At 64.6% G+C, this 112,292-nt stretch carries 96 protein-coding genes; 47 read left to right on the top strand and 49 right to left on the bottom strand.

From position 1 onward, the window contains the following. Positions 1-72: 72 nt before the first annotated feature. Together recJ and DM373_RS09470 are read right to left on the bottom strand one after the other, a co-directional pair. A complete protein-coding gene (gene recJ, locus DM373_RS09475) occupies positions 73-1,782 on the bottom strand; it encodes a single-stranded-DNA-specific exonuclease RecJ (RefSeq protein WP_110993312.1) in 1,710 nt (569 codons plus the stop codon). A gap of 31 nt (positions 1,783-1,813) precedes the next feature. Next, the gene (locus DM373_RS09470; protein WP_110993311.1) at positions 1,814-2,356 is read right to left on the bottom strand and encodes a YaeQ family protein; all 543 of its coding nucleotides are present in this window, start codon (positions 2,354-2,356) and stop codon (positions 1,814-1,816) included. Positions 2,357-2,506: 150 nt separating this feature from the next. Between DM373_RS09470 and DM373_RS09465 the strand changes: the two genes are divergently transcribed. Together DM373_RS09465 and DM373_RS09460 are read left to right on the top strand one after the other, a co-directional pair. Continuing rightward, positions 2,507-3,706, top strand: coding sequence for a CaiB/BaiF CoA transferase family protein (locus tag DM373_RS09465; RefSeq protein ID WP_110993310.1), 1,200 nt, complete (start codon positions 2,507-2,509; stop codon positions 3,704-3,706). Between the two features lie 65 nt (positions 3,707-3,771). Then, the gene (locus DM373_RS09460) at positions 3,772-4,605 is read left to right on the top strand and encodes a TIGR02285 family protein (protein WP_110993309.1); all 834 of its coding nucleotides are present in this window, start codon (positions 3,772-3,774) and stop codon (positions 4,603-4,605) included. 136 nt (positions 4,606-4,741) lie between these two features. Here the strand turns inward: DM373_RS09460 and DM373_RS09455 are convergent, their stop codons facing one another. The 6 genes from DM373_RS09455 to xerD all read right to left on the bottom strand — a co-directional run bounded on the left by DM373_RS09455 (position 4,742) and on the right by xerD (position 10,358). Continuing rightward, a complete protein-coding gene (locus DM373_RS09455; protein WP_110993308.1) occupies positions 4,742-5,023 on the bottom strand; it encodes a DUF3509 domain-containing protein in 282 nt (93 codons plus the stop codon). Between the two features lie 116 nt (positions 5,024-5,139). Next, positions 5,140-5,541, bottom strand: coding sequence for a histidine kinase (locus DM373_RS09450; RefSeq protein ID WP_110993307.1), 402 nt, complete (start codon positions 5,539-5,541; stop codon positions 5,140-5,142). A 166-nt stretch (positions 5,542-5,707) separates the two neighbouring features. Next, positions 5,708-7,117 carry a threonine synthase gene (thrC, locus tag DM373_RS09445; RefSeq protein ID WP_110993306.1) on the bottom strand — a complete coding sequence of 470 codons (1,410 nt, stop codon included), beginning with the start codon at positions 7,115-7,117 and terminating at the stop codon, positions 5,708-5,710. Positions 7,118-7,169: 52 nt separating this feature from the next. After that, positions 7,170-8,474, bottom strand: coding sequence for a homoserine dehydrogenase (locus tag DM373_RS09440; RefSeq protein ID WP_110993314.1), 1,305 nt, complete (start codon positions 8,472-8,474; stop codon positions 7,170-7,172). Positions 8,475-8,556: 82 nt separating this feature from the next. Beyond that, the gene (locus DM373_RS09435) at positions 8,557-9,306 is read right to left on the bottom strand and encodes a thioredoxin fold domain-containing protein (RefSeq protein WP_110993305.1); all 750 of its coding nucleotides are present in this window, start codon (positions 9,304-9,306) and stop codon (positions 8,557-8,559) included. A gap of 155 nt (positions 9,307-9,461) precedes the next feature. Beyond that, positions 9,462-10,358 (bottom strand): site-specific tyrosine recombinase XerD, encoded by an 897-nt coding sequence (xerD, locus tag DM373_RS09430; protein WP_110993304.1) that lies wholly within the window; start codon positions 10,356-10,358, stop codon positions 9,462-9,464. Positions 10,359-10,426: 68 nt separating this feature from the next. On the opposite strand from xerD, the gene DM373_RS09425 reads away from it, so the two are divergent. Then, positions 10,427-12,250: a cation:proton antiporter gene (locus DM373_RS09425; protein WP_110993303.1), complete on the top strand. Its 1,824-nt coding sequence runs from the start codon at positions 10,427-10,429 to the stop codon at positions 12,248-12,250. A 200-nt stretch (positions 12,251-12,450) separates the two neighbouring features. On the opposite strand, the gene DM373_RS09420 is transcribed toward DM373_RS09425, so the two are convergent. The 6 genes from DM373_RS09420 to ffh form a co-directional block, all read right to left on the bottom strand. Next, positions 12,451-12,867, bottom strand: coding sequence for an acyl-CoA thioesterase (locus tag DM373_RS09420; RefSeq protein WP_110993302.1), 417 nt, complete (start codon positions 12,865-12,867; stop codon positions 12,451-12,453). A gap of 101 nt (positions 12,868-12,968) precedes the next feature. Next, positions 12,969-13,319 carry a 50S ribosomal protein L19 gene (gene rplS, locus DM373_RS09415; protein WP_023629812.1) on the bottom strand — a complete coding sequence of 117 codons (351 nt, stop codon included), beginning with the start codon at positions 13,317-13,319 and terminating at the stop codon, positions 12,969-12,971. A 43-nt stretch (positions 13,320-13,362) separates the two neighbouring features. Continuing rightward, on the bottom strand, positions 13,363-14,115 hold the full coding sequence (trmD, locus tag DM373_RS09410) for a tRNA (guanosine(37)-N1)-methyltransferase TrmD (RefSeq protein ID WP_110993301.1): 753 nt from the start codon (positions 14,113-14,115) through the stop codon (positions 13,363-13,365). Positions 14,116-14,118: 3 nt separating this feature from the next. Then, positions 14,119-14,655, bottom strand: a complete 537-nt coding sequence (gene rimM / locus DM373_RS09405; protein ID WP_110993300.1) for a ribosome maturation factor RimM — start codon at positions 14,653-14,655, stop codon at positions 14,119-14,121. Between the two features lie 5 nt (positions 14,656-14,660). Then, positions 14,661-14,912 carry a 30S ribosomal protein S16 gene (gene rpsP / locus DM373_RS09400; protein ID WP_011535318.1) on the bottom strand — a complete coding sequence of 84 codons (252 nt, stop codon included), beginning with the start codon at positions 14,910-14,912 and terminating at the stop codon, positions 14,661-14,663. Between the two features lie 232 nt (positions 14,913-15,144). Beyond that, positions 15,145-16,521: a signal recognition particle protein gene (gene ffh / locus DM373_RS09395; protein ID WP_110993299.1), complete on the bottom strand. Its 1,377-nt coding sequence runs from the start codon at positions 16,519-16,521 to the stop codon at positions 15,145-15,147. Positions 16,522-16,817: 296 nt separating this feature from the next. Here ffh and DM373_RS09390 point away from each other — a divergent pair, with 296 nt between their 5' ends. The 3 genes from DM373_RS09390 to DM373_RS09380 all read left to right on the top strand — a co-directional run bounded on the left by DM373_RS09390 (position 16,818) and on the right by DM373_RS09380 (position 20,368). Further along, a complete protein-coding gene (locus DM373_RS09390; protein WP_110993298.1) occupies positions 16,818-17,627 on the top strand; it encodes a cytochrome C assembly family protein in 810 nt (269 codons plus the stop codon). 9 nt (positions 17,628-17,636) lie between these two features. Next, on the top strand, positions 17,637-18,821 hold the full coding sequence (locus DM373_RS09385; RefSeq protein WP_110993297.1) for a transporter associated domain-containing protein: 1,185 nt from the start codon (positions 17,637-17,639) through the stop codon (positions 18,819-18,821). A gap of 242 nt (positions 18,822-19,063) precedes the next feature. After that, positions 19,064-20,368 (top strand): MFS transporter, encoded by a 1,305-nt coding sequence (locus DM373_RS09380; RefSeq protein ID WP_110993296.1) that lies wholly within the window; start codon positions 19,064-19,066, stop codon positions 20,366-20,368. A gap of 87 nt (positions 20,369-20,455) precedes the next feature. Here the strand turns inward: DM373_RS09380 and purT are convergent, their stop codons facing one another. The 5 genes from purT to DM373_RS09355 form a co-directional block, all read right to left on the bottom strand. Continuing rightward, positions 20,456-21,637, bottom strand: a complete 1,182-nt coding sequence (gene purT, locus DM373_RS09375) for a formate-dependent phosphoribosylglycinamide formyltransferase (protein WP_110993295.1) — start codon at positions 21,635-21,637, stop codon at positions 20,456-20,458. A 74-nt stretch (positions 21,638-21,711) separates the two neighbouring features. Then, positions 21,712-22,179, bottom strand: a complete 468-nt coding sequence (locus tag DM373_RS09370) for a VUT family protein (RefSeq protein ID WP_110993294.1) — start codon at positions 22,177-22,179, stop codon at positions 21,712-21,714. A gap of 189 nt (positions 22,180-22,368) precedes the next feature. Next, positions 22,369-22,566, bottom strand: coding sequence for a DUF1289 domain-containing protein (locus DM373_RS09365; RefSeq protein ID WP_110993293.1), 198 nt, complete (start codon positions 22,564-22,566; stop codon positions 22,369-22,371). After that, entirely contained in the window at positions 22,556-23,080 is a 525-nt protein-coding gene (locus tag DM373_RS09360) for a gamma carbonic anhydrase family protein (protein ID WP_110993292.1), read from the bottom strand. Before DM373_RS09360 ends, DM373_RS09365 begins: the two co-directional genes overlap by 11 nt. Positions 23,081-23,125: 45 nt before the next feature. After that, complete coding sequence (locus DM373_RS09355) at positions 23,126-23,725, bottom strand: CoA pyrophosphatase (RefSeq protein ID WP_110993291.1); 600 nt, start codon at positions 23,723-23,725, stop codon at positions 23,126-23,128. 135 nt (positions 23,726-23,860) lie between these two features. On the opposite strand from DM373_RS09355, the gene DM373_RS09350 reads away from it, so the two are divergent. The 4 genes from DM373_RS09350 to DM373_RS09335 all read left to right on the top strand — a co-directional run bounded on the left by DM373_RS09350 (position 23,861) and on the right by DM373_RS09335 (position 29,387). After that, positions 23,861-24,415, top strand: coding sequence for an NUDIX hydrolase (locus DM373_RS09350; RefSeq protein WP_110993290.1), 555 nt, complete (start codon positions 23,861-23,863; stop codon positions 24,413-24,415). A gap of 20 nt (positions 24,416-24,435) precedes the next feature. Continuing rightward, the gene (locus tag DM373_RS09345) at positions 24,436-24,993 is read left to right on the top strand and encodes a L,D-transpeptidase family protein (protein ID WP_110993289.1); all 558 of its coding nucleotides are present in this window, start codon (positions 24,436-24,438) and stop codon (positions 24,991-24,993) included. Positions 24,994-25,094: 101 nt separating this feature from the next. After that, complete coding sequence (locus DM373_RS09340) at positions 25,095-27,128, top strand: PhoX family protein (protein WP_110993288.1); 2,034 nt, start codon at positions 25,095-25,097, stop codon at positions 27,126-27,128. A gap of 201 nt (positions 27,129-27,329) precedes the next feature. After that, on the top strand, positions 27,330-29,387 hold the full coding sequence (locus DM373_RS09335; protein ID WP_157966831.1) for an HET-C-related protein: 2,058 nt from the start codon (positions 27,330-27,332) through the stop codon (positions 29,385-29,387). Positions 29,388-29,458: 71 nt separating this feature from the next. Here DM373_RS09335 and DM373_RS09330 read toward each other — a convergent pair whose 3' ends face one another. After that, positions 29,459-29,770, bottom strand: coding sequence for a YqfO family protein (locus DM373_RS09330; protein ID WP_110993286.1), 312 nt, complete (start codon positions 29,768-29,770; stop codon positions 29,459-29,461). Between the two features lie 2 nt (positions 29,771-29,772). After that, positions 29,773-33,669: a phosphoribosylformylglycinamidine synthase gene (purL, locus tag DM373_RS09325; protein WP_110993285.1), complete on the bottom strand. Its 3,897-nt coding sequence runs from the start codon at positions 33,667-33,669 to the stop codon at positions 29,773-29,775. A gap of 324 nt (positions 33,670-33,993) precedes the next feature. Between purL and mltF the strand changes: the two genes are divergently transcribed. Beyond that, positions 33,994-35,451 (top strand): membrane-bound lytic murein transglycosylase MltF, encoded by a 1,458-nt coding sequence (gene mltF, locus DM373_RS09320; protein WP_110993284.1) that lies wholly within the window; start codon positions 33,994-33,996, stop codon positions 35,449-35,451. 77 nt (positions 35,452-35,528) lie between these two features. Here mltF and tadA read toward each other — a convergent pair whose 3' ends face one another. After that, positions 35,529-36,008: a tRNA adenosine(34) deaminase TadA gene (gene tadA, locus DM373_RS09315; RefSeq protein ID WP_110993283.1), complete on the bottom strand. Its 480-nt coding sequence runs from the start codon at positions 36,006-36,008 to the stop codon at positions 35,529-35,531. Continuing rightward, a complete protein-coding gene (locus DM373_RS09310; protein ID WP_110993282.1) occupies positions 36,008-37,390 on the bottom strand; it encodes a multicopper oxidase family protein in 1,383 nt (460 codons plus the stop codon). Before DM373_RS09310 ends, tadA begins: the two co-directional genes overlap by 1 nt. Before the next feature lie 209 nt (positions 37,391-37,599). On the opposite strand from DM373_RS09310, the gene DM373_RS09305 reads away from it, so the two are divergent. Both DM373_RS09305 and DM373_RS09300 read left to right on the top strand, forming a co-directional pair. Further along, positions 37,600-39,480, top strand: a complete 1,881-nt coding sequence (locus DM373_RS09305) for a sulfatase-like hydrolase/transferase (protein WP_110993281.1) — start codon at positions 37,600-37,602, stop codon at positions 39,478-39,480. Between the two features lie 43 nt (positions 39,481-39,523). Beyond that, positions 39,524-39,997 (top strand): OsmC family protein, encoded by a 474-nt coding sequence (locus DM373_RS09300; protein ID WP_110993280.1) that lies wholly within the window; start codon positions 39,524-39,526, stop codon positions 39,995-39,997. Positions 39,998-40,042: 45 nt separating this feature from the next. Here the strand turns inward: DM373_RS09300 and guaA are convergent, their stop codons facing one another. From guaA to DM373_RS09280, 4 genes are all read right to left on the bottom strand, one after another. Next, the gene (gene guaA / locus DM373_RS09295) at positions 40,043-41,620 is read right to left on the bottom strand and encodes a glutamine-hydrolyzing GMP synthase (RefSeq protein WP_110993279.1); all 1,578 of its coding nucleotides are present in this window, start codon (positions 41,618-41,620) and stop codon (positions 40,043-40,045) included. A gap of 77 nt (positions 41,621-41,697) precedes the next feature. Continuing rightward, the gene (gene guaB / locus DM373_RS09290) at positions 41,698-43,167 is read right to left on the bottom strand and encodes an IMP dehydrogenase (RefSeq protein WP_110993278.1); all 1,470 of its coding nucleotides are present in this window, start codon (positions 43,165-43,167) and stop codon (positions 41,698-41,700) included. Positions 43,168-43,253: 86 nt separating this feature from the next. Next, entirely contained in the window at positions 43,254-43,811 is a 558-nt protein-coding gene (locus tag DM373_RS09285) for a sugar ABC transporter ATPase (RefSeq protein WP_110993277.1), read from the bottom strand. A 50-nt stretch (positions 43,812-43,861) separates the two neighbouring features. Continuing rightward, the gene (locus DM373_RS09280; protein ID WP_110993276.1) at positions 43,862-44,620 is read right to left on the bottom strand and encodes a sulfite exporter TauE/SafE family protein; all 759 of its coding nucleotides are present in this window, start codon (positions 44,618-44,620) and stop codon (positions 43,862-43,864) included. Between the two features lie 484 nt (positions 44,621-45,104). Here DM373_RS09280 and xseA point away from each other — a divergent pair, with 484 nt between their 5' ends. The 8 genes from xseA to DM373_RS09240 all read left to right on the top strand — a co-directional run bounded on the left by xseA (position 45,105) and on the right by DM373_RS09240 (position 55,649). Next, a complete protein-coding gene (gene xseA / locus DM373_RS09275; protein WP_110993275.1) occupies positions 45,105-46,484 on the top strand; it encodes an exodeoxyribonuclease VII large subunit in 1,380 nt (459 codons plus the stop codon). A 3-nt stretch (positions 46,485-46,487) separates the two neighbouring features. Continuing rightward, positions 46,488-47,315: a M23 family metallopeptidase gene (locus DM373_RS09270; protein WP_110993274.1), complete on the top strand. Its 828-nt coding sequence runs from the start codon at positions 46,488-46,490 to the stop codon at positions 47,313-47,315. A gap of 373 nt (positions 47,316-47,688) precedes the next feature. Then, positions 47,689-49,362: a 2-isopropylmalate synthase gene (leuA, locus tag DM373_RS09265; RefSeq protein ID WP_110993273.1), complete on the top strand. Its 1,674-nt coding sequence runs from the start codon at positions 47,689-47,691 to the stop codon at positions 49,360-49,362. A gap of 209 nt (positions 49,363-49,571) precedes the next feature. Beyond that, positions 49,572-50,870, top strand: a complete 1,299-nt coding sequence (locus DM373_RS09260) for a coiled-coil domain-containing protein (protein ID WP_110993272.1) — start codon at positions 49,572-49,574, stop codon at positions 50,868-50,870. Continuing rightward, positions 50,867-52,009 carry a merozoite surface protein 3b gene (locus DM373_RS09255; RefSeq protein ID WP_110993271.1) on the top strand — a complete coding sequence of 381 codons (1,143 nt, stop codon included), beginning with the start codon at positions 50,867-50,869 and terminating at the stop codon, positions 52,007-52,009. Before DM373_RS09260 ends, DM373_RS09255 begins: the two co-directional genes overlap by 4 nt. Continuing rightward, a complete protein-coding gene (locus DM373_RS09250) occupies positions 52,006-53,037 on the top strand; it encodes a DUF6384 family protein (RefSeq protein WP_110993270.1) in 1,032 nt (343 codons plus the stop codon). Before DM373_RS09255 ends, DM373_RS09250 begins: the two co-directional genes overlap by 4 nt. Positions 53,038-53,047: 10 nt before the next feature. Next, positions 53,048-54,280, top strand: coding sequence for a DUF6384 family protein (locus DM373_RS09245; RefSeq protein WP_157966830.1), 1,233 nt, complete (start codon positions 53,048-53,050; stop codon positions 54,278-54,280). A 4-nt stretch (positions 54,281-54,284) separates the two neighbouring features. Beyond that, positions 54,285-55,649 carry a coiled-coil domain-containing protein gene (locus DM373_RS09240; protein ID WP_110993268.1) on the top strand — a complete coding sequence of 455 codons (1,365 nt, stop codon included), beginning with the start codon at positions 54,285-54,287 and terminating at the stop codon, positions 55,647-55,649. Between the two features lie 222 nt (positions 55,650-55,871). Here DM373_RS09240 and DM373_RS09235 read toward each other — a convergent pair whose 3' ends face one another. From DM373_RS09235 to zwf, 3 genes are read right to left on the bottom strand one after another with little or no spacing between them, the layout of a single operon-like run. Then, positions 55,872-56,546, bottom strand: coding sequence for a bifunctional 4-hydroxy-2-oxoglutarate aldolase/2-dehydro-3-deoxy-phosphogluconate aldolase (locus DM373_RS09235; protein WP_110993267.1), 675 nt, complete (start codon positions 56,544-56,546; stop codon positions 55,872-55,874). A gap of 17 nt (positions 56,547-56,563) precedes the next feature. After that, the gene (pgl, locus tag DM373_RS09230; protein ID WP_110993266.1) at positions 56,564-57,277 is read right to left on the bottom strand and encodes a 6-phosphogluconolactonase; all 714 of its coding nucleotides are present in this window, start codon (positions 57,275-57,277) and stop codon (positions 56,564-56,566) included. Beyond that, complete coding sequence (gene zwf / locus DM373_RS09225) at positions 57,264-58,733, bottom strand: glucose-6-phosphate dehydrogenase (protein ID WP_110993265.1); 1,470 nt, start codon at positions 58,731-58,733, stop codon at positions 57,264-57,266. The genes pgl and zwf overlap by 14 nt, the downstream gene beginning before the upstream one ends. Positions 58,734-58,948: 215 nt before the next feature. Here zwf and hexR point away from each other — a divergent pair, with 215 nt between their 5' ends. Continuing rightward, a complete protein-coding gene (gene hexR, locus DM373_RS09220) occupies positions 58,949-59,812 on the top strand; it encodes a DNA-binding transcriptional regulator HexR (RefSeq protein WP_208642789.1) in 864 nt (287 codons plus the stop codon). Here hexR and DM373_RS09215 read toward each other — a convergent pair. From DM373_RS09215 to edd, 11 genes are all read right to left on the bottom strand, one after another. Next, the gene (locus tag DM373_RS09215; RefSeq protein WP_110993263.1) at positions 59,805-60,659 is read right to left on the bottom strand and encodes a D-hexose-6-phosphate mutarotase; all 855 of its coding nucleotides are present in this window, start codon (positions 60,657-60,659) and stop codon (positions 59,805-59,807) included. The genes hexR and DM373_RS09215 overlap by 8 nt on opposite strands. A 119-nt stretch (positions 60,660-60,778) precedes the next feature. After that, positions 60,779-62,071 carry a carbohydrate porin gene (locus DM373_RS09210; RefSeq protein ID WP_244215053.1) on the bottom strand — a complete coding sequence of 431 codons (1,293 nt, stop codon included), beginning with the start codon at positions 62,069-62,071 and terminating at the stop codon, positions 60,779-60,781. Between the two features lie 186 nt (positions 62,072-62,257). Next, positions 62,258-63,406 carry an ABC transporter ATP-binding protein gene (locus DM373_RS09205; RefSeq protein WP_110993261.1) on the bottom strand — a complete coding sequence of 383 codons (1,149 nt, stop codon included), beginning with the start codon at positions 63,404-63,406 and terminating at the stop codon, positions 62,258-62,260. Between the two features lie 3 nt (positions 63,407-63,409). Further along, entirely contained in the window at positions 63,410-64,255 is an 846-nt protein-coding gene (locus DM373_RS09200; protein WP_110993260.1) for a carbohydrate ABC transporter permease, read from the bottom strand. Beyond that, the gene (locus DM373_RS09195; protein ID WP_110993259.1) at positions 64,248-65,156 is read right to left on the bottom strand and encodes a carbohydrate ABC transporter permease; all 909 of its coding nucleotides are present in this window, start codon (positions 65,154-65,156) and stop codon (positions 64,248-64,250) included. The genes DM373_RS09200 and DM373_RS09195 overlap by 8 nt, the downstream gene beginning before the upstream one ends. A gap of 92 nt (positions 65,157-65,248) precedes the next feature. Further along, a complete protein-coding gene (locus DM373_RS09190; RefSeq protein ID WP_110993258.1) occupies positions 65,249-66,535 on the bottom strand; it encodes an ABC transporter substrate-binding protein in 1,287 nt (428 codons plus the stop codon). A 116-nt stretch (positions 66,536-66,651) separates the two neighbouring features. Next, entirely contained in the window at positions 66,652-67,869 is a 1,218-nt protein-coding gene (locus DM373_RS09185; protein ID WP_110993257.1) for a D-mannose isomerase, read from the bottom strand. Positions 67,870-68,044: 175 nt separating this feature from the next. After that, positions 68,045-69,499 (bottom strand): ATP-binding protein, encoded by a 1,455-nt coding sequence (locus DM373_RS09180; RefSeq protein WP_110993256.1) that lies wholly within the window; start codon positions 69,497-69,499, stop codon positions 68,045-68,047. Continuing rightward, entirely contained in the window at positions 69,483-70,205 is a 723-nt protein-coding gene (locus tag DM373_RS09175) for a response regulator (RefSeq protein WP_110993313.1), read from the bottom strand. Before DM373_RS09175 ends, DM373_RS09180 begins: the two co-directional genes overlap by 17 nt. A 112-nt stretch (positions 70,206-70,317) precedes the next feature. Further along, the gene (locus DM373_RS09170; RefSeq protein WP_110993255.1) at positions 70,318-71,274 is read right to left on the bottom strand and encodes a glucokinase; all 957 of its coding nucleotides are present in this window, start codon (positions 71,272-71,274) and stop codon (positions 70,318-70,320) included. Further along, the gene (gene edd / locus DM373_RS09165) at positions 71,271-73,097 is read right to left on the bottom strand and encodes a phosphogluconate dehydratase (protein ID WP_110993254.1); all 1,827 of its coding nucleotides are present in this window, start codon (positions 73,095-73,097) and stop codon (positions 71,271-71,273) included. Before edd ends, DM373_RS09170 begins: the two co-directional genes overlap by 4 nt. 264 nt (positions 73,098-73,361) lie before the next feature. Between edd and gap the strand changes: the two genes are divergently transcribed. From gap to DM373_RS09130, 7 genes are all read left to right on the top strand, one after another. Then, the gene (gene gap / locus DM373_RS09160; RefSeq protein WP_110993253.1) at positions 73,362-74,363 is read left to right on the top strand and encodes a type I glyceraldehyde-3-phosphate dehydrogenase; all 1,002 of its coding nucleotides are present in this window, start codon (positions 73,362-73,364) and stop codon (positions 74,361-74,363) included. Positions 74,364-74,585: 222 nt separating this feature from the next. Then, the gene (locus DM373_RS09155) at positions 74,586-75,098 is read left to right on the top strand and encodes an RNA polymerase sigma factor (protein WP_110993252.1); all 513 of its coding nucleotides are present in this window, start codon (positions 74,586-74,588) and stop codon (positions 75,096-75,098) included. 91 nt (positions 75,099-75,189) lie between these two features. After that, on the top strand, positions 75,190-76,152 hold the full coding sequence (locus DM373_RS09150; RefSeq protein WP_110993251.1) for a FecR family protein: 963 nt from the start codon (positions 75,190-75,192) through the stop codon (positions 76,150-76,152). A gap of 125 nt (positions 76,153-76,277) precedes the next feature. Beyond that, positions 76,278-78,866, top strand: coding sequence for a TonB-dependent receptor (locus DM373_RS09145; protein WP_110993250.1), 2,589 nt, complete (start codon positions 76,278-76,280; stop codon positions 78,864-78,866). A gap of 290 nt (positions 78,867-79,156) precedes the next feature. After that, positions 79,157-79,759, top strand: a complete 603-nt coding sequence (locus DM373_RS09140; RefSeq protein ID WP_110993249.1) for a biliverdin-producing heme oxygenase — start codon at positions 79,157-79,159, stop codon at positions 79,757-79,759. A gap of 49 nt (positions 79,760-79,808) precedes the next feature. Further along, the gene (locus DM373_RS09135; protein WP_110993248.1) at positions 79,809-80,222 is read left to right on the top strand and encodes a YbaN family protein; all 414 of its coding nucleotides are present in this window, start codon (positions 79,809-79,811) and stop codon (positions 80,220-80,222) included. A 58-nt stretch (positions 80,223-80,280) separates the two neighbouring features. Continuing rightward, positions 80,281-81,627, top strand: a complete 1,347-nt coding sequence (locus tag DM373_RS09130; RefSeq protein WP_110993247.1) for a CoA transferase — start codon at positions 80,281-80,283, stop codon at positions 81,625-81,627. A 182-nt stretch (positions 81,628-81,809) separates the two neighbouring features. Here DM373_RS09130 and arcD (DM373_RS09125) read toward each other — a convergent pair whose 3' ends face one another. Then, a complete protein-coding gene (gene arcD / locus DM373_RS09125; protein ID WP_110993246.1) occupies positions 81,810-83,237 on the bottom strand; it encodes an arginine-ornithine antiporter in 1,428 nt (475 codons plus the stop codon). A gap of 437 nt (positions 83,238-83,674) precedes the next feature. On the opposite strand from arcD (DM373_RS09125), the gene arcD (DM373_RS09120) reads away from it, so the two are divergent. The 12 genes from arcD (DM373_RS09120) (at position 83,675) to DM373_RS09065 (ending at position 97,971) form a co-directional block, all read left to right on the top strand. Further along, positions 83,675-85,102, top strand: a complete 1,428-nt coding sequence (gene arcD / locus DM373_RS09120; RefSeq protein ID WP_110993245.1) for an arginine-ornithine antiporter — start codon at positions 83,675-83,677, stop codon at positions 85,100-85,102. 33 nt (positions 85,103-85,135) lie between these two features. Further along, positions 85,136-86,389: an arginine deiminase gene (gene arcA / locus DM373_RS09115; RefSeq protein WP_110993244.1), complete on the top strand. Its 1,254-nt coding sequence runs from the start codon at positions 85,136-85,138 to the stop codon at positions 86,387-86,389. Between the two features lie 69 nt (positions 86,390-86,458). Next, positions 86,459-87,469 carry an ornithine carbamoyltransferase gene (locus DM373_RS09110; RefSeq protein WP_110993243.1) on the top strand — a complete coding sequence of 337 codons (1,011 nt, stop codon included), beginning with the start codon at positions 86,459-86,461 and terminating at the stop codon, positions 87,467-87,469. Between the two features lie 50 nt (positions 87,470-87,519). Next, positions 87,520-88,449, top strand: a complete 930-nt coding sequence (arcC, locus tag DM373_RS09105) for a carbamate kinase (RefSeq protein WP_110993242.1) — start codon at positions 87,520-87,522, stop codon at positions 88,447-88,449. 56 nt (positions 88,450-88,505) lie between these two features. Further along, positions 88,506-88,874, top strand: a complete 369-nt coding sequence (locus DM373_RS09100) for a DUF5064 family protein (RefSeq protein ID WP_110993241.1) — start codon at positions 88,506-88,508, stop codon at positions 88,872-88,874. Positions 88,875-88,993: 119 nt separating this feature from the next. After that, entirely contained in the window at positions 88,994-90,502 is a 1,509-nt protein-coding gene (locus DM373_RS09095; RefSeq protein WP_110993240.1) for a sigma-54-dependent transcriptional regulator, read from the top strand. Positions 90,503-90,903: 401 nt separating this feature from the next. Continuing rightward, entirely contained in the window at positions 90,904-91,287 is a 384-nt protein-coding gene (gcvH, locus tag DM373_RS09090; protein ID WP_110993239.1) for a glycine cleavage system protein GcvH, read from the top strand. 10 nt (positions 91,288-91,297) lie between these two features. Then, entirely contained in the window at positions 91,298-94,153 is a 2,856-nt protein-coding gene (gene gcvP / locus DM373_RS09085; RefSeq protein WP_110993238.1) for an aminomethyl-transferring glycine dehydrogenase, read from the top strand. Positions 94,154-94,300: 147 nt separating this feature from the next. Beyond that, positions 94,301-95,677 carry an L-serine ammonia-lyase gene (locus tag DM373_RS09080; protein WP_110993237.1) on the top strand — a complete coding sequence of 459 codons (1,377 nt, stop codon included), beginning with the start codon at positions 94,301-94,303 and terminating at the stop codon, positions 95,675-95,677. Between the two features lie 26 nt (positions 95,678-95,703). Continuing rightward, positions 95,704-96,825 carry a glycine cleavage system aminomethyltransferase GcvT gene (gene gcvT / locus DM373_RS09075; RefSeq protein ID WP_110993236.1) on the top strand — a complete coding sequence of 374 codons (1,122 nt, stop codon included), beginning with the start codon at positions 95,704-95,706 and terminating at the stop codon, positions 96,823-96,825. A gap of 348 nt (positions 96,826-97,173) precedes the next feature. After that, the gene (locus DM373_RS09070; protein WP_003365337.1) at positions 97,174-97,386 is read left to right on the top strand and encodes a cold-shock protein; all 213 of its coding nucleotides are present in this window, start codon (positions 97,174-97,176) and stop codon (positions 97,384-97,386) included. Between the two features lie 96 nt (positions 97,387-97,482). Continuing rightward, on the top strand, positions 97,483-97,971 hold the full coding sequence (locus DM373_RS09065) for an RDD family protein (RefSeq protein WP_110993235.1): 489 nt from the start codon (positions 97,483-97,485) through the stop codon (positions 97,969-97,971). A 175-nt stretch (positions 97,972-98,146) separates the two neighbouring features. Here the strand turns inward: DM373_RS09065 and lptG are convergent, their stop codons facing one another. Continuing rightward, a complete protein-coding gene (lptG, locus tag DM373_RS09060) occupies positions 98,147-99,208 on the bottom strand; it encodes an LPS export ABC transporter permease LptG (protein ID WP_110993234.1) in 1,062 nt (353 codons plus the stop codon). Beyond that, positions 99,201-100,316 carry an LPS export ABC transporter permease LptF gene (gene lptF / locus DM373_RS09055; RefSeq protein WP_110993233.1) on the bottom strand — a complete coding sequence of 372 codons (1,116 nt, stop codon included), beginning with the start codon at positions 100,314-100,316 and terminating at the stop codon, positions 99,201-99,203. The genes lptG and lptF overlap by 8 nt, the downstream gene beginning before the upstream one ends. 289 nt (positions 100,317-100,605) lie before the next feature. Here lptF and DM373_RS09045 point away from each other — a divergent pair, with 289 nt between their 5' ends. The 5 genes from DM373_RS09045 to rlmF all read left to right on the top strand — a co-directional run bounded on the left by DM373_RS09045 (position 100,606) and on the right by rlmF (position 107,050). Next, on the top strand, positions 100,606-102,099 hold the full coding sequence (locus DM373_RS09045; protein WP_110993232.1) for a leucyl aminopeptidase: 1,494 nt from the start codon (positions 100,606-100,608) through the stop codon (positions 102,097-102,099). A gap of 51 nt (positions 102,100-102,150) precedes the next feature. Next, positions 102,151-102,579: a DNA polymerase III subunit chi gene (locus DM373_RS09040; protein WP_110993231.1), complete on the top strand. Its 429-nt coding sequence runs from the start codon at positions 102,151-102,153 to the stop codon at positions 102,577-102,579. 5 nt (positions 102,580-102,584) lie between these two features. Continuing rightward, a complete protein-coding gene (locus DM373_RS09035) occupies positions 102,585-102,953 on the top strand; it encodes a DNA polymerase III subunit chi (protein ID WP_110993230.1) in 369 nt (122 codons plus the stop codon). A gap of 212 nt (positions 102,954-103,165) precedes the next feature. Next, a complete protein-coding gene (locus DM373_RS09030) occupies positions 103,166-106,012 on the top strand; it encodes a valine--tRNA ligase (protein ID WP_110993229.1) in 2,847 nt (948 codons plus the stop codon). A 99-nt stretch (positions 106,013-106,111) separates the two neighbouring features. Next, the gene (gene rlmF / locus DM373_RS09025) at positions 106,112-107,050 is read left to right on the top strand and encodes a 23S rRNA (adenine(1618)-N(6))-methyltransferase RlmF (RefSeq protein WP_110993228.1); all 939 of its coding nucleotides are present in this window, start codon (positions 106,112-106,114) and stop codon (positions 107,048-107,050) included. Positions 107,051-107,211: 161 nt separating this feature from the next. On the opposite strand, the gene DM373_RS09020 is transcribed toward rlmF, so the two are convergent. After that, positions 107,212-107,493, bottom strand: coding sequence for an HU family DNA-binding protein (locus DM373_RS09020; RefSeq protein WP_110993227.1), 282 nt, complete (start codon positions 107,491-107,493; stop codon positions 107,212-107,214). A 391-nt stretch (positions 107,494-107,884) separates the two neighbouring features. On the opposite strand from DM373_RS09020, the gene yejK reads away from it, so the two are divergent. Further along, positions 107,885-108,892 carry a nucleoid-associated protein YejK gene (yejK, locus tag DM373_RS09015; protein WP_110993226.1) on the top strand — a complete coding sequence of 336 codons (1,008 nt, stop codon included), beginning with the start codon at positions 107,885-107,887 and terminating at the stop codon, positions 108,890-108,892. Between the two features lie 270 nt (positions 108,893-109,162). Here yejK and DM373_RS09010 read toward each other — a convergent pair whose 3' ends face one another. The 4 genes from DM373_RS09010 to DM373_RS08995 form a co-directional block, all read right to left on the bottom strand. Beyond that, the gene (locus DM373_RS09010) at positions 109,163-109,456 is read right to left on the bottom strand and encodes a GIY-YIG nuclease family protein (protein WP_110993225.1); all 294 of its coding nucleotides are present in this window, start codon (positions 109,454-109,456) and stop codon (positions 109,163-109,165) included. Between the two features lie 43 nt (positions 109,457-109,499). Beyond that, the gene (locus DM373_RS09005; protein ID WP_110993224.1) at positions 109,500-109,970 is read right to left on the bottom strand and encodes a nuclear transport factor 2 family protein; all 471 of its coding nucleotides are present in this window, start codon (positions 109,968-109,970) and stop codon (positions 109,500-109,502) included. A 100-nt stretch (positions 109,971-110,070) separates the two neighbouring features. Beyond that, entirely contained in the window at positions 110,071-111,351 is a 1,281-nt protein-coding gene (locus DM373_RS09000; RefSeq protein ID WP_110993223.1) for a CynX/NimT family MFS transporter, read from the bottom strand. A gap of 13 nt (positions 111,352-111,364) precedes the next feature. Beyond that, positions 111,365-112,030 (bottom strand): FadR/GntR family transcriptional regulator, encoded by a 666-nt coding sequence (locus DM373_RS08995; RefSeq protein WP_110993222.1) that lies wholly within the window; start codon positions 112,028-112,030, stop codon positions 111,365-111,367. Positions 112,031-112,292 lie beyond the last annotated feature (262 nt).

The following is a 112,292-nucleotide window of genomic DNA, read 5'->3' as shown; positions in this document are numbered from 1 at the left end:
CATCACAAACGAATGCGCATACAACTACAAAAACCAACCAACCAACCAACTAACCAACTAACTAAAGGCCAGTCACCGCGCCTCCATGTGAGCAATCATCAGCTGCACACTCTCATTCCCCCGAAACTCATTCACATCCAACTTGTAAGCCAACTCCACCCACCGCACCGTTGGATTCGGCCAAACCTCCCGATCAATCCCAAAGGCAATCCCATCCAACCGCACCGAACCACACTCGCTCTTGAGCACCACCTTCAGATGCCGCTCACCGACGACCCGCTGCTCGACCAGCTGAAACACCCCATGGAACAACGGCTCAGGAAAGTGCTGCCCCCAGGGCCCGGCATTACGCAAAGCCCGCGCCAGGTCCAGATGAAACTCCTCGACCGCCAAAGTCCCATCCGACAGCAACCGCCCCGTCAGGTCCTCCTCACGCAGTTGCCGGCGCACCTCCTCGTCGAACGCCTCGGCAAACGCCGGGAAATTCGCCTCGGGCAATGAAAGCCCCGCCGCCATGGCATGCCCACCGAACTTGCTGATCAACGCCGGGTGGCGCGCCGCCACCGCATCCAGCGCATCACGGATATGGAACCCCGCCACCGAACGCGCCGAGCCCTTGAGCATGCCCTCGCCCGCGTCGGCGAAAGCGATGGTCGGCCGGTGGTAACGCTCCTTCAGCCGCGAGGCCAGAATGCCGATCACCCCTTGGTGCCAATCGGCATCGAACAGGCACAGGCCATAGGGCATCGATTCGACCGGCAGGTCCTTGAGCTGCGCCAGGGCTTCGCGCTGCATGCCCTGCTCGATGGACTTGCGGTCCTGGTTCAGGCCATCCAGTTGCTGAGCCATGTCCAATGCCAGCGCGGCGTCATCGCACAGCAGGCATTCGATGCCCAGGCTCATGTCGTCCAGGCGCCCGGCGGCGTTGAGCCGTGGGCCGAGGATGAAACCCAGGTCGGTGGAGGTGATGCGCTGGTGGTCGCGGCGGGCCACCTCGAGGATCGCCTTGAGCCCGGGGCGGGCGCGGCCAGCGCGGATGCGCTCCAGGCCCTGGTGCACCAGGATACGGTTGTTGGCATCCAGCGGCACCACGTCGGCGACGCTGCCCAGCGCGACCAGGTCGAGCAGCTCACCGATGTTCGGCTGCGGCTGGCTGTCGTAGCGGCCGAGGCTGCGCAAGCGAGCGCGCAGGGCCATCAGCACGTAGAAGATCACCCCGACGCCCGCCAGCGACTTGCTCGGGAACGCGCAGCCTGGCTGGTTCGGGTTGACGATGGCGTCGGCCTCCGGCAATTGCTGGCCGGGCAGGTGGTGGTCGGTGACCAGCACCTTGAGCCCGGCAGCCTTGGCCGCCGCCACGCCTTCGACGCTGGAGATGCCGTTGTCCACGGTGATCAGCAACTGCGGCTGGCGCTGCAACGCCACTTCGACGATCTCGGGGGTCAGGCCATAGCCGTATTCAAAACGGTTGGGCACCAGGTAATCGACATGCGCCGCGCCCAACAGCCGCAGCCCCAGTACACCGACTGTGCTGGCGGTGGCGCCGTCGGCGTCGAAGTCGCCGACGATGAGGATGCGCTGGCGCTGATCGAGGGCTTCGACCAGCAGGTCCACCGCCGCCTCGATGCCCTTGAGCTGCTGGTACGGCAGCAGCCGGGCCAGGCCTTTGTCCAGCTCGGCTTCGGACTGCACGCCACGGGCGGCGTACAGGCGGGTCAGCAAGGGCGGCAGGTTACCCAAAAATGGCAGGGTCGACGGCAGGGGGCGGGGTTCGATACGCATGGGGTCTTCGGTAATCAGTGTAAGGGGCGGCTTAGCCGCGCTCGCCGAGCAGCCACTCCAGCTGCACTTCGTGCTGGCCGCGGTCGTCGGTGACGAAAATAGTGCCTTCGCTGATCATCACGTCCCACTTGATGGTCCGTGGCATGTCGGTGGCCAGGGTCTCCAGCACCTCTTGCGGCACAGCGGCGATGTTCAGGTTCTTCAGGCCCTTGACCGCATCGCCCACCTTGGTCCGCCACACCCGTAGGCTGCCGTAGGCCAGCAGGCTGGTGCGTTCAGTGCGGCGCGAGCACCAGGTCAGGCGCTCGGCATCCGGCTGGCCAACTTCGATCCAGTGCAGGATGCGGTCGTCCAGGCTCTTTTCCCACAGCGGGGCTTCGTCGACATCCGACAGACCACGGCCAAACGACAGCTGCTCGTTGTACCAGATGGCATAGGCCAGCAAACGCACGGCCATGCGCTCCTCGGTCTCCGAAGGGTGACGGGCGATGGTCTGACGGACACTCTCGTACACGCCGCGGTCGAGGTCGGTCAGATTCAGTTCGAACTTGTAGGTGGTGGACGGCTGGGCCATGGGCGCGGGGCTTCGTAGAAAAGAAAGTCGCACAGTCTAACCGATCTGGCAGACGAAGACCCTTGCCCATCGCGAGTGCGCGGCGACAGTACCTGCCACCGCCGAGCTGTGATACAACCTGCGCTCACGCCCAGCTGCCACGGATGCCCCATGACCACGCCCAGCAAACCCCTCGCCGGCCTGAAAGTGATCGAGCTCGGCACCTTGATCGCCGGCCCGTTCGCCTCACGCATCTGCGCCGAGTTCGGTGCCGAGGTGATCAAGGTCGAGTCGCCCGACGGCGGCGATCCGCTGCGCAAGTGGCGCAAGCTGTACGAGGGCACTTCGCTGTGGTGGTTCGTGCAGGCGCGCAACAAGCAGTCGCTGACCCTCAACCTCAAGCACCCGGAAGGCCGCGAGGTGCTCAAGCGCCTGCTGGCCGAGGCCGACATCCTGATCGAGAACTTCCGCCCCGGCGTGCTGGAGAAACTCGGCCTGGGCTGGGATGTGCTGCACGCGCTGAACCCGCGCCTGGTGATGGTGCGCCTGTCGGGCTTCGGCCAGACCGGCCCGATGAAGGACCAGCCGGGCTTTGGCGCGGTGGGCGAGTCGATGGGCGGGCTGCGCTACATCACCGGTTTCGAGGACCGCCCGCCCGTGCGCACGGGGATCTCCATCGGTGATTCGATCGCCGCCCTGTGGGGCGTGATCGGCGCGCTGATGGCGCTGCGTCACTGCGAGGTGAACGGCGGCCAGGGCCAGGTGGTGGACGTGGCGCTGTACGAGGCGATCTTCGCCATGATGGAGAGCATGGTCCCGGAGTTCGACGTGTTCGGTTTCATCCGCGAGCGCACCGGCAACATCATGCCCGGCATCACCCCCTCCTCCATCCACACCACCGCCGATGGCCGCCATGTGCAGATCGGCGCCAATGGCGATGCGATCTTCAAGCGCTTCATGCAGGCCATCGGCCGCGACGACCTGGCAAACGATGCGGCATTGGCCAGCAATGATGGCCGCGACGCACGCCGCGACGAGCTGTACGGGGTGATCGACCGTTGGGCCAACGGCCTGCCGCTCGACAGCGTCATGCAGGTACTCAATGACGCCGAAGTGCCGGCCAGCCGGATCTTCTCGGCCGAAGACATGTTCAGCGACCCGCAGTACCTGGCACGCGAGATGTTCCTCCAGGCCAAGTTGCCGGACGGCAAGCCGTTCAAGATGCCCGGCATCGTACCCAAGCTCTCCGACACCCCAGGTTCCACCGAATGGGTAGGCCCGGCCCTGGGTGAGCACACCGACAGCGTGCTGGCCAGCCTGGGCTACGACACGGCCGCCATCGCCGGCCTGCGCCAGGCGGGCACGGTCTGACTCGCGCGACAGCCAGGCGTAGGCGCCTTGCGCGCCTGCCCGTCATCCTCTGCCTGCTGCTGGCGATGCCGTCGGCACACGCCAAGGAGCGCCTGTTGTGGCTGGTCCGTGACCTGCCGCCGTTCACCATTTTCGAAGGCGCCGGGAAGGGCCAGGGCGTAGTCGACCTGATGCTGCCGAAGCTGATCGCGCAGATGCCCGAGTACGACCACAGCATCGTGCGGGTCAATCGCGCCCGGGGCATCCAGATGCTCATGGAACCGAGTTTCACCTGCGACCCGACCCTGCTCTGGACGCCCGAGCGCGCCAAGTACGTGCATTTCTCCAAGCCTTCGCTGGGGGTGCTGAGCAGCGGGCTGGTTGTGCGCAAGCAGGACCAGCCGTTGCTGGAACCCTTCCTCGACGGCCAGCAGGTCGAGCTCAAAGCCTTGCTCGACAAGACCCGGCTCAAACTGGGCATCGTCGCCGAGCGCAGCTACAGCGCGCAGGTCGACGAAATCCTGCGCCAGCTGCCCGACAGCGCCTTCAGCCGCCACTTCGGCAACGATGCGACCGCCAGCCTGCTGCAGATGCAGCAACTGGGCCGCCTGCAACTGGTGCTCAGCTACTGGCCAGAGGCGCGCTACCTGATCGAGCAGCAAGGCGGCTCATTGGACGACTACCGCTTCTATCCCATCAGCGGCGTAGACCACTACCAGTTCCTGCATGTGGGGTGCTCGGACACACCGCAAGGGCGCGAAGCCATCGCCCACATCGACCAGTTGCTGCCGGCCCTGCGCCGCGACACCCTGCCCGCCCTGTACGCCCGCTGGCTGGACCCGGAACTGCGCGAGGACTACCTGCAACAGGCGCGTCACTTCTTCGATAACAGCAACGACACCTCGGCAGCGCAGCCCTGAAGCGGGCAAAAAGAAACCCCGGCCGCTGGGGAAGACGACCGGGGTCAAGCGAAAGCCAATGCGGGCTTCCCGCGACAGCCTGACACTACCGGAGCCAAGCACCGTCAAACTGGCGTTGATGAATCTGATGTGGCTGTCAGGCAAAGGTTCCCTGGCTGGGGCGTTGATGTTGCAACGCGGCGATCACGCAGGGCTGCAGGCGGCCCTCGGCAATCTGCAGGTCACGGTGCAGGCCATCGACCAGGTCGATCAGCAACTGCTGCTCCTGCAGCTGGCGCTCAGCCACCTGGCGCTGCAAGGTCACGCCGCCGCGCGGGTCGTAGAGGGTCAGTTGGCGATTACCGCTGGCGTCGACGGCGCCAAGTGCGGCCAGGTAGGGGGTCAGGGCATCGTTGAGCAGGCTGCAGACTCTTTCCATCCGGATCACTCGCTGGCTTATGGGCTTGGAGGAACTGACCGTCAGGCCTGGCGCAAAGTTCTCGAATGCCGGCCCTTGCAGCGAGCATGCGCGGGCAACATGACAGTTTGAATGCCCTAACCGCCCAGCTGGCCAATCGGTGCCGGCAGACGCCCAAGTGCCTTGCCCAGCGCCACGGTGGACATTGGCCATGGCAGCTCATCCAGCACCCACAACCCCAGCTTGCGGGCCTCACGGGCCAGATCCGGGCCATTGCCTTGGCCTTGCCCGACGAACAGCAGCGCCTGTGCCGCCCCTTCGGTCGCCAGGTGGCGGAACAACGATTGCGCGCTGCCGATCGGCATGTCGTGATCAAGCACCAGCACATCCACTGGCCGCTGCTGGTTCAGGCAGGCCAGGGTACCCGGCATGTCCTCGGTCAACCGCACGCTGTAGACGCCCTGGGCATTGAATGCTTGGTGCAGAACAATCTGGTGGAAAGGACGGGGCTGGTGGATAAGAACCTGAAATTGATGCATGGACATTTCCCTCGACGAGGCGCTTTGGCGGTTCGATGCCGCACTTTAGTAGGCACTTCGACAACGCCAAACAGGAAAATTCTGAAAAGCCCTGAGAAAAAACGCAAAAAAAATGAGCGCACAAAAAAGCCCGTCCGAGGACGGGCTTTTTCAGTTGCAGACAGGCTTACAGCGGCTTGCCGCGATTCCCATGCTGGCTGACGAAGGCCTGTACGGTCTTCAGGTCGTTGGCCAGCACCGTGCAGCGCTCTTCGCGGCTGAACAGGTCGCTGAGGTGCGCCGGCAGCTCCAGGGCCTTGCCGACGCCGGCCTTCTCGACCGCGTCCGGGAACTTGACCGGGTGTGCGGTACCCAGCACCACCATTGGCGTGTCCAGGCTGCGACGGCATTCGCGGGCAGCCTTGACGCCGATCGCGGTGTGCGGGTCAAGCACTTCACCGGTGCTGGCGAAGACTTCAGCGATGGTCTCGCAGGTCTGCTCGTCGGTCACCGCCAGCGAATCGAACAACTTGCGTGCTTCGGTCCAGCGGTCCTGGTCGACGCTGAAGCCGCCACCTTGCTTGAAGGTGTCCATCAACTCGGCGATGGCGGCACCGTTGCGCCCGTGCAGGTCGAACAGCAGGCGCTCGAAGTTCGACGAGACCATGATGTCCATCGACGGCGACAGGGTCGCGTGCAGGGTTTCCTTGACGTACTGGTTGCCGCTCATGAAGCGGTGCAGGATGTCGTTGCGGTTGGTCGCGACCACCAGTTGGCTGATCGGCAGGCCCATGTTGCGGGCCAGGTAACCGGCGAAGATGTCGCCGAAGTTGCCGGTCGGCACCGAGAACGCCACCGAACGCGCCGGGCCGCCGAGCTGCAATGCTGCGTGGAAGTAGTAGACGATCTGGGCCATGATCCGCGCCCAGTTGATCGAGTTGACCGCCACCAGGCGGGTACCCTTGAGGAACGACTGGTCGGCGAAGCTGGCCTTGACCATCTCCTGGCAGTCGTCGAAGTTGCCCTCGATGGCGATGTTGTGGATGTTGTCGCCGAGGATGGTGGTCATCTGACGGCGCTGCACTTCCGACACGCGCTGGTGCGGGTGCAGGATGAAGATATCGACGTTGTCGCAACGGCGGCAGCCTTCGATGGCGGCGGAACCGGTGTCACCGCTGGTGGCGCCAACGATCACCACACGCTCGCCACGCTTGACCAGCAGGTGGTCGAGCAAGCGGCCGAGCAGTTGCAGGGCAAAGTCCTTGAACGCCAGGGTCGGGCCGTGGAACAGCTCCATCACCCACTCGTTGCCGTTGAGCTGGCGCAGCGGCGCGACGGCGGCATGGGCGAAAGAGCCGTAGGTTTCTTCGAGGATCTTCTTGAAGTCGGCGTCGGCGATGCTGCCGGCGACGAACGGGCGCATTACCCGGAACGCCAGCTCGTGGTAGGGCAGGCCGGCCCAGGAGGCGATCTCTTCCTGGGTGAAGCGTGGCAGGTTCTCGGGGACGTACAGGCCTCCGTCACTGGCCAGGCCGGCGAGCAGCACGTCTTCGAAATTCAGGGCCGGAGCCTGGCCGCGGGTACTGATATAGCGCATATGCAAACCTTCGGTTCTGAAGGCGGGCCGCCGTCGCGGCCCGCCGCTTGAATTAATTGAGCTGTTCGACGCGGATGCGCACGACCGGGCCAACCACATCCTGCAACGCTTCGAGGGCGACGATGGCATCATTGATGCGCTGCTCGACCACGCCGTGGGTGACCAGGATCATCGGTACCAGGCCGTCCTGCTCCTCGGCTTCCTTCTGCATGATCGACTCGATGTTGATGCCGCGCTCCGAGAGGATGCTGGCGACCTGCGCAAGCACGCCCGGGTGGTCCTTGGCCTGGATGCGCAGGTAGTAGGCGCTTTCGCAGGCTTCGATCGGCAGGATCGGGTGGGCCGACAGCGAGTCCGGCTGGAAGGCCAGGTGCGGCACACGGTTCTCCGGGTCGCTGGTCATGGCGCGGACCACGTCGACCAGGTCGGCGATCACCGACGAGGCGGTTGGCTCCATGCCGGCGCCGGCACCGTAGTACAGGGTGGAACCGGCGGCGTCGCCGTTGACCATTACCGCGTTCATCACGCCGTTGACGTTGGCGATCAGGCGGTCGCTAGGGATCAAGGTCGGGTGCACGCGCAGCTCGATGCCTTCGGCGGTGCGACGGGCCACGCCCAGGTGCTTGATGCGGTAGCCCAGGGCTTCGGCGTAGTTCACGTCAGCAGTGGTCAGCTGGGTGATGCCTTCGGTGTAGGCCTTGTCGAACTGCAGCGGGATGCCAAAAGCAATGGACGCCAGGATGGTCAGCTTGTGCGCGGCGTCGATGCCCTCGACGTCGAAGGTCGGGTCGGCCTCGGCGTAGCCCAGCGCCTGGGCTTCGGCCAGCACGTCGGGGAAGGCACGGCCTTTTTCGCGCATTTCGGTGAGGATGAAGTTGCCGGTGCCGTTGATGATCCCGGCCAGCCAGTTGATGCGGTTGGCCGACAGGCCTTCACGGATCGCCTTGATCACCGGGATGCCACCGGCGACGGCGGCCTCGAAGGCGACGATGACGCCCTTCTCGCGGGCCTTGGCGAAGATCTCGTTGCCGTGCACGGCAATCAGCGCCTTGTTGGCGGTGACCACGTGCTTGCCGTTGTCGATGGCCTTGAGCACCAGGTCGCGGGCGATGGTGTAGCCACCGATCAGCTCGATGACGATATCGATATCGGGGTTGTTCGCCACGTCGAACACATCAGCGGTAATGGGGGTACCGGTAATCTGGCAGTTCGGGTTGGGCGAGCGCATGGCAATCTGTGCCACTTCAATACCGCGCCCGGCACGGCGGGCAATCTCCTCGGCGTTGCGCTGAAGTACATTGAAGGTTCCGCCACCGACGGTCCCTAACCCACAGATGCCTACTTTGACCGGTTTCACTGTGAACTCCCCATTGAACGGCCAGCACTTGCGCCGACCGTGAAACATGCCATCACCCCATGACGATGGCGTATTGAATTGATTACTTGCGCTCTGCCAGGGCCAGCTTGGCCACTTGCGGTGCCGGCTGATAGCCCGGAATCACCTGGCCACTTTCCAGGACGATGGCCGGCGTGCCATTCACGCCGATCGACTGGCCGAGCTGGAACTGCTTGCTGACCGGATTGGCGCACTTGGCCGCCTTGATCTCTTTACCGTCGACCATCTTGTCCAGCGCCGCGCGGCGGTCGCTGGAGCACCACACCGCCTGCAACTGCTGGTCACCCGGCGAGCCTAGGCCCTGGCGCGGGAAAGCTACGTAGCGCACTTCGATACCGCGGCGGTTGAGCTCCGGCACTTCGGCGTGCAGCTTGTGGCAGTACGGGCAGGTGGTGTCGGTGAACACGGTGATGTGCGACTTGGTCTCGCCCTTGGCCGGGTAAACGACCATTTCTGCCGCCGGGATGCCGTTGATCAGCTTGGCGATGCCTTGGCGCTCAGTCTTCTCGGTGAGGTTGACCGGCTTGCCGTCCTGGATCTGGTACAGGTAGCCCTGCATCACGAACTGGCCATCGGCACTGGCGTACAGCACGCGACCGCCCTGCAGCTTCACTTCGTACAGGCCGTTGAGCGGGCTGCTGGCAACGCTTTCGACCGGCACTTCCAGGGCCAGGTTCTGCAGCGACTTGCGGATCGCCTGCTCGGCACCGGCCGCAGGCTCGGTGGCGGCAGCGCCGGCAAAGGTACTGACCAACGCCAGGGCGGCGGCGGCAAAAATACGGGTGACACGCATGGGGGTACTCCTGAAGACGGACGGGGCCGGAGGGGCGTCGCCTACGCTTCAGAGGTGGCGAACGGTCGGCCCGTGCAACAAACCGTCCAAGCCTACCACAACAGGCCCGCGCAGAAAGGCTCCTCAGGCACCGGTAAGCGGAACATGAAGATCATTCATCCACGCGGATGGTGTTGCGCATGCAACTGCTGCAGCCGCGCCTTGGCCACATGGGTGTAGATCTGCGTGGTGGACAGGTCGCTGTGGCCCAGCAGCATTTGCACCACGCGCAGGTCGGCACCGTGGTTGAGCAGGTGCGTGGCGAACGCGTGGCGCAGGGTATGCGGCGACAGCGGCTTGTCGATACCGGCCACCCGCGCCTGGTGCTTGATACGGTGCCAGAAGGTCTGGCGGGTCATCTGCTCACCGCGCAGGCTGGGGAACAGCACATCGCTGGGGCGACCACTGAGCAACTCGGCCCGGCCATCGCGCAGGTAGCGCTCGATCCATACCACCGCCTCTTCGCCCATCGGCACCAGGCGCTCCTTGCTGCCCTTGCCCATCACCCGCAGCACACCCTGGCGCAGGTTGACCTGGTCGAGCGTGAGGCTGACCAGTTCGGTCACCCGCAGGCCGCAGGCGTACAGCACTTCGAGCATGGCCCGATCACGCTGGCCGATGGCTTCGCCCAGGTCCGGCGCCTGCAGCAGCGCCTCGACGTCGGCTTCCGACAGCGACTTTGGCAGCGGACGCCCCAATTGCGGCATGTCCACCTGCAGGGTCGGGTCGACGGCGATCAATCGCTCGCGTAGCAGGTAGCGGAAGAAACCCCGCACGCCAGAAAGAAATCGCGCCGTGGAGCGAGGTTTGTAGCCTTGGTCGAAACGCCAGGCAAGATGATCGAGGATCAGCTCGCGACCGGCATCGGGCAGCGCCACCCCGTGCTCCTGCAACCAGCCGTTGAACAAGGCCAGGTCACTGCGGTAAGAGGCGCGGGTATTGTCGGAAAGCCCCTTTTCCAGCCACAGGGCATCGAGGAACTGGTCAATCAGGGGGTGGTCGAGGGCGGGCATGAAGACTCGGTGGCAAACGGCGAAATGGCGCTTAGTCTTTCATAACCGCGCACGCATAGGGAGCCCGCATGAGCGAACAGCAGATTCTCCTGAGTTTCGGTGGCATCGGCGCCGCCGCCCTCGCCTGCCAGTGGCTGGCCTGGCGCCTGAAGCTGCCGGCGATCCTGTTCCTGCTGCTGTCCGGCATCCTCGCCGGGCCTGTGCTGGGCTGGCTGCAGCCACAGGCGCTGTTCGGCCCACTGCTGATGCCGCTGGTGTCGCTGGCCGTGGCCCTGATCCTGTTCGAGGGCAGCCTGACCCTGCACGTGTCGCAATGGCGTGAGATCGGCAGCGTGGTCCACCGTCTGGTCACGGTCGGCGCCCTGAGCACCTGGCTGGTGATCGCCGTGGCCACCCACTGGCTGCTGGCCTTCGACTGGCCGCTGGCGATCCTGTTCGGCACCCTGACGCTGGTCACCGGGCCCACCGTGATCGTGCCCATGCTGCGCGTGGTGCGGCCCAAGGCGACCATCGCCAACATCCTGCGCTGGGAAGGGATCGTCATCGACCCGATCGGCGCGCTGCTGGCGGTGGTGGTGTACAGCTTCATCATCGCCCGCAGCGACGGTGACGGGCTGGTCCAGAGCCTGGGCACCTTCGCCGGGGTGATCTTCTGCGGCGGCGCCCTGGGCGCCGCCGGGGGCTGGTTGTTGGGGCAGATCATGCGCGCCCAGTGGCTGCCGGAATACCTGCACAACCTGGCCTCGCTGGCCGCAGTGCTGGGCATCTTCATCGCCGCCAACCAGATCGTCCACGAGTCCGGGCTGCTGGCCGTGACGGTGATGGGCATGTGGCTGGCCAACATGCCAGGGGTGGATGTGCGGCAGATCCTGCACTTCAAGGAAAACCTCAGCGTGCTGCTGATCTCCGGCCTGTTCATCCTCCTGGCGGCGCGCCTGGACCTGCATGCCATGCTCGGCTTGGGCCCTGCGGTACTCGCCCTGCTGCTGGTGATCCAGTTACTGGCCCGGCCACTGAACGTGTTCATCTCGACACTGGGCTCCACCTTGAGCTGGCGCGAACGTGCGTTGCTGGCCTGGATCGCCCCGCGCGGCATCGTTGCGGCGGCGGTATCGGCGATCTTCGCCATCCGCCTGCATGAGGCCGGCCACGAGGGGGCGCTGCTGCTGGTGCCACTGACCTTCGCCGTGATCATCGGCACCGTGGTACTGCAGAGCGCTACCGCAAGGCCCCTGGCGCGCCTGCTCAAGGTCGCCGAGCCCGCCCCCAGCGGCTTTCTCATGGTGGGCGCCAACCCGCCTGCCCGTACCATTGCCAAGGCTTTGCAACAACTTGGCTGCCGAGTGCTGCTGACCGATTCGAGTTGGGAGAACATCCGTGCGGCGCGCATGGACAACCTGCCCACCTACTTCGGCAACCCAGCCTCGCAACATGCCGACGCGCATCTGGACCTGGTCGGCCTCGGCCACCTGCTGGGCCTGTCTCCGGCCGGTGAAATCAACGCCCTGGCCTGCGCACGGTTTCGCCACGATTTCGGGCATGGCCGGCTGTTCGTGCTGGCCAGCGGCCTGGAAAAACAGCGCAGCGACAAGCACCGGGCCAGCGAGGAGCATCGTGGCCAGCCACTCGGCTCCCGCGCGATGACCTACAACCAACTGGCCAAGCTGCTGAACCAGGGGGCAGAGTTGTACAGCACGACCCTGACCGAGGCGTTCACCTGGGATGCCTACCAGCAATTGCACGGTGAGCGGGCGACATTGATGTTCGCCCGTGACAACCACGGCTGGGTGCATGTGGCCACCCCGGAACACCCGCTGCAGCCGCAACCGGGCTGGACGCTGGTGGCGCTGATAGAGCCTGAAAATAAAGCACAGGCTGAAGGGGCAGCCTAATTCGTGTGGGAGCGGGTTTACCCGCGAAGCAGGCGGCGCGGTGGATGGCACCGGCTCTGCCGGTGTTCGCGGGTAAACCCGCTCCCACAGAATACACGCCGCTTTGACGCCAAGCGTTGCAACTGTGGTTGAGCAGCCTGCGATGAGTTAAACGCAGGCAGTACAAGACAGTTACTCCTACAGTGGCCGTGCAAGTCCGTTTAGTGGGAGGCGGCCTGCGGCAACACCGGCACCGGGCGCTTGTCCTCGTCGATGGCGACGAAGCTGAACACCCCATGGATCGCGCGCTCGCGGCCATCGAGGTACATGTTCTCGACGAACACATCCACCTGCACCTGCAGGCTGGTGTTGCCGACCTTGATCACGCTACCCACCAGCTCGACGATCGAGCCCGCCGGGATCGGGTGCTTGAAGTCGATGCGGTCGGTGGACACGGTCACCAGCGGCAGGCGGCAAAAACGCGTGGCGGCGATGAACGACACTTCGTCCATCCACGCCAGGGCCGTACCGCCGAACAGGGTGTTGTGGTGGTTGGTGGTGTTGGGGAACACCGCCTTGGTCACACGGGTCTCCGACAGTTCGGTACGGCGCTGGATTTCCTGGTCTCGAGTTGTCATGTTCGGGTCACATCGCTAAGGCAAGGTACAAAAAGCAAAAAAGCAGCCCGAAGGCTGCTTTTTCTCTCGCAAGGTGACCAAGGCCACCGGTCAAACTGCACTCAGGACAGTTTTTCCTTGATGCGAGCGGCTTTGCCGGACAGGTCGCGCAGGTAGTACAGCTTGGCTTTACGCACGTCACCACGACGTTTCACGGCCAGGCTGTCGATCTGTGGGCTGTAGGTCTGGAAGGTACGCTCTACGCCAACGCCGCTGGAGATCTTGCGCACGGTGAAGGCGCTGTTCAGACCGCGGTTACGCTTGGCGATAACGACGCCTTCGAACGCCTGCAGACGCGAGCGGTCGCCTTCCTTCACTTTGACCTGGACGACAATGGTGTCGCCTGGTGCGAAGGTCGGGATTTCCTTGCTCATCTGCTCGGCTTCGAGCTGCTGGATGATCTTGTTGGTCATGCTGTGCTCCTAAGATGGATAACGCGATCCACCATCGATACGTTTAACTATCGTCCCGCTCGCGGAGATATTCCTCGAGCAGCTTCTTCTCTTCTCCAGAAAGCGAGCGACTTTCCAGAAGATCGGCGCGTCGTTCGAAGGTCCTACCAAGGGACTGCTTCATCCGCCAACGCCGGATATGTGCATGGTTGCCACTAAGCAACACGTCGGGTACACGCTGATCCGCATACACCTCAGGTCGGGTGTAGTGCGGGCAATCCAGCAGACCGTCGGTGAAAGAGTCTTCCTCCGCCGAGTCCACATGCCCTAAAGCTCCGGGCAGCAGCCGCGTAACCGCATCGATCAGTACCATGGCCGGCAGCTCGCCACCGGAAAGCACATAGTCGCCAATCGACCACTCCTCATCGACATGAGCCTCGATAAAGCGCTCGTCGATGCCTTCATAACGACCGGCGATCAGGATCAAAGATTCCTGTTCGGCCAGGCCTTTGACCGCTTGCTGAGTCAGCTTGCGGCCTTGCGGCGAAAGGTAGATCACCTTTGCCGTTGCTCCGGCGACTTGCCTGGCGTTGACCAGGGCGTCTTCCAGAGGCTTGATTTTCATCACCATGCCCGGACCACCGCCAAACGGCCGATCATCCACGGTGTGGTGGCGATCAGTGGTGTAGTCCCGCGGGTTCCAGCAGGTCACTTGCAGCAACCCCTGTTTCACCGCACGGCTGGTAATGCCGTACTCCGTGATGGCCGAGAACATCTCGGGGAACAACGTGATGACGTCTACGCGAAGGTTACCCATCGTTTAGAAATCCGCGTCCCATTCGACTCGCATCACACCCGCTTCAAGGTCGATTGCCAGCACGCATTGCTCCGTATAGGGCAACAGACGCTCGCGATCATCCAGGCTGCCTGTGCAAGGCTTGACCACCATTACATCGTTCGCGCCGGTCTCCAACAGGTGATCGATCGTGCCGAACAGCTGTTCGTCCTGATTGATGACCTTCAGGCCTTCCAACTGGTACCAGTAGTACTCGTCGGCTGCCAGGTTGGGCAAAAGGCTCCGCGCAATGCAGATTTCGTAACCGCTCAGAAGCCGGGCTTCATCACGATCATCGAGGCCTTTCAATTTCACGACCAGGCCCTTTTGGGAGCCACGACCGCTGACCAGCTCGACCTGCTTTACCTTGCCTTCGTGCCTAAGCGTCCAGCGCGGATAATCCAACAGGTTTTCAATCGGATCGGTAAAGGAGTACACCTTCACCTCGCCGCGAACGCCGTGAACCGAAAAAATCTTGCCAACGACGATGAGGTCGTCAGCCTTTTCTGGCGTCGCGTTCATACTGCTCAGGCTGCAGCCTTGGCAGCTTCCTTCAGCAGCTGAGCAACACGCTCAGACGGCTGTGCGCCCTGGCTCAGCCAGTAGGTGACGCGCTCTTGGTTGACCGACAGCTTGACTTCGGCGCCCGATGCGATCGGGTTGAAGAAGCCAACGCGCTCAACGAAACGGCCGTCACGGGCGTTACGCGAGTTGGTCACGGTCAGGTGGTAGAAAGGGCGCTTTTTCGAGCCGCCACGGGCAAGACGGATGGTTACCATGTGAACATCGTTCCTATAGTCGGTGCTGCAAAACTGAATGCCCAATGGGCACACGGGTGCCCAAAAGGCCGCATATTCTCGGGGAATACACGGACATTTGCAAATGCCTTTTTCGGCGAGCGCTTGACCCACCGTTCAGATCTGCCGGTTAAGCCGCTGTTTTGCGGCGCTATTCCCGCCGAAGCGGGGGTTGGGTGGCCATCTTCCTATAAAGGCAGCCACCCAAATTCGATTACATCTTGGGCATGCCGCCACCCGGCAGCATGCCGCCAAGGCCGCGCATCATCTTGGCCATGCCGCCCTTGGCGGAGAATTTCTTCATCATCTTCTGCATCTGCTTGTGCTGCTTGATCAGCCGGCCGATGTCCTGCACCTGGGTACCGGAACCCAGGGCGATGCGGCGCTTGCGCGAACCGCTGATCAGATCAGGGTCGCGACGCTCGGCCGGGGTCATGGAGTTGATGATCGCTTCCATCTGTTTGAACTGCTTCTCGGCCGCGCCCTGGGCATTGCCCATCTGCGACAGGTTGACGCCGCCCATGTTCGGCAGTTTGTCCATCAGCCCGCCGAGGCCGCCCATGTTCTTCATCTGCTGCAGCTGATCACGGAAGTCTTCGAGGTCGAAGCCCTTGCCCTTCTTCAGCTTCTTGGCCAGTTTGTCGGCCTTTTCCTTGTCGATGGTCTGCTCGGCCTGCTCGATCAGGCTGAGCACGTCACCCATGCCGAGGATGCGCGAGGCGATGCGGTCAGGGTGGAACGGCTCGAGGGCTTCGGTCTTCTCGCCCATACCAATGAACTTGATCGGTTTGCCGGTGATGGCGCGCACCGACAGTGCGGCACCGCCACGGGCATCACCGTCGACCTTGGTCAGGATCACACCGGTCAGCGGCAGTGCGTCGCCGAAGGCCTTGGCGGTATTGGCGGCATCCTGGCCGGTCATGGCATCGACCACGAACAGCGTTTCGATCGGTTTGACCGCGGCGTGCAGCGCCTTGATCTCGTCCATCATGTCGGCGTCGACGTGCAGGCGACCGGCGGTGTCGACGATCACCACATCGATGAACTTGAGCTTGGCTTCGCGGATCGCCGCTTGCGCGATGTCCACCGGCTTCTGGCTGATGTCGGACGGGAAGAAGGTCACGCCGATGTCGTTGGCCAGGGTTTCCAGCTGCTTGATCGCCGCCGGGCGGTAAACGTCGGCGGACACCACCATCACGCTTTTCTTCTTGCGCTCTTTCAGGTGGCGCGCCAGCTTGCCGGCGGTGGTGGTCTTACCGGCACCCTGCAGGCCGGCCATCAGCACGACTGCGGGCGGCGCGGCATTGAGCGTCAGCTCTTCGTTGGCCGCGCCCATCAGGCGCTCAAGCTCGGCCTGGACGATCTTGACGAAGGCCTGGCCTGGGGTGAGGCTGCGCGACACTTCGGTGCCGACCGCGCGCTCCTTGATGCTGTTGACGAAATCCTTGACCACCGGCAGGGCAACGTCGGCCTCGAGCAGGGCCATGCGCACTTCGCGCAGCGTGTCCTTGATGTTGTCTTCGGTCAGCTTGGCCTTGCCGGTGACATGGCGCAGCGTCTGTGACAGGCGGTCGGTCAGGTTTTCGAACATGGTGATCCTTTCAGGCCCAGTGAAGCCGAGGTTTTTCAGGCGCCCAGGTGAAAATGCACACGCGCTGGGCACAACAAGGCGGCGATTATAGCGAAGAGCGGCGCTGGCGCACACCTTGGTGCAGAGGCTCTGGATATTCGGTGGCCTGGAGGTCGCTTTCGCGGGGCAAGCCCGCTCCCACAGTGTCAGCGCAACCCTTGTGGGAGCGGGCTTGCCCCGCGATTGATTCGCAGTCTTCCTTGCCCACCGCGTTCTATGCCAAACTCCGTCCCTTTAAGGCTTGCCTGCCAGGACTTATGCTCTCTTCACCCAGCCTCATCCCCAACCTGATCGCCGCCTTCCTTTATGTGGCCGCGACCGTCTACCAGGCTACCGGCCTGGCCCGTGGCGCCCGCGCCGACAAGCGGCTGCTCGGCCTGCTCGGCGCACTGGCGGTGCTCGCCCAGGGCGGCGCGCTGTTCTTTCAGCTGATCACCCCGCTGGGCCTGAGCCTGGACTTCTTCAGCGCCGCCAGCCTGATCGCCGTGGCGGTGATCGGCCTGACGCTGATCGCCTGCCTGAGCATTCCAGTGGAAAACCTGCTGGTGCTGCTGTTCCCGCTGGGTGCGATAACTGCGTTACTGGCGCAGTTCGCCCCGCCCGGCACGGTGCCGCTGATCAATGAAGAGCCGGGCATCCTCGCGCACATCCTGCTGTCGATCCTCGCCTATGGCCTGTTCACCATCGCCGTGTTCCAGGCCCTGCTGCTGTTGCTGCAGGACCACCAGCTCAAGCACAAGCACCCGTCCGGGCTGATCCGCAACTTCCCGCCGCTGCAAACCATGGAAAGCCTGCTGTTCGGCTTCCTCTGGGCCGGCTGGGGGCTGCTGTCGCTGTCGCTGATCTCCGGCTGGCTGTTCCTCGACAACCTGTTTGCCCAGCACCTGGTGCACAAGACCTTGCTGGCCTGCGTGGCGTGGATCGTGTTCAGTGTGTTGCTGTGGGGCCGCACCCGCCTGGGCTGGCGTGGCCACAAGGCGATCCGCTGGACCCTCGCCGGTTTCTGCCTGCTGATGCTGGCCTATTTCGGCAGCAAGCTGGTCCGCGAATTCATCTTGCATATCTGACGGCCGCCCATGGATACCCTGCCGTACGCCCCGCTGCTCGGCACACTGGTACTGGCACTGCTGTGGTCGGCGCTGTTCACCGCCGTGGACTGTGCTCGCCAGCAACAGAACGGCCACGCCGACCCTACCCTGCCCGCCCAGGCCCTGGTGCTCTGCGCCAGCCTCGGCAAGCTGCTGGTGCTGGGCCTGGCCTGCCTGATCGGCCAGCGCTACAGCGGGGAGCACGGTTTCTGGCTGGCCGGGCTGGCCGCCACCGCAGCCCTGCTGGTGCTCGCCGAGTACCTGCCGCGGCGCCTGGCCCGCCGCAATCCGCAGGCATTCATCAGCCTTGGCGCCAGCCTGCTCAAAGTCCCGCTGGCCGCACTGCAACCCTTGGCCTGCCTGCTCGATGGCTGCGCCAGGTTGATCCTGCGCCCGTTCCGCGTGCAGCCCATCGCGGTGGCGCTGCACCCGCAGGAAGACGACTTCGATGATGACGAGCAGCATGCCCCGTCCCGCAATGGCTTGCTGGAGGGCCTGCAGGCCCTGGACAAGATCACCGTCAACGACATCCTGGTACCGCGCAACGAAGTCGACGGCATCAACCTCGACGACCCCATCGAGCGCATCGTCGAGCAACTGATCGTCAGCCGTCACACCCGCCTGCCGGTCTATCACAACGACATCAACCAGGTGGAAGCGGTACTCAACACCAAACTGATCAGCCACCTGCTGCCGCGCGCCGAACTCACCTTCGAAAAGCTCCAGGCTGCCTGCTACGAGCCCTACTTCGTCCCCGAAAGCACGCCCCTGCAGATGCAGTTGCTGAACTTCCACAAGCAACAACGGCGCATGGGCGTGGTGGTGGACGAGTACGGCGAAGTGCTGGGCATCGTCACCCTCGAAGACATCCTCGAAGAGATCGTCGGCGAATTCGAAGACGAACACAGCCTCGACAACCCGCACGTGCACCCGCAGAGCGATGGCCGCTTCATCATCGAAGGCACCGCCTCGCTGCGTGAAATCAACCGCACCCTCGGCTGGCACCTGCCCTGCGATGGCGGGCCGAAAACCCTCAACGGCCTGGTCACCGAGGCGCTGGAAAGCATCCCGGCAACGGCGGTATGCCTGAAGATCGGCCGTTATCGCCTGGAAATCCTCGAAACAGAGGACAATTGCGCGAGCAAGGTGCTGGTCTGGACCGTGACCCGATAGTTATACTCGGCCAACGCTTACCCAGCCCTGCCGTCCCGCCTGCTACCCGCACCCGGCGCCCCACGGCCAGTCCGCAGCACTGACACGCCCCACGGCCCTGCGTCACCACCCCGAACAGCGCCCGCCCCTCCCTACCCCCTGGGCTATCGTCAGTCACGCGACTCATAACAATACGCTCCGGCTCCCGTGTGCCCGCCACATGGGCCGTGCCCCATGGAGCATCGACTGTCAGGGACCTACGCATGACTACCAGCAGCACCTACGCCGAACCTGCCTCGGCGGCCCCGGTCAACTCGCCTGCGCGGGTGGCCACCGCCAGTTTCATCGGCACCGCCATCGAGTTCTACGATTTCTACGTGTACGCCACCGCCGCCGCCCTGGTAATCGGGCCGGTGTTCTTCCCATCCGGGTCGGGCACCGCGCAGATGCTCGCGGCCTTCCTCACCTTCGGCATCGCGTTCCTCGCCCGGCCACTGGGCTCGGCGCTGTTCGGTCATTTCGGCGACCGTATCGGGCGCAAGTCGACCCTGGTCGCTTCGCTGTTGCTGATGGGCGTCTCGACCACGCTGATTGGCGTGCTGCCGGGCTATGACAGCATCGGCGTGTGGGCGCCGGTCCTGCTCTGCATCCTGCGCTTCGGCCAAGGCCTGGGCCTGGGCGGCGAATGGGGTGGCGCGGCGCTGCTGGCCACCGAGAACGCCCCCGAAGGCAAGCGCGCCTGGTTCGGCATGTTCCCGCAACTGGGCCCCTCGATCGGCTTCCTGGCTGCCAACGGCCTGTTCCTGACCCTGGCCCTGGTGCTCAGCGACGAGCAGTTCCGCGACTGGGGTTGGCGCATTCCGTTCCTGCTCAGCGCCGCGCTGGTGCTGGTCGGCCTGTACGTGCGCCTGAAACTCGAGGAAAGCCCGGTATTCGCCAAGGCCGTGGCGCGCCAGGAGCGGGTCAAGATGCCGGTGGTCGAGCTGTTCGCCCAATACTGGCTGCCGACCCTGCTGGGCGCGGCGGCGATGGTGGTGTGCTACGCGCTGTTCTACATCTCCACGGTGTTCTCGCTGAGCTACGGCGTGTCGACGCTGGGCTACAGCCGCGAGACCTTCCTCGGCCTGCTGTGCTTCGCCGTGGTGTTCATGGCCCTGGCCACGCCACTGTCGGCCTGGCTCAGCGACCGCTACGGGCGCAAGCCGGTCTTGATCGTGGGTGCGCTGCTGGCCATCGCCTCGGGCTTCGCCATGGAGCCGCTGCTCACCTCGGGCTCGACCACGGGCGTGGCACTGTTCCTGAGCATCGAGCTGTTCCTGATGGGGGTGACCTTCGCGCCGATGGGCGCCTTGCTGCCAGAGCTGTTCCCGACCCACGTACGCTACACCGGTGCCTCGGCGGCCTATAACCTGGGCGGCATCGTCGGTGCTTCGGCGGCACCGTTCTTTGCCCAGAAGCTGGTGAGCATGGGGGGCTTGAGCTGGGTGGGGGGATATGTGTCGGCGGCGGCGGTGATCAGCCTGATTGCCGTGTTGTGCCTGAAAGAAACCCGCAATACCGAGCTTTGAACCGCTGAAACAATCGCGGGGCAAGCCCGCTCCCACGCCATGTAGCTATTGGCGTGGGAGCGGGCTTGCCCCGCGATGCATTTCAGATCAGAACTCGACCTTGACCGCCTGCGAAGCGCGGGTCGCCTTGGCCCGTGCGGCCTCGACCGACTCATCACGCGCCAGGCACACGCCCATGCGGCGGGTGCCGTTGATCTCAGGCTTGCCGAACAGGCGGATGGCGGTGTCCGGCTCGCTCAGGGCGGCGTTCAGGTTGGCGAAGGCGGTCTGCTGCGACTGGCCTTCGGGCAGGATCACCGCCGAAGCCGACGGGCCGAACTGGCGCACCACCGGGATCGGCAGGCCGAGAATCGCCCGGGCATGCAGGGCGAACTGCGACAGGTCCTGGGAAATCAAGGTCACCAGACCAGTGTCGTGCGGGCGCGGCGACACTTCGCTGAACCACACCTGGTCACCCTTGACGAACAGCTCGACGCCGAACAGGCCACGCCCACCCAGGGCGTCGGTGACCGCCTGGGCCACCCGCTGCGACTCGGCCAGGGCTTTCGGGCTCATGGCCTGAGGCTGCCAGGACTCCTGGTAGTCGCCCTTCTCCTGACGGTGGCCGACCGGCTCGAGGAAGGTGGTGCCGCCGACATGGCGCACGGTCAGCAAGGTGATTTCGTATTCGAAGTCGATGAAGCCTTCGATGATCACCCGGCCCTTGCCGGCACGGCCGCCTTCCTGGGCGTAGTCCCAGGCCTTCTGCAGGTCATCGGCGCTGCGCAGCAGGCTCTGGCCTTTGCCCGACGAGCTCATCACCGGCTTGACCACGCAGGGGTAGCCGAGGTCGGCGACGGCCTTGCTGTAGTCCTCGAAGGTGTCGGCGAAGTGGTACGGCGAGGTCGGCAGGTCCAGCTCTTCGGCGGCCAGGCGGCGGATGCCTTCGCGGTTCATGGTCAGTTGAGTGGCGCGGGCGGTGGGGACGACATTGAAGCCTTCGTTCTCGAGCTCCACCAGCGTGGCGGTGGCGATGGCCTCGATCTCGGGAACGATGTAGTGTGGCTTTTCCGCCTCGATCACCGCGCGCAGGGCCACGCCGTCGAGCATGTTGATCACGTGGCTGCGGTGCGCGACCTGCATGGCCGGAGCATTGGCGTAGCGGTCGACGGCGATCACCTCGACGCCCAGGCGCTGCAGCTCGATCACCACTTCCTTGCCCAACTCGCCGCAGCCGCACAGCAGTACACGGGTCGCGGTGGGCGACAATGGGGTTCCGATACGGGTCATTTCAGGTCCTCGAAGGCGTCCGGGGCCGCGCCACGCTGGCTGCCGCCCGCTGAAAATTGGACCCGCATTCTACATCAGGATACGACCACCGCGCGCCGGGCGCGCCAGGCCATGATCAGCCACACCGCAGTGACCCCGGCGAACTTCGACGCCAGCGCCGTGCCGATCACCACAGGGGTCAATGCGCCGATCATGCCGAAGAAGATCAAGGTGTCCACCGGGATGCTCAGCGCCGAGCTCAGCCACAGGCGGTCGCGCAGGGGGCGGCGAGTGACGCTGAATACCAGCCAGTCGATCAGTTCGGAGACGAAGAACGCCGTAGCGCTGGCCAGGGCGATGGCAGGCTCGGAGGTGGCATACGAGAGCACCAGCGCCATCAGCATGGCCAACAGTGCACCATGGCCGTAGCGGGTCTGCACCATGTCGCGCAGGATGAATACCAACCCGCCCCAGGCGGACCAGATCACATCCAGGTGCGGTGCGCTGGAGAAGGCGTAGTTGATCAGCACCACGCTGCTGATGTAGGCGATGAGGTAGAACATGGGCTTTCTGGATGTTGGGCAAGCCGCACAGAATACTTGAATTCAAGGTCAGCGCCAGACTCTTCGCGGGTAAATCGCAGCGGCGAACCGCCGCTCCCACATGGATCGCGCTAGCCTTGAGGCAAGCGTCGTAACTGTGGGAGCGGCGGTTCGCCGCTGCGATTTACCCGCGAGTGAAACCGCGACGGTTCACAAGCCGATGATCAGCCCCGCCGCCGCCGCCCGCTCATGGCAGCGCTTGAGCACCTCACGGCGTTCCTGGTTGTCCATGCGCCCCCAGCGGGTGATCTCGCTCACCGTGCGCTGGCACCCAGTACAGATATCCTGCTCGTCCAGGGCGCAAATGCTGACGCAGGGCGAGGCCACGGGCCGTTCGTCAGTCTTCATCGAGCACCAGTTCACGGGCGTAACGCTGGGCGTTGTGCACGTAATGCGCAGCACTGGCTTCGAGCATGCGCTGCTGCTGCTCGGTCAGCTCGCGCACCACCTTGCCAGGCGAGCCCATTACCAGCGAGCCGTCGGGGATTTCCTTGCCTTCGGGGATCAATGCATTGGCGCCGATGATGCAGTGCTTGCCGATGCGCGCACCGTTGAGGATCACCGCATTGATGCCGATCAGGCTGTAGTCGCCCACCGTGCAGCCATGCAGCATGGCGTTATGGCCGATGGTCACGCCCTTGCCGAGGGTCAGCGGCGAGCCCATGTCGGTGTGCATCACCGTGCCGTCCTGGACGTTGCTGTCCTCGCCGATGTCGATCAGCTCGTTGTCGCCGCGCAGCACCGCGCCGAACCACACGCTGGCACGCGCCTGCAGGCGTACCTTGCCGATCAGCGTGGCATTGGGTGCGGCCCAGCTGGTGGGATGGGTCTCGACCCGCAGGTCGCCCAGGCGGTATTTCATGTGTCGCTCCTCACGGTTGAACGCCGGTGGCGGGGTGTGCCCCGCTCAGTTCTGGATGAATCGCTCTGGCGGCTTGTGCAGGCTGATGCCGGCATCGAACAGCAGGTTGACCAGCTCGACGATCATGATCGCCGACAGCCCCCAGATCTTGTAGTCGCCATAGCGGTAGCTGGGCACGTACCAGCTGCGGCCCTGGTAATCGATACGGTGGGTGTGGTCGCGCGGGTCCTGGCGAAAGAACGCCAGCGGCACCGTGAATACGGCGGCAATTTCCGCATCGTTGGCGTGGTACTCGACGTAATCGGGGATCACGCCGACGAAGGGTGTCACCTTAAGGCCATGCAATGAAATCAACGGGCTGAGCGGGCCGATCACCTCGACCAGGCCGGGCGGCAGGCCGATCTCTTCTTCTGCTTCACGCAGGGCCGTGTACACCAGGTCCGGGTCCTCCGGGTCGCGCCGCCCGCCAGGGAACGCCACTTCGCCACCGTGGGTGGACAAGCCCTTGGCACGCAGGGTGAGCACCAGCTCGGGCTCATCGCTGCGGGTGATGGGTAACAGCACCGCTGCTTCCGGGAAACGGCTGTCCATCTGCAGTGACGCAGGGGTGTGGTTGCTCATTCGGCGAAGAAGCTCGTCCAGCATTACGCACTCTCGATTCCAAGGCCTGCCGTGCATGATGCACCAAAGCCTGCGGGCACCCAAGCCCTGCCCCGGGCTGCTTGCAGTGGGCCGACCGCGCGCGCCAAGATAGCCAGACCCCACAGGAATGATGAAAGCATGAAATTCTGCAGCGCGTGCGGCCAGCCGGTCATCCAGCGAATCCCCGAAGGCGACAGCCGCCCGCGGTATGTTTGCGAGCATTGCCAGACCATCCATTACCAGAACCCCAACATCGTTGCCGGCGTGCTGCCCACCTGGGGCAGCCAGGTGCTGCTGTGCCGCCGCGCCATCGAGCCACGCCGCGGCTTCTGGACCCTGCCCGCCGGTTTCATGGAGAACGGCGAGACCCTCGACGCCGCCGCTCGTCGCGAAACCGTCGAAGAAGCCTGCGCCCGGGTCACGCACATGAGCCTGTACCAGTTGTTCGACCTGCCGCACATCAACCAGGTGCACGTGTTCTTCCGCGCGGAACTGGCTGACCTGGACTTCGCCGTCGGCGTCGAAAGCCTGGAGGTGCGGTTGTTCGAGGAACACGAGGTGCCTTGGGATGAGCTGGCTTTCCGCACCGTCACACGCACACTAGAATGCTACTATCGCGACCGCGTCAGGCAGCACTACCCGATAGGCCATGAATACCTGCCGCCGATGAATGTCGCGTCATCCACCACTTAAGTTTTCAGGGATACGGTTTCATGCGCTGGTTGCTTGCCCTTTTCTGCCTCAGTGTCGCCTCGGTGTCGCATGCCGCGTTCACCGAAACCATCATTCGCAAGCCACAACCGGTCGTGCAGCCCGTTTCACCCGCCAGCGCGGTGGTGCAGGGGCCATTGATCGACAAAGTGCTGGTGCTCAAGTCCGAACGCCGCCTGCAACTGATCAGCCGTGGCGAACCGCTCAAGACCTACCGCATTTCCCTGGGCAAGCAACCCAAGGGCGCCAAGGTGCGCGAGGGCGACAAGAAAACCCCCGAGGGCCTGTACTGGCTGGACTGGCGCAAGGTCAGCGACCGCTACAACCTGGCCATGCACATCTCCTACCCGAACATCACCGATGCCGCCAAGGCCCGCCGTGAAGGGGTGGATGCCGGTGGCATGATCATGATCCACGGCACCCCGATCAACGAGGAATACCCGGAGTGGTACTTCCACACCCTCGACTGGACCGAGGGCTGCATCGCCATGCGCAACGACGACATGCGCGAAGTGTGGAGCATGGTCAAGGACGGCACCCTGATCGAAATCCGCCCCTGAGCCGACCGAATCATTCTCGGTAACATTTCTGCCAAACAATCATCACATTGGCGTCTTAAAGTCGCGGTTTGCCACAAAATCAGCGAACAAAGGACAGCCTGATGAGTCGAGACAGCGGCGACAACCTGGACCGCAACCTGAGCGGCAACCTGCCGATGGCCAGCGTCATGGACACCTACCTGAGCCGTCGCGCCGTGGTACGCGGTGGCCTTGGCGCTGCGATCGCCATGATCGCCGGCGCAGGCCTGACCGGCTGCTTCGACAGCGGCGCCAGCACCCCTGCCCCCACGCCGAAACCTGCCACACCCAAACTCGGCTTCCAATCGATCAAGGGCTCGCGCACCGACGCCTGCGTCGTCGCCGCCGGCTACAGCGCCTATGTACTGGCGCCTTGGGGCACGCCGCTCACCAGCAGCGGCAAACCCTGGCAAGCGGACGGCAGCAACAGCGCCGCCGATCAGGCCAATGCCATGGGCATGCACCATGACGGCATGCATTTCTTCCCCATCGATGGCAGCTCCGACGACGGCCTGCTGGCGATCAACTTCGAATACATCGACACCGCCGCCCTGCACCCGGCCGGCCCTACCACGGTCGACGGCAAACGCCCGGCCGAAGAGGTGCGCAAGGAGATCAACGCCCACGGCGCCGGCGTGGTGCGCATCCGCAAAGTCAGCGGGCGCTGGCAGGTGGTCGACAACGACCCGCTGAACCGGCGCTTCACCACCGCCACGGTGATGGACATCGCCGGCCCCCTGCGTGGCACCGAGCACGTCAAGACCCGCTTCTCGCCCAGCGGCATGCAATGCCGCGGCACCAACAACAACTGCGGCAACGGCTACACCCCCTGGGGCACTTACCTGACCTGCGAGGAGAACTGGCCGGGCATCTTCGTCAACACCGCCACCCGCCCTGCCGACCAGGTGCGCATCGGCGTCTCCGCCACCACGGGCCAATACAGCTGGGAAACCGCCGCCGGTGACGCCAGCGAGTTCGACGACGAATTCGCCCGCTTCAACATCACCCCGAGCGGTGCCAGCGCCAGCGACGACTTCCGCAACGAGGCCAGCACCTACGGCTACATCGTCGAGATTGACCCGTACAACAGCGCAACCCGGGCGGTGAAGCGCACCGCGCTGGGGCGCTTGCGCCACGAGGGCTGCTGCCCGGGCCTGGCCGTGGCCGGCAAGCCGCTGGTCTGGTACACCGGCGACGACTCCAACAACGAGTACCTGTACAAGTTCGTCTCGGACGCGCCGTGGGACCCGGCCGACGCCAAGCCCACCGACCGCCTGGCCACCGGCGCCAAGTACCTGGACAAGGGCAAGCTCTACGTGGCGCGATTCGATGCCGACGGCAAGGGTGTGTGGCTGCTGCTCGATGCCGCAACCGCCACGACGGACGGCGCCACCCTAGGGGCACGTTTTGGCGACCTGGCGGGCATCATCCTCAATACCCGTGGCGCCGCTGACGCCGTGGGCGCAACGCCGATGGACCGCCCCGAGTGGACCGCGGTCAACCCGCTCAATGGCGACGCCTACCTCACCCTGACCAACAACAGCGCGCGCAGCCCGGACAAGGTCGATGCGGCCAACCCACGCGGCCCCAACCGCCACGGCCACATCATCCGCTGGCACGAAAGCGACGATCACCAGCGCTTCACCTGGGACATCTTCGTGTTCGGCGCCAACGCCGCCGGTGGCCCGGACATCAACCGCTCCGGCCTGACCGAGATGAACCAGTTCGCCAGCCCCGACGGCATGCGCTTCGATAGCCGCGGCGTGCTGTGGTTCGAGACCGACAACGGCGAACAGAGCGTGACCAGCTACACCAACGACCAGCTGCTGGCGGTGATCCCAACCGACCTGGTGGATGGCAACGGCAAGCAGATTCCGGTCAACGCCAGCAACCAGGCGGACCTGCGTCGTTTCTTCGTCGGGCCCAATGGCTGCGAGGTGACGGGCATCGCCTTCACCCCGGATAACAAAACCCTGTTCGTCAACATCCAGCACCCTGAAAACTGGCCAGCCGGCGGGATCGCCACCGATGCCACGCCGACGGGCGAAAAGGTGCGCCCACGCTCTTCGACCGTGGTCATCCAGCGCAACGACGGCGGGGAAATCGGCATCGCCTGAAAGGCGCGGTAAATCGATTGCAACAGGTCATACGGCAGCCACTGACGGCAGGGTCGTCAGCGGCTGCGGCCAGCCGACTCAGACCTGGAGGAACACCAAGAAAGATATTTCCCGCATCACTGTAGGACCCAGTTCCATGTTCTTCCGGCGCTTGTGAACTATCACGCTGAACGTCCTACACATCTGATGAGAGGACGCGACATGCACGAAATGAACAACGCCACGATGCACGAGGAAGAAGCACCCGTTTTCGAGAGCTCTTTCGCTCACGACCAGCTTGCCGAATTTGCCATGGGTACCCCGGAGCTCGACTTCCTGCTCACCTTCATGCCGGTGTTCGGCCCGCAAGTCCCGGCAGAGGTCTATCTCAAGCTGCGCACTGACATACTTGAAGGCGCCCTCGACAACCCTGCCTACCAGGTGGTGAAGCAGCAAGACTCCATCACCCGCTACGACAACGGCTTGCAGGTCATCTTCATCGACCAGGCGGCCATCGACCGGGTGCTCGCCAATCCACAAGACACACCCGAACTCCTGTTGGCCCTGCTCGGCGCCTTTGGTGACCATCTGGCCAACCTGATCCAGATCGAGCGCCACGCCATGGGCGAGGACGATCTGTTGCCACCGACACCTGAACAAGCGCAGGAAGTTGCCGGTAAATACGCCAGCATGATGACCTTCATCGACAGCTCCCCCGAGAACGGCACGGTGTTCGGCTATTTCACCGTTGCCGGGGAAGCACTGACACTGGCACTGGATGTGAGCGACGCGCCCCCTGTCGAAGCGGTGATCCCAGAACTGCGTCGTGTCGGGCCACAACCACGGTTCGCCGCAGGCGAAGGTGGCCACGAAACGATCGCGCAGGCGCTGAGGGAAGTCGGTTTCAGTGCGCAGGAAGTCCAGGCTGTCTACTTCGGCAACTGGCTACGCGACCATTCGCAACTGATCGACCCCAAGCTCGTTCGCCCCAAAGATGCTCCCAAGCAATTCCCCGGAAAGATCTCCAGAGACGTCCTCACCCAGATCGTCGATCTGTTGGCACTCAAAACGTTCAACAGCCTGCAGAACACCGATGAGGGGCGCGAAGCCTACAGGGTGACTACCGATCTGCTCGGGGTGTATCGCCCGTCGGAACACATCGACAACCCCACCGACCATAGCGAGATGCCCCTCGACCCCAGGGAAATCGACGAGGATTTCGAAGCGCCGGTCAGGCCAGGTGATGACGCAACCATGGTCTATCGCACTCTATCGAGAAAGGTCTACATGGATAGGCCGATCATTAACCTGCATCACCACATCCAAAGGGCTGGGTACTCCGACAAAAAAACTGATCGCCTGCGGCATTTCGGCGAGGCCCTGCATATCGTTGAAGACTATTTCGCCCATTCCAACTTCGTCGAGCTCAGCTTGCGCAAACTTGGCTATGAGGACGTACTGCCCTGGACAACAGAAACCGATTGTGAACATGGCCTGCCGGTGGTTACCGGCCTGTTCAGCGGTTTCGACATCCTCGCCAGTGTCGCCGAACCGTTGGGCAAGATGATGTTCCCCGCCAACCCTCCGGCGTTCGAGGGCATTGAACGTGGCCACCGTAGCGATGCCGAGAAGTTGATGCTGATTCTGCTCCGCGAGCAGGAAAATCCCATGTGGCTGAATGCACTGGAAAGACTGCTGGCTCTGCGCGACAACCTCGCCGATAACCCGTTGTTCCGCTTTGCCCACTATGTGTATTGGGCAGTGACCCTGCCGTTGCGGGTAGTCGGCCATTACTGCAATCAAGTCTTCCAGTCACTGCTGACAAAACTCGGCGACCTGGTGGACGATTTCCAGACAGAGTTTGGTGATGACCCCAACACTACGCCGGGCGTAGACCCGACCCACTCACAGTTGGCCAAGGACCACGACACCCACCCCTTCCACGAACTGGCGACCTTGCTCGCCAAAGAGGCAGTACGCCAGTTGGGCAGTCACATGCAGGCGTACTGGCGGGGTGAGCTTGCACTGCCACCCTCAGAAGAAGCCACCGCCCTCATTCAGCACCCTTATGATACCGACTGGCAGGATGCAATCGTCGCCGAATGGGCAAGTACCCATGAACAGGAAATTGCCCGGGGTGCCTCTTCAAGCCTGTTCGACGAGCTGCGTGACAGTTACCAGAAACATGCACGGCAACTTCTGCGCGAGCTTGATGAGAACAAGAACTACACGCCGATCAAGACCAGCGAAAGTTTCAGAAATCTCTTCCCGTTCTTTTGATTGCAATAACCTTTGAGCACAAAAAAGGGTGGGCCTAGGCCCACCCTTTTCGTATACATGCAAACCTCGGCTCAAAGGTCCAGCAACTGCCAGACCTCAAAAGCCGGTGTCTCATACGGATGGCTGCGTTTGAGCGCGTCGACGACCTGAACGATCAGCCCGTCGGCCACCACCAGCTCCACCTTCCACTCCTCGACCACCTCGACCTGGCCGGCCTGCCCGAGGTACGGCTGGCTGCCGTCCAACGGGCGGAACTGGCCCTGGCCGAGGGTCTGCCAGGCGCAGTGGTCATAGTCGCCGATGCGTCCGCCACCGGCGGCAAACACAGCGGCCTTGACCACCTCGACATGGCTGTCGGGGACGAAGAAGGCGAGCTTGTGCACCCTTAGTTCACCCAGACGCGCGCGTTACGGAACATGCGCATCAGGGCCGCGTCTTCCTGCCACTCGTCCGGGCGCCAGGAGTTCTGCACGGCGCGGAACATACGCTCCGGGTGCGGCATCATGATGGTCACGCGACCGTCACGGCTGGTAAGGCCGGTAATCCCGCGCGGCGAGCCGTTCGGGTTGGCCGGGTAGGCTTCGGTAACCTTGCCGTGGTTGTCGACGTAGCGCAGGGCCACGCAACCGGACAGGTCGGCTTCCAGCAGTGCCTCTTCGCTTGCGAACTCGGCATGGCCTTCACCGTGGGCGATGGCGATCGGCATGCGCGAACCGGCCATGCCCTGCAGGAAGATCGAGTTGGACTTCTGCACCTCGACCATGGCCACGCGCGCCTCGAACTGCTCCGAGCGGTTGCGCACGAAGTGCGGCCAGTACTCGGTGCCCGGGATCAGCTCGTGCAGGTTGGACATCATCTGGCAACCGTTGCACACGCCCAGGGCGAAGCTGTCGGTACGCTCGAAGAACGCCTGGAAGGCATCGCGGGCACGGGCGTTGAACAGCGCCGACTTGGCCCAGCCTTCACCGGCACCGAGCACGTCGCCGTAGGAGAAACCACCGCAGGCCACCAGGCCTTTGAAGGCTTCGAAATCGACACGGCCGGCGAGGATGTCGCTCATGTGCACATCGATCGCGGCAAAGCCTGCGCGGTCGAAGGCGGCTGCCATCTCGACCTGGCCGTTGACGCCCTGCTCGCGCAGGATCGCCACTTGTGGGCGCACACCCTTCTTGATGTACGGCGCGGCGATGTCGTCGTTGACGTCGTAGCCAAGCTTGACCGACAGGCCAGGGTTGTCTTCTTCGAGCAGCAGGTCGAATTCCTGGTCGGCGCAGTCGGCGTTGTCGCGCAGGCGCTGGACCTGGTAGCTGGTCTCGGCCCACTGGCGCTGCAGCATGCGGCGGTCATCGTCGAACAGCACTTCGCCATTGAGGCTGATGGACACTTCACCGTTGTTGATCGGCTTGCCGATCACCGCGACGCAGTCGCCCAGGCCGGCGACGCTGAACTGTGCCAGCACGTCCGGGGTAGCGTCCTGGCGAACCTGGATGACCGCGCCCAGCTCTTCGTTGAAGAGGATGGCCGGCACGTCAGCCTTGGCATCGGTCAGCGGGTCGAGTTGCAGGTCGAGGCCACAGTGGCCAGCAAAGGCCATTTCCAGCACGGTGGTCAGCAGGCCGCCGTCGGAACGGTCGTGGTAGGCCAGCAGGTGGCCGTCGGCATTCAGGCCCTGGATCACGGCGAAGAACGCCTTGAGGTCTTCGGCGTCATCGACATCCGGTGCCTGGGCAGCGATCTGGCCGTAGGTCTGAGCGAGGATCGAAGCGCCCATGCGGTTCTTGCCGCGGCCCAGGTCGATCAGGATCAGGTCGGTTTCGCCCTTGTCCATGCGCAGCTCTGGGGTCAGGGTCTTGCGGATGTCGGTAACCGGGGCAAAGCCGGTGATGATCAGCGACATCGGCGAGGTGACGCTCTTCTCGACGCCCTCTTCGCTCCACTTGGTCTTCATCGACATCGAGTCTTTGCCGACCGGGATGGTGATACCCAGCTCAGGGCACAGCTCCATGCCCACGGCCTTGACGGTGTCGTACAGACGGGCGTCTTCACCCGGGTGACCAGCGGCGGACATCCAGTTGGCCGACAGTTTGATGTCGGACAGCTTTTCGATGCGCGAGGCAGCCAGGTTGGTCAGGGTTTCGCCGATGGCCATACGGCCGGACGCCGGGGCATCCAGCAGTGCCAGCGGAGTACGCTCGCCCATGGCCATGGCTTCGCCGGTGTAGACGTCGAAGCTGGTGGCGGTGACGGCGCAGTCGGCCACCGGGACCTGCCATGGGCCGACCATCTGGTCGCGGGCGACCAGGCCGGTGATGGTACGGTCGCCGATGGTGATCAGGAAGCTCTTGCTGGCCACGGCCGGGTGGTTCAGCACGCGCTGGACAGCCTGGTCCAGGTCCAGCCCGCTCGGGTCGAACTCATCGCCCAGCTCGGCTTCGCGGGTCACCGAACGGTGCATGCGCGGCGGTTTGCCCAGCAGCACGTCCAGCGGCATGTCTACCGGGGTGTTGTCGAAGTGGCTGTCGGTGACGGTCAGGTGCGGTTCTTCGGTGGCTTCGCCAACGACCGCGAACGGGCAGCGCTCACGCTCGCAGATGGCCTGGAAGCGCTCGAAGTCTTCGGCGCTGACCGCCAGCACGTAGCGCTCCTGGGATTCATTGCTCCAGATCTCGTGCGGGGCCATGCCCGGCTCGTCGTTGGGCACGTTGCGCAGCTCGAAGCGCCCGCCGCGGCCACCGTCGTTGACCAGCTCAGGGAAGGCGTTGGAGATACCGCCGGCACCCACGTCGTGGATGAAGGCGATCGGGTTCTTGTCACCCAGCTGCCAGCAACGGTCGATGACTTCCTGGCAACGGCGCTCCATTTCCGGGTTTTCGCGCTGCACCGAGGCGAAGTCCAGGTCGGCAGAGCTGGCGCCGGTGGCCACCGACGAAGCGGCGCCGCCACCCAGGCCGATCAGCATGGCCGGGCCGCCGAGCACGATCAGCTTGGCGCCGACGGTGATTTCGCCCTTCTGTACGTGATCTTCACGGATGTTGCCCATGCCGCCGGCGAGCATGATCGGCTTGTGGTAGCCGCGCACTTCTTCGCCGTGGGGGGTGTTGATGCTCTGCTCGAAGGTACGGAAGTAGCCGGTCAGTGCCGGGCGGCCGAATTCGTTGTTGAACGCAGCGCCGCCCAGCGGGCCTTCGATCATGATGTCCAGCGCGTCGACGATGCGCTCCGGCTTGCCATAGGCTTTTTCCCATGGCTGTTCGAAGCCCGGGATACGCAGGTTGGACACGGTGAAGCCGGTCAGGCCAGCCTTGGGCTTGGCGCCGCGGCCGGTGGCGCCTTCGTCGCGGATTTCACCGCCGGAGCCGGTGGAGGCGCCGGAGAACGGGGCGATGGCGGTCGGGTGGTTGTGGGTCTCGACCTTCATCAGGATGTGCACCGGCTCCTGCACCGCGCCGTATTGGCGGGTTTCAGGGTTCGGGAAGAAGCGGCCGGCCACCGAACCGACGATCACCGAGGCGTTGTCCTTGTAAGCGGACAACACGCCTTCGCTGTGCATCTGGTAGGTGTTCTTGATCATGCCGAACAGGCTTTTTTCCTGCTCCTGACCGTCGATGTCCCAGCTGGCGTTGAAGATCTTGTGGCGGCAGTGCTCGGAGTTGGCCTGGGCGAACATCATCAGCTCGATGTCGTTCGGGTTGCGCTTCAGGCCCTGGAAGGCATTGACCAGGTAGTCGATCTCGTCTTCAGCCAGGGCCAGGCCCAGGTCGATGTTGGCTTGCGCCAGGGCGGCGCGGCCACCGGCCAGCACGTCGACCGAGGTCATCGGCTTGGGCTGGGCGTGGCTGAACAGGTCGGCGGCGCCTTCGAGCTTGGCCAGCACGCGCTGGGTCATGCGGTCGTGCAGCTCGGCGGCGATCAGCTGGGCATCGGCCTCGGACAGTTCACCGGCGACGTAGTAGGCGATGCCGCGCTCCAGGCGCTGGATCGACTGCAGGCCGCAGTTGTGGGCGATGTCGCTGGCCTTGGAAGCCCAAGGCGAGATGGTGCCCAGGCGCGGGACCACCAGGAACAGGCGGCCGCTCGGCTCCTGCACCGGCACGCTCGGGCCGTACTTGAGCAGACGGCCCAGCACCTGCTGCTGGTCGGCGGTCAGCTCGCCGTCGACGTCGGCGAAGTGGGCGAATTCGGCATACAAACCAGTAACAGCGGGGACTTTCTGGCTCAGTTGCTCGAGTAATTTACCGTGGCGAAAGGCAGAAAGGGCAGGAGCGCCGCGCAGGATCAACATCGTCGGGACAGCCTCAGGAAGGGGTGTGCTTAGAGGCCGTGCATTCTAGCCTAATTTGCAGGCTTTCGGCACCCGCTCTAAGCCAATGCTGCCGGGCGGTGGAACCGGACCTGGGAGTCAAAAAAAACACCCGTCCAGACGTGGGAACGGGCTCGCCCCGCGGTAGCGCCAGAGCCCGCACATGCGCCGCCAGTACCTGCCAATCGCGGGGCAAGCCCGCCCCCACGCGCGCCTTGATGCCGCCAGTGGCGCAGAATCCGCTACCAGACAACCCGCATATTGTCGAGATATGGCGCCAGCAGTCCTTTGCGTATACTGCACGCTATGTTCGCCCACACTGCTTTACGCCAGCGTTGCGCCAAATGGCTCTTCGCAACCGGACTCTTCCTGATGCTCGGTGCCTGCGTTGAAAAACCCAGCACCCTCGAACGCGTCAAGGAGGACGGCGTATTGCGCGTGATTACCCGCAACAGCCCGGCCACCTACTTCCAGGACCGCAACGGCGAAACCGGCTTCGAGTACGAGCTGGTCAAGCGTTTTGCCGACGACCTTGGGGTGAAGCTGCAGATCGAGACCGCCGACAACCTCGACCAACTGTTCGACCAACTGGGCAAGCCGTCCGGCCCGGTGCTGGCCGCCGCCGGCCTGGTCAGCAGCGAGCGGCGCGCCACCCAGGCGAAGTTCTCCCACCCCTACCTTGAAGTCACGCCCCAGGTCATCTACCGCAATGGCCGTTCGCGCCCCACCAATGCCAAAGGCCTGGTGGGCAAGAAGATCATGGTGCTCAAGGGCAGCAGCCACGCCGACCAGCTGGCGGAACTGAAAAAGCAGAACCCGGGGCTGGAATACGAAGAGTCCGACGCCGTCGAAGTGGTCGACCTGCTGCGCATGGTCGACGAAGGCCAGATCGACCTGACCCTGGTCGACTCCAATGAGCTGGCGATGAACCAGGTCTACTTCCCCAACGTGCGCGTGGCCTTCGACCTGGGCGACAGCCGCGACCAGCGCTGGGCGGTGGCCGCCGGTGACGACAACAGCCTGCTCAACGAGGTCAACGAGTTCCTCGACAAGGCGCAGAAGAACGGCACCCTGCAGCGCCTGAAAGACCGTTACTACGGCCACGTAGATGTACTCGGCTACGTGGGCGCCTACACCTTCGCCCAGCACCTGCAGCAGCGCCTGCCCAAGTACGAGAAGCACTTCAAGAGCTACGCCAAGGTCGAGCAAGTGGACTGGCGCCTGCTGGCGGCCATCGGCTACCAGGAATCCATGTGGCAACCGGAAGTCACCTCCAAGACTGGCGTGCGCGGCCTGATGATGCTCACCCAGCGCACCGCCCAGGCCATGGGGGTGTCCAACCGCCTCGACCCCAAACAGAGCATCCAGGGCGGTGCCAAGTACTTCATGAAGATCAAGGAAGAGCTCGACGACAGCATCAAGGAGCCCGACCGCACCTGGTTCGCCCTGGCCGCCTACAACGTCGGCAGCGGCCACCTGGAAGACGCCCGCACCCTGGCCAAGCGCGAAAAGCTCGACCCGAACAAGTGGCTGGACGTGAAGAAGATGCTGCCGCGCCTGTCGCAGAAGCAGTGGTACAGCAAGACCAAGTACGGCTATGCCCGCGGCGGTGAGCCGGTGCACTTCGTGGCCAACATCCGCCGCTACTACGACATCCTCACCTGGGTGACCCAGCCGCAGCTCGAGGGCCAGGTGGCCGAAGGCAACCTGCATGTGCCAGGGGTGAACAAGGACAAGCCGGCGGAGCAGTCGCCGGCGATGTAATTCCGGCTTCCCATGGCGCCTGTGGGAGCGGGTCTACCCGCGAAAGGGCCGGTACAGGCGACACAAGACTGCCAGAGCTACGCCTTCGCCCGCCTGGCCTTGAAGAACTCACTCAGAATCGCCCCACACTCCTGCGCCAACACCCCGCCCTCGACCATCACCCGATGGTTGAGAAAGCCCTGCCCGAAGAACTGCCCCTGGCTCTGCACGATGCCGGCCTTGGGCTCCAGCGCCCCGTACACCACCCGCGCCACCCGCGAATGGACGATCAGCCCGGCACACATGCTGCAGGGCTCCAGGGTCACGTACAGGGTGCTGCCCGGCAGCCGGTAGTTGCTGGCGGACTTCGCCGCAGCACGGATGGCAACCATCTCGGCGTGGGCGCTGGGGTCGCTGTCGATGATCGGCCGGTTGAAGCCCTGGCCGATCACCTGGCCATGCTGCACCAGCACCGCACCCACCGGCACTTCACCCAGGCTTGCGCCTTCGGCGGCCAGTTGCAGCGCCAGGCGCATGAATTCCTGATCGCGGCTGCGATCGATGATCTGTGGGCGCATCAGACCACCGCGATCGCGGCCATCAGGCCGGTTTCCATGTGGTCGATGACATGGCAATGGAACATCCAGGTCCCCGGGTTATCGGCCACCAATGCCACCTGGGCACGCTCGTTCTTGCCCAGCAGGTAAGTGTCGGTGAACCACGGCTCGACGATCTTGCGGCGATTGGACGCGATCACCTTGAAACTCATGCCATGCAGGTGGATCGGGTGCTGGTACTGGGTCATGTTCTTCAACTCGAAGATGTAGCTCTTGCCCTTCTGCAGCGTGGCGATCGGTCGGTCGGCGCAGGTCTTGTCGGTGATGTCCCAGGCCTGGCCGTTGATCTGCCACAGGCTCGGCGGCTTGCCGTTGTCGGTGTTCACCGAGACCTTGCCGACCCATTCGAAGTTGAAGTTGAGTTTCTCGGCATTGTCCAGGTCCGGCTCGGCAATCGGGTTGGCCGGCAGCGCCTTGGGCCAGTCGCCCGGCGCCTGGTTGCTGGCCACCGAGCGCAGGGTTCCCAGGCGCACGAAGCCGTCGCGCAGGGACACCTCCTCGCCCGCCTCGGGGATGCGGATGGCCAGGCAGATACGCATGCCCGGCCCGAGCCAGTAATCGTCGTCCAGCGGACGCGGCGTGACCGGGTTGCCATCGAGGGCGTAGATCATCGCCTCGCAGTTGCCCTTGAGGTTGAGGCGGTAGGTCCAGGTGTTGTCCAGGTTAAGCAGGCGCACCCGCACCACCTGCCCGGCCGGCAGCTCGGTGACCGAGTCGGGCTGGCCATTGATGGTGATCAGCCGGCCCGCGGTGCCGTTGCGGGCAGCTTCGCGCGGCACGCTGAAGGGCATCCAGGCGCCCTGCTCGTCGACATGCCAGTTCTTCAGGCTGAGGGTGCGCTCGTGCTGGAAGCCGGTGGGTTCGCGTTCCTCGACGATCAGCGGGCCGACCAGGCCACGACCGAGCTCCTCGGAGCTGCTGACGTGCGGGTGGTACCAGTAACTGCCCGCATCCGGCACCTTGAACTTGTAGTCGAAGTACTCGCCCGGCTTGACCGGCAACTGCGACACGTAAGGCACACCGTCCATTTCCAGCGGCAGGCGGATACCGTGCCAATGAATCGTGGTTTCCACCGGCAGGTGGTTGATGAAGCGTACCCGCAACCAGGTGCCCTGACGCACCCGCAGCTCGGTACCCGGCGCCGACGGGCCGAAGGCCCAGGCCTCGGTCTTGAAACCCGGCACCAGCTCGACATCCAGGGGTGCGGCGATCAGCTCGTAGTCGTGCCCGGCGTTGTCATCCTCGACCTTGCCCAGCCAGTAGCGCGCTGCGCCCCCGGCGCCCAGGCCTACCACCACCAGGCCGGTCAGGCCCTTGAGCATTTGTCGACGGGTAAAGGACATCGGTGCGGGTACCTCGTTTCTGCACAATCAGCACACCGGCAATGGCCGGCGATGAAGGGCGAATACGATACACCTGCATTTGCGAAATATTAAGTGAAGTCTTGTCGCAGCCGCGTATAACGCCACCCCGGGGCTTTCTTGCCCAAACAGGGACGTGCTGCTTAAGTGATGTCATTGGCCTGTGCAGGGACTCGGGGGAGCGAAGCGCCATGGAGCGAAGAAACCATCTGCTTGAGGTTGCGCTGCTGTTTGCCGTTGCGCTGCTGCTGGTGCCGAAGATCATCCTGGTCAGCTACTTCTCCAACCGCTGGATCGACACCGACCTTGCCAGTATTGCCCTGTACCTGTTGCAAGACCTGCTGCTGGCGGGCCTGGTCTATCTGGTCGCTGTCACCACGCTGCGCAGGCACAGGTACAACTTTTTCCTGGTCAGCATCCTGTGCGGCGCCTTGCTGCTGTTCCTGCTGATAGACATGCGCGTCAGGGAGCTTTGGCTCAAACCGCTGGACTGGTCGCTGATCCAATACAGCCTCGAGAATGCCAGCAACCTGACGTCGGGGGCGCCGGTATTCCTCAACCAGCTGGCAGGCTTTGGCCTGACCTTCCGCTTCATCGTGTTCGTGCTGTTCCTGGCTTACCTGGCCACTTGGGGGCTGGTGGGCCTGGCCACCTACCAGGCGCTCAAGCGCCCGCCTGCCACGCCGGCAAGGGCGCGCACGCTGGGCTTGGTCGTGTTGCTGTGCGGCCTGCTGCTGGGGGCGGTCTTCGCCAAGGACGCCCGCTATGACCTGAACGACAACATCGTCACCCGCTCGCTGGTCTCAGCCCTGCAGAACGCCACCCAGGTGAATGCGAGCCTGCACCCCAACCTGCTGCCCTTCGAACAACCCGCTTACCCCGTGTCCACCATCAACACCCTGCGCAAACTTGAGACCGCGCCCACAGCAGACTTCAAGAACCTGGTGTACATCGTCATGGAGTCGGTGCGTTGGAACAGCATTTTCGGCGCCGAAGTCAGCACCGCCCAGCGCTTCCCCACCTTCGACAGGCTTTCGCGCGAGGGCATGCTGTTCAAGTCGTATGTGACGGTGCCTCATTCCTCCAAAGGCTACTACTCGATCTTCACCGGGCAACACGCCTACCCCGGCGTTGAAATCAAAGAGGCGATGCCCTTGCACCAGCCCGGCGTGATCCATGAACTGGTGCAACGAAAGAACATGCAGGCCGTGGCCTTCAGCTCACTCTTCCTGCAGTTCGAAAACATGGACGGCTTCCTCAAATCCATCGGTGTTGCCAACGCCTATGCCGTCGCCGACATCGCGCCCGCCAACACACTGGCGCAGAACAACAGCAGTTTTGGCGACAGCGACGAGCTGCTGTACGCATCCAGCATTCCCTACCTGCAGGCCATCAGCAAAACCGGTAAAGGGTTCATCGCGTTGTACTTCCCGAGCGCCGCGCATTACCCCTACGACTGCACGGGCACTTCCGCCTCGCAGTCAGCGCTGGAAAAGTACGAAACCTGCATCGAGACCACCGACACCCTGATCGGGCAAATGCTCGAGGGGTACGACAAGGCGGGCCTGCTCGACTCCACCCTGTTCGTGCTGGTGGGCGACCATGGCGAGTCGTTCGGCGAACACGGGCTGTTCATTCACAACTCGTCCATGCACGAAGAAGAAGTGACCGTGCCACTGATCTTCTGGGCCAAGGGCAAGACCCTGGCCAAGCCGATTTCGACCACCAGCCAGCAGACCGACATCGCCCCCACCATTGCCGACTTCTTCGCGGTGGCCGACGCGCCGTTCAACGTGCAAGGCATCAGCTTGCTCAGGGACCACGGCAAACGGGTGTTTTACATGTCGACGTTCTTCGACCAGTTGTCTTCTGCACTGGTGGAGCACCCGTACAAGTACATCTACGAATACAGCCCGGATACCCTCGTGCGCTACCACCTCGAGGACGACCCGCAGGAAAAGAACCCTCAGCCGGTCGAAGGCGACGCGTTCACGGCCACGAAGAACCGCCTGCTGTCCTACGACGCGTACCAGAAGGCGCTGTTTGCAAAAGACCCCAAGCCACGCGAGTGATGTGCAATCATCCCCCGTCCATACGCACTCACAAGGAAGGGTCATGAAGGAACATACCTACGCGTTGACCGTGAACTGGACCGGCAATACCGGCCAGGGCACCACCAGCTACACGGCTTACCAACGGGACTTCAGTGTCGAGGCCCAGGGCAAGCCAGCGCTGCCCGGTTCGGCCGACCCGGCTTTTCGTGGCGACCGCAGCCGCTGGAACCCCGAAGACCTGCTGCTCGCCTCGGTATCAGCCTGCCACAAGCTGTGGTACCTGCACCTGTGCGCGGTGAACAACGTGAATGTGCTGGCGTACAGCGACAACCCCGAGGGCCGAATGGTCGAAGGCGATGGCGAACGCAAGGGGCATTTCACCGGCATCGTGCTGCGCCCGCAGGTGGTGGTGAGCAATGATTCGGATCCGCAAGTCGCCCTGCGCCTGCATGAAGACGCCCATCACGAATGCTTCATCGCCAACTCGGTGAACTTCCCGGTGCGTTGCGAGGCGGTGATCAACCGCGAGGGCTGAGGCCAGATACGACAAGGGCGCCTTGCGGCGCCCTTGTGGCTCAACTTATTCCCACTCGATAGTGGCAGGCGGCTTGCTCGACACGTCGTAAGTAACGCGCGAGATCCCCTCGATTTCGTTGATGATACGGCCGCTGACGGTCTCCAGCAGCTCGTACGGCAGGTGCGCCCAGCGTGCGGTCATGAAGTCCACGGTCTCGACGGCGCGCAGCGCCACGACCCAGGCGTAGCGACGGCCATCGCCGACGACGCCCACCGACTTGACCGGCTGGAACACCACGAAGGCCTGGCTGGTCTTGTGGTACCAGTCGGCCTTGCGCAGTTCTTCGATGAAGATGTGGTCGGCGCGACGCAGGATGTCGGCGTATTCCTTCTTCACTTCACCGAGGATACGCACGCCCAGGCCCGGGCCCGGGAACGGGTGGCGGTAAACCATGTCGTACGGCAGGCCCAGCTCCAGGCCGATCTTGCGCACTTCGTCCTTGAACAGCTCACGCAGCGGCTCGACCAGCTTGAGGTTCATCTCCTCCGGCAGGCCACCGACGTTGTGGTGCGACTTGATCACGTGGGCCTTGCCGCTCTTGGCGCCGGCCGACTCGATCACGTCGGGGTAGATGGTGCCCTGGGCGAGGAACTGGATATTGTCCAGCTTGCTGGCTTCGGCGTCGAACACGTCGATGAAGGTGCGGCCGATGATCTTGCGCTTCTTCTCAGGGTCCGCTTCGCCTTCCAGGTTGTCGAGGAACTGCTTCTCGGCGTCGGCACGGATCACCTTGACGCCCATGTTCTCCTTGAACATGGCCATCACCTGGTCGCCTTCGTGCAGGCGCAGCAGGCCGTTGTCGACGAATACGCAGGTCAGCTGGTCGCCGATGGCGCGGTGCAGCAGCGCGGCAACCACGGAAGAGTCGACGCCACCGGACAGGCCCAGCAGCACGTTGGCCGAACCGACCTGCTCACGCACCTGGGCGATGGCGTCTTCGACGATGTTCGACGGGGTCCACAGGGCTTCGCAGCCACAGATGTCCTGGACGAAGCGCGACAGGATGCGGCCGCCCTGCTTGGTGTGGGTCACTTCCGGGTGGAACTGCACGCCGTAGTAGCCCAGGGCATCGTCGTACATGCCGGCGATCGGGCAGCTTGGGGTGCTGGCCAGCACGCTGAAGTTGCCTGGCATCTGGGTGACCTTGTCGCCGTGGCTCATCCACACGTCCAGGCCCAGTACGCCGTCATCGTCGACGTGGTCTTCGATACCGTCGAGCAGGCGGCTCTTGCCAACCACGTCAACGCGGGCATAGCCGAATTCGCGCAGCTCGGAACCTTCGACCTTGCCGCCCATCTGTTCGGCCATGGTCTGCATGCCGTAGCAGATGCCCAGCACCGGTACTTTCAGGTCGAACACGGCCTGTGGCGCGCGCGGGCTGTTGGCTTCGTGGACCGACTCGGGGCCGCCGGCGAGGATGATGCCGCGCGGGTTGAATTCGCGGATCGCTTCATCGTCCATGTCGAACGGGTGCAGCTCGCAGTACACGCCGATTTCGCGCACGCGGCGGGCGATCAGCTGGGTGTACTGGGAACCGAAATCGAGGATCAGGATGCGGTGAGCGTGAATGTCGAGGGCCATGACTTAATCTCGTCAGTGGAAATCGGAAACGACGCGGGGCTGTTTGTGACAGCCCCGTTCGGTAATTGCTGGAAGCCTTAGCCTACGCGGTAGTTAGGGGCTTCTTTGGTGATCTGCACATCATGCACGTGGGACTCGGCCATGCCGGCACCGGTGATCCGCACGAACTCAGGCTTCGTACGCATCTCTTCGATGGTAGCGCTGCCGGTGTAGCCCATGGACGAACGCAGGCCGCCCATCAGCTGGTGGATGATCGCCGACAGGGCGCCTTTGTATGGCACGCGGCCTTCGATCCCCTCGGGAACAAGCTTCTCGGCACCGGCCGAGGAGTCCTGGAAGTAGCGGTCGGAGGAGCCTTGCGCCTGCGCCATGGCACCCAGCGAGCCCATGCCGCGGTAGGCCTTGTAAGAACGGCCCTGGAACAGCTCGACTTCACCCGGAGCTTCTTCGGTACCGGCGAACATCGAACCCATCATCACGCAGGAAGCACCGGCAACGATGGCCTTGGACAGGTCACCGGAGAAGCGGATGCCGCCGTCGGCGATCAGTGGCACGCCAGTGCCTTCCAGTGCGGCGGCGACGTTGGCGATGGCGCTGATCTGCGGCACGCCGACACCGGCAACGATACGGGTGGTGCAGATCGAGCCCGGGCCGATACCGACCTTGACGGCGTCGGCGCCGGCTTCGGCCAGGGCCTTGGCAGCAGCGCCGGTGGCGATGTTGCCGCCGATCACCTGCACTTGCGGGTAGGTCTCTTTGACCCAACGCACGCGGTCGATCACGCCTTTGGAGTGACCGTGGGCGGTGTCGACCACCACCACGTCAACGCCGGCAGCGACCAGGGCGGCAACGCGCTCGCCGGTGTCCTTGCCGGTGCCGACCGCGGCACCCACGCGCAGGCGACCCTGGTCGTCCTTGCTCGCCAGTGGGTAGGCCTTGGCTTTTTCGATGTCCTTGACGGTCATCATGCCCTTGAGGGCGAATTTGTCGTCGACGATCAGGACTTTTTCCAGGCGGTGCTTGTGCAGCAGCTCGCGGACTTCGTTCTTGTCGGCGCCTTCGCGCACGGTAACCAGGCGCTCTTTAGGCGTCATCACCTCGCGGACCTTGGCGTCCAGACGGGTTTCGAAGCGCACGTCACGGGAAGTGACGATGCCCACCAGGTCACCGTTGGCCAGCACCGGAACGCCCGAGATGTTGTTCAGGCGGGTCAGGTCGAACAGGTCGCGCACGGTGGCGTCGGCGTCGATGGTGATCGGGTCCTTGACCACGCCAGCCTCGAACTTCTTGACCTTGCGCACTTCGCCGGCCTGCTGCTCGATGGTCATGTTCTTGTGGATGATGCCGATGCCGCCTTCCTGGGCCATGGCGATGGCCAGACGCGCTTCGGTCACGGTATCCATGGCAGCGGAAACAAGGGGAATGTTCAGCTCGATGCCACGAGTCAAACGGGTCTTGAGACTGACTTCATTGGGCAGTACCTCGGAATAACCAGGTACAAGGAGGATATCGTCGAAAGTCAGGGCTTCTTGGCTGATACGCAGCATCGCGGGGGCTCCCGGGAGGGAAAAATGGAAGCGCGCCATTATACTCATCCACGGCGCGCCGCTCAATGCAAAATAAGGGCCTTCGGTCAGCCTTGTGGCAGTTTTACCTGCACCACCGCCACCGGCTGATCGAGCCAGTCGGCAAAGCTGTCGAGGAAGGCCTGGGTAAACCCGGCCTCGCCCCAGTTGTTGAAGATGAACCCCAAGTTGGAAAAGGCACATGACTGCAGGTAAAGGAAGCCATTGATGTCGTCCTCGAAGCCGCACAACGGGCAGGTGAAGTTGTCGCTCACCCCCGGCGTCCACTCCTCCAGACTCTCGAACAGCGGCTCGCCGACCTCGCGCCGGCACTCCGGGCAGCCGGCTTCTTCGAGGAAACCGTCGGTGGGGGTGTAGATGCAGCGCTTGAGCACCACCTCAAGGCCGTTGACCTGCTCGCCGAAGGGCAGTTTCTCCGGGTGCAGGGCAACCTTGCGCGCCCCCTCGGCCAGGGCATGGCCCATGCGGTTGCCGGTACGCCCGCAGGTGGTCAGCTGCTCCTCGACGATCTTCTCGCGCACCAGCCAGCGCAGGATGGCCCTTGAGCGGGCTTCGTGGGACGGCACGCTGGACAGTTTGGGGACGATGATACTTTGGGTGTTCATGAACGAAACGGGCCTGCCGACTGCGGTAATGGCGCAATTCTAGCGCTTGCTCACGCGCTCAGGTAGCGACCGATCAACGCCAGGCCGCTGGCCAGCACCAGCCAGGTGACCAGGCGCACGAAGGCTTCGCGGGACAACTTCAGGGTCAACCGCCTGCCAACCCACAGCCCGAGGAACATCACCGGCAGCAGGCAGGCGGCGAGCAACAGCAGGTTGGTATCGGCATACACACCGGCAATCAGGAACAGCGACAGGCGCACGATCGTGCTGCAACTGATCAAGGCGCTCTGGGTGGCGCGCACCTGCTCCTTCACCTCCAGCCGGGCACTGAGGTAGATCGCGTACAGGAACCCGCCACTGCCGAACAGCGCGCCGAACAGGCCGCCCACCGTGCCCATCGGCACCGCCCACAGGCCCGACAGATTCGCCGGGCGTACCTTCACTGCCAGGCCGTAGATGGCGTAGGCCGTGACGAACAAGCCCATCAGCAGCAACAGCAGATCTGACTTCAGATGCAGCAGGAACACCACACCCAAGGTGCAGCCCACCGCCATGCACGGCAGCAGCCGCAGCAGTTCGCTGCGCACCACATCCCGGCGCGAAGGGAGCAGGTTGCCGAAGGCGGCGACGAAGTCCAGCAGCACCAGCAGCGGGATGATTCGCGACAGGGGCATGAAGTGGATCAGGACCGGGCCTGCGACCAGCGCGGTACCGAAGCCGGCAATGCCGAAGACGATGTAGGCGACGGCGATCGCCAGCAGGATGGGGAGCCAGTCAAGGGGGGTGAGGGAGAGTTGGGTTAGCGTCATGCTGGGGGCCTGGAGTCGTCCGTGGGAGTGTTTGTCGTGGAAATGCGGTGAGGCGAACAGGTGCAGGCCTTTAGGGTTATGGCGCCTATGAGATCGAGCGCCGCCCGCGCGGCGCATCGCGGCACAAGGCCGCTCCTACATCTGTTTCGGGCCAATTATGCCTGTGAAAGTACCGCTGCCCGCCTTGGTGCATGCCTCAAGCCTGGCGAAGCCTCAGCAGTGCCCACCTTAATACCGCGTCGTACCAACAAGGCGGACCAGGTAATAGCACAGGAGAGACTGGCCCGAAACAGATGTAGGAGCGGCCTTGTGCCGCGATGCGCCGCGCGGGCGGCGCTCGATCTCGAGAGCGCTGCAAACCTTCCGCCATGCACCTGTATGTCCTGATACAACCTCCCGCCATGCACCACCTGCCTCACACCCCACCCCACCGCAACAATCTCAACCCTGGCATCCCCCCACGCTCCCCCTTATCATGCCCCCCATGATCAAAGACCCTTTCGAACGACTCGGCCTGGACCGCGAGGTCCTCACCGTCAGCCAGCTCAACGGCCGCGCCCGGGTGCTGCTGGAAGACGTGTTCCGCAGCGTCTGGGTGGAAGGCGAGATCTCCAACCTCGCCCGCCCCGCCTCCGGCCACCTGTACTTCACCCTCAAGGACAGCGGCGCGCAGATCCGCTGCGCGCTGTTCCGCCAGAACGCCCTGCGCGTACGCCAGGCGCTGCGCGACGGCCTCGCGGTAAAGGTGCGCGGCAAAGTCTCGCTGTTCGAGGGCCGTGGCGACTACCAACTGATCCTCGACACCGTGGAACCTGCCGGTGACGGTGCCCTGCGCCTGGCCTTCGACGCCCTGAAGGAAAAACTCGGCGCCGAAGGCCTGTTCAGCACCGAGCGCAAGAAACCCTTGCCGGTGCATCCGCAACGCATCGGCATCATCACCTCGCCCACGGGCGCGGTGATCCGCGACATCATCAGCGTGTTCGGCCGCCGTGCACCGCAAGTCGAGCTGAACCTGATCCCCACCGCGGTACAGGGCCGCGAGGCCATCGCGCAGATCGTCCGCGCCCTGCAGTTGGCCGACCGCCAGGGCTTCGATGCGCTGATCCTGGCCCGTGGCGGTGGCTCGCTGGAAGACCTCTGGTGCTTCAACGAAGAAGCCGTGGCCCGCGCCGTGGCGGCGTGCGTGACGCCCATCGTCAGTGCCGTGGGCCATGAGACCGACGTGTCGATCAGCGACTTCGTCGCCGACGTGCGCGCCCCCACCCCGTCGGCGGCCGCCGAACTGCTGGCGCCCGACAGCAGCGGCCTGCAACAGCGCCTCGACAGCCTGCAGCGGCGTCTGTTGCTGCGCATCCAGAACCGCCTGGCCCACGACCGCCTGCGCGTCGATGGCCTGGCCCGGCGCCTGCGCCACCCGGGCGAGCGCCTGCGCCAACAGGCCCAGCGCCTGGATGACCTGGACATGCGCATGCGCCGCGCCTTCATGCTCAGCCTGCAACGCCGCCACGAGCGCCTGGGCCGGCTCGACACCCGCCTGGCCGCGCAACACCCCGGCCGTTCGCTGAAGCTGCTCAAGCAACGCCTGGACAGCCTTGGCGAACGCCTGCCACGGGCCATGCGCGAAGTGCTCAAGGACCGCCGCCAGCGCTTCCAGGCACAACTGCAGACCCTGCAGGTGGTCAGCCCGCTGGCGACCCTGGCCCGCGGCTACAGCATCCTGCTCGACGACCGCGGCCAGGCCATTCGCAGCGCCGCCCAGACCCACAATGGCCAACGCCTGACCGCACGCCTCAATGAAGGCGAACTCAAAGTGCGGGTCGAGGACAACCACCAGACTCCGGTCACCCTTTCGCTACTGGACTGACACATGCCCCGCCTGTTCGCCCCCCTGCTCGCCCTGTTCCTGCTGCTGCCGGTCACCGCTGCCCAGGCCAGCTACATCACCCGCACCCTCGACAAGCCGGTGCCCGGCGGCGTCGCGGTGGTCGACCTGGGCCCTGCGGCCAGCGCCCCGAGCGCGCGCTTCGACGGCAAGCCGGTGCTAGTGGTCAAGGAGCAGGACACCTGGCTGGCCATCGTCGGCATCCCGCTGACGCAAAAGCCCGGCAACGCCGTGCTCACCCAAGGTGGCCGCACCCTGCCCTTCACCGTCGGCAGCAAGAAGTACCCTGAACAGCACATCACCCTGAAGAACAAGCGCCAGGTCAACCCCGAGCCCGACGACCTCAAGCGCATCGACCGCGAACTGGCCGAGCAAGTGAAGGCCTACCGCAGCTTCAGCCCTACGCTGCCGAGCAACCTGATCCTCGACAAGCCGGTCAATGGCCCGCTGTCGAGCAAATTCGGCGTGCGCCGTTTCTTCAATGGCGAAGAGCGCAACCCCCACGCCGGGCTGGACTTCGCCGTGCCCGCCGGCACGCCGATCAAGACCCCGGCCAATGGCAAGGTGATCCTGGTGGGCGATTACTTCTTCAATGGGCGCACGGTGTTCGTCGACCATGGCCAGGGTTTCATCAGCATGTTCTGCCACATGTCGAAGATCGACGTTAAGCCAGGCCAGGTACTGCGCCGTGGCGAGGTGGTCGGCCGAGTGGGCTCGACCGGGCGCGCCACCGGGCCGCACATGCATTGGAACGTCAGCCTCAATGATGCGCGGGTGGATCCGGCGATTTTCATCGGTGCGTTCCAGCCCTGAATGGCCATCGCGGGGCAAGCCCGCTCCCACGGCTGCCACATTTCAACGTGGGAGCGGGCTTGCCCCGCGATTTGCGCAATAAAAAAGCATCGAGCAAAACAAAACCAACAAGATGCATTAATTCAGCAGAAAATCTCGATCAAGTTACTTTTTTAAGCATTCCTCTCAATTTTTTCACAGTGCTTGCCATCCCCCACCCCACTGGTTAGGGTTGAGCACATGAAAACCTTCAGCACCCTCATCCTTCTCCGACAACACCGCAGCCTCTGCCTGGTCAGTGCACGACTACCAGGGTGAATCGCGTCGCCTCGCCTTTTCATCTCGTTATCGTTTGGCAGGCCCGATTTCGGCCGCACATAAAAGGATTGCTTCCATGACCATGCTCAAAGACCCTTCGAAGAAATACCGCGCCTTCCCGACCATCGACCTGCCCGACCGCACCTGGCCGTCGAAAACCATCACCCAGGCGCCGATCTGGTGCAGCTCCGACCTGCGTGATGGCAACCAGTCGCTGATCGAGCCGATGGATTCGGAGAAGAAGCTGCGTTTCTGGAAGACCCTGGTGCAGGTCGGCGTGAAGGAAATCGAAGCCTCGTTCCCGTCCGCGTCGCAAACCGACTTCGACTTCGTGCGCACCCTGATCGAAGACGGCCACATCCCGGACGACACCACCATCCAGGTGCTCACTCAAGCCCGTGAAGACCTGATCGCCCGCACCTTCGAATCCCTACGCGGCGCCAAGAAGGCCATCGTCCACCTGTACAACGCCACCTGCCCGTCGTTCCGCCGCATCGTCTTCAACCAGGACAAGCAGGGCGTCAAGGACATCGCGGTCAATGCCGCCAAGCTGTTCGTCAAGTACGCCGCGCAGCAGCCGGAAACCCACTGGACCTTCCAGTACTCGCCAGAGACCTTCAGCGCCACCGAACTGGAATTCGCCAAAGAGGTGTGCGACGCGGTGATCGAGGTGTGGAACCCGACCCCTGAGCACAAGGTCATCCTCAACCTGCCGGCCACCGTCGAAGTCGCCACGCCGAACATCTACGCCGACCAGATCGAATGGTTCTGCCGCAATGTCAGCCGCCGCGACAGCGTGATCATCAGCCTGCACTGCCACAACGACCGTGGCACCGGCATCGCCGCCACCGAGCTGGGCCTGATGGCCGGCGCCGACCGTGCCGAAGGCTGCCTGTTCGGCAACGGCGAGCGCACCGGCAACGTCGACCTGGTGACCCTGGCGTTGAACCTCTACACCCAGGGCATCGACCCGCAGCTGGACTTCTCCGACATCGACGGCGTGCGCAAGGTCGTCGAGGAGTGCAACCAACTGCCGGTGCACCCACGTCACCCGTACGTCGGCGACCTGGTCCACACCGCCTTCTCCGGCTCGCACCAGGATGCCATCCGCAAAGGCTTCGCCAAGCAGCAGGACGGCGAACTGTGGGAGGTGCCATACCTGCCGATCGACCCGGCCGACATCGGCCGCAGCTACGAGGCGGTGATCCGCGTCAACAGCCAGTCGGGCAAGGGCGGCATCACCTACCTGCTCGAGCAGGAATACGGCATCAGCCTGCCACGCCGCATGCAGATCGAGTTCAGCCAGGTGGTCCAAGGCGAGACCGACCGCCTGGGCCTGGAAATGACCGCCAAGCAGATTTACACCTTGCTGCAGAAGGAATACCTGCAAGCCAATGCGCCATACGCGCTGGTCAGCCACCGCCTGCAGGAAGAGAACGGCAGCAGCCACGTGCAAGTGGAAGTCTCCGGTGAAGGCGAGACCACCCTGCATTGGCACGGTAAGGGCAACGGTGCTCTGGAAGCGCTGGTGGCCGGCCTGCCGGTGGCCGTGGAAATCATGGACTACAACGAGCACGCCATCGGCGCCGGCACCAACGCCAAAGCCGCGGCCTACATCGAGCTGCGCGTTGCGGGCGGTCGCCCGGTGCACGGCGTGGGCATCGACGAGAACATCACCACCGCCAGCTTCAAGGCCCTGTTCAGCGCGCTGAACCGCTCCCTGAGCCAACAGCAAGCCAAGGCAGCGTAAACCCGCCCTGCTCGCCTGCAAACCCGCATCCTCGGATGCGGGTTTTTTTATGCCCGAAATATCCAGCAAGGTGTGTCAGACGACGCCATCATTTCGCCTGCAATCATGGTTATACTGCCGAACTTCCACCGCTTCGATCACGGATGACGGCCAGTGGACTCATCCGTTCACGTATCGACATAGACACTCGGACACGGATGCTTCGCCCCATGACACCTGGCACCCTCGCAGCGCTCGCCGAAGACAACAGCCGCGACTACCTGCGCCGGCTGACTCGCGAACAGCGCAACTGCGCGCAATTGCACCACCAGCACCTGCACCTGCAGGCCCGCATCCTCTGTGGGCTCTATGACATCGCAGACACGGCCTTCGAGGCTGCGCAGATTCGCCAGATCCTCGAACAGCGCCAAGCCCGCGAAGACGATGGCTTCACCCGCCTCGAGCAGGCCAACGCCAGCCTGGACAACCAACTGGCCCTGTTCCGTCAGGCCCAGGAGCGGCTCGCCGCCAGCCGCAGTCGCCAACTCGCCGAACAGCGCCAGCACCCTGCGCTGCACCAGAGCCAGCAGCAACTGCAACAGGCCCGCCAGCAGCGCGAGCAGATCGCCGCCGACCACCAGCCACTGGTGGATGAATGCACCGGCAAACTGGCGGCCTACAGCCAGCACCGGATCTACGCCTACCTGCGTTTGCGCCAGTACGGCACGCAACACTACCAACGCAATGTGCTGTCACGGCGCATGGACGACTGGCTCGCCCGGCAGTGCAACTTCGTCGGCAACCAGCAGAACGAACAGCTGTTGCGCGCCATGCTGGAACAGGACGCCACCCGCCTGGCCGCCTGCGATCAGCAGATTGCCGAGCTTGAACGGCAACTGACCGCACTGCAGCGCAGTAGCCTGCCAGCCGCCGACCAGGACCCGCTCAGCCAGGAGACCGAAGCCCTGGCACGCCAGGTGATCGCCGCCCGGCAGCACCTCAAGCGTGTCCGCCAGGACATCGACCTGCTCGAACAATGCGCCGACAGCGACAGCCAGGATGCCCTGCGCTGGCTCAGGTTCGAACTCAAGACCGACAGCCTCAACCAGGCGCTCGCCCAATGGGCCGCCATTGGCGCCCAGCAGGCCACCCGCTTCCAGCAGGAGCTCGACGAGCTGCGTCGGCGCCTGGACAGCGCCAGCCAGCGCGTCGGCCAGGCCAGGGACCTGTACGAACAGGCATGCACCTTCGAGTCCGCCCTGGGCAAGCGCCTGCGGGGCGACGCCGGCTGCGCCAGCGACTGCAGCTGCCACACCCAGCCCAGCCTGGACGACTGCCCCTGCCAGCTGCGCTACCCCTTGGCCGACCAGTACCGCGACGACACCAACTACCGGCAACTGATCGTCGAGTACATGAACAGAGCCCAGACGCTCAATACCGTGCTCGGCACCATCACCGCCCTGCGCCTGCTCCCCGGCAACCCGAACGCCACCCTTTCCGACCGCCCCCTCATGCAAGGACAACCATGAGCCAATACCTGGAACGCGCCCTCGACGGCCTGCGCAAGCTCGGCATCACTTTCGGCCAACCGGCACAGCAAGCGCCGGTGATGGTCCTGCTGGACAAGATCGCCCATTACGACAACCAGCGGGTCACCGGTATCGCTGCCGTGCTGCAACAGGCCACGGTGTTCAACCAGACCGTGCGCGAGCAGATCGCCGGCATGGACATCTCGCACCGCTACATGGACATCACCGACAGCTTCACTTCGATTCGCGAGGATGCTTCGGCCATGGCCTCGTGGATGGATGATGGCCGCCTGGACACCCTCGAACGCCTCAGCATGGCCTGGATGAACCTGCGCCGTGGCTCGATCCCGAGCCGTTTCGAGGACATCCGCAAGCACTACCTGGATGTGTGCAAGGCCGCCAGCGACCAGATCACCCGCGAGGGCCTGATCCTCGAGTCGTACATGGACTTCCGCCTGGCCATGAAGACTGCCGAAGTGGACGCCCAGCAGGTGCTGGCCATCGCCGGCCAGTCGCTGCAGGAATGCACCAGTGCCCTGGACACCGCCAACGCCACGGTGGCTGCGGCCGCCAACCAGGAGCCGGCCCAACGCGCGGCGCTGGAGCTGCAACGCGACGAAGCGGTGCGCGCCCTGCAGAACGAAGACAAGCGCTACCAGATCGTCAAGGACATCGCCGACGACCTGCGTGTCGGCTACAACACCGCCGAACTGGTGTTCGCCCGCATCAGCCAGGTGCACGTGGTCAAGGAGCGCCAATACCAGCGCATGGTCTCGTTCTTCTCCACCAACGAAGTGGTGCTGACCAGCCTGGCCGTGTCGTTCACCGCCAACCAGGGCATGGCCGAGGCCACCCACACCCTCAACGCCACCACCGACGGCATCAGCAAGGGCCTCGAAGCGCTGGGCGAAATCGGCAACCAGCAGCTCGGCGCCGCGGTCAAGGCCAGCTACGGCTCGACCATCCGCGTCGACTCGGTACGCGCCCTGGCCCAGGCCACCCTGGACTTCCAGAACGACATGCAGGGCCTGACCGAAACCTACCGCGCCGAATCGAGCAAGGCCGCGCTGGAAATCTCCAACGCCGTCGAAGACGCCAAGCGCGCCTTCGCCGCCTTGCTGACCAAGGCCGCGCAATGAGCCAAGGCTCGCTCAGCGAACAGATGGGGGCCATGGCCCTCGTCGACGAGCTGCGCCAACAGCAACGCCAGGTGCAGGAGCACCTGGACCTGCCGCGGCGCCGCGCGGAAGTTGCCGAGCGCATTCGCGGCTACTACCAGCGCCAGGGCATCGCCTGCGACGACAGCCTGATCGAACAGGGGGTGAAGGCGTTCTTCGCCCGCCGCCTGGTGTTCGAGGCGCCGACGCTGGCCTGGCCCCGCCGGCTGCTGGCCGGGATATTCCTGCGCCGCAGCCTGCTGGCCTGGGTGCTGGTGTGGGTCGCCCTGCTGGGCGGTGCCCTGCTGGCGGCGAACGTGCGCCAACCCGCCGCGCTCAGCCAACCGGCCACAGTCACCAAGGCCACCGGCAACGGCCTGGGGATGGCGGCGCCAAGCTGGACGCCAGAAGCAGACCGCGCCGCGCACCAGGCTCGCCTGGACCAATACACTGCGCTGATGGCCCGCCTGGAGGCCATGCCGTTGCCGGGTGACGTGCGAGCCAAGCTGCTGCCGTTCGCCCGCTCCACTGGCGCGCTGGTGGCCGACCATGGACCGGACAGGGCTATCCAGGCCCTGCGAGAGCTGCAGGTCTATGCCGACTTCACAGAGACAAAACTGCAACTGCGCATCGCCGACGGCGCCGGCCAGATGTCTGGTTACGAACGCTGCCGCAAGACCTCGGTGTGCAAACCAGGCAGCGATGACGGCAAGGCATGGTTCCTGGCATTCCAGGCACGCGACCCGCAGGGCAAGGTGGTGACCATGCCACTCGCCAACGGCCGCACCGGCGAGATCGCGCTTGCCGACACCCTCGGCGTACAGGTCAGCCACGCGCAGTACTTGCAAGCACAGCAAGCCAAGCAGGCCAAGGGGCGCGTCGATAAACCGGTCATCGGCAGCAAGGATGCCTACAGCATGAACCGGAATTTCGACCGTCGCGTCCTCGACGGTAGCGCCTTCGACAACCCGGCCGACAACGGCCAACAGATCATCTCCGCCAGCTTCTGATGGGCCGCCAATGACCGTCTCACTTTCCGAACAGATGGGGGCCATGGCCCTGGTCGACGAACTGCGTCACCGGGACATGGAACTGCAGGACCACCTTGACCTGCCTCGGCGCCGCGCCGAGGTGGCCGAGCGGATCCGCGCCTACTACCAGAACAACGGCATCCACTACGAGGACGCCCAGATCGAGGAAGGCGTGCGCGCGTTCTTTTCGCGTCGGCTGATGTTCGAGGCCCCAACCTTGAACTTCGCACAACGCCTGCTGACGCGCCTGGCCATGGCCCACCGCAAACTGATGATCTGGGCAGCATGCGGCGTAATGGCCTGCGCCCTTGGCCTGGGCATCAACCACCTGGTGGACACGGCCCAGAACACGAGGGTGGGTCAAAGCGCCGACCGATTGGCCAGGATCAACGAGCAGTTGAACCAAGACATTGCCGTGCAACGACAACGGCTGGGGCAGGTGAAGGCGCGCCTGGAGCAACAACCGCAACCCCTGGTGGCCGCGCTGGTTGCGAAAATCGACCCCCTGCTGCCCAGCGCCAGCCTGCCTTTCACCCTCGATCGCCCAGACCCGATCACCCGCGAAAACCGCGCCCAGCTACAGGCTCGCATCCAGAGGGCACAGCAGCAGCTGTCGACACCGCGCAAGCAACTGGAAAGCGCCAGAAAAAGGCTCAATCGCGTGGATCATCTCTACGCCAGCCTCGATCTCCAACGCCATTTGCTGGATCGTCTGAAGGCCATGCCATTGCCCGCCGCCGAGCGCCTGCAGATGAAGACCTGGGCCGAGTCGGCCGGCAAGGACATTGCCAGGCTGCAGTTGAAAAAGGCGGACGCTACACTTGCAGCGCTGAAGGACTACCTGGACTTCGCCACCGAGCCCCTGACCCTCGAACTGATCGACCGCCCCGGTATCAAGTCCGGCGTGGAGCGCTGCTATGAAGCGTCCGGGTGCAGCGAGAACAGCCTGCGCGGCAAAAGCTGGTACTTGATCGTCGAGCCGCTGGACAGCACCGGCAAGCCGGCCTTCGCCCCGGTGACCAGCGTGGAGGACGGCACGACTCGATGGGCCAGCCGCTTCGGTGTGCGCGTCAGCTACAACGAATACCTCAGGGTCCGCCAGGACAAACTCGACGATGGCCACATCAGCCAGCGCTTGATCGGTGAAAAACCGGCCAATAGCCTGACCCTGCGTTTCAACCAGCGCATCAGCCCCGCTCCCGACATGATCCTGGAATGGTGACGCCATGACCCCCACCGCCCTCAGCAACGCGCTCGAAAGCAATACGCGCCAGGCCGAACAACAGCTGCGCGAGGCCGAACGGGCGCTGTATACCGAGTCCGAACAGCAAACCCGGCTCGAACACCTGATCAGCTCGAAACTGGCCGATATTGCCAGCCTGCAGCTCAGGATCGACCCTATGCGGGACCTGCAGACCCGGCAGTTGCTCGAACAACGCGAGCGAACCCATGCCGCGCTCACCCAGGAACTCGAAAACGTCGAAGGGCTCATCGCCCATAGACTGGAAAATCTGCAGGCGCTGCGTAACAACCTCGATCGCCTGGACACCCAGTCGCAGGAGCTGCTCGAACAGGATCCGGCCCTGCGCCAACTGAGCGAGCAACTGGACGCAGCCCGCCAGGCTGAACAGCAAGCCCATGCCAGTTACGATGAAATCCGCGACGAGTGCGCCAGCAAGCTGCAAGGCTACAACAGCAACCCGCTGTACCGTTTCCTGAAGGCCAACCGCTACGGCACCGAGCAGTACCGCCCGCGTCTGTTCCAGCGCGCGTTCGACAACTACCTCGCACGCAAGGTCGGCTTTCGCGTCAACTACGCCAACGAGCAGATCCTGCTGAGCATGCAGGCGCGCAACGAGGCCCTGCGCCAGGCCCTCGGCGAAGCCCGCGAGCAACTGCAGGCACAGCACCAGCAGCAACTGGACAAGGCCCGCGAGACCTTCGGCATGCCAGCGTTGCGGGTCGAGGAGCAAGGCCTGAGCACGCTGCTGAGCGAGGGCAAGGCCCAGGCCCGCTCACTGCAGGCCCAACTGGCCGACTTCGCCCAGAAGCGCGATCCGTATCTGCAACAGATTCGCCAGGGCATCGCCGACCAGCTCCAGGCACGGCCATTGGCCGAACTGATCGCCGAAGCGGCGAAGACCCCCAGCCCCCATGACGATGTCCTGGTGAACGACCTGCAACAGCTGCATGCCCGCCTGCGGGAAATCCAGCAACGTCTGCACGGCCTGCAGGATCAGGCACTCGGCAAGCGTCGCCTTTACGACCGCGCCAAGACTCTGGAGTACGCACTGCGCAACGATCATTTCAGCGATCCGCGCCACGAGTACCAGTTGAGCCAGCCAATCGAGCAGGTACTGGCCGACTACATGAACGGCCTGCTCGACCAGCAAGCAGTGGAGAAACGCCTCGATGAAGGCCGGGAGTATGTTGCCCCAAGGCATCGCGGCAACAACACCTATAGTACGGGCAGATCGTCCAGCGGTTCGAGCAGCGGTGGCTTTCGTACCAGCAGCAGTTCCGGTGGCGGTGGCTTTCGCACCAGCAGCAGTTCCGGTGGCGGTGGGTTCCGCACCACTGGCAGTTTCTGACAGGCAAAAAAAAGGGGCGCCGACCAAGCGCCCCACAAGCCGGGTAGCACACAACGAAATCGGTCAATCCAGCAGCGCCATCGCGGGGCAAGCCCGCTCCCACGCCTGCACCAGCACCAGCACCAGCAGCGTGGGAGCGGGCTTGCCCCGCGATTGGGCCCAGGCAAAAAAAAGGGCGCCGACCAAGCGCCCCATAAGCCGTGTAGCACACAACGAAATCGGTCAGTCCAGCAGCGCCATCGCCTCGGCGCTGCACGTCTCGATACGGCCCCAGTCGCCGTTCTTGATCCAGCTGCTGTCGAGCATCCAGGTGCCGCCCACGCACATCACATTGGGCAGTGCCATGTAGTTGCGCACGTTGGCCGGGTTCACCCCGCCCGTGGGGCAGAAGCGGATGTCGCCGAACGGGCCGGCGAAGGCCTTGATCGCCGCCACGCCGCCGCTGATCTCGGCCGGGAACAGCTTGAAGCGCCGGTAACCCAGGGCGTAACCCATCATGATCTCGGACGGCGTGCTGATGCCGGGCAGCAGCGGGATGTCGCTGTCCACGCCGGCCTCGAGAATGTCCTGGGTGATGCCCGGGGTGACGACGAACTGCGCGCCTGCGGCCTGCACGGCGGCGAACATGCTGCGGTCGAGCACGGTACCGGCACCGACGCACAGCTCCGGGCGCTGCTCACGCAGCACCTGGATGGCCTTCAGGCCCAGCGCCGAGCGCAGGGTCACTTCCAGGGTCCGGATGCCACCGGCGGCCAAGGCGTCGGCCAGCGGCAGGATGTCTTGCTCGCGGGCGATGGTGATCACCGGCAGGATGCGCGCCTTGGCGCAGATCGCGTCGATGCGTTCGGCTTTCTCGGCCATCGAGAGCAAAGGCTGTGGGCGTTCGAGGGTGGTCATGACTGTGGATCCTTGGCTCATGGGCACCAGTAGATGCTCAGGGGGTCGTGAAGAAAAGCGCGAATCGGCATTTCGGTAAGGTCGTTGCCCGCCAGCGCGGCGCGCAGGGTAGCGAGTTTGCCGGCCCCTTGCACGGACAGCGCAGTGAAACCGGCGCTGGCCAGCAATGCGCGGGTCATGCTCAGGCGCTGGTGCGGCACGCTGGGCGCCAGCATCGGCAGGCAGCGGCGCTCACCCACCTTGGCCAGGCCCTGGCGCAGGTTGGGGCTGGCCGGGAACAGCGAGGCGGTGTGGCCATCGTCGCCCATGCCCAGCACCAGCACATCGATCGGCGGCAAGTCGGCCAGTGCCTGGTCGGCCCGTTCGGCAGCGGCTTCCAGGCTGGCAGCCCCCTGGTAGAGGCCGATGAAGCGCGCCTTGGCCGCCGCGCCCTTGAGCAAGTGACGGGCCAGCAAGCCAGCGTTGCTGTCGGCATGCTCCACCGGCACCCAACGCTCGTCGGCCAGGCTCACGGTCACCTTCGACCAGTCCAGCGCTTGCGCCGCCAGCTGCTCGAGGAACGGCACCGGGCTGCGCCCGCCAGACAGCACCACACAGGCCTGGCCCTTGCTGGCGATGGCCTGGCGCAGGCGTTCGGCCACGTCATGGGCCAGGGTCGCCGCCAGGCTGTTCGAATCGGCCAGCGCATGCGCCTTCACGCTCGCCGGCAGTTGCAGTTCAGATATCGCCATACCAGGCCCTCCCATCACGTGTGATCAGTGCAATCGAGCTCATCGGCCCCCAGGAACCGGCCGCATAGGGCTTGGGGGCATCGCCGCTGGTCTTCCAGCCGGCGATCAGCTGGTCGCACCATTTCCAGGCGTATTCGATTTCGTCCTTGCGCACGAACAGGTTCTGGTTGCCGCGCATCACTTCCAGCAGCAAGCGCTCGTAGGCATCAGGAATCCGCGCGCTGCGCCAGGTGTCGGAGAAATTCAGTTGCAGCGGGCCACTGCGCAGTTGCATGCCCTTGTCCAGGCCCTGCTCCTTGGTCATCACCCGCAGCGAGATGCCTTCGTCCGGCTGCAGGCGGATGATCAGCTTGTTGCCGATCTGCAGGCGCTGTTCCGGGGCAAAGATGTAGTGCGGCGTCTCTTTGAAGTGGATGACGATCTGCGACAGCTTGCCCGGCATGCGCTTGCCGGTGCGCAGGTAGAACGGCACGCCAGACCAGCGCCAGTTGCGGATGTCGGCGCGCAGGGCGACGAAGGTTTCGGTGTCGCTCTGGGCGTTGGCGTTGTCTTCTTCCAGGTAGCCCGGCACCGGCTTGCCGTCGCTGTAGCCGGCGATGTACTGGCCACGCACCACGCGGGTGCTCAGGCCCTCTCCGGTGATCGGCGCCAGGGCCTTGAGCACCTTGACCTTCTCGTCGCGGATGCTGTCGGCGGAAAGGTCGCTGGGCGGGTCCATGGCGATCAGGCAAAGCAGCTGCAACAGGTGGTTCTGGATCATGTCGCGCAGTTGGCCGGCCTTGTCGAAGTAGCCCCAGCGGCCTTCGATACCGACCTTTTCGGCGACGGTGATCTCCACGTGGGAGATGGAATTCTGGTTCCACTGGGTTTCGAACAGGCTGTTGGCAAAACGCAGGGCGATCAGGTTCTGCACCGTCTCTTTGCCCAGGTAGTGGTCGATGCGATAGACGCGGTTTTCCGGGAAGTAGCGCGCCACGGCGTCGTTGACCCGGCGCGACGACTCCAGGTCGTGGCCGATGGGCTTTTCCAGCACCACCCGGGTGCGCGGCGCCAGGCCGGCCTTGTCGAGGTTCTCGCAGATCGCCCCATAGACGGCGGCGGCCGTTGCGAAGTAGGCGATCAGTGGCAGCTCGCCAGGCGCTTGCTCGACCAACGCCTGGTAATCCTCGGGCTGGACGAAGTCCACATGCAGGTAGTTCAGGCGTTCGAGGAAGCGGCCCAGGGCAACGGCGTCGATGTCCGCATCGGGGACGTGGCGGCGCAGGTGCGCCTCGATGGTGCCCAGGTGCTCCTGCGCGGTGCCTGGCTCGCGGGCCAGGGCCAGCAGCCGGGTGTCCGGGTGCAGCAGGTTGGCACGGTCGAGCTGGTAGAGCGCGGGAAACAGCTTGCGCAATGCCAGGTCGCCCAAGGCGCCAAACAGGGCAAAGGTGCAAGGTTCGACACTGATCGCAGCCATGATGTTGGTTCTTTTATTAAAGTTGAGCTAGGAATACCGCTTTCAAAGCGGGTTTTCAAGGCCTAATGTAGTAAAAACCACAACATTATCCACATCTATTACAACCCAGTGGTGTGACAATCTCACCGCCAGTAGGATACACAACACTGCAAAAAGCCTGCTGCCCCGCCAGCCGGCTGTCACCTAGAGCCGACCAAGGACACCCCATGGACCGCGTGCGTAACCTCCTGGAACAGATCCAGGGCCGCCTGGACGAGTTGAACAAGGCCGAACGCAAAGTCGCCGAAGTCATCCTGCTCAACCCGCAACAAGCCACCCGCTTCAGCATCGCCGCGCTGGCCCAGGCGGCCTCGGTCAGCGAACCGACCGTCAACCGCTTCTGCCGTTCGTTCGGCGTCAACGGCTACCCCGAGCTCAAGCTGCAACTGGCGCAGAGCCTGGCCAGCGGCGCGGCCTACGTCAGCCGTGCGGTGGAGGCCGACGACGATCCGGCGGCCTACACCCAGAAAATCTTCGGCAGCGCCATCGCCTCGCTCGACAGCGCCTGCCAGCAACTCGACCCACAGCAGGTCAGCCGCGCCGTGGACATGATGATCCAGGCCCGGCAGATCCACTTCTTCGGCCTCGGCGCTTCCGCCCCGGTGGCCCTCGATGCGCAACACAAGTTCTTCCGCTTCAACCTTGCCGTGTCGGCCCATGCCGATGTGCTGATGCAGCGCATGCTGGCCTCGGTGGCCCATACCGGCGACCTGTTCGTGATCATCTCCTACACCGGGCGCACCCGTGAGCTGGTCGAGGTGGCGCGCGTGGCGCGGGAAAACGGCGCCTCGGTGCTCGGCCTGACCGCCGCCGGCTCGCCACTGGCCCAGGCCTGCAGCCTGAGCCTGCACATCCCGTTGCCGGAGGACACCGACATCTATATGCCGATGACCTCGCGGATCATCCAGCTCACCGTGCTCGACGTGCTCGCCACCGGCATGACCCTGCGCCGCGGCGTGGACTTCCAACCGCACCTGCGCAAGATCAAGGAAAGCCTCAACGCCAGCCGCTACCCGATCGAGGACGACGACCTCAACTGAGGCGGTGCGCCTGCAGCCGCAGGTGCGCACGTTCACCCGGCCGCAGGCTCAGGCCCTCGTCGCTGCCGCTGGCGGCCTCGACGCAGACGAAACCCTGGCACTCGCGCCCGCTCACGCCCATCAGCGGGCGGTTGCCTGGGTGCCAGACCACGGTGTCGTCGCTGTCACCGGTGTCGATGCACAGCTCGCGCTGCCAGGCCGGGTCCTGCAGCTGCACCTTGGGCGTGCCGGGGTAGACCTTCTGGCAACCGCCCTTGAGTTTCAACGCGCCGTCTTCGCGGCACGCCTGGCGGTTGAGGCGGTCGTAGCCTTCGATATCCTCAAGCCCAGACAGCGCTATCTTTGACACGTCACTGATCCGCCAGTAAGCCAGCAGCGCATGGCTCAACTGGCAGGGCTCGCTGTCCTGGTGCTCGGTGCTTAGGCTCAGTTCCATGCTGGCGCCCAGGCGCGCATGCAGGTCGACCTGCCAGTCGCACAGGTCCAGGCGCCACTTCAAGGTCACGCCCTCCTCGTCCTCGCGGCTGTCCACCAGCTTCCAGTCCAGCAGCCGCGCCCAGCCATGGGCCGGCCACAGGTCCTCGCTGGGGTGGCGGCCATACCAGGGCCAGCACACCGGCACGCCACCGCGGATGGCGCCAACCTGCGGCCACTGTTCGGCGCACCACAGCCAGGGCTTTTCACCGGTGGGCTGGAAATGCAGCAACTGCCCGCCCTGGCGGCTGAACATCGCCTGGCAGCGAGGGTGGTCGATGATCAGCACATCGCGCTGCTGGTAACGCTCCCACTCGAAGGTCGGCCTCGGCCGTTGCGAGGTGAAGAAGCGATGTAGCGGATGTTCTGCCATGGTTCCAAGCTCTTTTGTTGTTCGAGATAGCGCTGTCTCAGCCCGTACCCGCTAACCACTGCAGACCAGTGGTTAGCGGAGGGCCGAAAATGGATGGCGTAAATTTACAACAATTCGTCTCAGAATGACGACTGAATCTTCAACCCTGCGACCAGCGCGTTGTCCACCTCGTCCACCGCGCCCGGGCTCTTGATGTACTGCAGGTTCGGCCGCACGGTCAGCCAATTGGTGACATGGAAGCCGTAGTAGAGCTCGGCGTTGTACTCGGTGCGCTGCAGCGGCACGAAGCCTGGATTGTCGTAATCGGCGATGCCGGACTGGGCATTGAGCAGTTCGGCGCGCTTCTTCACGTCGTCGTTGACATGGATACGGGCCACGCCGAAGCCGATATCGTCCTTGGGCCGGGCGTCGAAGGCGCCTTTGTACACCAGGCCGACCTGCTGGTAGTTGTCGACCACGTTGGTGGCCTTGTCATGCACGGTGAAGTTGGCGAACAGGCTCAGGCCACGGCTGGCATCACTGGCGTGGGCCGTCACCTGCTGCTGCGCCACCACCCACCAGCCATGCTTGCTGGAGTGCGACTTGAAGTCCTGCCCGGTCAATGCCTGCGGGTTGCCGTTGATGTCGTCATACACATCGTCGGCCTTGGCGGTGCTGTAGTAGTAGCCCAGGCGGTACTCGCCCGGCAGGCCGTTGACCTTGGGCGACCACACCGCCTCCACCGGCAGGATCGCGCCCTTGGTGCCGCTGCCGCTGAGCTTGAAGCCGTTGCCGGTCTCCAGGTTCGAAGGGTTCTGCTCGTAGGCACCGACCTGGACGAAGAATTCCGGGGTGATGTTGTATTTCACCCGCAGCGCCCACTGGCTGACCGGCCAGTTGTACCAGATGCCCCCCACCCAGTTGCCCACCTGCGAGCCGCAGAACGCCAGGTTCTGGAAGTCGCAGGGGAAGCTGTTGAAGTCCTCGCCTTCGCCAAAGCGGCCGACTTTCACATCCAGCGCACCGTCGAAGTATTTCTGCTTGACCCACATCTGCGTCAGCCGCCAGGTCTGGCCGCGGCCCCAGACTTCCTGCACCGAGCTGAACTGCCCGGCGCGTGGGTCGCTGATGCGGTCGTTGGACAGGTTGCGGCCGCTGCGTTCGGTGATCGCCAGTTTGAACTCGGCATCGTGCCAGCCGAAGATCTTTTCCAGGTCCAGGTGCGCGCCGAGGGCGAACTGGTCGCTGTAGCGCGCGGTCTTGTCGTCGTTGTAGCCACCGTGCAGGTTGCCGGCCACCTCGCCGACGTAGTCGAGGGTGAAGTCATAGCCCTTTTCCAGCAGCTCGGTGCGGGTGCCGCCCCAGTCGCCGGTCATCCATTTCGATTCCGACGAGAAAGCCTCGGCAGCCTGGGCCCCGCTGCTGCCGACCATGGCCAGCAGTGCCAGCGAGCCCAATGTCCTGATGCGATTGCGCTGTTCCATCCCTTTGCGTCCTCTTTTCTTGTTATTAACAGAACGGTTTAACGGTCGAGCCCTTGCAGGCCGTGGGAGCGGGCTTGCCCCGCGATGGCGATTTCAGCCTGACCATCGCTATCGCGGGGCAAGCCCGCTCCCACATCAACGCCCCTTGAAGCGGGCCACGTTGTCTTTCACCGCGGTAGCGGCCAAGTCGAGCCGCTCGCCACTGGCGGCGTCGAACAGCAGCACCCGCGCCGGGTCGAACTGCAGGTTCAGGCTGTCGCCCACCTGGCACGCCACGTCCGGTGCCAGGCGGCAGCAGACCTTGGTCTGGTTGAGGGTGACAAACACCAGCAGGTCCGGCCCGGTGGGCTCGGTCACCTGCACTTCGGCGCGGATACCCGGCAACCCGTTGCCTTGCGCGGCCCCCAGCGAAATCTGCTCCGGGCGCACACCCAAGATGACCTCGCGCCCGTCCAGCGCATCGGCATCCACCCCCAGCGGCAGTTCGCAGCGCGCCTGGCCGCTGTCGAGCAGCGCCAGCACCCGGCCGTCCTGGCGGGTCAGGCGCACCGGGATGAAGTTCATCGGCGGCGAACCAATGAAGCTGGCGACGAACAGGTTGGCCGGATCGTTGTAGATCTGCTGCGGCGTGCCGAACTGCTGGATCAGGCCGTCCTTCATTACCGCCACCTTGTCGCCCAGGGTCATGGCCTCGATCTGGTCGTGGGTGACGTACACCGTGGTGGTCTTCAGACGCTGGTGCATCAACTTGATTTCGGTGCGCATCTCTACCCGCAGCTTGGCGTCGAGGTTCGACAGCGGCTCGTCGAACAGGTAGATCTTCGGCCGCCGTGCCAGCGCCCGGCCCATGGCCACGCGCTGCTGCTGGCCGCCGGAAAGCTGGCCGGGTTTGCGCCCGAGCAGATGCTCGATCTGCAGCAGCTTGGCGACCCGCGCCACTTCCTCGTCGATGGCCGCCTGGGGCAGCTTGCGGATCTTCAGGCCGAACGCGATGTTGTCGCGCACGTTCATGGTCGGGTACAGCGCGTAGGACTGGAACACCATGGCGATGTCGCGGTCCTTCGGGCTCATGCCGCTGACGTCTTCATCGTCGATCAGGATCGCCCCGCCACTGATGCTCTCGAGGCCGGCGATGCAGTTCATCAAGGTGGACTTGCCGCAGCCCGAGGGGCCGACCAGGATCAGGAACTCGCCGTCCTTGATCGCCAGCTGGATGTCCTTGAGCGTGTCCGGCAAACCGGCGCCGTAGGTCTTGTTCACGTTGCGAAGTTCGAGCGTTGCCATGACTTACCCCTTTACCGCGCCGGCGGTCAGCCCGCGCACGAAATACTTGCCCGCAATCACGTAGACCAGCAGCGTCGGCAGCCCGGCAATCATCGCCGCGGCCATGTCGACGTTGTATTCCTTGGCCCCGGTGCTGGTGTTGACCAGGTTGTTGAGGGCCACGGTGATCGGCTGCGAGTCGCCACTGGAGAACACCACGCCGAACAGGAAGTCGTTCCAGATCTGGGTGAACTGCCAGATCAGGCAGACCATGATGATCGGTGTCGACATCGGCAGGATGATCCGCCCGAAGATGGTGAAGAACCCGGCGCCATCCAGGCGCGCAGCCTTGACCAGGGCATCGGGGATGCTCACGTAGTAGTTGCGAAAGAACAGCGTGGTGAAGGCCAGCCCGTACACCACGTGCACCAGCACCAGGCCGCTGGTGGTGCTGGCCAGGCCGAGCTTGCCGAGGGTGAACGAGGCCGGCAGCAGCACGGTCTGGAACGGCAGGAAGCAACCGAACAGCAGCAAGCCGAAGAACAGCTGCGAGCCACGGAAGCGCCACATCGACAGCACGTAGCCGTTGAGCGCGCCGATGGTGGTGGAGATCAGCACCGCCGGCACGGTGATCAGCACCGAGTTGACGAAGTAGCCGTTGACCGTGGCCCAGGCCTTGGCCCAGCCGATGCCGGTGAACACCGCCGGCCAGCTCAGCAGGTTGCCGGTGCTGATGTCTTCAGGGGTCTTGAAGCTGGTCAACAGCATCACCACCAGCGGTACCAGGTACAGCAGCACGGCAAGCAGCAGCACGGCGTGGATGGCGATGCGGCTGAAGCTCAATGCGGGTTTGTCGAGGCGGCTACTCATGGCGTTTACCCCGCAGCTCCGAATACAGATAGGGGACGATGATCGCCAGGATGGCGCCGAGCATCAGGATCGCGCTGGCCGAGCCCATGCCCATCTGCCCGCGGCTGAAGGTGAAGGCGTACATGAACATCGCCGGCAGGTCGGAGGAGTAGCCGGGGCCGCCGGCGGTCATGGCCGCGACCAGGTCGAAGCTCTTGATGGCGATGTGCGCCAGGATCATCAGTGAACTGAAGAACACCGGGCGCAGGCTGGGCAGCACCACCGTCCAGTAGATGCGCGGCAGGCTGGCGCCATCCAGTTGCGCGGCGCGGATGATCGACTGGTCGACCCCGCGCAGGCCGGCAAGGAACATCGCCATGATGAAGCCCGAGGCCTGCCACACCGCAGCGATCACCAGGCAGTAGACCACCCGGTCCGGGTCGATCAGCCAGTCCAGGCGAAAGCCCTCCCACCCCCAGTCGCGCAGCAGCTTGTCCAGGCCCATGCCGGGGTTGAGCAGCCACTTCCAGGCGGTGCCGGTGACGATCATCGACAGCGCCATGGGGTAGAGATAGATCGTGCGGATGAAGCCTTCGCGGCGAATGCGCTGGTCCAGCAGCACGGCAAGGAACACGCCGATGGCCAGGGTGATGGCGATGAACAGGCCGCCGAACAGCAGCAGGTTCTTGCTCGCCACCCACCAGCGGTCGTTGTCGAACAGCCGTGCGTATTGCGCAAGCCCGGCCCACTTGTAGGTGGGTAGGAAGGTCGAGGTGGTGAACGAGAGGACGAAGGTCCACAGGATGTAGCCGTAGAACCCCACCAGGATGATGAACATGCTCGGCGCCAGTACCAGTTTCGGCAGCCAGCGCTGGAGCGCGTCCAGGGGTGAGGCCCGCAGGCGGGCGGTTGCTGTAGTCATGATCTGGATTCTCGATGTGCCGCATCGCGGGGCAAGCCCGCTCCCACGCAGGCAGCGCGCATCCGTGGGAGCGGGCTTGCCCCGCGATCTGGTTACTTGGCCGAGTTGATAGCAGCCGCCAGTTTCTTCGCCGCATCGGCCGGGTCGGCCTTGGGGTCGTTGATGTAGTTGGTCACCACATCGAAGAACGCCCCCTGCACGGCCAGCGTGGTGGCCATGTTGTGCGCCATGCTCGGCTGCAGGCCGCCACTCTTGGCGTCGGCCAGGAAGTCCTTGGCGGAGGTCTGGGCGCAGGCGTCGAAGCCGTACTTGCCCATGTCGGCGAGCATGTCGTTACGCACCGGGATCGAGCCCTTGTTGGTGCTGAACACCTTCTGGAAGTCCTCGCCAAGCACCTTGCGGGCAATGTCCTGCTGGCCCGCCGCGGTGCCTTCATCCTTCTGCTTGAACACCACCAGCGAATCGATGTTGTAGAGGAACGCCTTGTCGGTGCCGGGGAACGCTACGCACTGGTAATCCTTGCCGGCGGTTTTCTTGGCCAGGGTCCACTCGCTCTTGGCCCAGTCACCCATGATCTGCATGCCGGCCTTGCCGTTGATCACCTTGGCGGCTTCCAGGTTCCAGTCCTGGCCCTTGCCGTCGGGGTCCATGTAGGTGGCGACCTTCTTCAGTTCGGTCAGCGCCTTGACCATCTCGGGGCCGGTCAGGGCTTTTTCATCGAGATCGACCAGGGCCTTCTTGTAACCCTCCACGCCCATCACCGAGAGCACCACGCTCTCGAACACGGTACTGTCCTGCCACGGCTGGCCACCGTGGGCAAGCGGGATGAAACCGGCGGCCTTGAGCTTGTCGCCTGCCGCGTAGAATTCATCGAGGGTAGTCGGGGCCTTGTCGATCCCGGCCTTCTTGAACACCTCGGGGTTGATCCACAGCCAGTTGATGCGATGGATGTTCACCGGCACGGCCACGTACTCACCGTCGTACTTCACGGTGTCGGCGACTTTCTTGTCGAGCAGGCTGTCCCACTTCTCTTGCTTGGCCACGTCTTTCAATACATCGGCATCGAGCAATCCGGTGGACGCCCAATCCTGGATATCCGGCCCCTTGATCTGTGCCACGCCGGGCGGGTTGCCGGCCACTGCGCGGCTCTTGAGCACGGTCATGGCAGTGGCACCGCCGCCGCCGGCAACCGCGCCGTCCTTCCAGATGAAACCGTCTTTTTCGACCTGGGCCTTGAGCACATCCACGGCGGCTTTTTCACCGCCGGAAGTCCACCAATGGACAACCTCCACAGTGCCTTTGGCATCGGCGGCATGGGCACTGAGGGCGTACAGGGAAGCGAACGAGATCGCAGCGGCGAGACGAAGCGTCGAATGCATGGGAAATACCTTTCTTGTTGTTATGCGTGGCAAGACTGTCGCTTGCTTTGCAGTGAGTGTAGGGACCTTGCACCCGGCGCCAGGTAACGAACGGATGCGCGAATGTCAGCGTTTGGTTACAAAGCCAGCGCAGTGGCCAGGCTCGGCGCCAGCGGCAGGCGCGGCAGCAACAGGGCCTGCAGCGCGTGGTAGAGATCGGGCTTGCCACCCCAGATGCGCGCGCTGGGCTGGTTGGTCGGGTCCAGTTCGTGGTGCCAGCTGCCGTGTATGCGGTCGATGAAATGCGTGGCGATGAAGTCCCAGAAGCAGCGGTACCACTGCTCGTAATGCGGCTCGCCGGTGCGCCGCAGCAAAGCGGCGGCGGTGGCGCTGGCCTCGGCATGCACCCAGTGCAGGCGCTCGCGCACCAGCGGGCGGTCGCGCCAGTCCAGGGTGTAGACCATGCCCGGGGCGCCGTCGGCGTGCCAGGCATGGCGGCAGGCACTGTCGAACAGGCCCCTGGCAGCCGCCAACAAGGACTCGGGCGCAGGCAGTTGCGCCCGTTGCAGGGCCGCCTCCAGGTGCAGCAGCAGCCGTGCCCACTCGAAGGCATGGCCAGGCGTGGTGCCGTAGGGCCGGAAGCCGTCGGCGGGGTTGTCGCGGTTGTAGTCGGGCAGCACCTGCCAGTGCCCGTCGAAATGCTCGGTAACACGCAAACCGTCGTTGGTAGCCCGGGCAAGGATCAAGCGCTCGACCATTCGCAGGGCACGGTGCAGCCACAACGTGTCGCCGGTCACGTCGGCCAGGGCGAGAAACGCCTCGACGCCGTGCATGTTGCTGTTGGCACCACGGTAGGCTTCGGCCTGCTGCCAGTCGCGGGAGAACGACTCGCGCAGGGCGCCCTCCTCCTCGCACCAGAAGCGCTGCTCGATGACCTGGACCACAGCGTCCAGCAGTGCCTGGGCCTGGCTGACGCCCGCCACCACAGCCGAACTGCCGGCAAGGGCGACGAAGGCGTGCAGGTAAGCGGCCTTGCCGGTGTCGCCGTGGCCTTCGGGCTGTGCGTACCAGCCATCATGCTCCTGGTCGCGCAGCGGGCCTTGCAGGGCGGCGACGCCATGCTCGACCAGCTCGCGGCAACCTGGGACACCCAGGATATGTGCCAGGGCGAAGCTGTGGGTCATGCGCGCGGTGTTCATGGTCTCGGCCAGGGCGCAACGGGGCAGGCGGCCTTCGTCATCGAGGTTGCCGAAGCCCTGGGGCAGGCGAGCGGCCTTGGCGAAATCGAGCAGGCGCAGGGCCTCGGTGCCGAGCCAGGCGTGGTGTGCGGGGGAATCGAGCCAGCTACGGGTCATTGGCGTCTTCCTTGTTGTTGTCAGCCGATTCTAGCCAGCCGTCCTGGGTGGCATGTCACGAAGACTGGCTTGATTGTCACCGCATCGTTACATCGAGGCCCTTATCGCGGGGCAAGCCCACTCCCACGCCCACATGCGCGGCCTGCGTGGGAGCGGGCTTGCCCCGCGATTGCTGTCAATCAGGCGTACGCGGCAGGTACAAGGTCACCCGCAACCCACCCTCACGGAGATTCAACAGGCTCACCTCACCGCCATGGCTATGGGCGATATTGCGCGCAATCCCCAACCCCAACCCATAGCCCTGCTGCTGCCCGGCCAAACGGAAGTGCGGCTCGAACACCTGCTCCAAACGCTGCTCTGGCACCCCCGGCCCCTGATCGTCAACCTGCAATACAAAGCTCTCGGCACTGTCGATGATGCGCAGTTGCGCCCGTTCGCCGTACTTGATGGCGTTGTCGATCAGGTTGCCGATGCAACGGCGCAGGGCCAGCGACTTGCCCGGGTACGGCGCCAGCGCCCGGCCTTCGAGGGTGATGCGGCCGTCGCGCAGATAAGGCTCGGCCAGTAGTTCCAGCACCTGGTTGAGCTCGATCGGTTCGATGTTCTCGTGAATGTCGGTGTCCTTCACGCATTGCAGCGCCCCCTTGACCAGCAGCTCCAGCTCATCGAGGTCACGGCTGAACTTGGCCTGCAAGGCCTCGTCTTCCAGCAGCTCGACCCGCAGCCGCAGGCGGGTGATCGGCGTGCGCAGGTCGTGGGAGATGGCGCTGAACAATTGCGAGCGCTCGGTCAGGTAGCGGCTGATGCGCTCGCGCATGTTGTTGAAGGCCCGCCCCACTTCCACCACTTCACTGCCGCCGCCTTCGGCCACTGGTGCCACCTCGGCGCCCAGCGACAGCTCCCGGGCCGCCCGGGCCAGGCGCTTGAGCGGCCGGCTCTGCCAGTGCACCAGCAAGCCGATGAACAGCAGCAACAGGGCGGTGGTCAGGGCGATGAAACCGATCTGCTGGCGCGGCAGGCGTTCGGCTTCAAGGCTGGTGTAGGGCTCGGGCAGCAGCGAGGCGATATACAGCCATTCGCCCTCGCCCAGGCGGATCTGGGTAACCAGCACCGGCGGGTTGAGCGGTTCGAGGGTCAGCGAGTAATGCGCCCACGAGCGCGGCAGCTCATCGAGCTTCAGGCCACTGTTGAAGATGCGCAGGTCGTCGGGGCTGACGAATTCCACCGAGATGTCCATCTGCTGCCCGAGGCGTTCGTGCAGCACCTGCTGGAACACCTCGATCACCGCCTGCTTGCGCGGGGTGATGGGCAGCACCGGCATGTCCAGCGGCTTGACGTTGAGCGACACGAAAAAGCGCGTGCCGCCCATGCTGCGCAACTGGTCGAGCACCATGGGCCGGTAGGCCACCGGCAGCGAACGGAAGTAGCTGACGCTGGCGCTCATCGAGTGGGCCAGGCTGCTGGCGCTGGCCCGCAGGCCCTGCAGCTGGCTGGCGCGCAGCTGGGCGACCCAGATCACGCTGGAAAGCCCCTGGGCCAGTACCACCACCAGCAGGGTGAGCAGCAACATGCGCCCCAGCAGGGAGCGTGGCAGCAGGCGCCAGCGCCGCTCGCTAGGCCGGGCTGACATGGGCCGCCAGCAAGTAGCCGCTGCCACGCACGGTGCGGATCAGCCGGGGTGGTTTTTCGGTGTCACGCAGGCGCTGGCGCAAGCGGCTGACGCCCATGTCGACGATGCGGTCCAGGGGCATCGGCTCGCGCCCGCGGGTGGCATTGCCGATGGTATCGCGGTCGAGGATCTGCTGGGGGTGATCGAGGAACAGCTTGAGCAGGGCGAAGTCGGCGCCGGAGAGGATCACCTCTTCGCCATCGCGGTGGAACAGCCGGTGGCTGACCGTGTCCAGGCGCCAGTCGTCAAACGCCAGCACAGCGCTGGCCGGTGCGGCCTGACCGAAGTCGGCGCGGCGCAGCAGGGCCTTGATCCGCGCCTGCAGCTCACGCGGACTGAAGGGTTTGCCCAGGTAGTCGTCGGCGCCCAGCTCCAGGCCGATGACCCGGTCGGCCTCGTCGGAGCTGGCGGTGAGCATGATGATCGGTACCCGCGACAGCCGGGGGTGCTGGCGTACCCAGCGGCACAGGCTGAAGCCGTCTTCGTCGGGCAGCATCACGTCGAGGATCACCAGGTCGCAGGGGGTGGCGTCCAGTGCCCGGCGGAAGGATTGACCGTCGGGCTCGGCCTGCACCTGGAAACCGGCGCGACTCAGGTAGGTTTGCAGCAGTTCGCGAATGTCCTGGTCGTCGTCGACCATCAGGATCGATTTGCCGGCAGTGGTCATCATGGTCCGTCCTCTTGTATGCGCAGATCTTTGTGTCTGCTGTGAGGGCCAATCGCGGGGCAAGCCCGCTCCCACGATTCCTTGTGGGAGCGGGCTTGCCCCGCGATGACGCTCAATGATCCAACGCTTGCTGCAGCGCCACCCCCGCCCCCAGCAACCCGGAAAACTCCGCAGTCACCAGCCACACCGGCACCCCGGCGAAATACCCGCTCATGCAGCCCTTGTCGGCAAAACTCGCGGCAAAACCACTGCGCAGGAACAACTCGGCAAAACGCGGAATCACCCCGCCGACGATATAGACCCCGCCGCGCGCGCCCAAGGTGAGCACATTGTTGCCCGCCACCCGACCGAGGAACCGGCAGAACTGCTCCACCACCGCCAGCGCCCGTGGCTCGTTGGCCAGTGCCGCATCGGTGATCTGCGCCGGGGTCTTGTGCCTGGGCGTGTCGCCATCGAGCGCGCAGAGCGCCTGGTACAAACGCACCAGCCCGCCACCGCTGAGCACCGTCTCGGCACTGACATGGCCGATCTGGCGCTGAATCTCCTGGTGAATCGCCGCTTCGCGGGCATTGCCCACCGGCAGGTCGACATGCCCACCCTCGCCCGGCAGCGCCAGCCACTGCCCGCCGTGACGCACGAGGCTGCCAACGCCAAGCCCGGTGCCAGGGCCAATCACCAGCACTGGCCGAGTGGGGTCGGCCTGGCCCGCGCAGACTTCTCGATATTCGCCTTCGCGCAAACGGGTCATGCCCAGCGCCATGGCCGAGAAGTCGTTGATCAATTGCAGCCGCTCGACCTGCAGGGTCTGGCAGAACGCCCGGCGGCTCAGCCGCCAGTGATTGTTGGTAAAGCGAAACTCATCGCCATCCACCGGCCCGGCGACCGACAGGCACACCGCCTCCAGCCCGCCACGGGCGATGCCCTGTTCGCCCAGGTACGCCTCGATCGCCTGTTCGGGGCTGGTGTAGTCAGCGGTCGCGAGCACCTGGACCGCGTGCAGCTGGTTGTCGCGCCACAGGGCAAAACGTGCGTTGGTACCACCAATGTCGCCAACCAGCAGTTCTTTCACTTGAGAGTCTCCAGGCCAGAGGTGAAGGCACTGGCGCCCTTCTCTGCCGAGCTGAACGCCACACGCATGAAGCCGAACAGTTCGCGACCGCAGCCCAGGTCGTTGCCCTTGGGCGGTTCGGGCAGCTCGCGGCTGGCCAGTTCCTCGGCCGAGACCATGAGCCGCAACGTGCCTTCGACACCATCGACCCGCACGATATCACCATCGCGCACCCGCGCCAGCGGGCCACCGTCGAAGGCTTCCGGGCACACATGGATGGCCGCCGGGATCTTGCCCGAAGCGCCGGACATACGCCCGTCGGTGACCAGCGCCACCTTGAAGCCACGGTCCTGCAGCACGCCTAGGAACGGCGTCAGCTTGTGCAGTTCGGGCATGCCGTTGCAGCGCGGGCCCTGGAAGCGCACCACGGCCACGAAGTCGCATTCCAGCTCACCGGCCTTGAACACATCGGCCAGCGACTGCTGGTCGTGGAATACCCGCGCCGGGGCCTCCACCACCTGGTGTTCAGGGGCCACGGCGGAGACCTTCATCACGCCACGCCCCAGGTTGCCTTCCATTACCCGCAGGCCGCCCTCGGCGGAGAACGGCCGCGCCACCGGGCGCAGGATGCTCTCGTCGAGGCTCTGTTGCGGGCCTTCGCGCCAGACCAGCTGACCGTTGTCGAGGAACGGCTCCTGTGTGTAGCGACGCAGCCCCGGGCCGGCCACGGTGTTGACGTCCTCGTGCAGCAGCCCGGCATCGAGCAGCTCGCGGATGAGGAAGGCCATGCCGCCGGCGGCCTGGAAGTGGTTGATGTCGGCTTTGCCGTTGGGGTACACGTGGGACAAGGTCGGCACCACCTCGGACAGGTCGGCCATGTCCTGCCAGGTCAGCTGGATGCCGGCGGCCTGGGCAATGGCCGGGATGTGCAGGGTGTGGTTGGTCGAACCGCCGGTGGCGTGCAGCGCGACGATCGAGTTGACCAGCGCCTTCTCGTCGACGATTTCACCGATCGGCATGAAGCTGCCGCTGGCCTTGGTCATGCGCGTGACCTGGCGCGCCGCCTCGGCGGTGAGGGCATCGCGCAGCGGCGTGTAGGGGTTGACGAACGAGGCGCCGGGCAGGTGCATGCCCATCACTTCCATCACCAGCTGGTTGGTGTTGGCGGTGCCGTAGAAGGTACAGGTGCCTGGGCCGTGGTAGCTGTTCATTTCCGATTCGAGCAACTCTTCACGAGTGGCCTTGCCCTCGGCGTAGCGCTGGCGCACATCGGCCTTCTGCTTGTTGGAGATGCCAGAGACCATCGGCCCGCCGGGGACGAAAACGGTCGGCAGGTGGCCGAAGCGCAGCGCACCCATCATCAGCCCGGGGACGATCTTGTCGCAGATGCCCAGCATCAGGGCGGCATCGAACATGTTGTGGGACAGGGCGATGGCGGTGGACATGGCGATCACTTCGCGACTGGCGATGGCCAGCTCCATCCCCGGCTCGCCCTGGGTCACGCCGTCGCACATGGCCGGCACGCCACCGGCGAACTGGCCGACCGAGCCAACCTCGCGCAGGGCCTGCTTGATCTGCTCGGGGAAGTGCAGGTACGGCTGGTGCGCCGAGAGCATGTCGTTATATGACGAGACAATGGCCACGTTGGCGGCGTTCATCAGGCGCAAGGTCTGCTTGTCGTCGGCACCGCAACCGGCCACGCCATGGGCGAAGTTGGCGCATTGCAGGCTGGCGCGCATCGGTCCGTCACTGGCCGCGCCGCGGATAAGCTCAAGGTAGCGTTCACGGGTGGGACGGCTGCGTTCGATCAGCCGTGCGGTGACCTCAAGGATGCGCGGATGCATGTACTGGACTCCAGGCTAACGGTAAGGGCGGCTTCAATGGGCATTTTCCCTCCAAACGATTGCGGCCTAGGCTTGCAGTAAAGGTACCCGGCACTTTCGCGGAGCAGCCTGCCCGGCCACTCGTTGTAGATTTAACAAAATACTGCCACTAAAAAGGCTTGTTTTCTATCGCGCAGTGAATAATCTTGTAATTCCAATAACAAAACCGTTTCAGTGAAGCTGCATTTTTGCCACAGGCTTCACCCGACTGCCAGAGGTAACGCCATGACCCTACGCATCGCCATCAACGGATTCGGCCGCATCGGACGCAACGTCCTGCGCGCACTCTACACGCACGGCTACCGTCAGGACCTGCAGGTCGTCGCCATCAACGACCTGGGCGACAGCGCGATGAACGCCCACCTGCTCAAATACGACAGCGTTCACGGCCATTTCGATGCACAGGTCGAGGCAGACCACGAGAGCCTCACCGTCAATGGCGACCGGATTGCCGTCAGCGCCATCCGCAACCCCGCCGAGCTGCCCTGGAAAGCCCTGGCCATCGACGTGGTGTTCGAATGCACCGGGCTGTTCACCGAGCGCGCCAAGGCCGCCGCGCACCTGGCCGCCGGCGCCGGCAAGGTGATCATCAGCGCACCGGCCAAGGGCGCCGACGCCACCGTGGTGTACGGGGTCAACCACGATGTGCTGCGCGCCTCGCACCAGATCATTTCCAACGCCTCGTGCACCACCAACTGCCTGGCACCGGTGGCCCAGGTGCTGCACCGCGAGTTCGGCATCGAGCAGGGGCTGATGACCACCATCCACGCCTACACCAACGACCAGGTGCTCACCGACGTCTGCCACGCAGACCCGTACCGCGCGCGCTCCGCCACCCAGTCGATGATCCCGAGCAAGACCGGCGCCGCCGAAGCGGTGGGCCTGGTGCTGCCGGAGCTGGCCGGCAAGCTCACCGGCATGGCCGTGAGGGTGCCGGTGATCAACGTGTCGCTGGTCGACCTCACGGTCAACCTGCAGCGTGAAACCACGGCCGAAGAGGTCAACCAGCTGTTCCTCGAGGCCAGCCGCCATTCGCGGGTGCTGGGCTACAACGCGCTGCCGCTGGTGTCGTGCGACTTCAACCACAACCCGCTGTCGTCGATCTTCGACGCCAACCACACCCGCGCCAACGGCCGCATGCTCAAGGTGCTGGCCTGGTACGACAACGAGTGGGCGTTCTCCAACCGCATGCTGGACAACTGCCTGGCGCTGTTCAGTGCCAGGTAAGTACTTTGGCGGTGGGCGTGGGTGGTGGGTGTTGAGCGTGGGAGCGGGCTTGCCCCGCGATGAGGCCGGGACGACATGGCCCCCATCGCGGGGCAAGCCCGCTCCCACGCCCACCGCCCACCGCGTAAACCGCAATCTTTACCCGTTCGTGACATTTCAGCGCTTGACCTGCCATATGGATGATAAGCATTATCATTCACCCCACAGTGGCCAGGTTCCCCCGTGAGTCAATCCCGGTTCAATTCAGTCTTCCTCACCCAGCGCCTCAGCCTGCTGCGTACCTTGCAACGCATGGTCGGCAACCCCAGCACCGCCGAGGACCTGCTGCAGGAAACCTACCTGCGGGTCACCCGTGCCCTGGGCGAGCGGCCAATCGAGCACCTTGAGCCCTTCGTGTTCCAGACCGCGCGCAACCTCGCCCTGGACCACCTGCGCGCCCGCCGGGTACAGGCACGCACCCTGGTCGACGACGTGCCCGAGCAAGTGCTGCACAACGTCGCCGCGCCCGCCGGCAGCAGCGAGGATGCCGCCCACGCCGAGCAACTGCTCAAGCACCTGAGCACGAGCCTCGGCCAACTGACCGAGCGCCAGCAGCGCATCTTCATCCAGAGCCGCCTGCATGGCGCCAGCTACCTGGAGATCGCCGAGCAGTTGAACGTCTCGGCCAGTACCGTGCAGAAGGAACTGAAACTGATCATGGCCATCTGCATGGGCGTCGCCGCTCGGCATCAGTGACGCGACCACTCGCCGCGCACCTGCGCAAAGCCCTTGCCATGTGCCGGGCCTGCGCCGATCATGCGCAAAAAAGCCCCCGCAAGGATCCTTCGTGACCGATCAGCCCACCCCTCGCCCGACACCTGCCGAGCCTGATGCCCGCGCCCGTGCCCGCGAAGAGGCGATGGACTGGCTGATCCGCCTGCAGTGCGCCAATGACCAGGACACCCAGGCCTTCGAGCACTGGCTGGGCGCCGAGCCGGAAAACGCCGAAGCCTACGTCGAGGCCGAAGCGCTGTGGAACGGTGCGCCGCTGCGCCAGGCCGCCGAGCACTTGCAGCAACGCCAGCGCCGCTCCCTCGGCGGGCGCCTGCGCAGCCACTGGAAGCCGCTGGCCACCGCCGCCATGCTGCTGGTCGGGCTGTTCACCTTCGGCAACCTGCCTGTGCGCCTGCAGGCCGACCACCTCACCGTGGTCGGCGAGCGCCAGCGCCTGCAACTGGACGACGGCGCCAAGATTTTGCTCAACACCAACTCGGCCTTCGCCAGCGATGTGCGCGACGGGCGCCAGGTTGCCCGCTTGCTGCAGGGCGAAGCCTACTTCCAGGTCGCCGGCGGCAGCCAGCCGCCGCTGGAAGTGCAGGCCGGGCCGCTGCGCGCCAACGTGCGCGACACCGACTTCGCCGTGCGCTACCTGGATGGCGAAGCGCAGGTGCGCGTGCAGCGTGGCGACGTCGATCTGCAGGGGGCCCGCGACCAGCGCATCCGCCTGAGCGCTGGCGACAGCATCAGTGTCGGCCCCCAGGGCTTCGGCCAGCGCCAGCGCGCCGACCTGAACAAGGAGCTGGCCTGGGTCGAAGGCCGCCTGGTGTTCGAGAACTGCCCGCTGGGCCAGGTCATCGCCGAAGTGCAGCGCTACTACCCAGGCTGGATCATCAGCCGCAATGCGCAGCTGGAGCAGGTCGCGGTCACCGGCAACTACCGCCTCGACCAGCCCCTGCAAACCCTGCGCGCCCTCGCCCACATCACCTCGGCGCAGTTGCATGAATACCCCGCCGTGGTGATTCTCAACTGAGCCAACAAGTTTTTTTACGCGACCCCTGTAGGCAGCACGTCTCGTTATAGCCAATGCAACTGATTCTCGTTCGATAACGACAACAGTCCACGCCTATAACCCCCGCGCGACAGGGAGCGCTTTCGATGTCCACAGGTCCAACCCGCCCGTTCACCCCTTCCCGCCGCCATGGGCAGCTGTCCTTGCTGACCCTCGCCCTGCTCGCCAGCGGCGCCTGCAGCCTGCCGGCCCTGGCCGTGGAGCCTGCCCAGGCGAGCAGCCCGCGCATGGGTGACTACCGCTTCGCCATTGCCCAGCAGCCGCTGGTTTCGGCGATCAATGCGTTCAGCCAGGTCACTGGCTGGCAGGTCGGCTTCAACGCCGAGCTGGCCGAAGGCGTGGCCTCGCCAGGGGTGCAAGGCTCACTGGCCCCGGAAGCGGCGCTGCAACGCCTGCTGCACGGCACTGGCCTTTCCTATCGCAAGATCGACAACGCCAACGTGGTGCTCGAACGCCAGGCGGGCAGTGCCATCGCCCTGCAGCAGATGACCGTCAGCGCCACCCGTAGCGCCCAGGAAGTCAGCCAGGTGCCCAGCACCGTCAGCGTGCAGACCCGCGAGCAGCTGGACCGGCAGAACGTCAACGACATCAAGGACCTGGTGCGCTACGAGCCGGGCGTGTCGGTCGGCGGCGTTGGCCAGCGCAGCGGCCTGAACGGCTACAACATCCGCGGCATCGACGGTGAGCGCATCCTCACCCAGGTAGACGGCGTGTCGATCCCCGACAGCTTCTTCTACGGCCCCTACGCCCAGACCCAGCGCAACTACGTCGACCCGGAAATCGTCAAGCGCGTCGAGATCCTGCGCGGCCCGGCCTCGGTGTTGTACGGCAGCAACGCCATCGGCGGCGCGGTCAGCTACTTCACCCTCGACCCTGAAGACATCATCAAGCCCGGCAAGGATGTCGGCGCGCGCCTGAAGACCGGTTACAGCTCCGCCGACGAGAGCTGGCTGACGTCCGCCACCGTCGCCGGCCGCCACGCCGACTTCGACGGCCTGCTGCACCTGAGCCAGCGCAACGGCCACGAGACCGAGTCCTACGGCGAGCACGGCGGCAGCGGCCTGGCCCGCACCGAAGCCAACCCCGAGGATGTGCGCACCACCAACGTGTTGGCCAAACTGGGCTGGAACTACGCCGACGACGCCCGCCTGGGCCTGACCTACGAGCACTACAAGGACGACCGCGACCAGAACATCCTGAGTTCCGTGGGCGGGCCGTTCATTCCCGGTTTCGCTGCCTCGAACTCGTACCGCATGCGCCAGGGCAACGACACCGTCACCCGCGAGCGCTTCGGCATCAATCACGAATTCGGCCTCGACAGCCTGGTCGCCGACCACGTGAAGTGGAGCCTCAACTACCAGATCGCCAAGACCGACCAACGCACCGACGAGCTGTACTTCGCCGCCGGCCGCCAGGTGTTCCGCGACCGCCAGACCACCTACAAGGACCGCCAGTGGGTCCTTGACGCCCAGTTGGACAAAGCTTTCAGCATTGGCGCCACCGAGCACCTGCTGACCTATGGCACCACCCTCAAGCACGAGAAGATCAGCGGCATCCGCCAGGGCGTCGGCACCTGCCTGAACGTCGGCGGTTCCTGCACGGCCGTCGGCCAGAACAGCGCCCGCGATGGCCAGGTACCGGTCAGCGACTTCCCCGACCCGACCGTGAACACCTACAGCCTGTTCGCCCAGGACGAGATCCGCTGGAACAACTGGACCTTCCTGCCGGGTGCCCGCTACGACTACACCCGCATGGAGCCCAAATTCACCGACGAATTCCTGCGCGGCGTGCAGAGCACCAGCGTGACCGGTGCCGCCAGTGCCGACGACTCGGCCAAGAAGTGGCACCGCGTATCGCCCAAGCTGGGCGTCACCTACGCCTTCAACGACAACTACACCTGGTATGGCCAGTACGCCGAGGGCTTCCGCACCCCGACCGCCAAGGCCATGTACGGCCGCTTCGACAACCCGGGCCTGGGTTACAGCGTGCAGCCCAACCCCGACCTTGAGCCAGAAAAGAGCAAGAGCTACGAGACCGGCCTGCGCGGCAATTTCGACGCCGGCAACTTCGACGTGGCGGTGTTCTATAACAAGTACCGCGACTTCATCAACGAAGACGCCATCCTGTCGTCCAACCTGGGCGCCAAGTTCCAGGCCAACAACATCAAGCACGCCACCATCCGCGGCGCCGAGTTCAAGGGCCGCCTGAACCTCGACCACTTCGGTGCCGCGCAAGGCCTGTACACCCAGGGCTCGGTGGCCTATGCCCGTGGCCGCAACGACGACAACGGCCAGCCGCTGAACAGCGTCAACCCGCTCACCGCTGTGCTCGGCCTGGGCTACGAGCAGCAGAACTACGGCGGCTTGCTCAGCTGGACCCTGGTCAAGCAGAAGGATCGCGTCGACGACACCACCTTCTTCGCCCCCGACGGCACCAGCAAGCAGTTCCGCAGCCCCGGCTACGGCGTGCTGGACCTGACCGGCTTCTACAAGGTGAGCGAGGACGTCACCGTCAACGCCGGCCTGTACAACCTCACCGACAAGAAGTACTGGCAGTGGGATGACGTACGCGGCTACGACTCGATCGGCGAAGCCAGCGTGACCCAGCCGGCCAACCTCGACCGCCTGACCATGCCGGGGCGCAACTTCGCCATCAATGTGGTGTGGGATATCTGATTCGAAATCGGTGCAGCCCCTATCGCCGGCAAGCCGGCTCCCACAGACAAAGCGCCCAGCCCGAGGCGGGCGCTCACCTGTGGGAGCAACTGTCTTGCTCGCCATTCAAACAGCCTGAGTGCAGGTCTTGAGTTCGGCGCGGTCAGGTGGGAGCCGGCTTGCCGGCGATAGGGGCGACGCCACTTCTGCGTCCGACGAATGATTCAACTTCCCAGATGAGGTTTTTTTACTGTCGTGCGTCATCTGTTTCGTCTTATCACTAGACAACCCATTTCCCAAGGATGCCCCCGATGTCCACCTCCTCCGAGCGCGCCGCCCTGCGCTCCCAGCGCCTGAACCAGGTCACCCACGCCCCGCACACCGAGCTGGACGCCCTGGTCAAGTCGCACAAGCCGTTCGACAGCCGCGAGAGCTTCGCCCGCTTCGTGGTCGCCCAGTACCTGTTCCAGTCGGAACTGCAGGCCCTGTACAACGACCCGCAATTGATCGCCATCGTCCCCGACCTGGCGGCGCGCTGCCGCGCCGAACAGGCTCGCCTGGACCTTGCCGACCTCGACACCGAAGTGCCGGCCCCCATCGCCGGCGCCCTGCAGAACCCGAGCCTGGGTGAAGCGCTGGGCTGGATCTTCGTCTCCGAAGGCTCCAAACTGGGCGCCGCATTCCTGATCAAGCGCGCCGTGGCGCTGGAACTGTCCGACAGCTTCGGTGCCCGTCACCTGGGCGAGCCGGAAGGTGGCCGCGCCGAAGGCTGGAAGCAGTTCACCCGCATTCTCGACAGCCAGGCCCTGTCGCCCGAGGAAGACGCCGCCGCCGAACGTGGCGCGGTCGCCGCCTTCGAGCGCTTCACCGAGCTGCTCAAGCATGCCTACGCCACCGACGCCGCGCTGGCCTGACACGCTTCACCCGGCCGCCCGCGGGCGGCCGCACCGCTGTAGTGAGACCATGACCCGACTCGCCCGCTCCAAAGTGTCCCGGCTGCTCTACGCGATCCTGGCTTATGTCAGCCTAGGGATCGGCCTGGTTGCCATCGTCATCCCCGGCCTGCCCACCACCGAATTCATCCTGCTCGCCGCCTGGGCCGCCACCCGCAGTTCGCCGCGGCTGTCCGCCTGGCTGGAGAACCATCGGTTGTTCGGGCCGATCCTGTACAACTGGCGCAATGGCCGGGTGATCCAGCGTCGCGCCAAGGTCAGCGCGACCCTGAGCATGCTGCTGTGCGCGGGGCTGATGCTGACCTTTCTCGAACACCACTGGCCGGTCTACCTGGCCATCGCCGGCATGACCCTGGGCAACCTGTGGATCTGGTCGCGCCCGGAGCGGCCGACCACCCCAGGCTCCGTCGAACTGCAACGCTGAGGGGTTTGCACAGCGCTGGCGGATGTACTGCAATAGGTCCCAGCAAGGAGGACCCTGCATGCAGCCGTTGCTCGACACCATCGCCCAGTCCCTGAGCCTCGACCCCGCCGCTGCGCGCTGGCAAGGGGTCGGCGCACTGCCCTCGACCTTTGCCGTGAGCGAACTGGCCACCGCCAGCATTGCCGCCTGCGGCCTGGCCCTGGCCCAACTGCTGGAAAGCCAGACGGGCGCTTGCCCAGCGGTGCGGATCGACCGCCGCCTGGCCTCATTCTGGTTCGCCACCAGTCTGCGCCCCCACGGCTGGCAACTCCCGCCATTGTGGGACGCCATCGCCGGCGACTACCCAACCCGCGACGGCTGGATCCGTCTGCACACCAATGCCCCGCACCATCGTGCCGCAGCCTTGCAGGTGCTCGGCACCGACGCCGAGCACGCCAGCGTCGCCCGCGAGGTGGCCACATGGGAAGGCGATGCCCTTGAAGCCGCGGTGGTCGCAGCCGGTGGCTGCGCGGCGCGCATGCGCAGTTGGCCGCAATGGTGCGCCCATCCCCAGGGCCAGGCGGTCAACCGGCAACCGCTGATCCTGCGCCAGGCCTTCGCCGGGCCGACACGGGCCTGGCTGGGCAACCCAGCCAGGCCGTTGGCCGGGGTGAAGGTGCTCGACCTCACCCGCATCATCGCCGGCCCCGTTGCCACCCGCTTGCTGGCCGCGTTCGGCGCCGAGGTATTGCGCCTCGACCCACCCGGCTGGGACGAGCCTTCGCTGGCGGCGGAAGTCACCCTGGGCAAGCGCTGCGCGCGCCTGGATTTGCGGGCACAGGCTGATCGCCAGGTATTCGAGCGCCTGCTGAGCGAGGCCGATATCCTGGTCCACGGCTACCGCGCCGATGCGCTCGAACGGCTGGGAGTGGGTGCCGAACGTCGCCGCCAACTCAACCCCGGGCTCATCGATGTGGGCCTGAACGCCTATGGCTGGGATGGCCCCTGGCAGGACCGCCGCGGCTTCGACAGCCTGGTGCAGATGAGCACCGGCATCGCCCACGAAGGCATGCGCTGGCAACAAGCGGATCGGCCTGTGCCGCTGCCGGTGCAGGCGCTGGACCATGCCACTGGCTACCTGATGGCGGCGGAGGCGATCCGCGCGCTGACCGAGCGTTTAGGCAGCGGCCAGGGGTGCCAGGCGCGGCTGTCGCTGGCGCGTACCGCGGCACTGCTGGTCGAACGCGGAACGGTGGAAGAAGACTTGCCGCTGGCGACGGAGACAGCCGCGGATCTCGAGCCGCACATCGAGCACACACCATGGGGTGCGGCGCAGCGGATCAAAGGGCCGCTGCAGGTGGGCACGGCGGTGATGGGGTGGGCACGAGGGAGTTGCGAGCTGGGTTCGGCCACTACTCAGTGGTGACGCATCTTCTACCACTCAACGCGCATTCTCTGTGTAGGAGCAACTGTCTTGCTCAACTGCTAAAGCCAGCGCGATCCCTGTGGGAGCGGGCTTGCCCCGCGAACACGGGCGAAGCCCGTGCCACCCTGCACAGCCCTTTCGCGGCGCAAGGCCGCTCCTACAGAAGGCGCGTCATGCGCGTTTCACAGACTCAACAGCCCCGAATACAACGCATACGCCGCCAGCCCCGCGCCCGCCAGCACCCCCGCGAAGATCAGCTTTTCCCACGAGGTGAACAGCGCCTCCCCCTGCTCGCGCCTGGCCCGGGCAAACAGGATCACCCCCGGCGCGTACAGCAACGCAGACAGCAGCACGTACTTGAGCCCACCGGCATACAGCAGCCAGACCGCGTACAGCAAGGCGATCAGCGCCACCAGCAGGTCCTTGCGGCGTACGCTGGGCTGGCCTTGATAGCTGTCGCCGCGCAACGCCAGCAACACCGCATAGGCCGCCGACCAGAAGTACGGCACCAGGATCATCGATGACGCCAGGTAGATCAGGCTGGTGTAGGTCCCCGCCGAGAACAGCGTGATCAACAGGAAACCCTGGATCATCACGTTGGTCAGCCACAGCGCATTGGCCGGCACGTGGTTGGCGTTTTCCCGGGCAAGGAAGCGCGGCATGGTCTTGTCGCGGGCGGTGGCGAACAGGATCTCGGCGCACAGCAGCGCCCAGGACAACAACGCGCCTAGCAGCGACACCGCCAGCCCGATGCTGATCAGCAGCGCGCCCCACGGCCCGACGATGTGTTCCAGCACCGAGGCCAGCGACGGGTTCTGCAGCCCGGCCAGTTCCGGCTGGGTCATCACCCCCAGCGACAGCACGTTGACCAGCACCAGCAGCGCCAGCACCCCGAGAAAGCCCACCACCGTGGCCTTGCCCACGTCCGATCGGCGCTCGGCACGGCCGGAGTACACGCTGGCGCCCTCGATACCGATGAACACGAACACCGTCACCAGCATCATGTTGCGCACCTGTTCCAGCACGCTGCCGAACTTGGGGTTGCTCAAGCCCCAGATGTCGCGGGTGAAGATATCGGCACGAAAAGCGAACGCGGCAATCACGATGAACATCAGCAGCGGCACCACTTTCGCCACGGTGGTCACCTGGTTGATGAACGCCGCCTCCTTGATGCCGCGCAGTACCAGGAAATGCACCGCCCACAGCAGCAGCGAGGCGCAGCCGATGGCCAGCGGCGTATTGCCCTCACCGAACGCCGGGAAATAGAAACCCAAGGTGCTGAACAGCAACACGAAGTAGCCGACGTTACCCAGCCAGGCGCTGATCCAATAGCCCCAGGCGGACGAAAAGCCCATGTAGTTGCCGAAGCCGGCCTTGGCGTAGGCGTACACCCCCGAGTCCAGCTCCGGCTTGCGGTTTGCCAGGGTCTGGAACACGAAGGCCAGCGCCAGCATGCCCACCGCGGTGATGCTCCAGCCGATCAGCACGGCGCCGACGTCGGCGCGCGCCGCCATGTTCTGTGGCAGCGAGAAGATCCCGCCACCAATCATCGAGCCGACCACCAGCGCGATCAGGGCGCCTAGGCGCAGCTTCTGTCCCGGTTCGCTCATGGCGCTTCTCCCCTCTGGCCCGTGCGGCGCATGAAATTTCGATCTAACGCATATAAATGTTACAGCATATTTATATTAATGCAGGACATTAAAGCTAGTTCACTCATAACTCATTTGTCTAACTAAAAGCGCACGACGCGCAGGGTTTTATCGGACTTTCTCGCGCATGGCGCATGGCCATCACTCAATCTTGTGAAAAATTTGCGAAATATCCAGAAACGGCTAGCTTCATAGCGCAGGCAAAACGGAGCGTTTGCTCTAGATGGACACGGAGGTGCCAGTGCACAAGGCTTGCAGCAGAGCTGTCGGCATCCTCCAGGAGGTACATGAAGGGTCTTTTTAACCCTTCATGTCGGCATGAACTGATCTAAATCAGCTAATGACCCAGGCGTCAGATTTATTCTGAAGTCAACTTTCTCCTGGTACGGAGTCGTTAAATGTCTGATTCTCCCGCAAAACTAAAATTGGGTGCACTTGTTGCACTTGTCGTCGGCTCGATGATTGGCGGCGGGATCTTCTCGCTGCCGCAAAACATGGCCGCCAGCGCCGGCGTTGGAGCCGTGCTGATCGGCTGGGCCATCACCGCGGTGGGCATGCTCACCCTCGCCTTTGTGTTCCAGACCCTGGCCAACCGCAAACCTGATCTTGACGGCGGTGTTTACGCCTACGCCAAGGCCGGTTTCGGCGATTACATGGGTTTCTCGTCCGCCTGGGGCTACTGGATCAGCGCCTGGCTGGGCAACGTCGGCTACTTCGTGCTGCTGTTCAGCACCCTGGGGTATTTCTTCCCGATCTTCGGCGAAGGCAATACGCCGGCGGCGGTGATCGGTGCCTCGATCCTGCTGTGGGCCGTGCACTTCCTGGTGCTGCGCGGCATCAAGGAAGCGGCGTTCATCAACCTGGTCACCACCGTGGCCAAGGTCGTGCCGCTGGCGCTGTTCGCGCTGATCTGCCTGTTCGCCTTCCGGCTCGACATCTTCACCGCTGATATCTGGGCCGTCGGTACGCCGGAGCTGGGCAGCGTGATGAACCAGGTGCGCAACATGATGCTGGTCACCGTGTGGGTGTTCATCGGCATCGAGGGCGCGAGCATCTTCTCCTCCCGCGCCGAAAAACGCTCCGATGTGGGCAAGGCCACGGTCATCGGTTTCGTCACCGTGCTGCTGTTCCTGGTGCTGGTCAACGTGCTGTCGCTGGGGGTGATGACCCAGCCGGAACTGGCCAAGCTGCAGAACCCGTCCATGGCCGCCGTGCTTGAACATGTGGTCGGCCACTGGGGGGCGGTGCTGATCAGCGTCGGCCTGATCATCTCGCTGCTGGGGGCGCTGCTGTCGTGGGTGCTGCTGTGCGCCGAGATCATGTTCGCCGCCGCCAAGGACCACACCATGCCGGAGTTCCTGCGCCGCGAGAACGCCAACCAGGTGCCGGCCAACGCCCTGTGGCTGACCAACGCCATGGTGCAGATCTTCCTGGTGATCACGCTGTTCTCCAACAGCACCTACCTGTCGCTGATCTACCTCGCCACCTCGATGATCCTGGTGCCCTACCTGTGGTCGGCGGCCTACGCCTTCCTGCTGGCCTGGCGCAGCGAGACCTACGAGCAGGCCCTGGCCGAACGCAAGAAAGATCTGATCATCGGCGGCATCGCCCTGATCTACGCGATCTGGCTGCTGTATGCCGGCGGCGTGAAGTACCTGCTGCTCTCGGCCCTGCTGTACGCCCCTGGCGCCATCCTGTTCGCCAAGGCCAAGCGCGAAGTGGGCCAGCCGATTTTCACCAGCATCGAAAAACTCATCTTCGCCGCCGTGGTGGTGGGCGCCCTGGTGGCGGCCTACGGCTTGTACGACGGCTTCCTGACCCTTTGAACACCTGTCTTCGCTTTACTGGAGGAATGAACCATGTCCACTGAGAAACAGAAATACGGCGTCCACTCCGAAGCCGGCAAACTGCGCAAAGTGATGGTTTGCTCGCCAGGCCTGGCGCACAAGCGCCTGACCCCGAGCAACTGCGACGAGCTGCTGTTCGACGACGTGATCTGGGTCGACCAGGCCAAGCGCGACCACTTCGACTTCGTCACCAAGATGCGCGAGCGCGGCGTCGATGTGCTGGAAATGCACAACCTGCTGACCGACATCGTCCAGCAGCCCGATGCGCTGAAGTGGATCCTCGACCGCAAGATCACCTCCGACTCCGTCGGCGTCGGCCTCACCAACGAAGTGCGCAGTTGGCTCGAAAGCCTGGAGCCGCGCAAGCTGGCCGAGTTCCTGATCGGCGGCGTGGCCGGTGAAGACCTGCCTGACAGCGAAGGCGCCAGCGTGATCAAGATGTACCGCGACTACCTGGGCCACTCCAGCTTCCTGCTCGACCCGCTGCCCAACACCCAGTTCACCCGCGACACCACCTGCTGGATCTACGGCGGCGTGACGCTCAACCCGATGTACTGGCCGGCGCGACGCCAGGAAACCCTGCTGACCACCGCCATCTACAAATTCCACAAGGAATTCACCGGCGCCGACTTCCAGGTCTGGTACGGCGACCCCGACAAGGACCATGGCAAGGCCACCCTCGAAGGCGGCGACGTGATGCCGATCGGCAATGGCATCGTGCTCATCGGCATGGGCGAGCGCACCTCGCGCCAGGCCATCGGCCAACTGGCGCAGAACCTGTTCGCCAAGGGCGCGGTGGAAAAAGTCATCGTCGCCGGGCTGCCCAAGTCCCGCGCAGCCATGCACCTGGACACCGTGTTCAGCTTCTGCGACCGCGACCTGGTCACGGTCTTCCCGGAAGTGGTCAAGGAGATCGTGCCGTTCATCATTCGCCCGGACGAGAGCAAGCCTTACGGCATGGACGTGCGCCGCGAGAACAAGTCGTTCATCGAAGTGGTCGGCGAACAACTCGGGGTCAAGCTGCGCGTGGTCGAGACCGGCGGCAACAGCTTCGCCGCCGAGCGCGAACAGTGGGATGACGGCAACAACGTGGTGGCCATCGAGCCAGGCGTGGTCATCGGCTACGACCGCAACACCTACACCAACACCCTGCTGCGCAAGGCCGGTATCGAAGTCATCACCATCAGCGCCGGCGAGCTGGGCCGGGGCCGGGGCGGCGGCCACTGCATGACCTGCCCGATCGTACGTGACCCAATCGATTACTAACGCCCATTACCCCCGGCCGCCCTCACAAAGCGGCGGCCGGAGCGTTCACCAAACTCAAGGAGAAATGTCATGGCGTTCAACATCCATAACCGCAACCTGCTCAGCCTCGAGCACCACACCACCCGCGAGCTGCGCTACCTGCTGGACCTGTCCCGCGACCTCAAGCGCGCCAAGTACACCGGCACCGAGCAGCAGCACCTGAAGGGCAACAACATCGCCCTGATCTTCGAGAAGACCTCGACCCGCACCCGCTGCGCCTTCGAAGTCGCCGCCTACGACCAGGGCGCCAATGTCACCTACATCGACCCCAATTCCTCGCAGATCGGCCACAAGGAAAGCATGAAGGACACCGCCCGCGTGCTCGGGCGCATGTACGACGCCATCGAGTACCGTGGCTTCAAGCAGGAGATCGTCGAAGAGCTGGCCAAGTTCGCCGGCGTGCCGGTGTTCAACGGCCTGACCGACGAATACCACCCGACCCAGATGATCGCCGACGTGCTGACCATGCGCGAGAACAGCGACAAGCCGCTGCACGACATCAGCTACGCCTACCTGGGCGATGCCCGCAACAACATGGGCAACTCGCTGCTGCTGATCGGCGCCAAGCTCGGCATGGACGTGCGCATCGCCGCGCCCAAGGCGCTGTGGCCCCATGACGACCTGGTCGAGCGTTGCAAGAAATACGCAGAAGAGAGCGGTGCCCGCATCACCCTCACCGAAGACCCGAAAGCCGCGGTCAAAGGCGTGGACTTCGTTCACACCGACGTCTGGGTATCGATGGGCGAGCCGGTCGAAGCCTGGGGCGAACGCATCCAGCAACTGCTGCCCTACCAGGTGAACAAGGAGCTGATGAAGGCCACCGGCAACCCGCGCACCAAGTTCATGCACTGCCTGCCGGCATTCCACAACTCCGACACCAAGGTCGGCAAGCAGATCGCCGAACAGTACCCGCACCTGGCCAACGGCATCGAAGTGACCGATGACGTGTTCGAGTCGCCGGCGTGCATTGCCTTCGAGCAGGCGGAAAACCGCATGCACACGATCAAGGCGATCCTGGTGTCGACCCTGGCTGATCTGTAACGCCTTGTGGGAGCGGGCTTGCCCCCTAGTCTCTCTGAAGGACATTCCCCATGCGTATCGTTGTTGCATTGGGCGGCAACGCCCTGCTGCGCCGTGGCGAGCCGATGACCGCTGACAACCAGCGCGCCAATATCCGCACCGCCACCGAACAGATCGCCAAGATCCACCCCGGCAACGAACTGGTCATCGCCCACGGCAACGGCCCGCAGGTCGGCCTGCTGTCGCTGCAGGGCCTGTCGTACAAGCCGGATGAAGCCTACCCGCTGGATGTGCTCGGCGCCGAGACCGAGGGCATGATCGGCTACATGATCGAACAGGAGCTGGGCAACCTGCTGGCCTTCGAGGTGCCGTTCGCCACCCTGCTCACCCAGGTTGAAGTGGACGCCAATGACCCGGCCTTCAAGGACCCGACCAAGTTCATCGGCCCGGTGTATGCCAAGGAAGAAGCCGAGCGCCTGGCCAAAGAGAAAGGCTGGGTGGTCAAGCCCGACGGCGACAAGTACCGCCGCGTGGTGGCCAGCCCCAAACCCAAGCGCATCTTCGAGATCCGCCCGATCAAGTGGCTGCTGGAAAAGAGCAGCATCGTGATCTGCGCCGGTGGTGGCGGCATCCCCACCCTGTACGACGAAAACCGCAAGCTCAAGGGCGTCGAGGCGGTGATCGACAAGGACCTGTGCTCGGCACTGTTGGCCGAGCAATTGGAAGCCGACCTTCTGATCATCGCCACCGACGTCGATGCGGCCTACATTGACTACGGCAAGCCCACCCAGAAGGCGATTGCCCAGGCCCACCCCGACGAGCTCGAAAAGCTCGGCTTCGCCGCCGGTTCCATGGGGCCCAAGGTGCAGGCTGCCTGCGATTTCGCCCGGCATACCGGCAAGGTCGCGGTGATCAGCTCGCTGGAAAACATCGAGGACATCGTCAAAGGCACCGCCGGCACACGGGTTTCCACCGCCAAGCCGGGTATCAGCTACCGTTGAATGCAGTTGGCGGGCGCCCGCCGCCCGCCGTTTTCAACCTTCCGGAGGATTCCACCATGGCCCAGTACCAACCCGGTCACGTTCATATCGAGCGCACCGCGCTGAACACCAACGACCACAGCTACGACCTGAACATCAATTACGAAGTGGCCCAGGACCCCAAGGAAGGCAGAGGCATCGAGTTCCGCCTGCATGGCAGCATCGAGGGCAAGCCGGTCGACGAGAAGTTCTTCCTGGCCAAGGACCAGGTGCTGCCCAGCTTCCTCAGCGTCACCACGCGCAAGGCCCAGGCCTACCTGAAGCCGCCGAAGAAATTCGAGACCCTGGGCTCGCCGCACAAACTGTACGACGCCATGTTCGAAGACATTCGCGCGAAACTGGATGTGAAGTCGGGCGACCCGATCAAGCCTGAACACCTGGAATAATCGAATTCATCGCGGGGCAAGTCCGCTCCCAGGTTGTGGGAGCGGGCTTGCCCCGCGATAGGCTTCATACGATCACCAAGGCATACTGTCGCCCTCCCCCGGCCACAACTGCCCGCCCCATGCGCATCCACGTCAGCTTCATCGACCGCGTCGGCATCACCCAGGAAGTCCTGGCCCTGCTCGGTGCCCGCAACCTCAACCTCGATGCCGTGGAGATGGTCCCGCCGAACGTCTACATCGACGCCCCGACCCTCAGCCCCGCCGTGCTCGAAGAGCTGCACGACGCTCTGTTCGAGGTGCGCGGCGTGCAGTCGGTGGAAGTGGTCGACATCCTCCCCGGCCAACGCCGCCACCTGCAATTGGACGCTCTGCTCGCCGCCATGAGCGACCCGGTGCTGGCCGTGGACAGCGCCGGCAAAGTGCTGCTGGCCAACCCGGCGCTGATCGCCTTGTGCGGGCGCGAGTCGGCCGGGCGCTCCCTGGCCGAGCTGTTCGGCGACCCCGACCTGCTCCAGGCCCTGCTGGACAACAATTTCCACCTGCCCATGCGCGAGATGCAGCTCAATGGCCAGAGCCTGCTGCTCGACGCCACCCCGATCACCAATGCCGGCGGGCTGCTCACCCTGTACCCGCCCAACCGCATGGGCGAGCGGCTGTCGGCGCTGCACCACGATCACGCCGAAGGCTTCGACGCCATGCTCGGCGACTCGCCGGCCATTCGCACCCTCAAGGCCCGCGCCCTGCGCGTGGCGGCCCTCGACGCACCCTTGCTGGTGCACGGCGAAACCGGCACCGGCAAAGAGCTGGTGGCCCGCGCCTGCCATGCCATCAGCAGCCGCCATGCCGCGCCCTTCCTGGCCCTCAACTGCGCCGCCCTGCCCGAGAGCCTGGCCGAGAGCGAGCTGTTCGGCTATGCCCCGGGCGCCTTCACCGGCGCCCAGCGCGGCGGCAAGCCAGGGCTGATGGAACTGGCCAACCAGGGCACGGTGTTCCTCGACGAGATCGGCGAGATGTCGCCCTACCTGCAGGCCAAGCTGCTGCGTTTTCTCAGCGATGGCAGCTTCCGCCGGGTCGGTGGCGACCGCGAAGTGAAGGTGGACGTGCGCATCATCAGCGCCACCCACCGCAACCTTGAGCAGATGGTCAGCGAGGGCACCTTCCGCGAAGACCTGTTCTATCGCCTCAACGTGCTCAACCTGCAAGTGCCGCCGCTGCGCGAGCGCGGCCAGGACATCCTGCTGCTGGCGCACTACTTCATGCAGCAGGCCTGCACCCAGATCCAGCGGCCCCAGTGCCGGCTGGCGCCTGCCACCCATGCGGCGCTGCTGGCCAACCCCTGGCCGGGCAATGTGCGCCAGTTGCAGAACGTGATCTTCCGCGCTGCGGCCATCTGCGAAAGCAACGTGGTGGATATCGGCGACCTGGACATCGCCGGTACCTCTGTGGCGCGCGGGCAGGACGGCGAAGTGGCGAGCCTGGACCAGGCCGTCGGCGATTTCGAGCGCGAGCTGCTGCAGCGCTTGTATGCCAGCTATCCCTCGACGCGGCAGTTGGCGGGGCGCTTGCAGACCTCACATACGGCGATAGCCCAGCGGTTGCGCAAGTACGGGATTCCAAGCAAGGCCTGATGCAGCTTCGCGGGGCAAGCCCGCTCCCACGCTGCCAGCTTTCGTCAAAATTCTTGGGCCACCGTTCCTCGGGTGCAGCCCATTGAGTGGGCGTGGGAGCGGGCTTGCCCCGCGACAGGCCGAGCCCAGCAGCAGGTCGTAATAAAATCATTACACCGTACCGAATTCGCTACACACCCATCTGAATGCGTGCGCACAAGGGTTTGATCCCACAGCGCTTTTGAATCCTCCCCTTCCTGTATCGATTTCATTCCACAAAAATGACAAATTGACTTCATTCTCCTGCTAATTAATTGATTTATAAGGATTTTTTGCGACTGGCCGCATTATTGCTAAGGGAATTCCAACCTTAAGAGCGCGGGTCTACCGCGCCCAACGCCCCTGCTTCCCGAGGAATTCCCATGAGCGAGTTGCGTTTCACCGAAGATCACGAATGGCTGCGCGTCGAAGCCGACGGCAGCGTCACCGTGGGCATCACCGCCTACGCCCAGAACGCCCTTGGCGATGTGGTCTACGTGCAACTGCCGGAACTGCAGCAGTACGACAAAGGCGCCGAAGCCTCCACCGTGGAATCGGTCAAGGCCGCCAGCGGCGTGTACATGCCCCTGAGCGGTGAAGTGGTCGCGGTCAACGACGGCCTGAACGACAGCCCCGAGCTGGTCAACGAAGACCCGCTGGGCGAAGGCTGGTTCTTCCGCTTCATCCCCGCCGACATGAACGAAGTGGCCGCCCTGCTCGACCAGGATGCCTACGACCGCCTGCTCAAAGCCAACGACGACGCCTGAGGAACTTGCCATGACCATCAACCTCGGCACCGCCAACGAATTCATCGCCCGTCACATCGGCCCACGCGCCGCTGACGAGCATGCCATGCTCGCCACCCTCGGTTTCGACTCGCTGGAGGCCATGAGCGCCGCGGTCATCCCCGACAGCATCAAGGGCACCAGCGTGCTGGGCAGCGAAGACGGCCAGAGCGAGGCCGATGCCCTCGCCGCCCTGAAAGCCATCGCCGCCAAGAACCAGTTGTTCAAGAACTACATCGGCCAGGGCTACTACAACACCCACACCCCGGCGCCGATCCTGCGCAACCTCCTGGAAAACCCGGCCTGGTACACCGCCTACACCCCCTACCAGCCAGAAATTTCCCAGGGCCGCCTGGAAGCGCTGCTGAACTTCCAGACCCTGATCAGCGACCTGACCGGCCTGCCGATCGCCAACGCCTCCCTGCTCGACGAAGCCACCGCCGCCGCCGAAGCCATGACCTTCTGCAAGCGCCTGTCGAAGAACAAGGCCAGCCATGCCTTCTTCGCCTCAAGGCACTGCCACCCGCAAACCCTCGACGTGCTGCGCACCCGCGCCGAACCGCTGGGTATCGAGGTGGTGGTGGGCGACGAGCGTGAACTGAGCGACGCCAGCGCCTACTTCGGCGCCCTGCTGCAGTACCCGGCCAGCAACGGTGACGTGTTCGACTACCGCGCCGTGGTGCAGCGGTTCCACGCCGCCGGCGCCCTGGTGGCCGTGGCCGCCGACCTGCTGGCCCTGACCCTGCTGACCCCGCCCGGTGAATTCGAGGCCGACGTGGCCATCGGCAGCGCCCAGCGCTTCGGCGTGCCGCTGGGCTTCGGCGGCCCGCACGCGGCCTACTTCGCCACCCGCGACGCGTTCAAACGCGACATGCCTGGCCGCCTGGTCGGCGTGTCGATCGACCGCTTCGGCAAGAGCGCCCTGCGCCTGGCCATGCAGACCCGCGAGCAGCACATCCGCCGCGAGAAAGCCACCAGCAACATCTGCACCGCCCAGGTACTGCTGGCCAACATTGCCAGCATGTACGCCGTGTACCACGGCCCGGCCGGCCTCAAGCGCATCGCCGAACGCACCCACGCGCTGACCGCGATCCTGGCCACCGGCCTGGTGAAACTGGGTGTGAAAGTGCTCACCAGCGAATTCTTCGACACCCTCACCCTGGCTACCGGCAGCAACACCGCCGGCCTGCATGACAAGGCCCGCGCCCAGGGCATCAACCTGCGCCAGATCGATGCCGCGCACCTGGGCCTGTCGCTGGACGAAACCACCAGCCAAGCCGATGTCGAAGCCCTGTGGCAACTGTTCGCCGACGGCCAGGCCGCCCCGGACTTTGCCACCCTGGCCCCGACCATCGTCGGGCGCCTGCCGACCGGCCTGCTGCGCCAGTCCGCGATCCTCGAGCACCCGGTGTTCAACCGCTACCACAGCGAAACCGAGCTGATGCGTTACCTGCGTCGCCTGGCCGACAAGGACCTGGCGCTGGACCGCACCATGATCCCGCTGGGCTCGTGCACCATGAAGCTCAACGCCGCCAGCGAGATGATCCCGGTGACCTGGGCCGAGTTCGGCAACCTGCACCCGTTCGCCCCGGCCGCGCAAAGCCAGGGCTACCTGCAGATGATCCGCGAGCTCGAAGCCATGCTCTGCGCGGCCACCGGCTACGACGCCGTATCGCTGCAGCCCAACGCCGGCTCGCAAGGCGAATACGCAGGCCTGCTGGCGATCCGCGCTTACCACCGCAGCCGTGGCGACAGCCATCGCGATATCTGCCTGATCCCGTCCTCGGCCCACGGCACCAACCCGGCCACTGCCCACATGGCCGGCATGCGTGTGGTGGTGACCGCCTGTGACGCCCGCGGCAACGTCGATATCGACGACCTGCGCGCCAAGGCCCTCGAGCACCGCGAACGCCTGGCCGCGATCATGATCACCTACCCGTCGACCCATGGCGTGTTCGAAGAGGCCATCGGCGAGATCTGCGCGATCATCCACGACAACGGCGGCCAGGTGTACATCGACGGCGCCAACATGAACGCCATGGTCGGCCTGTGCGCCCCGGGCAAGTTCGGCGGCGACGTGTCGCACCTGAACCTGCACAAGACCTTCTGCATCCCCCACGGCGGCGGCGGCCCGGGCGTCGGCCCGATCGGCGTCAAATCGCACCTGGCGCCGTTCCTGCCGGGCCACGCTACGCTTGAAAACACCGCTGGCGCGGTATGCGCCGCGCCGTTCGGCAGCGCGAGCATCCTGCCGATCACCTGGATGTACATTCGCATGATGGGTGGCGCCGGGCTCAAGCGCGCTTCGCAGATGGCGATCCTCAACGCCAACTACATCGCCCGTCGCCTGGAAGAGCACTATCCTGTGCTGTACACCGGCGGCAACGGCCTGGTGGCGCATGAGTGCATCCTCGACCTGCGCCCGCTCAAGGACACCAGCGGCATCAGCGTCGACGACGTGGCCAAGCGCCTGATCGACTTTGGCTTCCACGCCCCGACCATGTCGTTCCCGGTGGCGGGCACGCTGATGATCGAGCCGACCGAGAGCGAATCGAAAGAGGAACTGGACCGCTTCTGCAACGCCATGATCCAGATCCGCGAAGAGATCCGCGCCGTGGAGAACGGCAGCCTGGACAAGGACGACAACCCGCTGAAGAACGCCCCGCACACCGCGGCGGAGCTGGCCGGCGAGTGGACCCACGGCTACAGCCGCGAGCAGGCGGTCTACCCGCTGCCGAGCCTGGTGGAAAGCAAGTACTGGCCACCGGTCGGCCGCGTCGACAACGTGTTCGGCGACCGCAACCTGGTCTGCGCCTGCCCGTCGATCGAGAACTATCAGGACGTCTGATAGCCCTCGGGCCGACAGCGCGCCCTGTGGGAGCGGGTTCACCCGCGAATGCGATAGTGGTTTCACCGACGTATTCGCGGGTAAATCGCATCGGCGCACCGCCGCCCCCACAGGTTCACCGTCAACCTGTAGAGCCGGGAGGTCAGCATGTCCCTGAGCGTCTTCGACCTGTTCAAGATCGGCATCGGCCCCTCCAGCTCGCACACGGTCGGGCCGATGCGCGCCGCCGCGCGCTTTGCCGAAGGCCTGCGCCGTGACGGCCTGCTGGCCGGTACGGTCAGCGTCAAGGCCGAGCTGTACGGCTCGCTCGGCGCCACCGGCAAGGGCCACGGCAGCGACAAGGCCGTGCTGCTCGGGCTTGAAGGCGAACACCCGGACACCGTCGATACCGAAAGCATCCCCGCCCGCCTGAAGGCGATCCGTGACAGCGGCCACCTGCGCCTGCTTGGCGAGCATGAGATCGAGTTCGTCGAAAAACAGCACTTGGCGATGATCCGCAAGCCGCTGGCCTACCACCCCAACGGCATGATCTTCCGCGCCTTCGACGCGGCCGGGTTGCAGATCCGCAGCCGCGAGTACTACTCGGTGGGTGGCGGTTTCGTGGTCGATGAAGAGGCCGCCGGCCATGACCGCATCGTCGAGGACAGCACCGTGCTGCCCTACCCGTTCAAGACCGGCAAGCAGCTGCTCGGGCATTGCGCCGCGCAACAGTTTTCGTTCAGCCAGGTGATGCTGGCCAACGAAGCGGCATGGCGCCCCGAGGCCGAGACCCGCGCCGGGCTGTTGCGCATCTGGCAGGTGATGCAGGACTGCGTCGAGGCCGGTTGCCGCCACGAGGGCATCCTGCCGGGTGGGCTGAAGGTCAAGCGCCGCGCGCCGGCGCTGTACCGCCAGCTCAGCCAGCACCCGGAAGCCAGCCTGCGCGATGCCTTGTCGGTGCTCGACTGGGTCAACCTGTACGCCCTGGCGGTGAACGAGGAAAACGCCTACGGCGGGCGCGTGGTCACGGCGCCGACCAATGGCGCGGCCGGCATCGTGCCCGCGGTGCTGCACTACTACATGCGCTTCGTCCCCGGCGCCAACGAGGATGGGGTGGTGCGCTTTCTGCTCACCGCAGCGGCGATCGGCATTCTGTACAAGGAGAACGCGTCGATTTCCGGCGCCGAGGTGGGCTGCCAGGGCGAGGTCGGCGTGGCCTGCTCGATGGCCGCCGGGGCCTTGTGCGAGGTGATGGGGGGTACCCCGCAGCAGGTGGAGAACGCTGCCGAGATCGGCATGGAACACAACCTGGGCCTGACCTGCGACCCGATCGGCGGGCTGGTCCAGGTGCCCTGCATCGAGCGCAACGCCATGGGCTCGGTGAAGGCGATCAATGCGGTGCGCATGGCCCTGCGCGGCGACGGGCAACATTACGTCTCGCTCGACAAGGTCATCCGCACCATGCGCCAGACCGGCGCCGACATGAAAAGCAAATACAAGGAGACCGCCCGCGGCGGTCTGGCCGTCAACATCATCGAATGTTGACCCGAACAAAAACCAAGGAGTCACCGATGTCCGAAACACTGCTCAAGACCCCACTGCACGCCCTGCATCTCGAACTGGGCGCACGCATGGTGCCGTTCGCCGGCTATGACATGCCGGTGCAGTACCCGCTGGGGGTGCTCAAGGAGCACCTGCACACCCGCGAGCAGGCCGGCCTGTTCGACGTCTCGCACATGGGCCAGATCGTACTGCGCGGCAGCGATGCGGCCCGCGCGCTGGAAACCCTGGTGCCGGTGGACATCATCGACCTGCCGGTGGGCATGCAGCGCTATGCCATGTTCACCAACGAACAAGGCGGCATTCTTGACGACCTGATGGTCGCCAACCTCGGTGACGACACCCTGTTCCTGGTGGTCAACGCCGCCTGCAAGGACCAGGACCTGGCCCTCCTGCGCCAGCACATCGGCGCGCAGTGCCAGATCCAGCCGTTGTTCGAGGAGCGCGCGCTGCTGGCCCTGCAAGGCCCGGCGGCGGTCAAGGTGCTGGAGCGCCTGGCGCCGGAAGTGGCCGGCATGACCTTCATGCAGTTCCGCCCGGTCACCCTGCTGGGCAGTGACTGCTTCGTCAGCCGCTCGGGCTACACCGGTGAAGACGGCTACGAGATCTCGGTACCGGCGGCCGCCGCCGAAGCCTTGGCCCGTCGCCTGCTGGCCGAGCCAGAAGTACAGCCGATCGGCCTCGGTGCGCGCGACTCGCTGCGCCTGGAAGCCGGCCTGTGCCTGTACGGCCACGACATGAATACCGCCACCACGCCGATCGAGGCCAGCCTGCTGTGGGCGATCTCCAAGGTGCGCCGTGCCGACGGTGCACGCGCCGGTGGTTTCCCCGGCGCCGCAGCCGTGTTCGCCCAGCAGCAACAAGGCGTTGCCCGCAAGCGCGTAGGCCTGCTGCCGCAGGAACGCACCCCGGTACGCGAGGGCGCCGAAATTGTCGACGGCAGCGGCAAGATTGTCGGCCAGGTGTGCAGCGGTGGGTTTGGCCCGACGCTCGGCGCACCGGTGGCGATGGGCTATGTCGATACCGAACATGCAGCACTGGACACGGCACTGTTCGCGGTCGTGCGTGGCAAGCAAGTTGCCCTTAAAGTCAGCAAAATGCCTTTCGTGGCACAGCGTTACTACCGCGGTTGATTGAAGGGTTCGGGCAGGTTCGGCATATTCGTTTTCGAACCTGCCCAATAACTTCTGAACATAGCGCCAGGCCAGGCGCCACGCCGCTTCGGGCAAATCGCTCGAAGCTTCGGAAAAGCCTGATTTTCAGCCTGGCACAGGGCTTGTGTTTCGCTCGAGAGTTGGCGTAGAGTCACTGCACTGTGTTTGCATGGGTCGCAACAGTTCGTGACCTGGGCCAGTAGCCGCAATTTGCTACAACCCGTTCGACGTCTCTTACTTTCCTGCAACCCAGCCCAGTACTCTTTCACGTACATAACGTGTGAAAGAAACTGTCATCAAAATTTAAGTTTCATAGGAAATAAGACAATGGCTGAACGTCAGAGCGGTACCGTCAAGTGGTTCAATGACGAAAAAGGTTTCGGTTTCATCACCCCTGAAAGCGGTCCGGATCTGTTCGTACACTTCCGCGCCATCCAGGGCAACGGCTTCAAGAGCCTGAAGGAAGGCCAGAAAGTCACCTTCGTTGCCGTGCAAGGCCAGAAAGGCATGCAGGCTGACGAGGTTCAGGCAGAAGGCTGATCTTCTGCTTAAAAAAAGCCCCTGTGTTGACGCACAGGGGCTTTTTTGTGCCCGCAATTCCCTAGAATGGGCCTTTGCCATCTGGAGCCGTCGTGCATGTCCAAGCCTTTGCTCAACCCCCAGGGTGACTTCCCCCCCGTCGGCCTGGGCCGCCGACTGGCCGCGATGTTCTATGACTTCCTGCTGTGCACCGCCCTGCTGATCGTGACCGCCGGCGCCTACAAGATGATCCAGATGGCGATCATCGGCGAAACACGCATGCGCGAACTGACCGAGGCCGGCGCGCTGGATGGCGACCCACTGCTGTCGACCATCCTGCTGTTCGCCCTGTTCGGCTTCTTCGCCAAGTTCTGGACCCACGGCGGCCAGACCCTCGGCATGCAGGTATGGGGCCTGCGCGTACAGAACGCCGATGGCAGCGCCATCAGCCTGTGGCAGGCGCTGTTGCGTTTTGTGGTGTCGATCGCTTCATGGCTGTGCCTGGGGCTGGGCTTTATCTGGTCACTGTTCGACAAGCGCAAGCGCAGCTGGCACGACATCTACTCCGACACGCAGCTGGTGCGACTGCCAAAGCGTAAAAAGTGACTGTAAAAGTCACAGCGTGGGAGCGGCGCTTCGTGGGAGCGGGCTTGCCCCGCGATGGCGTTGCGAAGCCCATCGCGGGGCAAGTCGCAGCGGCGAACCGCCGCTCCCACGCCCCACACAGAGCAGCAATGAAAAAGCCGACCCAAGGGTCGGCTTTTTCATTGCTGTCACGCCATCAACCGGCTCGACGCAACATCCACACACCCGCCAGCGCACAGACCCCGGCCGGGATCAGTACCGCCAGCAGCGGCGGGAAGCCGAACACCTGGCTCGACGGGCCAAGCAGGTCGCCGGCGATGCGGAACACGAAGCCCACCAGCACACCGGTGAACACGCGCTGGCCGAGGGTGACCGAACGCAGCGGGCCGAAGATGAAGGAGATCGCCATCAGCACCAGCGCTGCCGTCACCGCCGGTTGCAGCACCTTGGTCCAGAAGGCCAGCCAGTAGCGGGCATTGTTCAGGCCCTGGTCGGAGAGGTAGTGGATGTAGTCCCACAGGCCGGTGATCGACAGCGACTCCGGCGCCAGCACCACGGTGTTGAGCAGCTCGGGGGTAACCGAAACATCCCACGGCTCCTGGGCGTTCTTCACCACTTCGGTGTGATCGCCACGGAAATAGGTGGTGCTCACATCGCTCAGCATCCAGCGGTTGTCGCTGTACTGGGCCTTGCGCGCAAAGCTCGAGGTGAGGATCTTGCGCTGGTCGTCGAAGCGGTAACGGGTGACACCCAGCAGCAGGCCGTTGGGCTGCACCGAGTTGATGTGCACGAACTCCTCGCCCTGGCGATGCCACATGCCGCGCTTGGAGCTTTGCGCCTCGCCGCCACCCTGGGCCAGCGAGCGATCGGCCTGGGCCTTGTTCTCGGTAGCGGGGGCGACGTATTCGCCGATCAGCACGCCCACCAGCATCAGCACCAGCATGGGCTTCATCACCGCCCAGACGATGCGGCCGATGGATACACCGGCGGCACGCATGATGGTCAGCTCGCTGCTGCTGGCCAGGCTGCCCAGGCCGATCAGGCAGCCGATCAGCGCCGCCATCGGCAACATGTCGTAGAGCCGGCGCGGCGCGGTCAGCAGCACGTAGCTGCTGGCGTCCAGCACGGTGTAGGTGTCGCTCAGGTCGCTCATTTCATCGATGAAGGCGAACAGCGACGCCAGCCCGAGGATGATGCCCAGCACGGCAAGAATGGCCAGCAGCACGCTCTGGCCGATGTAGCGGTCCAGTTTAACCACGGGCCACCTCCGCACGGCGTGCTGCACGCTTGAGGCGCAGCGGCTCCCAGTACATCAGCCCCAGGCCGATGAGCAGGAACAGGCCATGGACCCACCAGATACCCAGCGAAATGGGCAACTTGCCCTTCTCCAGGGCGCCACGCACGGAAATCAGCATCGTCAGATAGGCCATGTACAGAAGAATCGCCGGCAGCAGCTTGAGGAAGCGGCCCTGGCGTGGGTTGACGCGGGACAGCGGTACCGCCAGCAGGGTCACGACAAACACCAGCAGCGGCAGCGACAGACGCCACTGCAGTTCGGCGCGCTCGCGCGTACCGTCCTGGCCGAACAACTGGGAGGTCGGGATCGCTTCACGCTCGGTCACGTCCTCGGCGACTTCCGGCTTGGGCAGCAGCACACCGTAGGTGTCGTACTTGATCGCACGGTAGTCGGCCTGGCCGGGGTTGCCGTCATAGCGGTAGCCGTTCTCCAGCACCAGGTAGCGGTTGCCGTCGGCCTGCACTTCCTGGTGGCCCTTCTCGGCAACCAGCACCGAAGGCGCGCGGTCCTTGGTCTTGTCCTGGTTGAAGCGCTTCTCGGAGATGAACACCCCGGCCAGGTTGATACGGTCGTCGGACAGCTGCTCGGTGTAGGTCACCCGGGAGCCGTCACGCAAGGTCTGGAAACGGCCCGGCACCAGGGTGTCGAACTCGGTCAGCGCGTCCTGCTGGGCAATGATCTTCTGCACCTGGGCCACGCCAAGCGGCGCCAGGCTCAGGCTCAGCCAGGCTACCAGCAGGGCGACCAGCGCCGCCGGTGCCATGGTCATCGCCAGCAGGCGTTGCTGGCTCATGCCCGTGGCCGAGAGCACGGTCATCTCGCTTTCGAGATAGAGCCGGCCATAGGCGAGCAGGATGCCGAGGAACAGGCCCAGGGGCAGGATCAGTTGCAGGAAGCCCGGCAGGCGGTAGCCCATGATCAGGAACAGCACGCTCGGGTCGAGCACGCCCTGGGCGGCCTGGGCCAGGTACTTGATGAAGCGCCCGCTCATGATGATCACCAACAGCACGGCGCTGACGGCGCTCAAGGTCAGCAGGACCTCGCGGGACAGATAACGAAAGACGATCAAACCAGACACTCCTGGGTTGTCAGGGGCGGACAGCCATACGAACGATTCGCAACAGCCAGGACCAATGCCGGTTCGCCAAGGCGAACCTCCATGTAAAGTGCGCGCATTATCCTGTGATTGACGGCGCCTGTCACTTGGCCGCGCATGACAGAGCACATCGGGGTTGTCATGAAGGTTGCGCCAGGCTCAAACTGGCAGCTTTTCCGCTGGCCGGCAAAGGCCGCCAGCCCCGTATTCCGAGCGCCTGCGAAAGACAGCGCCCACTCACAGACCATTCGGGGATCCAGACATGGAACTGGTTGTAAAAAGCGTAGCCGCCGCATCCGTCAAGACCGCCACCCTGGTGGTGCCGGTGGGTGAAGGGCGCAAGCTCGGCAACATCGCCAAGGCCGTCGACCAGGCCACCGACGGCGCCATCAGCGCGCTGCTCAAGCGCGGCGACCTGGCCGGCAAGCCGGGCCAGACCCTGCTGCTGCACAGCCTGCCCGGCCTCAAGGCCGAGCGCGTGCTGCTGGTGGGCAGCGGCAAGGACGAGGCGCTGGGTGACCGCGCCTGGCGCAAGCTGGTCGCCAGTGTCGCCGGCGTGCTCAAAGGCCTCGGCGGTACCGATGCGGTGCTGGCCCTGGACGATATCGCCGTGACCGCCCGTGACGGCCACTACGGCAAATACCGCCTGCTGGCCGAAACCCTGCTCGATGGCACCTACGTGTTCGACCGCTTCAAGAGCCAGAAGGCCGAGCCGCGCGCACTGAAGAAAGTCACCCTGCTGGCCGACAAGGCCGGCCAGGGTGAAGTGGAGCGCGCCGTCAAGCACGCCACCGCCATCGCCAGCGGCATGACCTTCACCCGCGACCTGGGCAACCTGCCGCCGAACATCTGCCACCCAAGCTTCCTCGCCGAACAGGCCAAGGAGCTGGGCAAGGCGCACAAAGGCCTCAAGGTCGAAGTGCTGGACGAGAAGAAGATCAAGGACCTGGGCATGGGCGCGTTCTACGCCGTGGGCCAGGGCAGCGATCAACCACCGCGCCTGATCGTGATGAACTACCAGGGCGGCAAGAAAGCCGACAAACCTTACGTACTGGTCGGCAAGGGCATCACCTTCGACACCGGCGGCATCAGCCTCAAGCCAGGTGCCGGCATGGACGAGATGAAGTACGACATGTGCGGCGCCGCCAGCGTGTTCGGCACGCTCAAGGCCGTGCTCGAACTGCAGTTGCCGATCAACCTGGTGTGCCTGCTGGCGTGCGCCGAGAACATGCCGAGCGGCGGCGCCACCCGCCCGGGCGACATCGTGACCACCATGAGCGGCCAGACCGTCGAGATCCTCAACACCGACGCCGAAGGCCGCCTGGTGCTGTGCGACACCCTCACCTACGCCGAGCGCTTCAAGCCCCAGGCGGTGATCGACCTGGCCACCCTGACCGGCGCCTGCATCGTCGCCCTGGGCAGCCACACCTCGGGCCTGATGGGCAACAACGACGAGCTGATCGGCCAGTTGCTGGACGCCGGCAAGCGCGCCGACGACCGCGCCTGGCAGCTGCCGCTGTTCGACGAGTACCAGGAGCAGCTGGACAGCCCGTTCGCCGACATCGCCAACATCGGCGGCCCCAAGGCCGGCACCATCACCGCCGGTTGCTTCCTGTCGCGCTTCGCCAAGGCCTACCACTGGGCGCACCTGGACATCGCCGGCACCGCCTGGATCAGCGGCGGCAAGGACAAGGGCGCCTCGGGCCGCCCGGTGCCACTGCTGACCCAGTACCTGCTCGACCGCGCCGGCGCCTGATGGCGCACGGTCAATGGCGCCTGCTGGCGCCACTGACCGGCGATACGAACCATGAGCAAAGTCGACTTCTATATCCTGCCCACCGACTCGCTGTCGGCGCGCCTGGATTTTGCCTGCAAGCTGTGTGACAAGGCCTGGCGCCTCGGCCACCGGGTCTACCTGCACTGCCAGGACGAGGCGCAACGCACCGAACTGGACCTGCGCCTGTGGCAGTTCAAGGGCGAGGCATTCGTGCCCCACGACCACGCCGAACTGCACCCGGACGCCCGCGTGGCGCTGGGCGTCGGCAGCGATGCCGGCGAGCACCGTGACCTGCTGATCAACCTGGGCGGCGATGTGCCCGGGTTCGTCAAGCAGTTCGAGCGCGTCGCCGAAATCGTCGTCGAAGCACCGGCGATCCGCCAGGCCGCCCGAGAACGATTCCGTTTCTACCGCGAACAGGGCTATGCTCTGCAAGACCACCGCTTACAGCGACTCTGACGACGATGGACAAGCAGCTGAACTCCCTCACCCATTCCGCCCACCTGCTCGACGACCTCGAATCGATTCGCGAGCTGCTGGGTGACGCCAACCTGCAACCGCCGCTGCTGACCGAGACGGTCGAGCAGATTCCACTGTTGCTCGATGAGCCCGCCGGCGCTCCGCCGGTCGCCCAGGCGGCAGCCGCTGCGGCCGACGAAGAGGATGCCCAGACCCGCCGCCAGGACACCCTGCTGCACCTGGACGCCGAGCTGCGGGCCGCCGCCGCGCAGATCATGCAGGACGTGATCAACGACTACACCCCGCATATCGAGACCGAGATCAAGCGCCGCCTGGATGCGCGGCTGGAACGCCTGCTCAAGCGCTCCGAATAAGCTGGCCCTTTCAGCGCCTTCTTCGCGGGTAAACCCGCTCCCACAGGTACAGCGCTGTTCTTGAGAGCAGCACTGTACCTGTGGGAGCGGGTTTACCCGCGAAAAGCCTCACTCGGTGACTCGGTGCAATATCACTACACCGTGTCCCCTGCCGCCTCGCCGTTGTATACTTCCCGGCTTTCCTGAACAAATGCCATAGGGTCCCGCCGCGCATGGACAAGACCTACCAGCCGCACGCCATCGAAACTTCCTGGTACAACACCTGGGAGTCCGAGAACTATTTCGCCCCACAAGGTGCAGGCGAGTCCTACACCATCATGATCCCGCCGCCGAACGTCACCGGCAGCCTGCACATGGGTCATGGCTTCAACAACGCGATCATGGATGCCCTGATCCGCTTCCGCCGCATGCAGGGCCGCGACACCCTGTGGCAGCCAGGCACCGACCACGCCGGTATCGCCACCCAGATGCTCGTCGAGCGCCAGCTGGAAGCCAAAGGCCAGAACCGCCACGACCTGGGCCGCGACAAGTTCCTGGAGAAGGTCTGGGAGTGGAAGGATCAGTCCGGTGGCAACATCAGCCGCCAGATCCGCCGCCTGGGCTCTTCGGTGGACTGGAGCCGCGAGCGCTTCACCATGGACGACGGCCTGTCGGACGCGGTCAAGGAAGCCTTCGTGCGCCTGCATGAAGACGGCTTGATCTACCGCGGCAAGCGCCTGGTCAACTGGGACACCAAGCTGCACACGGCGATCTCCGACCTCGAAGTGGAAAACCACGACGAGAAAGGCCACCTGTGGAACCTGCGCTACCCGCTGGCCGACGGCGCCAAGACCGCCGAAGGCAAGGACTACCTGGTGGTCGCCACTACCCGTCCGGAAACCCTGCTGGGTGACGCCGCCGTGGCCGTCAACCCGAACGACGAGCGCTACCAGGCGCTGATCGGCAAGTTCGTCAAACTGCCGCTGGTCGGCCGCCTGATCCCGATCATCGCCGACGACTACTGCGACCCCGAGTTCGGCACCGGCTGCGTGAAGATCACCCCGGCCCACGACTTCAACGACTACGAAGTCGGCAAGCGCCACAACCTGCCGCTGCTGAACATCTTCGACAAGAACGCGATGGTGCTGGCCAGTGCCCAGGCGTTCAACCTCGACGGCAGCGTCAACGAGCAGATCGATACCAGCCTGCCCGCGCAGTACGCCACCCTCGACCGCTTTGTCGCGCGCAAACAGATCGTTGCCGACCTCGACGCCCAGGGCCTGCTGGTCAGCATCGACGATCACGCCCTGAAAGTGCCGAAGGGCGACCGTTCCGGCACCGTCATCGAGCCGTGGCTGACCGACCAGTGGTACGTATCCACCAAGCCGCTGGCCGAACCGGCCATCGCTGCAGTGGAAGACGGCCGTATCCAGTTCGTGCCGAAACAGTACGAGAACATGTACTTCTCCTGGATGCGTGACATCCAGGACTGGTGCATCAGCCGCCAGCTGTGGTGGGGCCACCGCATCCCGGCCTGGTACGACGAGGCCGGCCAGGTCTATGTCGGCCGCGACGAGGCCGAAGTGCGCGCCAAGCACAACCTGGGCAGCGATGTGCAACTGCGCCAGGACGACGACGTGCTCGACACCTGGTTCAGCTCGGGCCTGTGGACCTTCTCCACCCTGGGCTGGCCGGAACAGACCGAGTTCCTCAAGAAGTTCCACTCCACCGACGTGCTGGTCACCGGCTTCGACATCATTTTCTTCTGGGTCGCCCGGATGATCATGCTGACCATGCACCTGATCAAGAACGAAGACGGCACCCCGCAGGTACCGTTCAAGACCGTGTACGTGCACGGCCTGGTGCGTGATGGCCAGGGCCAGAAGATGTCCAAGTCCAAGGGCAACGTGCTTGACCCACTGGACATCGTCGACGGCATCACCCTCGACGCCCTGCTGGAAAAACGCACCAGCGGCATGATGCAGCCCAAGCTTGCCGAGAAGATCGCCAAGCAGACCAAGGCCGAGTTCCCCGAAGGTATCGCCAGCTACGGCACCGACGCCCTGCGCTTCACCTTCTGCTCGCTGGCCTCCACCGGCCGTGACATCAAGTTCGACATGGGCCGTGTCGAGGGCTACCGCAACTTCTGCAACAAGATCTGGAACGCCGCCCGCTACGTGCTGGACAAGGGCGAGGACTGCGGCCAGAACGGCGAGGCCTACGAGCTGTCGCTGGCCGACCGCTGGATCATCTCGCAGCTGCAGCGCACCGAAGCCGAAGTGACCCGCCAGCTCGAGCAGTTCCGCTTCGACCTGGCCAGCCAGGCGCTGTACGAGTTCATCTGGAACCAGTACTGCGACTGGTACCTGGAGCTGTCCAAGCCGGTGCTGTGGGACGAGAACGCCCCGGTCGAGCGCGCCCGCGGCACCCGTCGCACCCTGGTGCGCGTGCTGGAAGTGGCGCTGCGCCTGGCCCACCCGTTCATGCCGTTCATCACCGAAGAAATCTGGCAGCGCATCGCGCCGCTGGCTGGCATCGACGGCAAGACCATCATGCTGCAGCCATGGCCTGAAGCGAACGAGAGCCGCATCGACGCCGCCGCCGAAGGCGACATCGAATGGCTCAAGGAGCTGATGGTCGGCCTGCGCAACATCCGCGCCGAGATGAACATCGGCCCGGGCAAGCCGCTGCCGCTGTTCCTGAAGAACGCCAACGCCGACGACCAGCGCCGCCTGCAGGAGAACGAAGCCCTGCTGAAGAAACTGGCCAAGGTCGAGTCGTTCACCGTGCTGGGCGAACAGGACGAAGCACCGCTGTCGGCCACCGCGCTGGTGGGTGACCTGCAAGTGCTGGTACCGATGGCCGGCCTGATCGACAAGGACGCCGAGCTGGCACGCCTGAACAAGGAAATCCAGCGCCTGCAGGGCGAAGTCCAGCGCGTGGGCGGCAAGCTGTCCAACGCCGCCTTCGTCGACAAGGCCCCGCCTGCCGTGATCGAGAAAGAGCGCGCCAAGCTGGCCGAGTCGGAGCAGGCCCTGGCCAACTTCACCGAGCAGCATGCGCGGATCGCTGCGCTTTAAATCTCAGTGAAGCTATCGCGGGGCAAGCCCGCTCCCACGGGATCCACACCGGACTCGTGGGAGCGGGCTTGCCCCGCGATGCTTTACAGGACCGAAACCATGACCGACAAACCCACCCTGCACCCCCGCAACCGCCACCAGGGCCGCTACGACTTTCCGGCACTGATCAAGGCCCACCCGGACCTCGCCCGCTTCACCATCACCAACCCCTACGGCAAACCCAGCATCGACTTCGCCAACCCCGAAGCCGTGCGGGTGTTCAACCGTGCGCTGCTCAAGGCCCAGTACGGCATCCAGCACTGGGACATCCCGGCCGATTACCTGTGCCCGCCGATTCCGGGCCGCGCCGACTACATCCATGTGGCCGCCGACCTGTTGGCCGCGGACAACGCCGGCGAGGTGCCACGCGGCGCCCAGGTGCGCGTGCTGGACATCGGCGTGGGTGCCAACTGCATCTACCCGCTGCTCGGCCACAGCGACTACCGCTGGCGCTTCACCGGCTCCGACATCGACCCGATCGCCCTGGCCTCGGCCAAGGCCATCGTCCAGGCCAACCAGCTGGACAAGGCGATCGGCCTGCGCCTGCAAACCGAGCGCAGGCATATCCTCAGCGGCTTGTTGCAGGAGGGCGAACGCTTCGACCTGACCCTGTGCAACCCGCCCTTCCATGCCTCGCGCGAAGAAGCCACCCGCGGCAGCCAGCGTAAATGGAAGAACCTCGGCAAGCAGGACCCCAAGCGCAAGCTGCCGGTGCTGAACTTTGGCGGGCAGAACAACGAACTGTGGTGCGAAGGCGGCGAGATCCGTTTCGTCAGCCAACTGATCGGTGAAAGCGTGCAGTACGCAGCGCAAGTGCTGTGGTTCACCAGCCTGGTGTCCAAGGCCAGCAACCTGCCGGGCATTGAGGCGGCGCTGAAGAAGGCCGGCGTGAAGGCCTTGCAGATCGTCGAGATGGGCCAGGGGCAGAAGCAGAGCCGCATGGTCGCCTGGAGCTTCCACGACGACGAAGCGCGCAAGGGCTGGCTGGCCAGGCGCTGATCCTCCTGTGGGAGCCGGCTTGCCGGCGATCCAGGCGACGCGATGGATGGCACCGGCATTGCCGGTGATCGCCGGCAAGCCGGCTCCCACAGGGCGAAACCACAGGCACAAAAAAACCGCGCCCGGGCAAGCCGGGCGCGGTCTCGTCAACGCAGCAACAATTACTTGTTGATGGCGTCGTTCAGCGACTTGGCCGGAACGAACTTGACGACTTTCTTGGCAGCGATTTCGATGGCAGCGCCAGTCGAAGGGTTGCGGCCGGTACGGGCAGGACGCTCGGAGACTTTCAGCTTGCCGATGCCTGGCAGGGTGATTTCGGCGCCGTTTTCCAGTTGGTCGGCGACGATCTGGCCCAGTTGCTCCAGGGCGTTGCGCGCGGTGGTTTTTGGCGCGTCGATGGCTTCAGCGATATCGGCAATCAGTTGGTCTTTGGTCAGTGCCATGGTGGTGTTCCTTCCCTATCAAATCAGAGGTTGTGCAGCGTGCTTGGTCGGTGGTCGGGCCAGCCCGGGACAATCCAGAGGCCGCGTCGATCGCGTATGTAGATGCGCAAATCGGCGTTTGGTTCGACACCCCGCCGGCGCGCTGCCAGCAATGCGCCACTCAAGGGGCGCAAGACCGCGCAAAGCTACCACAGGAATCGATAAATATCCGCTGTCGACACTGATTTTGTGCAGGATTTTCGGGGGTTTAAGGAAAAAACGCACAAAAATGAACAAAAAACGAACAACCGCCATTTCTGCCAACATCTGGCCACTGCATCGCCCCCACCCTGAGGTAAACTGAGCGACTTTGCAGCGCGGCCTCGCCCCCGCTTACATCACAGAGAATTCCATGCCAATCCGTCATTGCATCGTTCACCTGATCGACAAGAAGCCCGATGGCAGCCCCGCTGTACTGCATGCCCGCGACAGCGAACTGGCGGCCTCCGATGCCATCGAAAACCTGCTGGCCGACCTCAACGACAGCTACAACGCCAAGCAAGGCAAAGCCTGGGGCCTGTTCCATGGCGAATCCGGCGCCTACCCGTTCAGCGGCTGGCTCAAGCAGTACCTGGAACAGGAAAAGGACTTCACCGGCTTCAGCCGCGTCGCCGTCGAGCACCTGCAGAAGCTGATGGAAGAATCCAACCTGTCCACCGGCGGCCACGTCTTGTTCGCCCACTATCAGCAGGGCATGACCGAGTACCTGGCGATTGCCCTGCTGCACCACAGCGAAGGCGTGGCGGTGAACGCCGAACTCGACGTGACGCCATCGCGCCACCTCGACCTTGGCCAACTGCACCTGGCGGCGCGGGTCAACCTGTCCGAGTGGAAGAACAACCAGAACTCCAAGCAGTACATCTCGTTCATCAAGGGCAAGAACGGCAAGAAAGTCTCGGATTACTTCCGTGACTTCATCGGCTGCCAGGAAGGCGTGGACGGCCCGGGCGAAACCCGCACCCTGCTCAAGGCCTTCAGCGACTTCGTCGAAAAGGAAGACCTGCCGGAGGAGTCCGCCCGGGAAAAGACCCAGACCCTGGTCGACTACGCCACCTCGCAGACCAAGATGGGCGAGCCGATGGGCCTCGAAGAGCTGTCCAGCCTGATCGACGAGGACCGCCCACAGGCCTTCTTCGATCACATCCGCAACAGTGACTACGGCCTGTCGCCGGAAATCCCCGCCGATAAGCGCACGCTCAATCAGTTCCGCCGTTTCACCGGGCGGGCCGAAGGGCTGTCGATCAGTTTCGAGTCGCACCTGCTGGGCTCGAAGATCGAGTATGACGAGGAAGCGGGGACGCTGGTGATCAAGGGGCTGCCGACGCAGTTGGTCGATCAGCTCAAGCGCCGCAAGGACTGAAGCGACCGGCCTGGCTGTGGGAGCAACTGTCTTTGCAGGAGCGGCCTTGTGTCACGAAAGGGCTGCACAGCAGCCCCGGCGATTTTTGTTGCGTAGCTGAAAACTGGGGCCGCTTCGCGACCCTTTCCGACCGGTCCGGCGCCCCGGCAAGGCCGCTCCTACAGTTGTCGTGCAATACAGGTGGGAGCGGGTTTACCCGCGAAGCAGGCAACACGGTGGATGGCGCCGGCCCCTGCCGGTGTTCGCGGGTAAACCCGCTCCCACAACAGATCAGTGCGTTGAGGTTTCGCACCAGGAGGCAACAAGCGCCTCCTTGGCCTTCTTGCGCAGCTTCTTCACCAGGCGTTCCTGGCGCAGCGCTTCGCCTTTGTCCGGCCACTGCTCCACGTACACCAGCGCCTGCGCCGGGCTGGTCTTGAAGTAGCGTGCGCCCTGCCCCTTCTGGTGCTTGATGAAACGCCGCTGCGGGTCATCGCTGATGCCGCAGTACAGCGAACCATTGGCCGCCCGCACCAGGTAGACGTACCAGGGTTTGCACTCGATGGTGGAAGGTGTCTCGCTCACGGCTCGGTTCGATACAGCTGAAGATGGCCGCCAGCTTACCCGCTCAGCGCGCCTGCTGGAACGCCCGCAGCCCTTTGAAGGCCTGCTGGCGAACCTTGTTCTGCAGCATCGGCGACCAGCCCAGCAACACCCCCGGCATGCCCAACGCCTGGCGCGACCAGCGCCACAGGTCAAAGCTGTCGTCGTGCTGGCAGATCAGCCCGTCGCGGATCACGAAGCGCGCCTGGATATCGTTGACCACCACCCGCCCGGTCTGGCTGAACAGGTAGGTCGCCACCCAGTGGGCCTCGCCGCCACGCTCATCGCTGCGAACGTTGTCGAAGGTCAGGGTGAAGTCCTTGGCGCGGCGGGTGAGCATCCGCCACATATCGCCGGCATCCTGGCCGCGCAGGGTGCCGAACACCGGATCGCTGAAGGCGATGTCGTCGCTGTAGCAGGCCACCATGGCCTCGGCATCCAGGCGCTGGAAGGCCTGGTAGAAACGGGTGATCAGGGCGCTGTTGGCATCGCTCATGGGGTGGTCCTGCGAAGATACGGAACCCGCACGATACTGCCTGGCTACCAGCAGCACCATGCCCATTCGCGCCGTGAATGATGATCGCGGGCAGCGTGGTCTACACCCGCTCGCTGCTGACCTGCACATGCAGGGCCCGCCCGGCGCCCAGCCCGAACGCGATAGCCCCTATCCCCAGCACTGCGAAGATCCAGCCCAACGCATCCCAGCCCCCGGTCAGGTCATGCACCAGGCCGACGGCAAAGGGCCCGGTGGACGCCAGGGTATACCCCACGCCTTGGGCCATGCTCGACAGGTTGGCAGCCACGTGCGCATCCTTCGAGCGCAACACGATCAGGGTCAAGGCCAGGGCAAAGGTGCCGCCCTGCCCCAGCCCCAGCAGCACCGCCCACCCCCACAGCCCGTCAATGGGCGCGTAGAGGCAGCCGAACAGGCCAGCCAGGGTCACCAGCATCACCACCACGATGGCCAGCCGCTGGTCCTTGCCACGGGTCGCCAGCCACGGCGCGCTCAGTGAGCTGATCAGTTGCACCAGCACCGAACCCGACAGCACCAGGCCTGCCTCGGTCGGGCTCAAGCCCCGGCCCACCAGGATCGAGGGCAGCCAGCCGAAGACGATATAGGCCAGCGACGACTGCAAGCCCATGTACAGCGTCACCTGCCAGGCCAGTGGATCACGCCACAGCCCACGCACCCGATAGGCCACCTTGTGCAGGCCATGGCCCTGGCGTGCCTGGGGCAGCCATACCAGCATCGCCAGCAGCGCCGGCAGCATCCAGAAACCCAGGCCCAGCGCCCAGCTGTCATCGAAGTGCTGGCTCAGCGGCACGGTTGCGCCGGCGGCCAGCGCCGCCCCCAGGCACAAGGCCATGGTGTAGACCCCGGTCAGGGTGCCGGCATGTTGTGGGAAGTCGCGCTTGACGATACCCGGCAGCAGCACTCCGATGATGCCGATGCTCGCCCCCGCCATCAGGCTGCCGAGGAACACTCCCGTTACGCCCAGGGCGCTGCGCACCAGGATGCCCAGGGCCAGGGTGAGGAGGATCCCGAGGATCACCCGCTCGCTGCCAAAGCGCCGTGCCAGGATCGGCGCCAGCGGTGCGAACAGCCCCAGGCAGAGCACCGGCAAGGTGGTCAGCAAGCCTGCCTGCGAGGCGTTGAGGCCCAGACTTTGCGAGACCTGGCCCAGTGCCGGTGCCATGCTCGACAGGGCCGGGCGCAGGTTCAGTGCCACCAGCACCAGGCCCAGCAACAGCAGCCAGGGCCGGCGCAGCAGCACCGGCTGTTGCTGCACGTGCTCGTCGTCAGCCTCGGCGTCGATCAGCAGTTCGTCGAGTTCCGCTTCGCGGGAAGTCGTGTCGCGGGTCATAGGTTCGGCCATGGCCGTCTCCCGTTCAGGATTCGATAAGGGTTCGGCTCAGGCGCTTGGCCAGTTCCGGGTCGCGTTGTGCGACGGCGTCGAGAATCTGCTCATGCAGGTCGAACACCGCCTGGCAACGGGGGACGGTGGTCATGTTGTGCTGCAGGGCGGCGGCCGCTACGCCGGAGAAGTAGCGGTAGAGTTCGCTGAGCGCCGGGTTGTGGGCGGCATCCACCAGGCGCTGGTGGAATTTGATGTCGCATTCGACGTAGGCGTCCACGTCACCCTGGAAGTGCGCCGCACTGTGCTGCAGGGCTTCGCGCAGTTCGTGCAGGTCCTGTTCGGTTCGGCGCAGTGCCGCCAGGCCGATGGCTTCGGCTTCGAGGATATGGCGGGTTTCGCGGGCGTGCTCGACGGTGCAATGGGCCATGGCCTGCACGGCTTGCAGGGGGTCCTGGGCGGTGCGCAGGTAGCTGCCGTCGCCCTGGCGAATCTCGACCAGGCCGCTGAAGGCCAGGACGCGCATGGCTTCGCGCACGGTGTTGCGGCTGATGCCGAGGTCGCTGGCCAGCTCGGGTTCGGTGGGCAGGCGCTGGCCTATCGACCAGGTGCCTTGGGCGATGCGGTCGCGGAGCTGGTCGACGGCTTGCTCGACCAGGGAGCGTTTGATCAGGAGGGTCACCTGGGTACGTCCAGTCATCGGATGAATTTTGGGGTGGTGGGACGATAGCGGGTTGGGGTGGGGGTGGCAAGGTTTGGGTTTGGGTTTGGGTTCGGGTTCGGGTTCGGGTTCGGGTTCGGGTTCGGGTTCGGGTTCGGGTTCGGGTTCGGGTTCGGGTTCGGGGCCTAGTGTGTGGGTTTTGATAGATGTATGCGCATTCAGCGGCGATGGCGACATTTAGTCACCTTTCCGCCCTTACGGCGGGTTACTTTGGTCTTGGCCAAAGTAACCAAAGCCGCCT

This window comes from Pseudomonas sichuanensis (assembly GCF_003231305.1).
Lineage (GTDB): Bacteria > Pseudomonadota > Gammaproteobacteria > Pseudomonadales > Pseudomonadaceae > Aquipseudomonas > Aquipseudomonas sichuanensis.
Note: the sequence above shows the minus strand (reverse complement) of the source record. Positions and strands in the feature narration are given on the sequence as shown.

Bases quoted from the DNA above. Each gene is read 5' to 3' on its own strand.
- DM373_RS09270 (WP_110993274.1), top strand. From the start codon at position 46,488: ATGCCCCGCCTGTTCGCCCCCCTGCTCGCCCTGTTCCTGCTGCTGCCG.
- DM373_RS09180 (WP_110993256.1), bottom strand. From the start codon at position 69,499: ATGTCAGCCCGGCCTAGCGAGCGGCGCTGGCGCCTGCTGCCACGCTCC.
- purL (WP_110993285.1), bottom strand. From the start codon at position 33,669: ATGTTGATCCTGCGCGGCGCTCCTGCCCTTTCTGCCTTTCGCCACGGT.
- xseA (WP_110993275.1), top strand. From the start codon at position 45,105: ATGATCAAAGACCCTTTCGAACGACTCGGCCTGGACCGCGAGGTCCTC.
- DM373_RS09095 (WP_110993240.1), top strand. From the start codon at position 88,994: ATGCGCATCCACGTCAGCTTCATCGACCGCGTCGGCATCACCCAGGAA.
- tadA (WP_110993283.1), bottom strand. From the start codon at position 36,008: ATGCGCCCACAGATCATCGATCGCAGCCGCGATCAGGAATTCATGCGC.
- DM373_RS09195 (WP_110993259.1), bottom strand. From the start codon at position 65,156: ATGACTACAGCAACCGCCCGCCTGCGGGCCTCACCCCTGGACGCGCTC.
- DM373_RS09040 (WP_110993231.1), top strand. From the start codon at position 102,151: ATGAGCAAAGTCGACTTCTATATCCTGCCCACCGACTCGCTGTCGGCG.
- DM373_RS09350 (WP_110993290.1), top strand. From the start codon at position 23,861: ATGAAATTCTGCAGCGCGTGCGGCCAGCCGGTCATCCAGCGAATCCCC.
- DM373_RS09425 (WP_110993303.1), top strand. From the start codon at position 10,427: ATGAGCGAACAGCAGATTCTCCTGAGTTTCGGTGGCATCGGCGCCGCC.
- DM373_RS09235 (WP_110993267.1), bottom strand. From the start codon at position 56,546: ATGACCACCCTCGAACGCCCACAGCCTTTGCTCTCGATGGCCGAGAAA.
- yejK (WP_110993226.1), top strand. From the start codon at position 107,885: ATGCCAATCCGTCATTGCATCGTTCACCTGATCGACAAGAAGCCCGAT.
- DM373_RS09145 (WP_110993250.1), top strand. From the start codon at position 76,278: ATGTCCACAGGTCCAACCCGCCCGTTCACCCCTTCCCGCCGCCATGGG.
- edd (WP_110993254.1), bottom strand. From the start codon at position 73,097: ATGCATCCGCGCATCCTTGAGGTCACCGCACGGCTGATCGAACGCAGC.
- xerD (WP_110993304.1), bottom strand. From the start codon at position 10,358: ATGCCCGCCCTCGACCACCCCCTGATTGACCAGTTCCTCGATGCCCTG.
- DM373_RS09360 (WP_110993292.1), bottom strand. From the start codon at position 23,080: ATGAAATACCGCCTGGGCGACCTGCGGGTCGAGACCCATCCCACCAGC.
- rpsP (WP_011535318.1), bottom strand. From the start codon at position 14,912: ATGGTAACCATCCGTCTTGCCCGTGGCGGCTCGAAAAAGCGCCCTTTC.
- DM373_RS09465 (WP_110993310.1), top strand. From the start codon at position 2,507: ATGACCACGCCCAGCAAACCCCTCGCCGGCCTGAAAGTGATCGAGCTC.
- DM373_RS09255 (WP_110993271.1), top strand. From the start codon at position 50,867: ATGAGCCAATACCTGGAACGCGCCCTCGACGGCCTGCGCAAGCTCGGC.
- leuA (WP_110993273.1), top strand. From the start codon at position 47,689: ATGACCATGCTCAAAGACCCTTCGAAGAAATACCGCGCCTTCCCGACC.
- gcvT (WP_110993236.1), top strand. From the start codon at position 95,704: ATGTCCGAAACACTGCTCAAGACCCCACTGCACGCCCTGCATCTCGAA.
- recJ (WP_110993312.1), bottom strand. From the start codon at position 1,782: ATGCGTATCGAACCCCGCCCCCTGCCGTCGACCCTGCCATTTTTGGGT.
- arcC (WP_110993242.1), top strand. From the start codon at position 87,520: ATGCGTATCGTTGTTGCATTGGGCGGCAACGCCCTGCTGCGCCGTGGC.
- DM373_RS09285 (WP_110993277.1), bottom strand. From the start codon at position 43,811: ATGAACACCCAAAGTATCATCGTCCCCAAACTGTCCAGCGTGCCGTCC.
- DM373_RS09305 (WP_110993281.1), top strand. From the start codon at position 37,600: ATGGAGCGAAGAAACCATCTGCTTGAGGTTGCGCTGCTGTTTGCCGTT.
- DM373_RS09045 (WP_110993232.1), top strand. From the start codon at position 100,606: ATGGAACTGGTTGTAAAAAGCGTAGCCGCCGCATCCGTCAAGACCGCC.
- DM373_RS09450 (WP_110993307.1), bottom strand. From the start codon at position 5,541: ATGCATCAATTTCAGGTTCTTATCCACCAGCCCCGTCCTTTCCACCAG.
- DM373_RS09240 (WP_110993268.1), top strand. From the start codon at position 54,285: ATGACCCCCACCGCCCTCAGCAACGCGCTCGAAAGCAATACGCGCCAG.
- DM373_RS09200 (WP_110993260.1), bottom strand. From the start codon at position 64,255: ATGAGTAGCCGCCTCGACAAACCCGCATTGAGCTTCAGCCGCATCGCC.
- DM373_RS09355 (WP_110993291.1), bottom strand. From the start codon at position 23,725: ATGCTGGACGAGCTTCTTCGCCGAATGAGCAACCACACCCCTGCGTCA.
- DM373_RS09300 (WP_110993280.1), top strand. From the start codon at position 39,524: ATGAAGGAACATACCTACGCGTTGACCGTGAACTGGACCGGCAATACC.
- DM373_RS09455 (WP_110993308.1), bottom strand. From the start codon at position 5,023: ATGGAAAGAGTCTGCAGCCTGCTCAACGATGCCCTGACCCCCTACCTG.
- rlmF (WP_110993228.1), top strand. From the start codon at position 106,112: ATGACCGACAAACCCACCCTGCACCCCCGCAACCGCCACCAGGGCCGC.
- DM373_RS09140 (WP_110993249.1), top strand. From the start codon at position 79,157: ATGTCCACCTCCTCCGAGCGCGCCGCCCTGCGCTCCCAGCGCCTGAAC.
- DM373_RS09205 (WP_110993261.1), bottom strand. From the start codon at position 63,406: ATGGCAACGCTCGAACTTCGCAACGTGAACAAGACCTACGGCGCCGGT.
- DM373_RS09100 (WP_110993241.1), top strand. From the start codon at position 88,506: ATGGCCCAGTACCAACCCGGTCACGTTCATATCGAGCGCACCGCGCTG.
- DM373_RS09215 (WP_110993263.1), bottom strand. From the start codon at position 60,659: ATGGCAGAACATCCGCTACATCGCTTCTTCACCTCGCAACGGCCGAGG.
- DM373_RS09370 (WP_110993294.1), bottom strand. From the start codon at position 22,179: ATGTTCTACCTCATCGCCTACATCAGCAGCGTGGTGCTGATCAACTAC.
- arcD (WP_110993246.1), bottom strand. From the start codon at position 83,237: ATGAGCGAACCGGGACAGAAGCTGCGCCTAGGCGCCCTGATCGCGCTG.
- DM373_RS09250 (WP_110993270.1), top strand. From the start codon at position 52,006: ATGAGCCAAGGCTCGCTCAGCGAACAGATGGGGGCCATGGCCCTCGTC.
- DM373_RS09080 (WP_110993237.1), top strand. From the start codon at position 94,301: ATGTCCCTGAGCGTCTTCGACCTGTTCAAGATCGGCATCGGCCCCTCC.
- DM373_RS09390 (WP_110993298.1), top strand. From the start codon at position 16,818: ATGCTCTCTTCACCCAGCCTCATCCCCAACCTGATCGCCGCCTTCCTT.
- DM373_RS09260 (WP_110993272.1), top strand. From the start codon at position 49,572: ATGACACCTGGCACCCTCGCAGCGCTCGCCGAAGACAACAGCCGCGAC.
- DM373_RS09310 (WP_110993282.1), bottom strand. From the start codon at position 37,390: ATGTCCTTTACCCGTCGACAAATGCTCAAGGGCCTGACCGGCCTGGTG.
- DM373_RS09185 (WP_110993257.1), bottom strand. From the start codon at position 67,869: ATGACCCGTAGCTGGCTCGATTCCCCCGCACACCACGCCTGGCTCGGC.
- DM373_RS09130 (WP_110993247.1), top strand. From the start codon at position 80,281: ATGCAGCCGTTGCTCGACACCATCGCCCAGTCCCTGAGCCTCGACCCC.
- DM373_RS09030 (WP_110993229.1), top strand. From the start codon at position 103,166: ATGGACAAGACCTACCAGCCGCACGCCATCGAAACTTCCTGGTACAAC.
- DM373_RS09340 (WP_110993288.1), top strand. From the start codon at position 25,095: ATGAGTCGAGACAGCGGCGACAACCTGGACCGCAACCTGAGCGGCAAC.
- DM373_RS09245 (WP_157966830.1), top strand. From the start codon at position 53,048: ATGACCGTCTCACTTTCCGAACAGATGGGGGCCATGGCCCTGGTCGAC.
- guaB (WP_110993278.1), bottom strand. From the start codon at position 43,167: ATGCTGCGTATCAGCCAAGAAGCCCTGACTTTCGACGATATCCTCCTT.
- DM373_RS09435 (WP_110993305.1), bottom strand. From the start codon at position 9,306: ATGCGTGTCACCCGTATTTTTGCCGCCGCCGCCCTGGCGTTGGTCAGT.
- DM373_RS09420 (WP_110993302.1), bottom strand. From the start codon at position 12,867: ATGACAACTCGAGACCAGGAAATCCAGCGCCGTACCGAACTGTCGGAG.
- DM373_RS09460 (WP_110993309.1), top strand. From the start codon at position 3,772: ATGCCGTCGGCACACGCCAAGGAGCGCCTGTTGTGGCTGGTCCGTGAC.
- DM373_RS09110 (WP_110993243.1), top strand. From the start codon at position 86,459: ATGGCGTTCAACATCCATAACCGCAACCTGCTCAGCCTCGAGCACCAC.
- gap (WP_110993253.1), top strand. From the start codon at position 73,362: ATGACCCTACGCATCGCCATCAACGGATTCGGCCGCATCGGACGCAAC.
- DM373_RS09175 (WP_110993313.1), bottom strand. From the start codon at position 70,205: ATGACCACTGCCGGCAAATCGATCCTGATGGTCGACGACGACCAGGAC.
- DM373_RS09380 (WP_110993296.1), top strand. From the start codon at position 19,064: ATGACTACCAGCAGCACCTACGCCGAACCTGCCTCGGCGGCCCCGGTC.
- mltF (WP_110993284.1), top strand. From the start codon at position 33,994: ATGTTCGCCCACACTGCTTTACGCCAGCGTTGCGCCAAATGGCTCTTC.
- trmD (WP_110993301.1), bottom strand. From the start codon at position 14,115: ATGGGTAACCTTCGCGTAGACGTCATCACGTTGTTCCCCGAGATGTTC.
- DM373_RS09385 (WP_110993297.1), top strand. From the start codon at position 17,637: ATGGATACCCTGCCGTACGCCCCGCTGCTCGGCACACTGGTACTGGCA.
- DM373_RS09470 (WP_110993311.1), bottom strand. From the start codon at position 2,356: ATGGCCCAGCCGTCCACCACCTACAAGTTCGAACTGAATCTGACCGAC.
- arcD (WP_110993245.1), top strand. From the start codon at position 83,675: ATGTCTGATTCTCCCGCAAAACTAAAATTGGGTGCACTTGTTGCACTT.
- DM373_RS09210 (WP_244215053.1), bottom strand. From the start codon at position 62,071: ATGGTCGGCAGCAGCGGGGCCCAGGCTGCCGAGGCTTTCTCGTCGGAA.
- DM373_RS09065 (WP_110993235.1), top strand. From the start codon at position 97,483: ATGTCCAAGCCTTTGCTCAACCCCCAGGGTGACTTCCCCCCCGTCGGC.
- thrC (WP_110993306.1), bottom strand. From the start codon at position 7,117: ATGCGCTATATCAGTACCCGCGGCCAGGCTCCGGCCCTGAATTTCGAA.
- gcvP (WP_110993238.1), top strand. From the start codon at position 91,298: ATGACCATCAACCTCGGCACCGCCAACGAATTCATCGCCCGTCACATC.
- arcA (WP_110993244.1), top strand. From the start codon at position 85,136: ATGTCCACTGAGAAACAGAAATACGGCGTCCACTCCGAAGCCGGCAAA.
- DM373_RS09335 (WP_157966831.1), top strand. From the start codon at position 27,330: ATGCACGAAATGAACAACGCCACGATGCACGAGGAAGAAGCACCCGTT.
- DM373_RS09070 (WP_003365337.1), top strand. From the start codon at position 97,174: ATGGCTGAACGTCAGAGCGGTACCGTCAAGTGGTTCAATGACGAAAAA.
- DM373_RS09345 (WP_110993289.1), top strand. From the start codon at position 24,436: ATGCGCTGGTTGCTTGCCCTTTTCTGCCTCAGTGTCGCCTCGGTGTCG.
- purT (WP_110993295.1), bottom strand. From the start codon at position 21,637: ATGACCCGTATCGGAACCCCATTGTCGCCCACCGCGACCCGTGTACTG.
- DM373_RS09190 (WP_110993258.1), bottom strand. From the start codon at position 66,535: ATGCATTCGACGCTTCGTCTCGCCGCTGCGATCTCGTTCGCTTCCCTG.
- DM373_RS09280 (WP_110993276.1), bottom strand. From the start codon at position 44,620: ATGACGCTAACCCAACTCTCCCTCACCCCCCTTGACTGGCTCCCCATC.
- DM373_RS09020 (WP_110993227.1), bottom strand. From the start codon at position 107,493: ATGGCACTGACCAAAGACCAACTGATTGCCGATATCGCTGAAGCCATC.
- DM373_RS09035 (WP_110993230.1), top strand. From the start codon at position 102,585: ATGGACAAGCAGCTGAACTCCCTCACCCATTCCGCCCACCTGCTCGAC.
- pgl (WP_110993266.1), bottom strand. From the start codon at position 57,277: ATGGCGATATCTGAACTGCAACTGCCGGCGAGCGTGAAGGCGCATGCG.
- rplS (WP_023629812.1), bottom strand. From the start codon at position 13,319: ATGACCAACAAGATCATCCAGCAGCTCGAAGCCGAGCAGATGAGCAAG.
- ffh (WP_110993299.1), bottom strand. From the start codon at position 16,521: ATGTTCGAAAACCTGACCGACCGCCTGTCACAGACGCTGCGCCATGTC.
- gcvH (WP_110993239.1), top strand. From the start codon at position 90,904: ATGAGCGAGTTGCGTTTCACCGAAGATCACGAATGGCTGCGCGTCGAA.
- guaA (WP_110993279.1), bottom strand. From the start codon at position 41,620: ATGGCCCTCGACATTCACGCTCACCGCATCCTGATCCTCGATTTCGGT.
- rimM (WP_110993300.1), bottom strand. From the start codon at position 14,655: ATGAACGCGACGCCAGAAAAGGCTGACGACCTCATCGTCGTTGGCAAG.
- DM373_RS09135 (WP_110993248.1), top strand. From the start codon at position 79,809: ATGACCCGACTCGCCCGCTCCAAAGTGTCCCGGCTGCTCTACGCGATC.
- DM373_RS09365 (WP_110993293.1), bottom strand. From the start codon at position 22,566: ATGAAGACTGACGAACGGCCCGTGGCCTCGCCCTGCGTCAGCATTTGC.
- DM373_RS08995 (WP_110993222.1), bottom strand. From the start codon at position 112,030: ATGACTGGACGTACCCAGGTGACCCTCCTGATCAAACGCTCCCTGGTC.
- DM373_RS09005 (WP_110993224.1), bottom strand. From the start codon at position 109,970: ATGAGCGATGCCAACAGCGCCCTGATCACCCGTTTCTACCAGGCCTTC.
- DM373_RS09000 (WP_110993223.1), bottom strand. From the start codon at position 111,351: ATGGCCGAACCTATGACCCGCGACACGACTTCCCGCGAAGCGGAACTC.
- zwf (WP_110993265.1), bottom strand. From the start codon at position 58,733: ATGGCTGCGATCAGTGTCGAACCTTGCACCTTTGCCCTGTTTGGCGCC.